Below are 113,258 nucleotides of genomic sequence, written 5' to 3' on the forward strand. Positions count from 1 at the left end.
CGGGACCGGCATCAGCCGGTCCCGCGCCCCTTTCCGGTACCGCGTCAGGAAGCGGGCGGCGGCGTCGGCCCGCCGCCGGCGTCCTTGTGCGCGATCTTGCCCAGGGCGTCCTTCGCCTTGCCCGTACCGGTCGTGATCCGGTCGCTGTACTTGCCGTGGGTCTTGGAGTCCACGGCCTTGGCCACCTTGTCCAGACCCTCGGTGATCCGGCCCTCGTTCTTCTGGGCGAGATCGCCGACCTTGTCCTTCGCCGGCGCGAGCTTGGCCTTCAGATTGTCCAGCAGGCCCATGGGTCACCTTCCATTGGCGGTCGCTACGTACGGGCGCCCTCGCCGGCTTCGTTGTCCACGGCCACCTCGGCCGACTGCTGCTTCGGGATCTCCACGGCTTCCGCCGCCGGAGCCTCCGCAACCGTCGGCTCGGCCTCGGCCTCGTCGGCCGTACCGGACTCCGCCGTCACGGCCTCGGCAGCGACCTCCTCGGTCGCGGCCTCGTCCTTACGACGAAAAAACCGATCAAAAACGCCCATGTCTACTCCCATAACCTTACTCGTGTGAGTGAAGTTCCGCCCTGGCCGGACCGGCCTGCCGGACGTCCGCCGCAGGGCGCACTCCAGCCGGAACCTCGCCAGGGCAACGACCCCGCCCCTACCCCGTCACCTCACCCGATCGGGTACATGACGGAGTCTTGACCGGGGGCTGAGAGACTGGGGCGGTGAGGAATGCAGCCCCCGCCCCGCGGGTCATCGCCGTCGTCGGACCCACCGCGGCCGGAAAGTCCGATCTGGGCGTCGCCCTGGCCCGCCATTTCGACGGCGAAGTCGTCAACGCCGACTCCATGCAGCTCTACCGGGGGATGGACATCGGCACCGCCAAGCTGACGCAGGCGGAACGCGGCGGAGTCCCGCACCACCTCCTCGACATCTGGGACGTCACCGAGACCGCCAACGTCGCCGACTACCAGCGCCTGGCCCGCATCGAGATCGACAAGCTCCTCGCCGAGGGCCGCACTCCCGTCCTCGTCGGCGGCTCCGGCCTCTACGTGCGCGGCGCCCTGGACGCCATGGAGTTTCCCGGCACCGACCCCGAGGTCCGCGCCCGGCTGGAGGGGGAGCTCGCCCTGCGCGGCCCCGGCGCCCTGCACGCCCGCCTCGCCGCGGCCGACCCGGCCGCCGCCCACGCGATCCTGCCCAGCAACGGCCGCAGGATCGTCCGCGCGCTGGAGGTCATCGAGATCACCGGCCGCCCCTTCACCGCCAACCTGCCCGGCCACGAGTCCGTCTACGACACCGTGCAGATCGGCGTGGACGTCGCCCGGCCCGAACTCGACGAGCGGATCGCTCTGCGCGTGGACCGGATGTGGGAGGACGGGCTGGTGGACGAGGTCCGCGCCCTCGAGGCCCGGGGACTGCGCGACGGAATCACCGCCTCCAGGGCGCTCGGCTACCAGCAGGTGCTCGCCGCGCTCGCCGGGGAGTGCACCGAGGACGAGGCCAGGGCCGAGACCGTGCGCGCCACCAAGCGGTTCGCCCGGAGGCAGGATTCGTGGTTCCGCCGCGACCCGCGGGTGCACTGGCTCAGCGGGGCCGCCGCCGACCGGGGGGAACTCCCCGGGATCGCGCAGACGTTGGTCGAACGAGCGGTTACAGCCTGATCACGTGATGGCATCGGGACGCCCCGGGCGCCCGTCGGGGGGTCGGCGACGTGCCATCATCAAACTCCTGGCGGTGCGGTCACCGGCAGTGCATGGCGGCGTACTGGGTCCGAGTGGGGAGGGCGCGTGGCGATGGAGGCCGGCCCTCGTGACACCGGGCAGGGCAACACCCGGCGGGAAGCGGACCCGAAGCTTCTCGATCGGCTGGACGACGACGGAGCCGGAAGCGGAAGCGGAACCGGAATCGGAAACGGGACGGGAGCGGGGTCCGAAGCCGCCGGGCTGGGGCTGCCCGCCGACCCGGCGCGGCTGACGCCCGACGGCCCCGACGCCCCGGACACCGCGGACATCGAGGCGGGCGGGCCCGAGTTCGAGGTCGAACTGCGTCCGCAGCGCCGCCTGCGCCTGTGGCAGATCGCCCCCATCGTGATGCTCGCCGCCGCCGGATCGCTGATGTTCGCCTTCCCGCTCGCCTTCGAGTTCGGCGACGGCGGAGCCGTGGTCGCGATGCTCGGCTTCCTCATCAGCTGCTGCGCCGGCGGCTGGGGCATGATGGCCGCGCGCCGCGTCGGCTACACGTGGCCCGGGCTCCCGGCCCGGGGCAGCGGCCGCCGGCCGGACTGGCGCGTGGCCGCGCTGTACGCCGTGGCCGCGCTGGCCCTCGTAGCCCTCGCCGTGTACCGGGTGGCGCGGCTCCGCTGAACGCCCGCGACCAGCGGATCGGTACCATGAGCGGGTGACGCACAACAGCCTCTCCTTCCTCAAGGGCCACGGCACCGAGAACGACTTCGTGATCATTCCGGACCCGGACAACGCCATCGAGCTGTCCGCGTCCGCCGTGGCGCGGCTGTGCGACCGACGGGCCGGCATCGGCGGCGACGGCGTCCTGCACGTGGTCCGGTCCGCCGCCCACCCCGACGCCGCGCACCTGGCCGGCGAGGCGGAGTGGTTCATGGACTACCGCAACAGCGACGGCTCGATCGCCGAGATGTGCGGCAACGGCGTCCGCGTCTTCGCCCGCTACCTCCAGCACGCCGGCCACGTCGAGCCCGGCGACCTCGCGATCGCCACCCGGGGCGGCGTCAAGCACGTCCACCTCGACAAGAGCGGCGACGTCACCGTCGCGATGGGCCGCGCGGTCCTGCCCGAGGGCGAGGTCACCGTCTCCGTCGGCGAGCGCAGCTGGCCCGCGCGCAACGTCAACATGGGCAACCCGCACGCCGTCGCCTTCGTCGACAGCCTCGACGACGCGGGAACCCTGCACACCGCCCCGCCGTTCAGCCCCGCGTCCGCCTACCCGACCGGCGTCAACGTCGAGTTCGTCGTCGACCGCGGCCCCCGCCACGTCGCCATGCGCGTGCACGAGCGCGGCTCTGGCGAGACCCGCTCCTGCGGCACCGGCGCCTGCGCCGTCGCCGTCGCTGCCATCCGCCGCGACGGCGCGGACCCGGCCGCCACCGGCGACCCGGTCACTTACACCGTCGACCTCCCCGGCGGGACCCTGGTCATCACCGAGCACCCCGACGGGCGGATCGACATGACCGGACCGGCCGTCATCGTGGCCGCGGGCGAGTTCGAGGCAGCCTGGCTCACCGAAACGGCTTTCGCCTGAAGCTTCCCTCTAATGGGTGATCCATTTCACGCTGAGCGAGAGGTGGACTGCGCCACGTGGTGGGGTCGGTAACATCAGGCACCGGCCCTGAGGGCTCACCCCATGCCCACCACCGCCGGTCGAAGCCGCCGGAGGTGCCCATGAGTGCAGAGGCCACGAACCCCGAAGCACACCCCGAAGCGCGCCCTGAGCTCCGCAGACGCGGCCGGACCAGGCTCGATCTGCGCCGCCTCGGACGCGCGGCCCTGCTCGGGCCGACGTCCCGCGACCGGCTCCCGGACGCCATCGGCCACGTCGCGGAGGCACACCGCGCCCACCATCCGGACGCCGATCTGTCCGTTCTGCGGCGCGCCTACCTCCTTGCGGAGACCTCGCACCGCGGCCAGATGCGCAAAAGCGGTGAGCCGTACATCACACACCCGCTCGCCGTCACCCTGATCCTGGCCGAACTCGGCGCCGAGACCACCACGTTGACCGCCTCCCTCCTCCACGACACCGTCGAGGACACCGACGTGACCCTCGATCAGGTCGGCGAGGAGTTCGGCGACGAGGTCCGCTTCATCGTCGACGGCGTCACCAAGGTGGAGAAGATCGACTACGGCGCCGCCGCCGAACCCGAGACCTTCCGCAAGATGCTCGTCGCCACCGGCAACGACGTCCGCGTCATGTCCATCAAACTCGCCGACCGGCTGCACAACATGCGCACCCTCGGAGTGATGCGCCCCGAGAAACAGGCCCGCATCGCCAAGGTCACCCGCGACGTCCTCATCCCGCTCGCCGAGCGGCTCGGCGTCCAGGCCCTCAAGACCGAGCTGGAAGACCTCGTCTTCGCGATCCTGCACCCCGAGGAGTACGAGCGCACCCGCGCGCTCATCGCGGCCCACGCGGGGGAGCGCGACCCGCTGCCCGCCATCGCCGACTCCGTACGGACCGTCCTGCGCGAGGCGGGCATCACCGCCGAAGTACAGGTCCGGCCGCGGCACTTCGTCTCCGTGCACCGGATCGCCCTCAAACGCGGCGAGCTGCGCGGCTCCGACTTCGGCCGCATCCTCGTCCTCGTCGGCGAGAACGCCGACTGCTACGCGGTACTGGGGGAGCTGCACACCTGCTTCACCCCGGTCGTCTCGGAGTTCAAGGACTTCATCGCCACCCCGAAGTTCAACCTCTACCAGTCGCTGCACACCGCCGTCGCCACCCCCGAGGGGCACGTGGCCGAGGTCATCGTGCGGACCCGGCAGATGCACCGGGTGGCGGAGGCGGGCGTGGTCGCCCTCGGCAATCCGTACGCCACCGCGTCCACCGCGACCGGCACGTCCACCGCGACCGGCGCATCCGCCGTGGCCGCCGCGCCCACGGCGCCCACCACGTCCACCACGGCCGCCGCCGGTGCCGGCGTACCGGACGCCGCCGCGGACCCGTACGAGGAGCGCGTGGACCCCACGCGGCCCGGCTGGCTGTCCCGGCTGCTCGACTGGCAGCAGTCCGCGCCCGACCCCGACACCTTCTGGAGCGTCCTGCGCGCCGAACTGGCCCAGGACCGGGAGATCACCGTCTTCCGGGCCGACGGCGGGACGCTGGGCCTGCCCGCCGGAGCCAGCTGTATCGACGCCGCCTACGCCCAGCACGGCGAGGCGGCCCACGGCTGTATCGGCGCCCGCGTCAACGGGCGCCTCACCTCCCTGTCCTCCCCCCTCTCCGACGGCGACACCGTGCAGCTGCTGCTCGCACAGGATGCCTCCTCGGGCCCCGCCGCCGAATGGCTGGACCACGCCCGGACCCCGGCCGCCCGGATCGCCATCGGCAGCTGGCTCGAAGCCCATCCCGACCGCGCGATGGCCACCACCACCGCCGCCCGGGCGCCGCTGTCGGTGGTCGGGGCCCGCGGCGGCGGGGCCAACGCGGTCGCCGACCTGCCGAACGCCCCCGTACGGCTCGCCGGCTGCTGCACGCCGGTACCGCCGGACGCGGTCGCCGGGTTCGTGGTCCGGGGCGGGGCCGTCACCGTGCACCGCATCCACTGCGCCGCGGTCGCCCAGATGCGGGCCGTGGGGCGCACCTCCGTCGCCGTGCACTGGCGGGCCACCGCGGACTGCCGGGTCACCCTGCTCGCCGAATCGTTCGGCCGCCCCCACCTGCTCGCCGATCTGACCGAGGCCATCGCCCGCGAGGGGGTCGAGGTCGTCTCCGCGACCGTGGAGCCCCCCGTGGAACAGCGGGTCCGGCACAGCTACACCCTTCAGCTGCCCGACGCGGCCGGTCTGCCCGCGCTGATGCGGGCGATGCGGAACGTACCCGGCGTGTACGACGTCAGCCGCGCCTAGGACACCGGGTCGGGCTGGGCGGGGCGGGCCGGCCGCCTCCCGGCCCGGCGCGGCCCCGGGGGACGGGTCCCGGGCCTAGCCCGCGTCCGCGCCGGAAGGCCCCGTTCGAGTGGCCCCGTCGCGCGCCGTACCCGGCCGTGCGGCGGACGCTGGTATGCGATGGGGGATGCAGCTCACCTCCCCGCGCCTGCGCGCCGCCCTGCTCGCCGCGGCGTCCCTCACCCTCGTCGCCGCCGTCCTGCCCCCGCCGCAGCCGCTGGGCATCGGCGACCGGCTGTTCCCGGAGCTCGGGAACCCCGGGTACGACGTGCTCTCGTACGACCTCTCCTTCACGTACAAGGACAACCGCACCCCCCTCGACGCCGTCACCGTCATCGACGCCCGCGCCCTGCAGCCGCTGGAGCGGATCAACCTGGACTTCACCCACGGGAAGGTGGCCTCCGCCGAGGTCAACGGCGAACCGGCCCGGTTCGAGAGCGTCGGGGAGGACCTCGTCCTGACGCCCGCCCGACCGGTCACCGCGCACGTACCGCTGCACATCACCGTCCGGCACACCAGCGACCCGCGCGGACGCGCCGACGGCGGCTGGGTGCCCACCGAGGACGGCCTGGCCATGGCCAACCAGGCCGATGCCGCCCACCGCGTCTTCCCCTGCAACGACCACCCCGCCGACAAGGCGTTCTTCACCTTCCGGGTCACCGCCCCCGAGGACCTCACGGTCGTCACCAACGGGGTTCCCGTCGCCGCGGCCCTGCGGACGGGCTCCTCGAAGACCTGGACGTACCGGACCCGGCACCCCATGGCCACCGAACTGGCCCAGGTCTCGGTCGGGCGCTCCGCGGTCGTCCACGGCACCGGACCGCACGGGCTGCCGCTGCGCGACGTCGTGCCCGCCGCCGACCGGCTGAAACTCGACCCCTGGCTGCGGAAGACCGCGGGCCACATCGCGTGGATGGAGGAGCGCGTCGGCCGCTACCCCTTCGAGAACTACGGGGTCCTGATCGCACGGGCGACCACCGGCTTCGAGCTGGAGACGCAGACCCTCTCGCTCTTCGAGCACAGCCTGTTCTCGGGCGACGGCTACCCCGAGTGGTACGTGGAGTCCGTGATGGTCCACGAGCTCGCCCACCAGTGGTTCGGCGACAGCGTCGCCCCGCGCACCTGGTCCGACCTGTGGCTCAACGAGGGACACGCCACCTGGTACGAGGCCCTGTACGCGGACGGGCTCGGCAAGTACTCCCTGGAGCGGCGCATGCGCGAGGCGTACCAGCGCTCCGACCAGTGGCGGGCCGCGGGCGGCCCCCCGGCCGCACCGAAGGCGGCGGCGCCCGGCGAGAAGATCGGCCTGTTCCGGCCGGTCGTCTACGACGGGGCCGCGCTGATCCTCTACGCCCTGCGCCAGGAGATCGGCACCCAGGCCTTCGACCGCCTCGAACGCCGCTGGGTGGCCGAGCACAAGGACGGGGTCGCGGGCACGGAGGACTTCGTACGCCTGGCCTCGCAGGTGGCGGGACGGGACCTGGCGGCCTTCCTGGAGCCGTGGCTGTACGGCCAGACGACCCCCGCGATGCCCGGGCATCCGGAATGGAGCGGGAAAAGCGTGTGACCGGGCCGGAGCGGGCATGTCACCATCGACAGGGCCGTTCGGGAATCCCAGGGCGGTGTGACACGTTGGACGTGTCAGCTATCCGAATCGACGTAAGGATCCAATGACCTCCTCTTCTTCCCCTTCCCAGGACGCGCGGGACGCACAGGACGTGCGCGACTCGCAGAGCTTCACCGAGAGCCTTCGGGCCGATGCCCTGATGGAAGAGGACGTCGCCTGGAGCCACGAGATCGACGGAGACCGGGACGGCGAGCAGTTCGAACGCTCCGAGCGCGCGGCCCTGCGCCGCGTGGCCGGCCTCTCCACCGAGCTCGAAGACGTCACCGAGGTCGAGTACCGACAGCTCCGCCTGGAGCGGGTCGTCCTCGTGGGCGTCTGGACCTCCGGCACGGTGAACGACGCGGAGAACTCCCTCGCGGAGCTCGCCGCCCTCGCCGAGACGGCAGGTGCCCTCGTACTCGACGGCGTCATCCAGCGCCGCGACAAGCCGGACCCGGCCACCTTCATCGGCTCCGGCAAGGCGCGGGAGCTGCGCGACATCGTCATGGAGAGCGGCGCCGACACCGTCGTCTGCGACGGCGAGCTCAGCCCCGGCCAGCTCATCGCCCTCGAAGACGTCGTCAAGGTGAAGGTCGTCGACCGGACCGCCCTCATCCTGGACATCTTCGCCCAGCACGCCAAGTCCCGAGAGGGCAAGGCGCAGGTCGCACTGGCGCAGATGCAGTACATGCTTCCGCGCCTGCGCGGCTGGGGTGCCTCGCTGTCCCGTCAGATGGGTGGCGGCGGCGGTGGCGGCATGGCCACCCGAGGCCCCGGTGAGACCAAGATCGAAACGGACCGGCGACGGATCCGCGAGAAGATGGCGAAGATGCGCCGGGAGATCGCGGACATGAAGACCGGCCGCGACATCAAGCGGCAGGAACGACGCCGCAACAAGGTCCCCTCGGTCGCCATCGCCGGCTACACCAACGCCGGCAAGTCCTCCCTCCTCAACCGCCTCACCGGCGCGGGCGTACTGGTGGAGAACGCGCTGTTCGCCACCCTCGACCCGACCGTGCGCCGGGCCGAGACGCCGAGCGGCCGGATCTACACCCTGGCCGACACGGTCGGCTTCGTCCGGCACCTGCCCCACCACCTCGTCGAGGCGTTCCGCTCCACGATGGAGGAGGTCGGCGACTCCGACCTCATCCTGCACATCGTGGACGGCTCGCACCCGGCGCCGGAGGAGCAGCTGGCGGCGGTCCGCGAGGTCATCCGCGAGGTCGGCGCGGTCAACGTGCCCGAGATCGTGGTGATCAACAAGGCGGACGCGGCGGACCCGCTCGTCCTCCAGCGGCTGCTGCGCATCGAACGGCACTCCATCGCCGTCTCGGCGCGCACCGGCCTGGGCATCGAGGAACTCCTCGCGCTCATCGACTCCGAGCTCCCGCGGCCCGAGGTCGAGGTGGAGGCCCTGGTGCCGTACACCCGCGGCTCGCTCGTGGCCAAGGCGCACGCCGAGGGCGAGGTGCTCTCCGAGGAGCACACCCCCGAGGGCACCCTGCTCAAGGTGCGGGTCCACCAGGAGCTGGCGGCGGACCTGGCTCCGTACGCGCTCGCCAAGCGGTGACGCACGCACGTGTATGACCGCACGTGTATGACCGTGCGCGTGTGAAAGCGCGCAGCTGAACGACCGGGGCCCCCTGCGATGCAGGGGGCCCCGGTCGTTTCACATGCCGCGTACGCGGACTACTTGAACTTGCCGCTCACCGCGTCGAAGATGCCCTTCGCCTCCGGACCCAGCCGGGGTCCGGCCAGCCAGCCCGCCTTGGCCGGGCCGATCGAGGTGTTCGACACCAGCGCCGGCTTGCCGTCCGCGCCCGCCGCGACCCAGCCGCCGCCGGAGGAACCGCCCGTCATGGTGCAGCCGATGCGGTACATCACCGGGTCGTTCGCGGTCAGCGACAGCCGGCCCGGCTTGTCCGCGCACTGGTAGGCCTTCTGCCCGTCGAACGGAGCGGCCGCCGGGTAGCCGGTGGCCGTGATGCCCGCGACCTTGGGCACCGCCGGGGCGGCGAACTCCACCGGGAGCGCCGAACCGACCGTCTCCTCCAGCGACTTGCCGCTGCCCTTCTCGGGGGTCACGTGCAGCACCGCGAAGTCGTACGGCGCACCCGCGCCGCCGCTGGGGCCGCCGGTCGCGATCCACTGGTCGGAGGTCTGCGCCCAGTCGCTCCACCACACGCCGTACGGAGCCACCTGCTCGCGGGGCGCGCCCTTGAGCTGCGCCGCCGGCTTGCCGGCGTTGTTGTACGAGGGGACGAAGGCGATGTTGCGGTACCAGCCGCCGGACTTGCCCGCGTGCACGCAGTGGCCCGCCGTCCAGACCAGGTTCGACTTGCCGGGGTGGGCCGGGTCCTTGACCACGGTCGCCGAGCAGACCATCGAGCCCTCGGGGCCGTCGAAGAAGACCTTGCCGGCCTCCGGAACGCTCTGGTGGTAGGGGGCGTTCGCCGCCTTGGCCGTCACCGGGGCCGGAGTCGGGTCGGTGACGCCCTGGTCCTTGCCCGCGTCCGGGTCCACGGCCGGCTGCTTCGGCTGCTCCGCGTCACGCATGCGGTCCGGGTCCCACAGGTCCTCGATGATCGGGTTGATGTAGTCGCCCGCCTCGCGGAGCCAGTCCTCCTTCTTCCAGTTCTTCCACGCACCCCCCTTCCACTTCTCCAGGTCGATGCCGTGCTCCTTGAGCTTGTCCTTGAGCTGGTCCGGGATCTTGATCCCGTCCGCGCCCGGAAGGCTCGCCGCCACGGTCGGCTTGGCGTCGCCGCCGGCCTCCCCGTCGCCGGGCCCGCAGGCGGCGGTCAGCGCGAGCGCGGCCGCGCACAGGATCGCGGTGACCGGTCGGTTCGGTCGCATGTCGTTCGTCCCCCTGGTGGATTCGAGGCGTGGAGTGCAGCCCCCCACTATGCCGCCGAGGTGGGGGACGGCACAGCCCGGGGCCGCGGTTCCCGCGCTCTCTTCGCCCGGCGGGCAAGGATCTTGGCCCCACCCGTGATCCGTCGCCGCCGGCGTCGTTGGTACGTACGGGGGATGGGCGGGCAGCGCTCGTGTTCGAGGCGCAATCCGGAAGAGCACTTCGTGCGGGAGGACCGACACTCGTGGCTTTGACCGAGCCGGCGGCGGCCGCGGCCGCCGCACAGATGACACCGCCGCAGGCGCCGCCACCCCAGGTACCCGTGCAGGGAGGCCGGTTGCCGGGGCCGACCGGCCCGCTCCTCGCGGACGGCATCCTGCGCAGGCAGGCGCAACGGGAGTCCGCCGCCCGCACGTACGCGCGCTCGCTGCCCATCGTCCCCGTGCGGGCCCGCGGGCTGACCATCGAGGGCGCCGACGGGCGCCGCTACCTCGACTGCCTCTCCGGAGCCGGGACCCTCGCCCTCGGGCACAACCACCCCGTCGTCCTCCAGGCCATCCGCGGAGTCCTGGACTCCGGGGCCCCGTTGCACGTGCTGGACCTCGCCACCCCGGTCAAGGACGCCTTCACCACCGAGCTGTTCGCGAACCTGCCGCCGGAACTGGCCGCCGACGCCCGGGTCCAGTTCTGCGGACCGGCCGGCACGGACGCCGTCGAGGCCGCCCTCAAACTGGTCCGCACCGCGACCGGCCGCTCCGGGCTGCTCGCCTTCACCGGGGCCTACCACGGGATGACCGCCGGAGCCCTGGACGCCTCGGGAGGCGCCCAGGACGTACGGGTGACCCGGCTGCCGTACCCGCAGGACCACCGCTGCCCCTTCGGAGTCGGCGGCGCCGAGGGAGCCGAACTCGGCGCCCGCTGGACGGAGAACCTGCTGGACGACCCCAAGGGCGGGGTGCCCGCCCCCGCCGGCATGATCCTCGAACCCGTGCAGGGCGAGGGCGGGGTCATCCCCGCCCCGGACGCGTGGCTGCGCCGGATGCGGGAGATCACCGCGGCCCGGGGGATCCCGCTGATCGCCGACGAGGTGCAGACGGGCGTCGGCCGGACCGGTGCGTTCTGGGGAGTCGACCACGCCGGGGTGGTGCCCGACGTGATGGTCCTGTCCAAGGCGATCGGGGGCAGCCTGCCGCTCGCGGTGATCGTCTACCGGGCGGGCCTGGACGTGTGGAACCCCGGCGCCCACGCGGGCACCTTCCGCGGCAACCAGCTCGCCATGGCCGCCGGAGCCGCCACCCTCGCCTTCGTCCGCGAGAACCGGCTCGCCGAGCGCGCCGCCGCCCTGGGCGAACGGATGCTGACCGCCCTGCGCGGCCTGGCCGCCGCCCACCCGTGCATCGGGGACGTACGGGGCCGGGGCCTGATGCTCGGCGTCGAACTCGTCGACCCCGACACCGGCACCGCCGCGCCGGCCCTCGCCGCGGCCGTCCGCCAGGAGTGCCTGGACCGGGGCCTGATCGTCGAACTCGGCGGCCGCCACAACACCGTCGTCCGCCTGCTTCCCCCACTGACCCTGACCGACGAGCAGGCCGCGGCGGTCCTCGACCGCCTGGCCGACGCCATCCCGTCCGCCGCCCGCCGGACCCCCTGACCGCACCCCAAGGACCCCCATGCCCGACCCCCACCACCCACCCCAGACCCAACCCACCCCAAACCCCCTCAACCCCCAACCCCCAACCCAGGCCCCAGCTCCGCCCCAGGCCCAGGCTCCGGCCCCAGCCCAGGCCCAGGCTCCGGCCCAACCCCCAACCCAGGCCCAGGCTCCGGCCCCGGTTCCGGCACTGGGCCAGGCCCAGGCTTCGGCTCCGGCCCAGGCTCCGGCTCCGGCCCAGCCTTCGGCACCCGCCCACGACCCGGCCTCAGCGCATGGCCAGGCCCCACCTGACGGCCCGGCCAAAGCTCATGCCGTCTATGCCCAGGCTTCGCCCCAGCCCGAGCCCAAGGCCCAGACCGACAGCCCGGCCCCGGCCCCAACTCGCGGCCCGGCCCAGGCCCCAACCCACAGCCAGGCCCCGGTTTCGGCAGTAGGTAAGGCCCTGGCATCGGAGCATGGCCAGGGTCAGGATCCGGCCCTCGGCCAGGCTCCGGCACAGGCCGCGGCCCAGCCGTCGGCACACGACCCGGCGAAGGCACGGGCTTCGGAGCTCGGCCAGGCCCAGGCCTCCCCGCACGGCAAAGCCCCGGCTCCCGAGCTTGCCCAGGCTCCTGCGCAGGGGCAACCCCCGGCCTCGGCCTCAGCCCAAGGTCAGGCCCAGGCCCAGTTGTACGGCCAGGCTCCGGCTTCCGACCACGGCCAGGCTTCGCCGCAGGGCGAGGCTCCGCCGGAGGCCCACAGCCCGGCACCGGCGCAGGCCCCGGCCCCGGCCCACAGCCCGGCACCGGCGCAGGCCCCGGCCCCGGCCCACAGCCCGGCACCGGCGCAGGCCCCTGCCCCGGCCCACAGCCCGGCTCCGGCGCAGGCCCCGGCTCCGGCCCACAGCCCGGCTCCGCCGGAGGCCCACAGCCCGGCACCGGCGCAGGCCTCGGCCCCGGCGCCAGCCGAAGCGCAGGCCGCGCCCGATGCGGCGCCCAGGCCTCAGCCCCTGACACCGCACGCGCCGCAGGCTTCCGTCGGCTCGGCCGAGCACCCGCAGGCGGGCGATCCGGCCGCCGCCGGTGCAGCGTCGCGGCAGCAGGCTGCCGCGGCCGGTGTCGGCGCGGCGGCGACCGTGCCGCGGCAGAAGGACGGCACGCCCAGACCCCGCACCGGGTGGGCCGTCCCTGCCGGGGCTGAGCCAGCCGGTCGGCCCGACCTGCTGGACCACCCGGACCCGGCCGTCGCAGCCGAGGCCGCGGCGGTGGAGAACCTGCTGCGCTGCTGGGTCCGCGAAGCCGCGATCCGTCGGCCCGACGGCCCCGCCGGATCCCCGCTGCGCATCCCGCTCCCCGCATCCGGCACGGCCCTGCTCGTCCCCGTCCGGTACTGGTCCGCCACCGGCTGGCACCGCTTCGGCCCCGCCCGGCTGGCCGGCGCCCCTGCCACCGTCCGCGCCCTGGACGCCGTCACCCTGGCCGCCCTCATCGCCCGCGAGGGCGCGAGCCCGGGCACCGTCCTGGGCACCGGCGCGGCCGAGAGCGGAACGGGCCGCGGCAGCGCCGACCTCGTCGGCCGGGTCGCCGATTCGGTCCGCCGCACCGCGGAGTTCATCGCCGACCGGCGCGAACGCCCGGCCGCCCCCGCCCCCATCGGCGTGGACCGCTTCCTGACCGCCGAACAGTCCCTCCTCCTCGGTCACCCCCTCCAGCCGGACCCGAAGAGCCGCGAAGGACTCTCCGAAGCCGAAGCACGCCGCTGCTCACCCGAACTGCACGGCTCCTTCCCCCTGCACTGGTTCGCCGTCGAACCCTCCGCCCTCGCCACCGAATCCGCCTGGACCGAGCGGGGCCGCCCCGTCTCCGCCCCCCAGCTCCTGGCCCGGCTCGCACCCGGCCTCGCGCTCCCCGACGGAGCCACCCCCCTTCCCCTGCACCCCTGGCAGGCCCGCGACCTGCTCCAACGACCCGCCGTCGCCGCCCTCCGCGACGCCGGACTCCTACACGACCTGGGCCCCTACGGCGCCCCCTGGTACCCGACCTCCTCCGTCCGCACCGTCCACCGGCCCGGTTCACCCGCGATGCTCAAGCTCTCCCTGGGCCTGCGCATCACCAACTCCCGCCGCGAGAACCTCCGCAAGGAGCTCCGCCGCGGCGTCGAGGTGCACCGGCTGCTCCGCACCGGCCTCGCCGAGCAATGGCAGGCGGCCCACCCCGGCTTCGACATCGTCCGCGACCCCGCCTGGGTCGCCGTCGACTCCCCGGACGGCACCCCCGTCCCCGGACTCGACGCCCTGCTGCGCCACAACCCCTTCCGCTCCGGCGACGACGCCGTCTGCGTCGCCGCGCTCACCTCGCCCCGCCCATGGCCCGGCCGGACCACCATGAGTTCCCGGCTGGCCGAGATCGTCTCCGCCCTCGCCGCCGCCACCGGACACACCACCTCCGCCGTCGCCGCAGAGTGGTTCCTGCGCTACCTGGAGCACGTGGTCCTGCCGGTCCTCGCCTTCGACGCGCTCGCCGGCATCGCCCTCGAATCGCACCAGCAGAACACCCTGGTCCTCCTCGACCCGGCCGGCTGGCCGGTCGGCGGCCGCTACCGCGACAACCAGGGCTACTACTTCCGCGAGTCCCACCGCGCGGAACTGGAGCACCGGCTCCCCGGTATCGGCAGCCTCAGCGACACCTTCGTCTCCGACGACGTCACCGACGAACGCTTCGCCTACTACCTCGGCATCAACAACGTGCTGGGCCTGATCGGCGCATTCGGATCCCAACGGCTCGCCGACGAACGCGTGCTCCTCGCCGCCTTCCGCCGCTTTCTCGGCAAGGCCGCGGGCCTCGGCCCGCTCCCCGCGAAGCTGCTCGACTCGCCCACCCTGCGCTGCAAGGCGAACCTGCTCACCCGCCTCGGCGGCCTCGACGAACTCGTCGGACCCGTCGACACCCAGTCCGTCTACGTCACCATCACCAACCCCCTCCACGATTGACGCGTCGGAACCGACGCGGGGAAGAGCCCCATGCCCACCACAGACGTCCCCGCCGCTTCCGCCGGCTCCACCACCCATGCCACCGGCACCGCCCACACCACCGGCACCATCCACACCACGAGCACCATCCACGCCACCAGCACGTCACGCGCCCTCGACGACACGATGGAACTGCGGCTCCCCGCAGAGCTGTTGCCCCTGCTCGCCGAAGCCGACCTCCTCGACTCCCCGGCCACCTGGGGCAGCACGATCACGCCCGCCGGAGATTTCCGCCTCGAACCCGTACGCCCGGGACGCGACCTGGAGCTCCTCACCGGCTGGATGAACGACCCCGAGGTGGCCGACTACTGGGAACTCGCCGGACCCGCCGAGGTCACCGCAGCCCACCTACGGGCCCAACTCGACGGGGACGGCCGCAGCATCCCCTGCCTAGGCCTCCTCGAGGGCACACCGATGAGCTACTGGGAGATCTACCGGGCCGACCTGGACCCGCTGTCCCGCCACTACCCGGCGCGACCCCACGACACGGGTATCCACCTGCTCATCGGAGACGGCACGAACCGAGGCCGCGGACTGGGCACCGCGCTGCTGCGCGCCGTCGCCGATCTGGTGCTCGACAACCGCCCTCGCTGCACACGCGTCATCGCGGAACCGGACATCCGCAACACCCCCTCCGTATCGGCCTTCCTGAGCTCTGGCTTCCGCTGCTACACCGAAATCGACCTACCCGAGAAGCGCGCCGCCCTGATGATCCGGGAGCGGGCGCTGCGCAATCTCCTCTGAGTGCCGCCCCACGCGTCCCGACGGTCATCGCCGCTTCGCACCTCTCCCTTCGATAACTCTGCGTCACGAAGCAAGGTTCCCGATCTCCGAGGAGTCCCGTGCCGAATTTCCCCGCAGCCCCCGACTCCGCAGAATCGGGGCTGCCCTCGTCGCCCCAACACCCATACACCCCGCCTGAGTTGACGGCGTCGACCTGGGACTCGGCCGCCCGCCGCCTGCTCGCCAAAATGCTCGCCGAGTTCGCCTACGAGGAAATCATCAGCCCCGTCCCCGCCCCGGCCGCCGCCGGCGACGCGTGGATCCTCACCCTGGACGACGGCAGCACCCTCGGCTTCCGGGCCCGCCGCCGCTCGTACGGCAGCTGGCACGTCGACCCCGACACGATCACCCTCACCCCACCACCACCTTCCACCCCGCCGACACCATCCACCCCACCCGCACCTTCCGTCCCGCCGCCGCCCGCCACCCAGCCGCCCGCCGCCACCCAGCCGGTCCCCGCCGAGCAGCCACCGACCGCCACCCCGCCGCCGCCCGCCACCCCGCCACCGACCGCCTTCGGGGACCCGTACGCCTTCCTCGTCCGCTCCCGCTCGCTCCTCGGTCTCGACGGAGCCACCCTCGGCCACCTCGTCCGCGAGCTCAGCGCCACCCTCGCCGCCGACGCCCGGATCGACCACACCGCGCTCACCGCCGACGTCCTCGCCGACCTCGACTACGCCCACCTCGAAGGCCACCAGACCGGACACCCCTGGCTCGTCCTCAACAAGGGCCGCATCGGTCTCTCCTCCTCCGACGCCGCGGCTTGGGCGCCGGAGGCCCGTACGCGGCAGCGGCTGCCCTGGCTCGCCGCCCACACCTCGCTCGCCGCCTACCGCGGAACCGCCGGCCTGGAGGAGCCTGCCCGGCTCTACTCCGCCGAGCTCGACCCCGTCACCCGCGCCGGCTTCGACCAGGCCCTGCGCGACCGCGGCCTCGACCCGCTCCACTACCTCTACCTGCCGGTCCACCCCTGGCAGTGGGACGAGGTCGTCCTGCCGCTCTTCGCCCCCGCCCTCGCCTCCGGTGCCCTCGTACCCCTCCCCGCCGACCCCGACGTGCGGCTGCCCCAGCAGTCGATCCGTACCTTCCTCAACCTCACCCGCCCCGACCGGCACAGCGTCAAGCTCCCGCTCTCCGTCTTCAACACCATGGTCTGGCGCGGCCTGCCCAGCGACCTCACCCTCGCCGCCCCCGCCGTCACCGCATGGATCCACTCCCTCCGCGACGCCGACCCCTTCCTCCGCGAGGAATGCGGGGTCATCCTGCTGGGCGAGGTCGCATCCGTCACCGTCCGCCACCCCGTCTACGACGCGCTCCCCGAGGTCCCCTACCAGTACAAGGAGCTCCTCGGCGCGATCTGGCGCGAGCCCCTGACCGGACGCCTCGCCCCCGGCGAGCGCGCCCGCACCCTCGCCGCCCTCCTGCACACCGACCCCCGCGGCCGGTCCTTCACCGCCGAACTCGTCGCCCGCTCCGGGCTGACCCCCACCGCCTGGCTGCAGCGCCTCTTCGCCGCCGTGCTGCCCCCGCTCCTCCACTTCCTCTACCGCTACGGCACCGTCTTCTCCCCACACGGAGAGAACGCCATCGTGATCTTCGACGAACACGACGTCCCGGTCCGGCTCGCCGTCAAGGACTTCGTGGACGACGTCAACATCACGGCCGAACCGCTGCCCGAGCTGGACTCCCTGCCCGACGAGGTCCGGGCGGTGCTGCTCACCGAGCCCGCCGACTTCCTGCCCCAGTTCATCCACTCCGGGCTCTTAGTCGGCGTCTTCCGCTACCTCTCGGCCCTGTGCGAGGACCGCCTCGGCGTCCCGGAGAGCGACTTCTGGTCGCTCGTACGGGCGGAGATCCTCCGCCACCAGGCCCGGTTCCCCGAGCTGAAGGAGCGCTACGAGCTCTTCGACCTGCTCGGCGAGCGCATCGGACGGCTCTGCCTGAACCGGAACCGGCTCTACGAGGACGGCTACCGCGACCGCCCCACCCGCCCGCACGCCGTGCAGCACGGCACCGTCCCCAACCCCTTGTACCGGCCATGAATCCTCGCCGGTGCGGTCGCTGTCGGTGGCGCCCCGTAGGGTTGGCAGTGCTATGACGAAGCCCTCCCTCCCCGACCTGCTGCACGCCGCCGTCTCCGCCGTCGGCGGTACGGAGCGCCCCGGCCAGGTGGCCATGGCCGAAGCCGTCGCCGAAGCGATCGACGACAACTCCCACCGGCTCATCCAGGCCGGCACCGGCACCGGCAAGTCCCTCGGCTACCTGGTGCCGGCCCTCGCCCACGGCGAGCGCGTCGTCGTGGCCACGGCCACGCTCGCGCTCCAGCGGCAGCTCGTCGAGCGCGACCTGCCCCGGACGGTGGAGGCGCTGCATCCGCAGCTGCGCCGCCGCCCGCAGTTCGCCATGCTCAAGGGCCGTTCCAACTACCTGTGCCTGCACCGTCTGCACGAGGGTGCTCCGCAGGACGAGGAGGAGGGCCTCTTCGACCAGTTCGAGGCGGCCACCCCCACCAGCAAGCTCGGCAAGGACCTGCTGCGCCTGCGCGACTGGGCGGACGAGACGGAGACCGGCGACCGCGACGACCTCACGCCGGGCGTCTCGGACAAGGCCTGGGCGCAGATCTCCGTGTCCTCCCGCGAGTGCCTGGGCGCGACGAAGTGCGCGTACGGGGCGGAGTGCTTCGCCGAGGCGGCCCGCGAGCGGGCCAAGCTCGCGGACGTGGTCGTCACCAACCACGCCCTGCTCGCCATCGACGCCATCGAGGGCGCGCCGGTGCTGCCGCAGCACGAGGTGCTGATCGTGGACGAGGCCCACGAGCTGGTCTCCCGGGTGACCGGGGTCGCCACCGGCGAGCTCACGCCCGGGCAGGTCAACCGGGCGGTGAAGCGCGCGGCCAAGCTGGTCGACGAGAAGACGGCCGACTCCCTGCAGACGGCCTCGGAGTCCTTCGAGCGGGTCATGGAGCTGGCGCTCCCCGGCCGGCTGGAGGAGATCCCCGAGGACCTGGGCTATGCGCTGATGGCGCTGCGGGACGCCGCGCGCAACGTGATCTCGGCGATCGGCGCCACCCGCGACAAGTCCGTCCACGACGAGGACGCCGTCCGCAAGCAGGCCCTCGCCGCGGTGGAGAGCGTCCACGGGGTGGCGGAGCGGATCACCAACGGTTCCGAGTACGACGTCGTCTGGTACGAGCGCCACGACCGCTTCGGCGCGACCCTGAGGGTCGCCCCGCTTTCGGTGTCGGGCCTGCTGCGCGAGAAGCTCTTCGAGGACCGCTCCGTGGTCCTGACCTCGGCCACCCTCAAGCTCGGCGGCGACTTCAACGGCGTCGCGGCCTCCATGGGCCTGGCCCCCGAAGGCGTCGAGGGGGACGACACGCCGGTCTGGAAGGGCTTGGACGTCGGTTCGCCCTTCGACTACCCGAAGCAGGGCATCCTCTACGTCGCCAAGCACCTGGCCACGCCGGGCCGCGAGGGCACCCGCGGCGACATGATGGACGAGCTCGCCGAGCTGATCGAAGCGGCCGGCGGCCGCACCCTCGGACTCTTCTCCTCCATGCGCGGCGCCAAGGCGGCCGCAGAGGAGCTGCGCGGCCGGCTCGACAACCCGATCCTGCTCCAGGGCGAGGAGACGCTCGGCGAGCTGATCAAGGGGTTCGCTGCCGACCCGAAGACCTGCCTGTTCGGGACGCTGTCGCTGTGGCAGGGAGTGGACGTGCCCGGCCCCAGCTGCCAGCTCGTGGTGATGGACAGGATCCCGTTTCCGCGCCCCGACGACCCGCTGATGAGCGCGCGGCAGAAGTCGGTGGAGGAACACGGCGGCAACGGGTTCATGGCGGTGGCGGCCACGCATGCCGCGCTGCTGATGGCCCAGGGCGCGGGGCGTCTCGTACGGGCCACGGGCGACCGGGGTGTGGTTGCGGTGCTGGATCCGCGCTTGGCCACGGCCCGGTACGGAAGCTTCCTGCGGGCCACGCTGCCGGACTTCTGGTACACCACGGACCGGAACCAGGCCCGCCGTTCCCTGGCCGCCATCGACGCGTCCGCACAGGCCGACGGGAAGTAGTTACCGGGAACGGCCGGGAAGCAGCGGCCGGGAGCAAGGGAGAAGTGGTCCTCGGGAAGCACGGGGACCACCAGAACCACCGGAAACAAGGGCAACCCCCGGGACCGGCGCAGTGGATCCCGGGGGCTGGACGGAGGCGGCGGGGTCAGACCCGACGCAGTACGGCGACGACCTTGCCGAGGATGGTCGCCTCGTCACCGGGGATCGGCTGGTAGGCGGAGTTGTGCGGGAGGAGCCAGACATGGCCGTCCTCGCGCTTGAAGCGCTTGACGGTGGCCTCGCCGTCGAGCATGGCGGCGACGATGTCGCCGTTCTCCGCGACCGGCTGGCGGCGGACCGTGACCCAGTCCCCGTCGCAGATGGCCGCCTCGATCATCGAGTCGCCGACGACCTTGAGGACGAAGAGCTCGCCGTCGCCGACGAGCTGGCGGGGGAGCGGGAACACGTCCTCGACCGACTCCTCGGCGAGGATCGGGCCGCCGGCCGCGATCCGGCCGACCAGGGGAACGTAGGAGGCGGCGGGCTTGCCGGTGGTGTCCGTGGGCTGCGAGCTGGGCTGGTCGGAGCCGCGTACCTCATAGGCTCGGGGGCGGTGCGGGTCGCGGCGCAGGAAGCCCTTGCGCTCCAGGGCCATCAGCTGGTGGGCGACGGAGGACGTGCTGGACAGGCCGACCGCCTGGCCGATCTCCCGCATCGACGGCGGGTAACCCCGCCGCTGCACGGAGTCGCGAATGACCTCGATGACCCTCCGCTGCCGGTCCGTGAGCCCGGAGCTGTCGGCGCGGATGCCTGGAGGTCGACCTGGCAGCGAGCGTGCGGGGCGTACGGGCTCCGCCTCCGGGTTCAGGTTTGCGTCGTTCATGGCATGCACCGGCTCAAGTCGGCTCTGGGAGCGGTTCTGGGCAGTGATGGCGGCACTGTCTGCGGTGGTGGTCACGTCGGCCCCTCTCGAAATGTTCTCCCTAGCTGGACAACGGTAGTTGCTTTCGAAAGGTTGCGCCAAACACACGTTCGAGTGAAAAATCGCAGATCGTCCCTCGCGGGTAAATCGAGCGGTGTATGGGCGAACGGTTCGCCGAACGCGGGTTCGGCTCGGCATCCGCTGCTTACGGTACCCTTCCCGGTCGGGTCGGGACCCTTCGGGTCCGGGCCCAGTGTGGCACCGGAAGGCCCCGTATCCGGCTATCGGACGACGCGACACGCGGAGTCGGCCAAATCCACCACAACCCAAGATCTAGTGGTTGGATGGGCGCGGCCGCCCAGAAGTTGTGGTCCCTGAGTCCTCCGAGGCTCCCGGGATCGCATATGCTGGTGGCTGCTCCAGGAACCCCCGGCAGAGTCCGCCTCTGCCGTTCAGGGGTCTCGTGGGGCGATTCAGTCGTGCCAAGAGGGAGGGTGAGGGAACCATGCACTGCCCCTTCTGCAGGCACCCCGACAGCCGCGTCGTCGACAGCCGCACCACGGACGACGGCACGTCGATCCGCCGGCGCCGTCAGTGCCCCGACTGCTCCCGTCGTTTCACGACGGTGGAGACGGCCTCGCTGATGGTGATCAAGCGCAGCGGGGTGACCGAACCCTTCAGCCGTACCAAGGTCATCTCCGGCGTGCGCAAGGCGTGCCAGGGGCGGCCGGTCACCGAGGACGCCCTCGCCAAGCTCGGCCAGCGGGTCGAGGAGGCGGTGCGCGCCACCGGGAGCGCCGAGCTGACCACCCACGACGTGGGTCTGGCCATACTCGGCCCGTTGCAGGAGCTCGACCTGGTCGCGTACCTGCGGTTCGCATCCGTGTACAAAGCGTTCGACACCCTTGAAGACTTCGAGACCGCCATCGCGGAACTGCGCGAGCGGCGGCCTCACCCCGAAGAGTGCGAGCACGGTGGGACCGTTCCGGTCCCCGTGCCCGCCTCCGCCGCCGACTGACCGGACGGCCCTCCCCGCGGCGCTCGCGCGTCGCGGTGTGGCCGGTGAGTCGCGCGAAGAGACGTAGATACAGAGACACAGCACCGTGCCGCGGAATAACGCTGGCACTTTAGGGCGTTTTTGCCCGCATATGGGAGGCCTGGCATGACAGAGACGGCGAGCAGCTCGGCACGTGGTTCCCGCGCCAAGGGGACCAAGGCAGCCAAGGGCGGCCTGCGTATCGAGCGCATCCACACCACCCCCGGCGTGCACCCGTACGACGAGGTGAGCTGGGAGCGCCGCGACGTCGTCATGACCAACTGGCGCGACGGCTCGGTCAACTTCGAGCAGCGTGGCGTCGAGTTCCCCGACTTCTGGTCGGTGAACGCGGTGAACATCGTCACCAGCAAGTACTTCCGCGGCGCGGTGGGCACCCCGCAGCGCGAGACCGGTCTGAAGCAGCTGATCGACCGGATCGTGAAGACGTACACGAAGGCCGGCGAGGACTTCGACTACTTCTCCTCGCCCGCCGACGTGGAGATCTTCGAGCACGAGCTGACCTACGCCCTCCTGCACCAGATCTTCAGCTTCAACTCCCCGGTCTGGTTCAACGTCGGCACGCCCCAGCCGCAGCAGGTCTCCGCCTGCTTCATCCTGGCCGTCGACGACTCCATGGAGTCGATCCTCGACTGGTACAAGGAAGAGGGCATGATCTTCAAGGGCGGCTCCGGCGCCGGCCTGAACCTCTCCCGGATTCGCTCCTCCAAGGAGCTCCTCTCCTCCGGCGGCAACGCCTCCGGTCCGGTCTCCTTTATGCGCGGCGCCGACGCGTCCGCAGGAACGATCAAGTCGGGCGGCGCCACCCGCCGCGCGGCCAAGATGGTCGTCCTGGACGTGGACCACCCGGACGTCGAGGCCTTCATCGAGACCAAGGTGAAGGAAGAGGAGAAGATCCGCGCCCTGCGCGACGCGGGCTTCGACATGGACCTGGGCGGCGACGACATCACGTCCGTCCAGTACCAGAACGCCAACAACTCCGTCCGCGTGAACGACGAGTTCATGACGGCCGTCGAGAACGGCACCGAGTTCGGCCTGCGCGCCCGCATGACCGGCGAGGTCATCGAGAAGGTCGACGCCAAGGCGCTCTTCCGCAAGCTCGCCGAGGCCGCGTGGGCCTGCGCCGACCCGGGCATCCAGTACGACGGTGTGATCAACAACTGGCACACTTGCCCCGAGTCCGGCCGCATCACCGCGTCCAACCCGTGCAGCGAGTACATGCACCTGGACAACACGTCCTGCAACCTCGCCTCGCTCAACCTGATGAAGTTCCTGAACGACGACGGCAAGGGCAACCAGTCCTTCGACGCCGAGCGCTTCGCCAAGGTCGTCGAGCTCGTCATCACCGCGATGGACATCTCCATCTGCTTCGCGGACTTCCCGACGCAGAAGATCGGCGAGAACACCCGCGCCTTCCGGCAGCTGGGCATCGGCTACGCCAACCTCGGCGCCCTGCTGATGGCCACCGGCCACGCGTACGACTCGAACGGCGGCCGCACCCTCGCCGCCTCGATCACCTCGCTGATGACCGGCACCGCCTACAAGCGCTCCGCCGAGCTGGCCGCGATCGTCGGCCCGTACGACGGCTACGCCCGCAACGCCGACGCCCACAAGCGCGTCATGAAGCAGCACGCCGACGCCAACGCCGTCGCGCCGCGCACCGAGGACCTGGACAACGCGATCTGGGCCGCGGCGACCGAGGCCTGGCAGGACGTCCTGCGCCTCGGCGAGAAGAACGGCTTCCGCAACTCCCAGGCCTCCGTCCTGGCGCCGACCGGCACCATCGGTCTCGCGATGTCCTGCGACACCACGGGCGTCGAGCCGGACCTGGCCCTGGTCAAGTTCAAGAAGCTCGTCGGCGGCGGCTCGATGCAGATCGTCAACGGCACCGTCCCGCAGGCCCTGCGCCGCATGGGCTACCAGGAGGAGCAGATCGAGGCGATCGTCGCCCACATCGCCGAGCACGGCGTGGTCGTCGACGCCCCGGGCCTGAAGACCGAGCACTACGAGGTCTTCGACTGCGCGATGGGCGAGCGCTCCATCTCCGCGATGGGCCACGTCCGCATGATGGCCGCGATCCAGCCCTGGATCTCCGGCGCGATCTCGAAGACGGTCAACATGCCGGAGACGGCGACCGTCGAGGAGATCGAGGAGATCTACTTCGAGGCGTGGAAGATGGGCGTCAAGGCGCTCGCGATCTACCGCGACAACTGCAAGGTCGGCCAGCCCCTCTCCGCGAAGAAGAAGGAAGAGGAGAAGGAGGAGGTCACCGCCAAGGCGGAGGACACCATCCGCGCGGCCGTCGAGAAGGTCATCGAATACCGCCCGGTCCGCAAGCGCCTCCCCAAGGGCCGCCCGGGCATCACCACCTCCTTCACGGTCGGTGGCGCCGAGGGCTACATGACCGCGAACTCCTACCCGGACGACGGTCTGGGCGAGGTCTTCCTGAAGATGTCCAAGCAGGGCTCGACCCTCGCGGGCATGATGGACGCCTTCTCGATCGCCGTCTCGGTCGGCCTGCAGTACGGCGTGCCGCTGGAGACCTACGTCTCGAAGTTCACCAACATGCGCTTCGAGCCGGCCGGCATGACGGACGACCCGGACGTGCGGATGGCGCAGTCGATCGTCGACTACATCTTCCGCCGCCTGGCGCTGGACTTCCTGCCCTTCGAGACCCGCTCGGCCCTCGGCATCCACACCGCCGAGGAGCGCCAGCGCCACCTGGACACCGGTTCCTACGAGCCCCTCGAGGACGAGCTGGACACCGAGTCCCTGGCGCAGTCGGCCCCGCTGGCCGCGGTGCCGTCGGCCCCGAGGCCGGTCGCGCCCGCCGTGCCGGTCCCGGCTCCGAAGACGGCGCACAGCAACGCCGAACTGGTCGAGATGCAGCTCGGCGTCTCCGCCGACGCCCCGCTCTGCTTCTCCTGCGGTACGAAGATGCAGCGCGCCGGCTCCTGCTACATCTGCGAGGGCTGCGGCTCCACCAGCGGCTGCAGCTGACGCACCGGCCGCTGCGGCTGACAGCGGGCGCCGGCTGGGCGTGAAACAGCAGTTCAGGGCGGCGGGGCTCGTTATCGGGCTCCGCCGCCCTTGGCGTTCCGGCCCCCGGGGCAGCTGCGGGAGATTCCCAGTTCACCGCCGGACGATCGGCGCAGAGGGGGTTGGTGTGCGGGGCCCTCGTGCCGATCATGGTGCGGTGAGAGCGGATCAAGGGGGATGGGGGAGCCATGTGGAGCGGTGACGAGCTGGACCTCGACGCGTATCTGGCGCGGATCGGGATGTCGGGCAGGGGCAGGGGCGGGGGCAGGCGCGGGAGTGGGGAAGCCGGGGAACTCCGGGCGGACCTCGAGACGTTGTACGCAGTGCACCGGGCCCACACCGGTGCCATCACCTTCGAGAGTCTGGACGTCCTGTTCGGCCGCCCCGTCGAGCTGGACGTCAAGTCGATCGAGGACAAGCTCGTGCACGCCCGCCGCGGCGGCTACTGCTACGAGCAGAACTCGCTGCTGGCCGCCGCCCTGGAGCGGATCGGCTTCGAGGTATCGGGACGGGGAGCCCGCAACCGCACCCGCGGGGACGCCCTGACCCCGGTGACGCACGCCGTCCTCGTCGTCACCGTCGACGGTCAACCATGGCTGTGCGACGCGGGGTTCGGCTATCAGGGGCCCCGCGAGCCCGTCCCGCTCGGGCGCCCGGGCGCGGAGGTGCGGCAGGAGGCGTGGACGTATCGTGTCCGGGAGGAGGCGGACGGAGTCCTCGTGCTGTGTTTCCTCCGCGGGGGAACCTGGCGTGATCTGTACGCGTTCTCCCCACAGCGGTACCACCCCGTCGACTACCTCCTGCTCAACCACTACAGCTCCACCCATCCCCGCTCCGCCTTCATCGGCCGGGTCATCGTCCAGCACCCGGGCGACGACCTCCGCCGGACGCTGGTCGGGCGGGAGCTCGTCCGGCTGCACCCCGACGGGCGGGAGGAGCGCGACACGGTCGCCCCCGAGGCACTGCTCGGCGTAATCGACCGGGAGTTCGGCCTTCGGCTGCCCGAGCGAGATGCGGTCGAACTGGTACGGATGTACCTCGCCGGGGACTGACCCGGGCCGCGCCGGGACCGTACGATGGCGCCGTGCTGGTCAAGTGGATTCGCTGCACGGTGACGGACCGACGCGGGTTCGAGCGGGGGCAGCGAAAATGGGCGGGGCTGCCGGGCGAGCCGGGATTCCGGGGGCAGGGCGGCGGCTGGAGCCGAGGCCGGCAGGGGGTCGCGCATGTCTTCGCGTTCTGGGAGAGCCGCTCCTTCTACGACTCCTTCATGGCCCGCAGCCACGACCGGTTGGCCGCAGCGCAGAACGGCACGTACACCGACCTGCGCGTCACCCTCTTCGATCACCGCTTCGACGTGAAGACCGGCTTCGAGCCGCGCTTCACCGACGCCGACGTGGTCCGGGTCGCGCACACCCGGGTCCGTGAGGGTCGGGTCGACCACTTCGCCCTCATGCAGGAGAAGGTGTGGAATCCGGCCATGGCGGGGTCTCCCGGCATGGTCCGGGGCCTCTTCGGCGAGGCTCCGGGCCGGGAGTTCCTGGTGCTGTCGATGTGGCACGCGGCCGCCGAGCACGGCAAGTACCGGCAGGAGCGGGTCGAGCGGCTGTCCCTGCGCGCCCAGATCCAGGCCGACGTCGAGGCCCTGACCGGTGACGTCGTCGACCTCGAACCCTCCTGGACCGTCTGACCCGGTGTGACCGTACGACGATCGGGAAGGCCTATCGGCGTGCCCCGGTCGGTGGGCCCGCCGATGGCCGAATAGGGTCGTGGAATGGTTCGACCACGGCGCATCGTCCTCGTCCGGCACGGGGAATCCGAGGGGAATGCCGACGACTCGGTGTACGAACGCGAGCCCGACCACGCCCTGCGGCTCACCGCGACCGGGCGCGAGCAGGCCGCGGCGGTCGGCGTACGGCTGCGCGAGCTCTTCGGCAACGAGACGATCAGCGCGTACGTCTCCCCGTACCGCCGGACCCTGCAGACCTTCCGGGAGCTGCGGCTGGACCCCACGCGGGTCCGGGTGCGCGAGGAGCCGAGACTGCGCGAGCAGGACTGGGGCAACTGGCAGGACCGGGACGACGTACGGCTCCAGAAGGCGTACCGGGACGCCTACGGGCACTTCTTCTACCGCTTCGCACAGGGCGAGTCGGGCGCCGACGTGTACGACCGGGTCGGGTCCTTCCTGGAGAGCCTCTACCGCAGCTTCGAGGCCCCCGACCATCCGCAGAACGTACTTCTCGTGACGCACGGGCTCACCATGCGGCTGTTCTGCATGCGCTGGTTCCACTGGTCGGTGTCGGAGTTCGAGGCCCTGTCCAATCCCGAGAACGGCGAATTCCGGACGCTGCTGCTGGGCCCGGACGGCCGGTATCGGATGGACCGCCCGTTTGAGCGCTGGACCACACCTGAGCCCTACGACCTGGACGGCTAGAGTGACCCGCGATGACGCCTGATTCCACTTCCGAACGGCGCTACGCACGCGCCCTGTCCAGCCTTCGCGGGCTGGCCCTGGGGGACGCCCTGGGCTCCCAGTACTTCGTCCCCGTGAACTACCCGCTGCTCAAGCGGCGTGAACTGCCCATCGGCTCCGAGACGTGGCAGTGGACCGATGACACGGAGATGGCCTGCTCTGTGGTGGCCGTGCTCGCCGAGCACGGACGCATCGACCAGGACGCCCTGGCGAGCTCCTTCGCCCACCACCACGACTTCGACCGCGGCTACGGGCCCGCCGTGAACCGGATGCTGCGGCTGGTCCGGGAGGGCCAGGACTGGCGCACGCTCGCCGCCGAACTGTTCAACGGCCAGGGCTCCTGGGGCAACGGCGCCGCCATGCGGATCGCGCCCCTGGGGGCCTGGTACGCGGACGACCCCGAGCAGGCCACGCACCAGGCGGAGATCTCCGCCTACACCACCCACCAGCACCGCGAGGCCGTCTGCGGGGCGATGGCCGTCGCCGCGGCGGCCGCCATCGCCGCGGACCCGGCCGGCCCGCCGAAGGCGGCCGACCTGCTGGACGGGGTGATCGCCCTGGTGCCGCGCAGCGCCGTGGGCGCCGGGATCCGCCGTGCGCGCGACATGCTGGACTACGGCGACGCGACCACGGTCGCGGCGGTCCTGGGCTGCGGGCGGCGCACGAGCGCCCATGACACCGTGCCCTTCGCCTTGTGGTCGGCGGCGCGGTCGCTGGACGACTACGAGCGGGCGTTCTGGACCACCGCGCAGGTGGGCGGCGACGTGGACACCACCTGCGCGATCGTCGGCGGCGTGCTGGGCGCGCGCGGCGACGAGGTGCTGCCGGCCGCGTGGCTGGCGCGTACCGAGGCCCTGCCGGCCTGGCTGCCGGAGACGGTGGCGCGCTAGCGGCCGTCGGCCCGGGCGGGGCCGGGTGGGCTTCCGCAGGGTGAAGCCTCGGATTTCCGATTGTCACGGTCCTGCCACAGGACCCTTTTGAGCCTGTTCAAAACTCCCTCGTGTCGGCCTACGCTGTCCGCTCCGCCGCCCCACCCGAACCCGGAGCGGCCGACAGGGGAGGGGAACCCGATGCCGGAGAACGCCGACGGGGCGGACAAGGCCGCGGACCGGACCGAGGGCACGGCCGCCGCACAGCCGGCCGCGGATAGGCCGGCGGACAAGCCGGCGGACAAGCCGGCGGACAAGCCGGCGGCCGAACAGGCGCCACCGGCCGCGGCGGTACCGTCCATGGGCACCGGAACCCCGGCCGACGCCGCCGCCTGGCAGGCCTGGCAGCAGCAACAGGCCTGGCACCGGGCCGCCGTCGCCCGGGCGGCCGCGGCCTCCGCCCCGCCCGCCTGGGTGGTCCAGGTGCGGCCCGCCGAAGCCGCCCCCATCGGCGCCGTGACCCTCGCCGCGACGCTGGTCACCGGCCTCTGCGCAGCCCTGCTCCTCGGTGACGGCATCGGCCCGGGCCTGCTCCTCGCCGCCGTGCCCGCCGTGGTCGCCGCCTACGCCGCCGCCCGCGAGGCCCGTCGCAGCGCCCGCCCCTGGACCCTGCTCTGGGCGATCGGCTGCCTCGCCCTCCTCGCCGTGCCCGCCCTGCGCGATTCGGCGTGGCCGTCCACCCTCGCGATCCTCGCCGCCCTCCTGCTCGGAGCACTGGCCCTGCACGGCAGCCGCACCTGGCCCGGCGTGCTGCTCAGCCCGCTCGGTGTCTTCGAGGCCGCCGTCTCCGGGCTGGGCTGGGCCTGGGCCGGCCTGCGCTCGCGCGGCGGCGTCAGCAGGGACCGCTGGCTGCCCGTGGCCAAGGCCGTGGTCGTGGCCCTGGTCCTCCTGCTCCTCTTCGGCACGCTCTTCGCCTCCGCCGACGCGGCCTTCGCCGATCTGCTGAGCGGGCTGACGCCCGACATCTCCATCGAGGACGGACCCCTCCGGATCGTCCTCTTCCTGTTCGGCTCCCTCCTCGCGCTGGCGGCGGCCCGCGCGGCCGCCGCCCCGCTGCGCTGGGACCGGATCAAGGTGACTCCCGGCAAGGCGCGCTCCCGCGTCGAATGGGGCCTCCCGCTCATCGTGCTCAACCTGCTCTTCGCCGGCTTCAACGCCGTGCAGCTCGCCGTCCTGTTCGGCGGGTACGACAAGGTCCTCAAGAGCACCGGCCTCACGTACGCCGAGTACGCGCGGCAGGGCTTCTGGCAGCTGCTCTGGGCCACCCTGTTCACCCTCGTCGTGATCGCACTGGCGCTGCGCTGGGCCCCGCGTTCCGGAGCCGGCGACCGACGCTTCGTACGCGTCGTGCTCGGCGTGCTGTGCGCGCTGACGCTGGTCGTCGTCGCGTCCGCGCTGCGCCGCATGGACCTGTACGTGGACGCGTACGGGCTGACGATCCTGCGGGTGTCCGTGACCGCGATGGAGATGTGGCTGGGCCTGGTCCTCGTACTGATCATGGCCGCCGGGGTGTTCGGCGCCCGCTGGCTGCCGCGCGCGGTCGCCGGGAGCGCGGCGGCCGCCGTCCTGGCCTTCGGGCTGCTCTCCCCGGAGGGGATGGTCGCCGAGCGCAACGTGGCCCGCTTCGAGGCGGACGGCAAGATCGACCTGGCCTACTTCCAGAGCCTGTCGGCGGACGCAGTACCGGCCCTCGACCGGCTGCCCGAGCCCCGGCGCTCCTGTGCCCTGCACGGGATCAGCCAGGAGATCTCCCGGGCCGGGGACGTCCCCTGGTACGCCATGAGCCTGGGCGAGCGCAGGGCCCGGCAGATCCTGCGCGAGCGGCCGGTGACGGCCACGAACGAGGTCTGCTCGCGTCTCGGCGCCTTCGGCAGCCGCAGCGAGTACTAGGCGGACCCCGCGCGGCCCCCGAGATCCCGCCCCTCGGCGGCGCCCCGGTCCCGCCCCGAACTCGAACGGGCGATTCCCGGCGCGGTGTTGGGGAGGCCGGGCGGGCCGCGGTGTGCGGCTCGGGCCACTGCTTCACGAGTGCGACCTGTCCCGCGGTCGGCGGTGGGCGGAGTGGTCCGGTCCGGAGTATGCGGACGGGCCCGGCGGCTGATCAGGAGGCCGGTGCTGTAGGGAATCGAGCGGGCTGGGGCGGAGCCGCCGCGGAGGGGGGCGCGGTGGCGCCGAGAGGTTGCGGGAGGGTGTGCGGGAGCGAAGGAGGAGGGTGCTCATCGCGGAGATGGCCGACGGGGCGAGGGCCCCGTCGGCCCGTGTGAAGGGCCCGGCGCGGGACCGGGTGCGGGGCGGACGGGGCCCGGCGGGGCGGCCGGAGCGGGGCCCGACCCGGGGCGGGGTGTGCAGGCGGCGCGGGGCGGCGTAACCTTGCTGGCGCCATGCCGTACGAAGCACCCACCCACACCGTCGAACGCTCCCTCCGTGCAACCACCGGCGCCAAGGTCATCGCCGGGGTCGACGAAGTCGGACGAGGGGCCTGGGCCGGTCCCGTCACCGTGTGCGCGGCGATCACCGGTCTGCGCCGGCCGCCCGCCGGGCTCACCGACTCCAAACTGCTCACTCCCAAGCGACGCGATGCCCTCGTCGACGTCCTGGAGACCTGGGTCACCGCCTACGCACTCGGCGACGCCTCCCCGGAGGAGATCGACGAGCTGGGGATGACCGCAGCCCTGAGGCTCGCGGCCGAACGGGCCCTCGGGGCCCTGCCGGTGCGGCCCGACGCGGTCATCCTCGACGGCAAGCACGACTACCTTGGCGCGCCCTGGCAGGTCCGCACGGTGATCAAGGGTGACCAGTCCTGCGTCGCCGTCGCGGCGGCCTCCGTCATAGCCAAGGTCCGGCGCGACCGGATGATGGCCGACCTCGGCGGACAGGGCGGGGGCTTCGAGGAGTTCGCCTTCGCCGCCAACGCCGGATACCCCTCGCCCGTACACAAGGCGGCGCTGCAGGAGCTGGGGCCGACCCCCTACCACCGGCTCTCCTGGTCGTACCTCGACGCCCTTCCCCAGTGGCGCCACCTCAAGAAGGTGCGCCGCAGCGAGGAGTCGGTCGAGCTGGAAAACGGAGGCCAACTCGGCTTCGATTTCTGATCGCACTCACGTGCCACCGGCCGGTACGTTTCGTACCGGTGTTTGATAGACATCACGTCACGCCTCTCACCACGCCATCGAGGAGCCTCAGATTCACGAGAGTGCCCAGGGTCCCCGCGTCACGCCGGCACCGAGCCGCACCGCGCAGACCCCCCGTCCCGTACCTGGTCCGCGTCCCGCAGCCGTCCCGCGGCCCGGACGCCCCGGTCCCTCCCCCGCAGCGGCAGGCCGCGCGGGTGGTACCGCCCCCAGGCCCGCCCCGCCCGCGCAGCGTGCGCCGCAGGCCACCCCCGGACCCGTTCCCGCAGCCCCCGCAGCCCCCGCCGCACCCGCGGCGCCGTCCGTCTCGGCGGCCGTGCCGCAGATCCAGCTCATCCCGGCCTCCGCCGAAGGTGCGCTCGACGCGGCCGAAGAGGCCGTTGACCTGCTGCTCGACACCGGGCGCGCGCCCGGTGACATCCTCGTGCTCACCACCGGCGACCCGCACCCGTGGGCCGCTCACGAGCTGTCCTTCGGCGAGGCCGCGTACTGGGCCCTGCACGACGCCGGGGACGACGTCTTCTACGCGGACGCCGCTCAGGTCCAGCGCGCCACCGGCCGTCCCGTCGTCGTCTTCGCCGTCAACGGCGGAGCGGCCGACACGGTCGTGGGCTCCCTGCCGGTCGCGCTCACCCGGGCCGGTGCGCTGCTGATCGTGTGCGGTGACCCGCAGCAGATCAACTCCGTGCTGGGTGCGGGCGTCTGACGCCCCGTACCCCGGCACGGACGAAGGGTGGGGCGGGGCGGGCCGTGGGCCGGCCCCGCTGAAGCCCGAGGGCCGATGCGCCGTACGCACCCGTTCGGCCCACAGACCGTACGAAGGTCAGCGTGCCGGGTCGGCGGGCGGTCGTACGGGGGTCAGCGTGCGGCGGTCCGGCGCAGTGCCTCGGCCGCGCCGCCACCGGTGTGCAGGGCGATCGGGGCGAACTCGGCCACCGTGTCGCCGAGCTGCTCGGGGCGCGAGTCCGAGCTGGGCCGCCGGCCGCCCCGGCCCTCGCCCAGCACCTGCCAGCCCCCGCAGGTCAGCGTGATGTACGCCCCGCAGCGCAGCCCGTGCAGGGTGCAGGCATCGCGCAGCCCCCACATCCAGGCACCGTCCTCCTCGGTCCAGCGCTCGTCGCCCTCGCGGCAGTAGAGCAGTACCGCCGTGCGGACCGGGGTCCGGCGCCGCAGGTCGTGCGGGATGACCCGGCGCAGGCGTGACAGAAGGGCGTTGCGGTACTCCCAGCCGTCGGCCGTCGCCGACCGCTGCACGAAGGAGGCGCTCGCGACGAGCTGCTCCTCCGGGCCGAGGACGGCGATGACCGCGGTCGAGGGCACGGGGCTGTGCCGGGAGTGCAGCCCGCTGACCACCTCGCGCGGATTGCGCAGCAGGGGAATGCCCGCTGCCGTCCACTCGGCGGGTTCCAGCAGCCGACCGTGCCGGCTGGCGCCGCCGGTGGCCGTTGTCAGGGACGTGGTCGAGTGCGGGGCGAATCCGAAGGTCACGGTCCTCCCTTCGGGTACACGCCCGCGGACGGGCACGGCTGGAGTGTGGGCGCGCCGCGGCACGGCCCAGGAGGATGCCGGGGAGCCGGGCGGGAGCACTCCAATTCTCGCGTGGCCCGCGAGCATGCGGCAACGAGCAATTGGAGCCGTGGACCGGAATTCGCCGGTATGCCGTTCATATCCTTGCCCCGTCAGGCCGAAGATGACGCATTCGGCTATGGCTGAAGTGCCAGCACCAGCGGAAACACCCCCTTCGCGCCTGCCCGCCGGAGCAGCCGGGCGGCCACGGCGAGGGTCCATCCGCTCTCCGCGCGGTCGTCCACGAGGAGGACCGGTCCCGCTGCCTCGGCCAGCGTCGCCGCCAGGGCCGGGGGCACACTCAAGGCCTGGTGGAGCCCCCTTACCCGCTGGGCGCTGTTGGAGGAGGGCAGGCCGTACTCCGGGACCTGGTCCGTGTACGCGATCGTCCCCAGCAGGGGCAGCCGCCCGACCTCCGCGATGCGCGCGGCCAGCGAACCGACCAGCTGGGGGCGGCTGCGCGAGGGCAGAGCGACCACGCCCACCGGCCTGGCCGGCGCCTCCGGGGCCCCCGAGGCCCAGCCGCCCGGACCGCGGGCCCAGTCGGCGAGGACGGCTACCACGGCCTGGGCGACGTCGTCCGGAATCGGCTGGTCCGGGCTTTGCTGGGCGAGCATCGGGCGCAGCCGGTTGCCCCATCCGATGTCGGAGAGCCGGCCGAGCGCCCGGCCCGTGGAGGCCTGTTCCCCGGCCGGGATGCGGCCCTTGAGGTCGACGCCGACCGCCGCGAGTCCGGTTGGCCACATCTTGCGCGGCTCCAGCTCCACGCCCGGACGGCCGAGCTCACCGCGGGCGGTGTCCAGCGCGGCGGAGGACACGTCCGCCGTGAACCGGGCTCCGGCGCAGTTGTCGCAGCGGCCGCAGGGGGCGGCCTGTTCGTCGTCGAGCTGGCGGCGCAGGAACTCCATGCGGCACTCGGTGGCCGCCGCGTAGTCGCGCATGGCCTGCTGCTCCGCGGCCCGCTGCCGGGCCACCCAGGCGTACCGCTCGGCGTCGTAGGCCCACGGCTCGCCGGTCGAGGTCCAGCCGCCCTTGACCCGGTGCACGGCGCCGTCCACGTCCAGGACCTTGAGCATCGTCTCCAGCCGGGTGCGGCGCAGGTCCACCAGCGGCTCGAGGGCGGGCAGCGACAACGGCCGCCCGGCCTGGGCGAGTACGTCCAGGGTGCGGCGCACCTGCTCCTCGGGCGGGAAGGCCACCGATGCGAAGTACTGCCAGATCGCCTCGTCCTCCCGGCCGGGCAGGAGCAGCACCTCCGCGTGCTCCACGCCGCGGCCGGCGCGGCCGACCTGCTGGTAGTAGGCGATGGGGGAGGAGGGGGAGCCCAGGTGCACGACGAAGCCGAGGTCGGGCTTGTCGAAGCCCATGCCGAGGGCGGAGGTGGCCACCAGTGCCTTGACCCGGTTGGCCTGGAGGTCGTCCTCGGCCTGCTGCCGGTCGGCGTTCTCCGTCTTCCCCGTGTACGAGGACACCGTGTGCCCGCGGTGGCGCAGGTACGCGGTGACCTCCTCGGCCGCCGCGACCGTCAGCGTGTAGATGATGCCGGAGCCGGGCAGGTCGCCGAGGTGGTCGGCGAGCCAGGCCAGCCGGTGCGCCGCGTCGGGCAGGGTGAGCACGGCCAGGCTCAGGCTCTCGCGGTCCAGCGGGCCGCGCAGCACGAGCGCGTCCGTACCCGCGCCGGTACCGAGCTGTTCGGCGACGTCGGCGGTCACGCGGGCGTTGGCCGTGGCGGTCGTGGCGAGCACCGGGACGCCCGGCGGGAGGTCGGCCAGCATGGTGCGCAGCCTGCGGTAGTCCGGGCGGAAGTCGTGCCCCCAGTCGGAGATGCAGTGGGCCTCGTCCACGACGAGGAGGCCGGTCGCGGCGGACAGTTTGGGGAGGACCTGGTCGCGGAAGTCGGGGTTGTTGAGCCGCTCGGGGCTAACCAGCAGGACGTCGACCTCGCCCGCCGCGACCTCGGCCTGGATGCCCTCCCACTCTTCGGGGTTGGCGGAGTTGATGGTGCGGGCGCGGATCCCGGCGCGGGCGGCTGCCTCGACCTGGTTGCGCATCAGCGCGAGGAGCGGGGAGACGATCACGGTGGGGCCGGCGCCGCTCGCCCGCAGCAGCGAGGTGGCGACGAAGTACACCGCGGACTTGCCCCAGCCCGTGCGCTGGACCACCAGCGCCCGGCGCTTGTGCGCGACGAGCGCTTCGATCGCCCGCCACTGGTCCTCGCGCAGCCGAGCCGTGCCCGTGGGGTCGCCCACGAGGCGGGCCAGTACGGAGTCGGCCGAGGACCTCAGGTCTGCGTTCATGCCCCCATGCAACCCGATGTCTCTGACATCGCGCCAATGCCGCCCTGAGGCTGTGGATGTTGAAGCTTGAATTTGGTTATCCACAGGGCTTTCGGGATCGGATCTTGCGCGGGACCTTCGGGACATGACGAACGACCACGCATCACGCAACCCGTCCGACCGGCCGTCCACCAGCACCGCCGGATCCACCACCGACTCACGGATCAGCCTGCGCAGCCCGGCCGAGCTGGCCGACGCGCTGCCCTACATGCTCGGCTTCCACCCCACCGACTCCCTCGTCATGGTCGCCGTGCACGGCGAGGGCGGCCGCTTCGGCGGCCGGCTCCGCGTCGGCATTCCGGCCACCTCCGCGGAATGGGAGGACACCGCGCGCCAAGTGGCCGAATGCCTGATCCGCGGCAGCGAACGGCGCGGGGGCAGGCCCGACGGCATCGTCGTCTTCCTCTGCCAGGAACCGCACGGCGGCGAGAGCGGGCAGCGGGTGATGACCCGGCTGCGTCCGCTCGCCCAGCGCATCAGGCTGGCCTGCGGCGCCCTGGACGTGCCCGTCCTCGAGGCGCTGTGCCTGTCCGCGGGCCGCTTCTGGTCCTACGTCTGCCCCGACCAGCGCTGCTGCCCCGCCGAAGGCAGCCCGCTGGCCGCGGTCGGCACCTCGGTGATGGCCGCGGCGGCGACCTTCGCGGGCCTCCAGGTCCGGGGCTCGCTCAAGGAGATCGAGGGACGGCTGGCGCCCCTGCGCGGCGCCGTGGCCGCGGAGATGGAGCTGGCCCTGGACCGGGCGGCCGCCGCCCTCGTGCCCAAGATCCTCGACGGGGCAACCCGAGAGGAGGTCGGCGCCGAGACCCTGGCGCTGGCCCGGGTGCTGATGCGGCGGATCACCCTCGCCCCGCCCGCCGAGGGAACCCACGCCGACGACCGGGACGACGCACTGCTCGACCACGACGAGGCGGCCGCGCTGATCCTCGGCCTCCAGGACCGCGAGATCCGGGACATCGCGGCCGAATGGATGGAGGACGAGGAGGCGGCCCCCGCCCTGCGGCTGTGGCGGGCCCTCGCCCGCCGCTGTGTCGGCGCGTACGGCGAGCACGCGGCGGCGCCGCTCACCCTCGCGGGCTGGGTGTCCTGGTCCACCGGGGACGAGCCGACCGCCCGGATCGTCCTCGGCCTGGCCCTGCGGGCGGACGCCGACTACCGCTTCGCCCAGCTGCTCCACCACGCCTGCAACGAGGGCATCGACCCCGAGGGACTGCGCGAGTGCCTGCGCGAGGAGCGGCGGCGCCGCGAACCACGGCGGGGCCGTCGCCCGGCGGGTTCGCGTCCCCGCGGCCGCCGGGGCAAGCAGGCTCCGAGCCGCGAGTCCCGCCGCACCGCGGGGAGCGGGCAGTGAGCCCCCGCCCGCACTGCTGCGGCAGCCCGCTGCGGTGCGTTCGGAGCTCCCTGGTGGCCATCGTGCGGCGGCGGCTTCGCCTCGGCTGCGCGCGGCCGGCGCCGCGGCCCGTGACCCGGGCGGGGGTGAGGGCGTTCCCCTGGAGGGTGGCGGGGGCCCGGCCGCGCCGCCGCCCAGCTGAACCGACCGGAGCGCAGACAAGGCGACGCATGTCTCACCCCGCACCACTCCGACCACCCGGCGTGCCTGTCGCCCGCAGGCTCGACCTGCCGCCCGTGCACGGCGCCCTCATCTGCGTCGCCGCGCCCTGCCTGGCCATCTCGCCCGAACACGGCCAGCTGACGGGGCGGGGGATCGACGGGATCTACCGCGCCGGGCGCCGGCTGCTGGCCCGCTGCGTGCTGCGCGTCGGCGGGCGGGACCCGGTGTCCGTCCAGGGGCGCAGCCTCGGAGCCGACCGGGCCGCCTTCACCGCGACCGTCCGCACCGGGGCGGAGCCCGGCCCCGACCCGGACATCGGAGTGGAGCGGGTCCGGCACGCGGACGGCACCGAGCGGATCACCTTGCGCAGCTTCGCCTCCCGGCCGGTCCGGCTGCCGGTGGAGGTGCTGCTCGGCACCGACCTCGCGGAGCTGGCCGCCGTCGCCGCCGGGCACCCCGGGCCGGAACTGCCCGCCGCCGTCCACGCCGCCGGGCTGAGGTGGACCACCGGCGGGGCGCAGGCCGTCACCGCCGCCGATCCGCCGCCGGACGACGCGCTGGCCTCGTCCGGGCTGCTGCGCTGGGTGCTCGAACTGGGTCCAGGCGAGTCGCGCACCATCGAACTGCGGACCACGCAGGACCGCGTCACGCGGGCGTCCGCCGGGCAGGTGGCGAATCCGCTCGCCGACGCCCGGGCCGAAGGGGACGACCCGAGAGCCGAGGCATGGTTCCGGACCAGCGTCGCGGACCTGAGGGCGCTGCTGATGAGAGATCCCGGGGAACCGGGAGGTGCCTTCGTGGCCGCGGGGGTGCCCTGGCGTCTGGGACTGGCCCCGGCGGAGTCGCTCTGGGCCGCGCGGATGGCGCTGCCGCTCGGTACCGGGCTCGCCGAGGCGACCTTGCGGATCCTGGCCCGCAACCAGAACGGCGGAAGCGGCCCCGACGCGGGGAAGATCCCGGGCCCGCTGCGCGGGGCCGGCCCCCAGCTCCCACCGGGATGCACCGGCACGGAGGCGACCCTCGCCTTCCCCGCGGTGCTCGCCGAGGCCCGGCTCTGGGGGATGCCGGAGGACGAGGTGGCCCGGCTGCTCCCCGCCGCCGAGGGATGCCTCGACTGGCTGCGCGGAGCTCTGGGCGACGACGGGTTCCTGGCCGATCCCGACCCAGGCCCCCGACGCTGCGAGACCCAGGCCCACGCCCACCGGGCCGCGCTGCTCGGAGCCGATCTGCTCGCCGCGTGCGGGCGGCCCGGAGCCGAGGAGTGGCGGCAGTGGGCGGCCGCGCTGCGGGAGCGGTTCCGGGCCGGGTTCTGGATCGACGGCCCGGACGGGGGCCGGCCCGCGGCGGCCCTGCACCCCGACGGCCGGCCGCTGCCCCGGCTCACGGGGGCCGCCGCGCACCTGCTCGACACCGGCCTCCTCGGCGGAGGCAGGCTCGCCCCGGGGCTCCTGGACCGGGCCCGCACCGAGCAGGTGGCACGGTTGCTCGGAGCCCCCGCCATGGACTGCGGATGGGGGCTGCGGAGCATGGCCGTCAAGGAGCCCGGCCACAACCCTTTCGGGCACCGCTCGGGTGCGGTGCGGGCGTACGAGAGCGCCGTGGCGGTCGCCGGACTGGCCCAGGCGGGCTTCGAGAAGGAGGCCGCGGGCCTGCTCCGGGGCCTGCTGGACGCGGCGGAGACCTTCGGCTACCGGCTGCCGGAGATGTTCGCGGCCGAGCAGCGCGTCTCCCACAGCGCCCCGCTCCCGCACCCGGCGGCCTGCCGCCCGGCCGCGGTGGCGGCGGCGGCCGGGATCCACGTCCTGACCGCCCTCGCCGGAATCCGCCCCGACGCCCCCGCGGGCACGGTCGCCCTCGTCCCGCTCCCCGGCGCACCCCTCGGGGCCCTGCGCCTCTCCGGCCTGCGGGTATCGGGGGAGCCCTTCGCCGTCCGGGTCAGCCGGCTCGGCCTCGGCATGGTGGAGGAGGCCGCAGATGCGCTCCAACTGGGAGGCTAGTGCGGTGACCGGCCGACCGTCCGGGCCACCGCACCAGGGGCGTCGTGGCGGTCCGGCGGGACGCCCCGGCCCGCAGAACGGCGGCTCCAAGGTCACCAAAGCGCTGTTTATCGTCAGGCAGACGACTATGATCGCGGCATGTCGCCCTACGACCCGTCGGCCTTCCCGCCCTTCGCCGTCACCGTCGACCTGGTCGTGCTCACCGTGCGGCGCCACGCACTGTGTGCGCTGGTCGTCCGGCGGGGTGAGCAGCCGTTCCAGGGGCGCTGGGCGCTGCCCGGCGGATTCGTGCGCGGTGACGAGGACCTGGCGGGGGCCGCGGCGCGCGAGCTCTCCGAGGAGACCGGGCTGTGCGCCCACGACCCCGTCGTGCCGGGCGCGGGCAACGGGGCCCATCTGGAACAGCTGGCCACGTACGGCGATCCGAAGCGCGATCCGCGCATGCGCGTGGTCAGCGTGGCGCACCTGGTGCTGGCTCCGGACCTGCCGGCCCCCCGGGCGGGCGGGGACGCCAACAGTGCCCGCTGGGCCCCCGTCGACGAACTGCTGGCATCCGAGGAGGAGAGCTCCGCGGGGCTCGCCTTCGACCACGCCCGGATCCTCGCCGACGGCGTCGAGCGGGCCCGCTCGAAGATCGAGTACTCCTCCCTGGCCACCGCCTTCTGCCCGCCCGAGTTCACCGTCGGCGAGCTGCGCCGGGTCTACGAGGCCGTCTGGGGCGTGGCCCTCGACCCGCGGAACTTCCACCGCAAGGTCACCGGGACCCCCGGGTTCCTGGTGCCGGCCGGAGGGACAACGACCCGTCAGGGTGGGCGCCCGGCACAGCTGTTCCGGGCGGGCGGGGCCACCCTGCTCAACCCGCCGATGCTGCGTCCCGAGGTCTGACGCCGCACCACCGCGCCCGGCCCCCGGCGCAGGCTCGGCCTCGTGGCCCAATCCGATGGCGATATCGGCATCCCATCGGACCGGTTGCGCAGCAAATCGGACATATCGCGTTATCTTGCTTGCGGTACTCACGCTGCCGCAGAGCGGTCTCACACCCCGCGAGAGAAGCGATGCTCCAGGCCATCGGACTCACCAGCACCCCCCGTCGCAACGCCCCGCCCCTCGTGGACGACCTCACTCTCGAGGTCCGCCCGGGGAGCGTAACCGCCCTGCTCGGCGAGCCGGGATCGGGCAAGACCACCGCACTGCGGCTCATGCTCGAACTCGAACGGGGCCGCGGCGTCACCTACTTCCGCGGCCGCCCGCTGCACCGGATCCCGTACCCCGGCCGTGAGGTCGGCGTACTGCTCGGCGATGTCCCCGGCAACCCCGCGCGCACCGTACGCAACCAGCTGCGGATGCTCTGCGCCGCCGCGGGGGTGCCGGCCTCCCGGGCCGACACCATGCTCGAGGTCGTCGGGATCGCGGGCCTGCGGGACCAGCGGCTCGGCTCGCTCTCGCTCGGCATGGAACGCCGGGTCGCGCTGGCCGCGGCCCTGCTCGCCGACCCCTGCACCCTGCTGCTGGACGAGCCCGCCGCCGGCCTCTCGCCCCGCGAGAGCGGCTGGCTGTACGGGCTGCTGCGCGGCCACGCCTCGCTCGGCGGAGCGGTGCTCTTCACCACCGACGACGCCAAGGAGGCCGCGCGCAACGCCGACCGGGTCGTCAGCGTCGAGGCCGGGCGGCTCGTCGCCGACCAGGACGCGGCCGAGTTCGCCCGGACCCGGCTGCGGCCGAGGGTCGCCGTGCGCACCCCGCACGCGGCCCGGCTGGCCGACGTACTGGGCCGGGAGGCCCGGGCCGCGCAGCGTGCGGTGGAGATCGTGGAGGAGAGCGGCAGCCGCCTGTCGGTGTACGGCAGCAGTTGCGCGGAGGTCGGGGAGGCGGCGTTCAAGCACGGCGTGCTGGTGCACCGGCTCGCCGACGAGACCGGCGACACCGGCGCTCCGACGCCGCCGGTCCCGCATGCCCGGACCGCCGCCGACTCGGTTCGCGGTGCGGGGGCTGAGACGGCCTCCGGCGAGGCGGCCGAAGTCGATCCTGGGACGGCTTCGGACGAGGCCGACTGGGGCGGGCGGTCCCGGCGTGCCAGGTCGCGGCGGCCCGCCTCGGCGGTGCGCCGCGTCGGCGGGCCGGTGCGGCCGCTGCGCTACGAGCTGCTGCGGGTCTTCGGCACCGCCACACCGGTGTTCACAGCCGCGCTGGTCGCCGTGGTCTCCGTCCTGACCGCGCTCGTCCTGGCCCGGGCAGGGCACACCCCGCAGAACCGCCTGCTCGCCGCCTGGCCCGAGCTGCTGCCCCTGCCGCCCGCGGCACTCGGCGCGGGCCTGCTCGGGGCCCTGGCCTTCGGCGAGGAGTACCGCTACCCCGCGCTCGCCGCCGATCGCGGCACCGTGCCCCGCCGGATGGGGCTGCTCACCGCCAAACTCGGTGTCTGCGCCGTCCTCGCCCTCCTGCTGGGCGCCCTCGTGGTGGTGGCCGACGCCGCCGCGCTGGCCCTCGTCTTCGACCACAGCGGCCCGCTGCACGCCCCGTCCGAGTGGCTTTCCCCGGCCGCGAGTTGGGCCGGGCTGCTCATCGGCTGCGCCTGGGCCGGTGTCCTGGCCTCTGGAGTCTTCCGGTCCGCCACCGCGGGCTTGGCCGCGGTGGTCGCCGTACCGGTGCTGGTGGTGCCACTGGTGCGCAAGGTGCTGGAGGGTTCGTCCGCCTACCCGGTCACCGGGCTCGGACCCCGGCTGCGGAGCCTGGCCTGGGTGCAGTGGCCGCCGGAGGCGGATCGCCTGGTCACGGGGGCCTTGCGGGTGATGGCCCAACCCGTCGGCACCGCTCTGGTGTTGTCGCTGATGGTCCTGTTGTGCGCCTATGGGTTCACCGGACTGCGCAGCCGGGTCCGTTGGTGATCGTTCCGATGCACAGAAGGGCCGTACGGGACCGTTGGAGTCCACCTCGCGTGTTGCGGACCGCAACTCCCCGTAAAAGGCCCGGTTCTTTACGATAAGTCGTCAATTGCGCAGGTGGCACCGATCACCCTTTCGTGTGCTTTTCACCAAAGACCTCAAGGGTGATGGAGGCACGGCCGACAAAGGATTCGTGAGTACCCTTGCGCACACCATGATGACCGCCGCCCGCCACGCCGACTCCGGCCTCGCCGGCCCGGGCGAACTCGACCGCTACCCCTACGCGGAGACCCCAGGGTCCGACCGGGTCGGAGCGCCCCACTGGGACGGCGCCGACGTCGAGTTGAGCCGAGTCGGCCGCCGCGCGGCCGGCAGCCGCGGCCGCGGACTGCACGGCCAACTCGTCCAGCAGCTCGGCCAGATGATCGTTTCCGGCGACCTCGGAGCGGACCGCCCGCTGGTCCCCGAGGAGATCGGCCAGCGCTTCGAGGTCTCCCGGACCGTCGTCCGCGAGTCGCTCCGGGTCCTGGAGGCCAAGGGCCTCGTCAGCGCCCGCCCGAACGTCGGCACCCGGGTCCGCCCCGTCGCCGACTGGAACCTGCTCGACCCCGACATCATCGAGTGGCGGGCCTTCGGCCCCCAGCGCGACGACCAGCGCCGCGAGCTGGGCGAGCTCCGCTTGACCATCGAACCGCTCGCCGCCCGCCTCGCCGCCGGGCACGGCCGCCCCGACATCCAGCAGCGTCTCGCCGACATGGTCGAGATCATGGGCCACGCCCTCGGGCAGGGCGATTCGATCACCTTCGCCCGCGCGGACAACGAGTTCCACGCGCTCCTGATCCAGGTCGCCGGCAACCGCATGCTCGAGCACCTCTCCGGCATCGTCACCGCCGCGCTCCAGGTCTCCGGCAGCCCGGTGACCGCCTGCGACCGCCCGAGCGAGACCTCCGTCGCGCACCACGCGCGGATGGTCGAGGCCCTCGCCGCCGGTGATGCGACGGGCGCCGAGAACGCCATGCGCCAGCTCCTGACGGTGCATCCGGAGGTCGAGCGCGTGGTCCCCGCCCCGCGCGAGCACTGACGGCCGTACGCGCGGGGGCGCGGGGTGTACACGACGTGTCGCCGGGCCCTGGAAGTCCCCCGGACGGAGTCCGGGGGAGGGGCCGGCGACACCGGCGTGCGGTGCCGCATCCCGGCCCCGCAGAACCATGCGTATGACCCTATGACCGGCATTGGCGCATACGGGGTGTGACTCGGGCCACGAAGATTGGGCGTAACGCTCTGCGAGGTCACGCGATGACCTAAGAGGTGATGGCCGACGGAGGGAAGACAGCAGCCCTTGCGGGTGCTGTGCAGCTCCCCGGCCCCTGCCCGCGCCCCCGGCCCATCCCCAGTCGGTGGTCGTCGGCTCCGGTCCAGCACCACCAGGCCCGGGGTCGGAAGCCGTTCCCATCGTTCCGAGAGGTTGTTCGTGTCGGCCAGCACATCCCGTACGCTCCCGCCGGAGATCGCCGATTCCGAGTCTGTGATGGCGCTCATCGAGCGGGGCAAGGCCGAGGGGCAGATCGCCGGCGATGACGTGCGTCGGGCCTTCGAGGCTGACCAGATTCCTGCGACCCAGTGGAAGAATGTTCTGCGCAGCCTCAACCAGATCCTCGAGGAAGAGGGTGTGACGCTGATGGTCAGTGCCGCGGAGTCGCCCAAGCGCACCACCCGCAAGAGCGTCGCAGCGAAGAGCCCGGCCAAGCGGACGGCCACCGAACCCGTCGCCAAGAAGACGGCGGCGAAGACGACGGCGGCCCAGCCCGTGGCGACCGCGGCGGCGGCCCCGGCGGCCGAGACCACGGACCCGGAGACCGCGGACGCCCTCGCCGACGAGCCCGGAACCGAACCCGCGAAGAAGACGGCGGCCAAGAAGACGGCGGCGAAGAAGGCGGCACCCGCCCGGAAGACCGCCGCCAAGAAGACGGCCGCGAAGAAGACCGCCTCCAAGAAGGACGCCGACGAGGCCGGTGACGAGGAGACCCCGGAGGAGGGTCCCGACGCCGCCAAGGCCGAAGGCGAGGAGGAGGACGAGGGCGGCGAGAACAAGGGCTTCGTCATCTCGGACGACGAGGACGACGCCCCGGCCCAGCAGGTGGTCGTCGCCGGAGCCACCGCCGACCCGGTCAAGGACTACCTCAAGCAGATCGGCAAGGTCCCGCTGCTCAATGCCGAGCAGGAGGTCGAGCTCGCCAAGCGCATCGAGGCCGGACTGTTCGCCGAGGACAAGCTGGCGAACTCGGACAAGCTGGCGCCCAAGCTCAAGCGCGAGCTGGAGATCATCGCGGAGGACGGCCGCCGCGCGAAGAACCACCTGCTGGAGGCCAACCTCCGCCTCGTGGTCTCCCTCGCCAAGCGCTACACCGGCCGCGGCATGCTCTTCCTGGACCTGATCCAGGAGGGCAACCTGGGCCTGATCCGCGCGGTCGAGAAGTTCGACTACACCAAGGGCTACAAGTTCTCCACGTACGCGACCTGGTGGATCCGCCAGGCGATCACGCGCGCGATGGCCGACCAGGCCCGCACCATCCGCATCCCGGTGCACATGGTCGAGGTCATCAACAAGCTCGCCCGCGTGCAGCGCCAGATGCTCCAGGACCTGGGCCGCGAGCCCACCCCGGAGGAGCTGGCCAAGGAACTCGACATGACCCCCGAGAAGGTCATCGAGGTCCAGAAGTACGGCCGCGAGCCGATCTCCCTGCACACGCCGCTCGGCGAGGACGGCGACAGCGAGTTCGGTGACCTCATCGAGGACTCCGAGGCCGTCGTCCCGGCCGACGCCGTGAGCTTCACGCTCCTGCAGGAGCAGCTGCACTCGGTGCTCGACACCCTCAGCGAGCGCGAGGCCGGCGTGGTCTCGATGCGGTTCGGCCTCACGGACGGCCAGCCCAAGACCCTCGACGAGATCGGCAAGGTCTACGGCGTCACGCGCGAGCGCATCCGCCAGATCGAGTCCAAGACCATGTCGAAGCTGCGCCACCCCTCCCGATCCCAGGTGCTGCGCGACTACCTCGACTGACCGGCCCGTCCGGCAGCGAAACCGGGACCGATACCGACTAGCGGCGCCGGTGGCCGCGCGGGTGCGCACGGCCACCGGGCATCCCACTCTGGGTGGAGTCATGCACACTCGGAGTCAGGAGGCCTCATGCGTCGTCCCATTGCCCGCGCTCTGGCGGGAGCGCTGACCCTGGCGGCGGGAGCGGTCGTGGCGCCCCTGGCCCAGGCGCCGCAGGCGGCCGCGGACAGCGTGGTGATCGGCGGCAAGCCGGTGAAGGTCGGCGAGAGCCCCTGGGTGGTGGCCCTGGCCAGCCGTGACCGGTTCGGGGGTACGCGCGGCGGGCAGTTCTGCGGGGGCGTCGTGGTGGCCCCGTCGAAGGTGCTGACGGCGGCCCACTGCCTGGGCCGCGACGTGCTCGGCGGCTCCGTCGAGTCGGTCGGCGACCTCCGGGTGGTCGCCGGGCGTACGGAGCTGCGGGCGAGCGACGGCCGGGAGATCGCGGTGCGCGGCGCCCGGGTGAACCCGGACTACGACCCCGCCAGCAACGCCGGCGACCTCGCCGTCCTGGAGCTCGCCGAGTCCCTGCCGGCGCACTACGTGATCCCCATGGCCGGAGCGGGGCACTCGGCCTACGCGCCCGGGACCGAGGCGGCCGTATACGGCTGGGGCGACACCAGCGGCTTCGGCGACTACGCGTACGCGCTGCGTGCCGCGCGGGTGACCGTGCTGTCCGACGAGGTCTGCGGGCGTGCCTACCCGGGGGACGCGAGCGGGCAGTACCAGGCGGAATCGATGGTGTGCGCGGGCGAGGACAGCGGCGGCAAGGACGCCTGCCAGGGCGACAGCGGGGGACCGCTGGTGGCCCAGGGTCGGCTGATCGGCCTGGTGTCGTGGGGGCGCGGCTGCGGGCGGGCCGACAGCCCGGGGGTCTACACGCGCATCGCACCGCTCGTCGGCTTCGTGACAGCCCAGGAGAGCGGCGCGCAGCCCGCCGGGGTGCAGGAGTCCCGGACCGGCCCCGGAAGGGCCTCCGGGGTCGGTGCAGGGCCCGTACAGGGGCATCGCACGGTGCACGGACCGCAGCCGGCGGCTACGGGCGAGCGGCGGCCGTAGCCGCCGGCCCCGGATGTGAGGACGGGCGGCACCCCTGGGTCTCAGGGGTGCCGCCCGTCGACCGGCCTGGCCGGTCCTGGCTCGTCGGATGCGAGGAACAGGCCTGTGTCAGCGGTCCTCGGGTTCGGCATGGGCAGCCGGAGCGGACGTGAGCCGCTCGGTCTCATCCTGTATTTCCGCGGCGATCTTCTTGAGTTCCGGCTCGAACTTGCGACCGTGGTGGGCGCAGAAGAGCAGTTCACCGCCGCTCAGCAGGACGACGCGCAGATATGCCTGGGCGCCGCAACGGTCGCATCGGTCAGCGGCCGTCAGCGGGGTCGCGGGTGTCAGAACAGTAGTCACGTCGCCTCTTCTCTAGCTCGACGAGCTGTCGTACCAGGGTCAACATCCAACCAGGCCGAAAACGTTCCCGCTCGCGGCTTTTCCTCGAAACTTCCTTCCGAAGCTGGCCGGCTGTTGCCGGTTGGCGGCGAAGGAGCCGTATTGCGTTGCTTTACGGTTTCGCGTTGTCAGTCGTTCGCTCGTTGCAGTTCCATCCTCCCCCGGCTGAGTGCCAGGTTGTTCATGAGGACGTGCCCGAACCCTAAATGGTTCATGCCTGGAAGGGAACGTGATGTTTCCTTCACCCCCTCGGGGGATCGAACAACCGTGCGGATCTGGACTAGGGTGAAGAACGCGCGAGGGTGGCGTTGCATCGGCTCTACCTGGCCTCGGTACCCTTCGACCGGCACCCGAGCCACCCCTGCGCCCCACCGGGCCAGAAAAGAAATTCAGCGAGGAGCGAACTGCGTGACCGCCGACACGTCCGTGCCTTCCAGCGCGCTGCTGTCCGGAGCAGACCGGGACGGTTCCAACTACACCGCGCGGCACCTGCTCGTCCTCGAAGGGCTGGAGGCCGTCCGCAAGCGCCCCGGCATGTATATCGGCTCGACCGACAGCCGAGGCCTCATGCACTGCCTCTGGGAGATCATCGACAATTCCGTCGACGAGGCCCTGGGCGGGTACTGCGACCACATCGAGGTGATCCTCCACGAGGACGCCTCCGTGGAGGTCCGGGACAACGGCCGCGGCATCCCCGTGGACGTCGAGCCCAAGACCGGCCTGTCCGGCGTCGAGGTCGTCATGACCAAGCTGCACGCCGGCGGAAAGTTCGGCGGCGGCTCGTACGCGGCCTCCGGCGGCCTGCACGGCGTCGGCGCCTCCGTGGTCAACGCCCTCTCCGCCCGGCTGGACGTCGAGGTGGACCGGAGCAGCTCCACGCATGCGATCAGCTTCCGCCGCGGCGTGCCCGGGATGTTCACCGAGCAGGGCCCCGACAGCCCCTTCGACCCCGCGAACGGCCTGCGCAAGGTCAAGCGCGTCGCCAAGGGCAAGACCGGCACCCGGGTCCGCTACTGGGCCGACCGGCAGATCTTCCTCAAGGACGCCCGGCTCAATCTGGAGACGCTCTACCAGCGCGCCCGCCAGACCGCCTTCCTCGTCCCCGGCCTGACCCTGGTCGTCCGCGACGAGCGGGGCATCGACGGGGCCGGCAAGACCGAGGAGACCTTCCGCTTCGACGGGGGCATCAGCGAGTTCTGCGAGTACCTCGCCCAGGACAAGGCCGTCTGCGACGTGCTGCGCCTCACCGGGACGGGCACCTTCAAGGAGACCGTCCCGGTCCTCGACGACCGCGGCCACATGACCCCCACCGAGGTCACCCGCGAGCTCGGCGTGGACATCGCCCTGCGCTGGGGCACGGGCTACGAGACCAACGTCAAGTCCTTCGTGAACATCATCGCCACCCCCAAGGGCGGCACCCACGTCTCCGGCTTCGAGCGCTCGGTCGCCAAGACCGTGAACGAGGTGCTGCGCTCGGCGAAGCTGCTGCGCGTCGCCGAGGACGACGTGGTCAAGGACGACGCGATGGAGGGCATGACGGCCGTCGTGACCGTCCGCCTCGCCGAACCCCAGTTCGAAGGCCAGACCAAGGAGGTCCTCGGCACCTCCGCGGCCACCCGGATCGTGGCGGCCGTGGTCGCCAAGGAGCTCAAGGCCTTCCTGACCTCCACCAAGCGCGACGACAAGCAGCAGGCGCGCTCGGTGATGGAGAAGATCGTCGCGGCCGCCCGGACCCGGATCGCGGCCCGCCAGCACAAGGAGGCGCAGCGCCGCAAGACCGCGCTGGAGTCCTCCTCGCTGCCCGCCAAGCTGGCCGACTGCCGCAGCGACGACGTGGACCGCAGCGAGCTCTTCATCGTCGAGGGCGACTCCGCCCTCGGCACGGCGAAGCTCGCCCGCAATTCCGAGTTCCAGGCGCTCCTGCCCATCCGCGGCAAGATCCTCAACGTCCAGAAGTCCTCGGTCTCGGACATGCTCAAGAACGCCGAGTGCGGCGCGATCATCCAGGTCATAGGAGCCGGCTCGGGCCGGACCTTCGACCTCGACGCCGCCCGGTACGGGAAGATCGTGCTCCTCGTCGACGCCGATGTGGACGGCGCGCACATCCGCTGCCTGCTGCTCACGCTCTTCCAGCGGTACATGCGTCCGATGGTCGAGGCGGGCCGGGTGTTCGCGGCCGTGCCGCCGCTGCACCGGATCGAGCTGGTCCAGCCGAAGAAGGGCCAGGACAAGTACGTCTACACGTACTCGGACACCGAGCTGCGCCAGACCCTGCTCGAGTACCAGCGCAAGAACATCCGCTACAAGGACTCGATCCAGCGCTACAAGGGCCTCGGCGAGATGGACGCGGACCAGCTGGCGGAGACCACCATGGACCCGCGCTTCCGGACCCTGCGCAGGATCAACATCGGCGACCTCGACTCCGCCGAGACGGTCTTCGACCTGCTCATGGGCAACGAGGTGGCCCCGCGCAAGGAGTTCATCACGAGCTCCGCGGCCACCCTGGACCGCTCGCGCATCGACGCCTGACCAGGCGGACGCTCCTCGCACACCGCCGCTCTTCACTCCATCACCTGAAGGAGTGAAGAGCGACGGGACACCAGTCCGGAAAGCGACCATTGAGCACATCCTTGTGAGCACGCGGCCAATGCGGCAGCGGACAAGGAGAGTTCGGTGGACAAGCACGCAGGTCGTGATGCCGGAACGATCCGGCTGGACGACCCCTGGTACGACGCGCTGGCCGTCGGCTGGGGCGAGGGAGGGGACGCCTCCCCGCCCCACCCGGCCCCCGGCGGGCAGCCCGCGCACGGCGCATCCGACATCTACCTCGAAGTGCAGCGCAGCGCCGCCTTCCAGGAGGTCCGCAGCCGCTACCGCGGGTTCGTCGTCCCCGCGACCGCCGGATTCTTCCTCTGGTACGTCGCCTACGTGGTCGCAGCGACGGCGGCGCCCGGCCTGATGGCCCGGCCCGTGGCGGGCGCGGTGAACGTGGCCATGGTGGCGGGGCTCGGCCAGTTCCTCAGCACCTTCCTGCTGACCTGGGCCTACGCCCGGCACGCGCGGCTGCGCCGGGACCGGGCCGCGCTCGACCTGCGCTGGACCGTCTTCGAGCAGGAGCGCGGCCAGGAGCGGAACCGGGCGAAGGGGGCCGGCCGGTGAACACCGAGCACCAGACCCTCGCGCTGATCCTGTTCAGCCTGTTCATCGCGGTGACCCTGGGCATCACCACCTGGGTCAGCCGCAACCGGCACGGGTCGGCGGAGGAGTTCTACGCGGGCGGGCGGCTGTTCTCCCCGATGGAGAACGGTTTCGCCATCGCGGGCGACTACATGTCCGCCGCCTCCTTCCTCGGCATCTCGGGGCTGATCGCCCTCTTCGGCTACGACGGGCTGCTGTACTCGGTGGGGTTCCTCGTGGCCTGGCTGGTGGTGCTGTTCCTCGTCGCCGAACTCGTCCGCAACTGCGGCCGGTTCACCCTCGCCGACGTGGTCGCCGCCCGGATGAGCGAGCGGCCGGTGCGCATCGCGGCGGGCACCTCGTCGGTGGTCGTCTCCGTGCTCTACCTGGTCGCGCAGATGGTGGGTGCGGGCAGTCTGGTCGGCCTGCTGCTCGGGAGTTCGACCGCCACCGCGCGGACGCTCACGGTGATCGGCGTGGGCGCCCTGATGGTGGTCTACGTGTCCTTCGGCGGGATGCGGGCCACGACGTGGATCCAGATTGTGAAGGCCGTCCTGCTGATGGGCGGGGCGATCACCCTCACCGTGCTCGTGCTCCTGCGCTTCCACGGGAACTTCGGCCAGCTGCTGACCACCGCCGCCGACCGCAGCGGGCACGGGCTGAGCTTCTTGAGCCCCGGCCTCAGGTACGGCGGTGACTGGACCTCCCGCTTCGACTTCATGAGCCTGGGCCTCGCGCTCGTACTGGGCACGGCCGGGCTGCCGCACATCCTGTCGCGCTTCTACACCGTGCCCACGGCGCGGGCCGCCCGCCGGTCGGTGGTCTGGGCGATCGCGCTGATCGGCGGCTTCTACCTGATGACCATCGTGCTCGGCTTCGGTGCGGCCGCGCTGGTGGGACCGGACCAGGTGCGGGCCTCCAACGCCTCCGGGAACACGGCCGTTCCGCTGCTCGCGGCCTTCCTCGGCGGCGGCGCGGGCACCACCGGGGGCGCGGTGCTGTTCGCCTTCGTGGCCGCCATCGCCTTCGCCACCATCCTCGCCGTGGTCGCCGGGATCACCCTCGCCTCCTCGGCCTCCGTCGCGCACGACCTGTACGCCTCCCTCAAGCGGCGGCACGCCAGGCAGCGCAGCGAGGTCGCGGTGGCCCGGGTCGCGGCCGTCGGCATCGGGGCGGTGGCGATCGCGCTGGGGCTGCTCGCGCAGGACCTCAACGTGGCCTTCCTGGTGGGGCTGGCCTTCGCGGTGGCCGCCTCGGCCAATCTGCCGGTGTTGCTGTACTCGCTCTTCTGGCGCGACTTCACCACGCGGGGGGCCGTCTGGGCGGTGTACGGGGGCCTGGTCCCGGCGGTCCTGCTGGTCGCCTTGTCGCCCGTGGTCTCGGGAAGTCCCGAATCGCTCTTCCCGGGCGTGGACTTCCAGCTCTTCCCGTTGCAGAACCCGGGCATCGTCTCGATCCCGCTGGGCTTCCTGGCGGGCTGGCTGGGCACCCTCACCTCAGGCGAGGAGGCGGACGAGCGCAAGCACGCGGAGACCGAGGTCCGTTCGCTGACCGGGGCCGGGGCGGTCTGAGCAGGTTCAGGAGGCGTCGGAGGGGCGCCAGGTGTAGCGGTGTTCGGGGCGGCCGGTCTCGCCGTAGCGCAGGGCGAGCGTGACGCGGCCGGTGCGGTCCAGCAGCTTGAGGTAGCGCTGGGCGGTCTGCCGGCTGATGCCCGCTCGGTCGGCGATCTGCTGGGTGGAGAGCGGGCCTTCGGCCGTCAGCAGGACCTGGCGGACCACTTCGGCGGTGGTGGGGGAGTGGCCCTTGGGGAGGTCGTTCGGGGACCCGGCGCCGGCCAGGGCGCCGAAGATCCGGTCCACCTCGGCCTGTTCGGCCTCGCCGCCGGTCTCCAGGGTGCGGCGCAGCGTCCCGTACGCCTCCAGCTTCGTGCGCAGTCCTGCGAAGGTGAAGGGCTTGACCAGGTACTGGAGGGCGCCGAGGCGCATGGCGGCCTGGACGGTGGCGAGGTCGCGGGCGGCCGTCACCATGATCACGTCGGTGCGCAGGCCGCGTTGGCGCAGGCGGCGCACCAGGTCCAGGCCGTTCTCGTCGGGGAGGTAGTGGTCGAGGAGGACCAGGTCGACGGGGTGGGCGGTGAGGAACTCCATGGCCTCGGCGGCCGAATGGGCCTGGGACACGACCCGGAAACCGGGAACCTTGGCCACGTACGCCGCGTTGATCCGGGCAACACGCATGTCGTCGTCGACGACCAGTACGCCCAGTACTCGGCTCGGGGTCTCGTTCACCGCAGGGCCTCCGGGAGTACGACGGAGAACTCCGCCCCTCCGTCCGCTGCCTCGCCGGCCCGGGCGCTGCCGCCCTGACGCTCCGCGAGACGGCGTACGAGGGCGAGGCCCAGCCCGCGTTCGCGGTGGGCCTTGGGCTGCTTGGTCGACCAGCCCTCCGTGAAGATCTCCTCGCGGCGGTCGGTGGGGACGCCAGGGCCGCTGTCGCGCACCCGCAGCACGGCTGTGCGGCCTTCGGCGCTGAGCTCCACCTCGACCAGGGGCGCCGCCGAGCCGGCGGCGGCGTCCAGGGCGTTGTCGACGAGGTTGCCGAGGATCGTGACGAGGCCTCCCGGGTCGACCACGCGGTCGGGCAGGAAGGTGGTCCCGGCCAGCCGCAGCGGGACGCCGCGCTCCGCCGCGACGGTCGCCTTGCCCACGAGCAAGGACGCGAGCAGGGGGTCGCGGACCTTCTCGGTGACCTGTTCGGCGGTGGTGCGGTGCACCCCGACGACCTCGGTGACGAACTCCGCGGCCTCCTCGTGCAGGCCCAGCTCCAGCAGGCCGAGGAGGGTGTGCAGGCGGTTCGCGTGCTCGTGGTCCTGGGCGCGCAGGGCGTCGATCAGGCCCCGGGTGGAGTCGAGCTCGCGGCCCAGGTGCTCGAGCTCGGTGCGGTCGCGCAGGGTGGCGACGGCGCCGCCGTCCTCGGTGGGCATCCGGTTGGCGACCAGGACGCGCGGTCCCTGGACGGTGACCAGGTCGAGGCCGGTCACGCGGCCCGACAGGACGTCGGCGGTGCGGCCCGCGCCCAGTACCTCCTCCAGCGGGCGCCCGGCGAGGGAGGCGGCGGAATCCGGCGTCAGGCCGAGCAGGCGGGCGGCCTCGTCGTTGACGAGCCGGATCCGGTCCTCCCGGTCGAGGGCGATCACGCCCTCGCGGATGGAGTGCAGCATCGCCTCGCGCTCGGCGAGCAGGCCGGCGATATCGGAGAAGGCGAGGTCGCGGGTCTGCCGCTGGATCCTGCGGGACAGCAGATAGGCGGCGAGCGCGCCCGCGGCGAGGGCCCCGCCCGCGTAGGCCAGCAGGCCGGGGATGGCGCCGAGCAGCCGGTCCCGGACGCTGTCGTAGGCGATGCCGACCGAGACGGCGCCGACGATCTCGCCGTCGGCGGCCAGGAGCGGCACCTTGCCGCGGGCCGAGCGGCCCAGGGTGCCCTCGTCGATCTCCATGACCTCGCGGCCCGCCAGGGCGTCGCTGGGGTCGGTGGAGACGGGCAGCCCGATCCGGTCGGGGCTGGGGTGGGAGCGGCGGATGCCGTCCAGGTCGAGGACGACCACGTACTCGGCTCCGGTGGCCCGGCGGATCCGCTCGGCCGAGGACTGCACGGGGCTCTCCTCGGACGCCCCGGAGTCCAGCAGGTCGGCGGCCAGTGAGGGGTCGGCCGCAGTGCTCTGGGCGATGGCCAGGGCTCGGCGCATGGCCTGGTCGTCGAGCTGTGCGCTCAGCGGCGCCAGGAACAGCCCGGTGGCCAGCACGACGACCCCGCCGGCGATGGCCAGCTGGGTCAGCAGGATCTGGGAGACGGCCCGTCTGGGCAGCCCGAGGCGCCGAGCGCTCATGAGGAGGAACCGCATGAGTAGCAACGGTAGGTCGGCTCGGGCATAAGCGGAATTTCCATGGTGCACGCAAATCGCTTGCGTGATTTGCGCCCAGCTTGCGCAAGTGATGACGGCATGAAAGTGCGGTCAGGGCAGTAGACGACTGAGCAATGCTCTGCAACTCTCGCACCGCACAGTGCAAATTCCTATCTCACCTGGTTCAGAAAACTCATGCCGAGGGACGAGGACATATGAGAAGGCTCAACGGGAGATGGCGGGCAGTCGCCGCCCTCATCACCACAGCCCTGCTGATGACGGGCTGGCCGGCCCTGAACGCCGCAGCCGCCGGCGGTCCGAGCATCGCCGCGGGCCGCCCCGCGGCCGCGAGCAGCACCAACGGCGCCTACGGGGCCGCGCACGTCACCGACGGCAACCAGACGACGTACTGGGAGAGCGCCGGCGGCACCTTCCCGCAATGGGTGCAGACCGACCTCGGTGCCACCACCCGCGTCGACCAGGTCGTGCTCAAGCTGCCCGCCGCCTGGGAGAGCCGCAACCAGACCCTGTCCGTCCAGGGCAGCGCCGACGGCACCGCCTTCAGCACCCTGGCCGGCTCGGCCACCCACACCTTCGGCCCCGGCAGCGGGAACGCGGTGACCATCACCTTCCCCGCCACCCAGACCCGGTACGTGCGGATCGACATCACCGCGAACACCGGCTGGCAGGCCGCGCAGCTCTCCGAGCTGGAGGTCCGCGCCCCCGGTGAGTCCTCGGCCAACCTGGCGCTCGGCAAGACCCTGACCGCGAGCACCAGCACGCAGGTCTACCTCCCGGCCAACGCCAACGACGGGAACACCGCCAGCTACTGGGAGAGCGCCAACAACGCCATGCCCCAGTGGATCCAGGCCGACCTCGGAGCCTCCGTGCGCGTGGACCGCGTGGTCCTGCGGCTGCCCGAGGGCTGGGGCGCCCGCACCCAGACCCTGAAGCTCCAGGGCAGCGCCAACGGCTCGGACTTCACCGACCTCACCGCCTCCAGGGGGTACGAGTTCAACGCGGCCGGCGGCAACGCCGTGACCATCACCTTCGACCCCGCCACCACCCGCTACGTCCGCGTGCTGATCTCGCTGAACTCCGTACAGCCCGGCGGCCAGCTCTCCGAGCTGGAGATCTACGGACCGCAGACGGGCGACACCCAGGCACCGACGGCACCGACCGCGCTCGCCTACACCGAGCCCGCCACCGGCCAGATCAAGCTCACCTGGCAGGCGGCCACCGACAACGTCGGCGTCACCGGCTACGAGGTCTACGCCAACAACCAGCTGCGCACCAGCGTGGCCGGCAACGTCACCACCTACACCGACACCCAGCCGACGAGCGCCACCGTCAGCTACTACGTGCGCGCCAAGGACGCGGCCGGCAACCAGTCCCCGAACAGCAACGGCGTCACCCGCGCCGGCGACACCGGCGACACACAGGCTCCCACCGCCCCGGGCTCCCTGGCCCTCACCGAACCCGCCGCCGGCCAGGTCAAGCTCACCTGGCAGGCAGCGACCGACAACTTCGGCGTCACCGGCTACGAGGTGTACGCCAACAACCAGCTGCGCACCACCGTCGCGGGCAACGCCACCACCTACACGGACACGCAGCCGGCGAGCGCCACCGTCAGCTACTTCGTGCGCGCCAAGGACGCCGCGGGAAACCGCTCGGGCGACAGCAACACGGTGACCCGCAACGGCACCGGAGGGGGCGGTTCCAACCTGGCCGTGGGCAAGCCGATCACCGGCTCCTCGGTCATCCACACCTTCGTCGCGGAGAACGCCAACGACAACAGCACCAGCACCTACTGGGAGGGCGCGGCGGGCGCCTACCCGAGCACCCTCACGGTGAAGCTCGGAGCCAACGCCGACCTCGGCCGTCTCGTCCTCAAGCTCAACCCGGACAGCGGCTGGGGCGCCCGTACCCAGAACATCCAGGTCCTCGGGCGCGAGCAGAGCGCTTCCGCGGTCACCTCCCTGGTCGCCGCCAAGGACTACGCCTTCGACCCGGCGTCCGGCAACACCGTCACCATCCCGCTGACCACCCGCGTCGCGGACGTGCAGCTGCGCTTCACGGCCAACACCGGGGCCTCCAACGGCCAGATCGCCGAGTTCCAGGTCATCGGAGTCCCGGCGCCCAACCCCGACCTGGAGATCAGCGCACTGAGCGCGGCCCCGGCGAGCCCGGTCGAATCGGACCCGGTCACCCTCTCGGCCACCGTCAGGAACAGCGGCCCGGCCGCGGCCCCGGCCACCTCGGTCACCTTCCAGCTGGGCGGCGCGAAGGCCGGTACGGCCAACGTGCCCGCGCTCGCCGCGGGGGCTTCGGCCACCGTCACCGCCGGGATCGGCCCGCGCGACGCGGGGACGTACCCGCTGAGCGCGGTGGTGGACGAGGCGAACACCGTCGTCGAGCAGAACGACAGCAACAACACCTTCACCGGCCCGCCGCTGGTGGTCCGCCCGGTCGACAGCTCCGACCTGGTCGCCTCCGCCGTGAGCTGGTCGCCCGGCGCCCCCTCCGCGGGGCAGCCGGTGAACTTCACCGTCACCGTGAAGAACCAGGGCACGGTCGCGGCCGCCGCCGGCGCGCACGGGATCACGCTCGTCCTGCAGGACGCGGCCGGCGCCACCGTCCGTACCCTGACGGGTTCCTTCAGCGGCGCCCTCGCGGCCGGTGCCTCCTCGGCGCCGGTGGCGCTCGGCAGCTGGCCGGCCGCCAACGGCAAGTACACCGTCAAGGTGGTCCTGGCCGACGACGCCAACGAACTGCCGGTCAAGCGCGGCAACAACACCTCCACCAAGCCGTTCTTCGTGGGCCGCGGGGCGAACATGCCCTTCGACATGTACGAGGCGGAGGACGGGACCGTCGGCGGCGGTGCCGCCGTGGTCGGGCCCAACCGCACCATCGGTGACATCGCGGGCGAGGCCTCGGGCCGCAAGGCCGTCAGCCTCGACGCCACCGGCGAGTACGTCGAGTTCACCACCCGGGCCGCGACCAACACCCTGGTCACCCGCTTCTCCATCCCGGACGCCCCGGGCGGCGGAGGCATCGACTCCACCATCAACGTCTACGTCAACGGCACCCTCAAGAAGACCCTGCCGCTGACCTCCAAGTACGCCTGGCTGTACGGCGCCGAGGCCTCCCCGGGCAACTCGCCCGGCTCCGGCGCCCCGCGGCACATCTACGACGAGGCCAACATCCTGCTGGGCGAGACCGTCCCGCAGGGCAGCAGGATCCGTCTGCAGAAGGACGCCGCCAACACCTCCACCTACGCCATCGACTTCGTCAGCCTGGAACAGGCCGCGGAGATCCCCAACCCGGACCCGGCGACCTACACCGTGCCCGCCGGCTTCACCCACCAGGACGTGCAGAACGCCCTGGACAAGGTCCGGATGGACACCACCGGCAAGCTCGTCGGCGTCTACCTGCCGCCGGGCGACTACCAGACCGCGAGCAAGTTCCAGGTGTACGGCAAGGCCGTGCAGGTGGCGGGCGCCGGGCCGTGGTTCACCCGCTTCCACGCCCCGTCCTCCCAGGACAACACCGACATCGGCTGGCGGGCGGAGGGCACCGCGAAGGGCTCGTCCTTCTCCGGCTTCGCCTACTTCGGCAACTACACCTCGCGCATCGACGGCCCGGGCAAGGTCTTCGACTTCGCCAACGTCTCCGACATCACGATCGACAACATCTGGAACGAGCACATGGTGTGCCTGTACTGGGGCGCCAATACCGACCGGATCACCATCAAGAACTCCCGGATCCGCGACATGTTCGCCGACGGGATCAACATGACCAACGGCTCCACGGACAACCTCGTGACCAACAACGAGGCGCGGGCCACCGGAGACGACAGCTTCGCGCTGTTCTCCGCGATCGACGCGGGCGGCGCGGACATGAAGAACAACGTCTACGAGAACCTGACCTCCATCCTGACCTGGCGCGCGGCCGGTGTGGCCGTCTACGGCGGCTACAACAACACCTTCCGCAACATCCACATCGCCGACACCCTCGTCTACTCGGGCATCACCATCAGCTCGCTGGACTTCGGGTATCCGATGAACGGCTTCGGGACGGATCCGACGACCTTCGAGAACATGTCGATCGTCCGATCCGGCGGCCACTTCTGGGGGGCGCAGACCTTCCCGGGCATCTGGCTGTTCTCGGCCTCGAAGGTGTTCCAGGGAATCCGGATCAACAACGTCGACATCGTCGACCCGACGTACAGCGGAATCATGTTCCAGACGCAGTACATCGGCGGTCAGCCGGTCAATCCCATCAAGGACACCATCCTGCGGGACATCACCATCACCGGGGCGAGGAAGAGCGGCGACGCCTTCGACGCGAAGTCCGGCTTCGGCCTCTGGGCGAACGAGATGCCCGAGGCGGGGCAGGGCCCGGCGGTCGGTGAGGTCACCATCCACAACCTGAAGATGAGCGACAACGCCGTGGACGTACGGAACACGACCTCGACGTTCAGGATCAACCAGCTGCCGTAGCGGCTGTCCGGCGGCTGGGCGGGGCACCCCGGCGGTGTCCCGCCCAGCCGTCTGCGCCGGCCCCTTTCGGACCGGGCTTCCGTGCGCCAAACTGGCCCTAATCGAACTGCAAGGAACTTGCATTCCTTGCGCTAGTCTTGCGTTCATGACGCGACGACTTGCTCAAGTGGCGAAGAAGGTGGGAGTCAGCGAGGCCACGGTCAGCCGGGTGCTCAACGGCAAGCCGGGCGTCTCGGAGGCGACCCGCCAGTCCGTGCTGACCGCGCTGGACGTCCTCGGGTACGAGCGCCCCACCCAGTTGCGCGGCGAGCGCGCCCGGCTGGTCGGGCTGGTGCTGCCCGAGCTCCAGAACCCCATCTTCCCGGCCTTCGCCGAGGTCATCGGCGGTGCGCTGGCCCAGCAGGGGCTGACCCCGGTGCTGTGCACCCAGACTACCGGTGGGGTCTCCGAGGCCGACTACGTGGAGCTGCTGCTCCAGCAGCAGGTGTCCGGGGTGGTCTTCGCCGGCGGTCTCTTCGCGCAGGCCGACGCCCCCCACGAGCACTACCGGCTGCTGTCCGAGCGCAAGGTTCCGGTGGTGCTCATCAACGCCTCCATCGAGGACCTCGGCTTCCCGTGCGTGGCCTGCGACGACGCCGTCGCGGTCGAACAGGCCTGGCGCCACCTGGCCTCGCTGGGGCACGAGCGGATCGGGCTGGTGCTGGGCCCGCCCGACCACATGCCCTCGCTGCGCAAGCTGGTGGCCGCCCAGGCGGTGGCCGCCGCGGCCGGCACCGAGCTGCCCGGAGCCCATGTGGAGCGGGCCCTGTTCTCCCTGGAGGGAGGGCATGCGGCCGCCTCCCGGCTGCTGGACCGCGGGGTCACCGGCATCATCTGCGCGAGCGACCCGCTGGCCCTCGGCGCGGTGCGGGCGGCCCGCCGCCGGGGACTGGAGGTGCCCCGCCAGGTCTCGGTGGTGGGCTATGACGACTCGGCCTTCATGAACTGCACCGAGCCCCCGCTGACCACCGTGCGCCAGCCGATCGAGGCCATGGGCCGGGCCGCCGTCGAGCTGCTCACGGCGCAGATCCAGGGGGCCGCCGTACAGCCCGGTGAGCTGCTCTTCGAGCCGGAGCTGGTGGTCCGCGGCTCCACCGCACAGGCCCCGCGCGGGTAGCCGCGGCCGCCGACGGGCCGCCCGCGCGCGGCGCGGACAGGGCTCCGGAACGTCACAGAGACGCTCCGGGGCCCCTTTTTGCGTTCGCCAACCGCTGTCCCGCTCCCACTCTGTCGATGTATTACGAAATCTACGCGAGATCTTGCGTTCATCTGTGGGTGGTGGTTGAGTGTGCCGCGCTCGCCCCCACGCCTCCTGCCCGATGCTCGAAGGGGACCACCGATGAGAACCAACGTCCGCCGCACCGTCGCGGCAGCCCTCGCCTCCGCGCTCGCCGTGACCGCCCTCGCGGCCTGCGGCACGAGCAGCAGCGGCGACGACAAGCCCCAGTCCGGCGGCGGTTCCACCGACGCCTCCGCCCCGCTCGACCCGAAGACCAAGGTCACCCTCTCCATCGACTGCATGCCGCCCGCGGCGAAGGCGGCCGAGCTCAAGGAGTGGAAGGAGGACGTGGCGGAGTTCAACAAGGCGTACCCGAACGTCACCATCGAGGGCCGCTCCACCCCCGGCCAGTGCCTGGAACCCCCGCGTTTCACCGCGATGCTGAAGGCCAAGTCCCAGCCGGACGTCTTCTACGCCTACTTCACCGACCTCCAGCAGGTGCTGGACAACGACGGGGCCGAGGACATCTCGGCGTACGTCACCCCCGCCTCGGTGCCCGCGCTCGGCGACATCGACAAGAACGTCCTCGACGTCCTGAAGCGGGACGGCAAGCTCTACGGCGTACCGACCAGCAACTACACGATGGGCCTGCTGGTCAACCGCAAGCTCTTCCAGCAGGCCGGGCTCGACCCCGACACCCCGCCGCGCAGCTGGGAGGAGGTCCGGGCCGCCGCCAAGAAGATCGCTGCCCTCGGCAACGGCGTGGCCGGCTTCGGCGAGTACAGCGTGGAGAACACCGGCGGCTGGCACTTCACGGCCACCATGTACGGCATGGGCGGCGACGTCGTCGGCGCCGACGGCAAGGCCGCCTTCAACAACCCCACCGGAAAGCAGATCGTCGACAACCTCCACGCCATGCGCTGGGAGGACGACAGCATGGGCAAGACCCAGCTGCTCAAGTGGGGCGACCTGCAGAAGCAGATGGCCTCGGACAAGCTCGGCATGTTCCTCGCCGCGCCCGACGACATCACCTACATGGTCCAGCAGCTCGGTGCCAAGTACGACAACTTCGGCATGGGCCCCATCCCCGGCGGCGCGGCCACGCTGGCCGGCGGCAACGGCTACATGATCAAGAAGGGCAGCTCGCCCGACAAGGTCAAGGCCGCCGTCGCCTGGCTGAACTTCAAGACCCTCTCGGTGGGCAAGGGCCAGTTCCGGTACGACCGCAGCAAGGCCGACGGCCTGCCGGTCGGCCTTCCGCAGCCCGCGTTCTTCACCGGCGCCAGCAAGACCGAGGACGACCGGCTCAAGGCCGCCAGCGCCACCATGCCCGTCGCCAACTTCAAGGCCTTCCTGGACAACCCGGTGCCCGGGAAGCCGGAGCCGCTGAAGGCTCAGGAGGTCTACAAGGTCCTCGACAAGGTGATGTCGGGGGTCCTCACCAACAAGGACGCGGATCGCGCACAGCTCCTCGGCGAGGCCGAGAAGGCGGTCAACCAGGTGCTGGGCAACCAGTAGCGGCGGCCGGGGGTCCCCGCCGGGGCCCCCGCCTCCCGCGTACCGAAGACGACGACCCCAAGGAGCGAGCGGCGATGCCGGCCCCCAACCTGCCCCGAGCCCTGCCCGGAGCCCTGCCCCGGACCTCCCGCGCGGAGTTCCGCCGGGCGCTCAAGCGGAACCTCACGGCCCACGGCTTCCTGATCGGCGCCGTCCTCTGCTTCTCCTTCTTCTCCTGGTACCCGATGGTCCGGGAGTTCCTGCTGGCCTTCCAGAAGACCGAGAACGGCACCACCCGCTGGGTCGGCTGGGACAACTTCGCCTATGTCTTCGGGGACCCGAACTTCTGGCAGGCCTGGCGCAACACCCTGCTCTTCACCGGACTGGCCCTGCTCCTCGGCTTCGTCGTCCCGTTCGTGGTCGCCCTGGTGCTGAACGAGTTCCGCCACGGCCAGGGCTACCTGCGCCTGCTCGTCTACCTGCCGGTGATGATGCCGCCGGTGGCCTCGGTCCTGCTCTTCAAGTACTTCTACGACCCCGGGTACGGCCTGTTCAACAGGGCGCTGGAGTTCCTGCACCTCCCCGCGCAGGACTGGCTGCAGTCCACCGACACCGCGATGCTCTCCGTCGTCCTCGCCTCCACGTGGATGAACATGGGCGGTGCGACCCTGATCTACCTGGCCGCCCTCCAGGGCATCCCCGGCGAGCTGTACGAGGCCGCCGAACTCGACGGGGCGGGGCTCCTGCGCAAGATCTGGCACGTGACGATCCCGCAGACCAAGCTGATCCTCTCGCTCATGCTGCTGATGCAGATCATCGCCACCATGCAGGTGTTCGTCGAACCGTTCCTGCTGACCGGAGGGGCCGGCCCCGAGGGCTCGACCACCACCGTCGTCGTCCTCATCTACCAGTACGCCTTCAGCTTCAACCAGTACGGCGGCGCCGCGGCCCTGGGCCTGTGCCTGCTCGTCCTGCTCGCGGGCTTCTCCGCGCTGTACGTCCGCCTCAGCCGTGACAACGAGAGCTGACAAGGAGCCCGTCCCATGGCAGAGCGCACGCTGATATCGCCGATGCAACGCGGCCGCACCCGGGGCAGGGTCCTGTACTGGACCGCACTCGCCCTGGTCGTGGGCGGCTTCACCCTCGTCTTCCTCGGGCCCCTCTACTGGATGGTCGCGGGCGGCCTCAAGAGCACCGAGGAGTTCGCCCAGGTCCCGCCGACCCTCGTGCCCGACTCCCTGCACACCGCCAACTACACGGCCGCCTGGAAGGTCATGGACCTGGCCAGGCTGCTGTTCAACACCCTCTACTACTCCTTCGGGGCGCTGGCCTTCCAGCTCGTGCTCGACGTGGCCGCCGCCTACTCGCTGTCCAGGCTGCGCCCGGTGCTCGGCAAGGCCGTGCTCGGGATGATGCTGGCGACCCTGATGATCCCGGCGACCGTGCTGGTCGTCCCGCAGTACCTCACGGTGCTCGACATGCCGCTCATCCAGCGGAACCTGCTCAACACGCCCTGGGTGATCTGGCTGCCGTCCGTCACCAACGCCTTCAACATCTTCCTGCTGAAGCGGTTCTTCGACTCGATCCCGCAGGAGATCCTCGATGCCTCCGCCATCGACGGGGCGAGCGCGGTCCGCACGCTGCGCTCGATCGTCCTGCCGATGTCCCGGCCCGTCCTGGGCGTCGTGTCGATCTTCGCGATCGTCGGCGTCTGGAAGGACTTCCTCTGGCCGATGCTCACCCTCCCCGACCCGGCGCTCCAGACGCTCAACGTCGGCATCTACTCGCTGGCCTCAGGGGTCCCGGAGAACCATCTCATCGCCGCACTCGCGATGGCCTCGGCGCCCACGCTCGTCATCTTCCTGATCTTCCAGCGCAACATCATGAGCGGCCTGACGGCGGGTTCCCTCAAGGGCTGACCCCCGCGACCCGCACCGCCACGCCCGGCCGCCCCCGTGAAAGGACCCCTCGTGGCTGACTTTCCCCTGCCCGAAGACGCCGCCGGCTGGTGGCGCACGGCCGCCATCTACCAGGTGTACGTACGCAGCTTCGCCGACGGCGACGGGGACGGCACCGGTGACCTCGCGGGCGTCCGGGCCCGGCTGCCCTACCTGGCCGAACTCGGCGTGGACGCCCTGTGGTTCACCCCCTGGTACCTCTCACCCCTCGCCGACGGCGGCTACGACGTCGCCGACTACCGCACCATCGACCCCGCCTTCGGCACCCTCGCCGAAGCCGAGAAGCTGATCTGCGAGGCCCGCGAGCTGGGCATCCGGACCATCGTCGACATCGTCCCGAACCACGTGTCGGACCGGCACGCCTGGTTCCGGGCGGCCCTCGCGGCCGGCCCCGGCAGCCCCGAGCGGGAGCTCTTCCACTTCCGCCCGGGCCGCGGCGAGCACGGCGAACTGCCGCCCGGGGACTGGCCGTCGCAGTTCAACGGCGCCGCCACCTGGACCCGGGTGCCGGACGGGGAGTGGTACCTGCACCTGTTCACCCCGCAGCAGCCGGACCTCAACTGGGACCACCCCGCCGTCCGCCGCGAGCACGAGGAGATCCTGCGCTTCTGGTTCGAGCGGGGGGTGTCGGGCGTACGCATCGACTCGGCGGCCCTGCTCGTGAAGGATCCGGCCCTGCCCGACCTGGCAGGGCGCTCGCCCGAGCCCTGGCCCGGCGAGATCCACCCGTACATCGACCGCGACGAGCTGCACGACGTCTACCGCTCCTGGCGCGCCATCGCCGACGAGTACGGGGCCATCTTCGTGGGCGAGGTCTGGCTGCCCGACTCCGAGCGGTTCGCCCGCTACCTGCGCCCCGACGAACTGCACACCGCCTTCAACTTCTCCTTCCTCAGCTGCCCGTGGGACGCGGGACGGCTGCGCACGTCCATCGAGGAGACGCTCGCCGAGCACGCACCCGTCGGGGCCCCGGCCACCTGGGTGCTCTGCAACCACGACGTGACGCGTACGGTCACCCGCTACGGGCGCGCCGAGACCGGCTTCGACTTCGCCGCGAAGGCCTTCGGGACCCCGACCGACCTGGCGCTCGGCACCCGGCGGGCCCGCGCCGCCGCCCTGCTCACGCTGGCCCTGCCCGGCGCCGTGTACGTCTACCAGGGCGAGGAACTGGGGCTGCCGGAAGTTGATATACCGCTCAGCCGGATCCAGGACCCGATGCACTTCCGCTCCGGCGGCACCGACCCCGGCCGCGACGGCTGCCGGGTCCCGCTGCCCTGGACCGCGCAACCCTGGAACGAGCCCTGGCTGCCACAGCCAGTGAACTGGCCGGAGTACGCCGCCGACCGGCAGGACGGCGACCCGCACTCCATGCTGAGCCTCTACCGGACGGCGCTCGGACTGCGCCGCGCGGCCGCCGGCTTCGGCGGCGGCTCGCTGGAGTGGCTGCACGGGCCGCCCGGGGTGCTGGCGTTCAGCCGCCCCGACGGGCTGGTCTGCGTGGTCAACCTCTCCGAGGGGCCGGTCCCGCTGCCGGCCCGCACCCGGCTCCTGCTGGGCAGCTCCGCCCTGGACGGCTCGGGGCTGCTCCCGCAGGACGCGGCGGTCTGGCTGCGGGCCTGACACCGCGGCCGGACCGCCGGCATCACACCGGACGGCCGGAGGCCGGAGAACCGGACGGTCGGAGGGGCGGTGTCCGTCAGGGCATCGGCTGTGGCGGGCGGGGCCCCTGGTACTGCCCGCTCGGCCGCATCCGCAGCGGCCGCTCCTGGTACTCCTCCAGCGCATGCGCGATCCAGCCCGCCGTGCGCGCCACCGCGAAGACCGTCTCCCCGGCCTCCGCCGCCATCCCGCACGACACCGTCAGCACGGCCAGGGCCAGGTCCACGTTCGCGTGCAGCCCGCCCTGCCGGCCCATCACCGCGGCCACCTCGCGCGCCGCGCCCAGCGCGGGGGCGGCCTGCGGCAGGCCCTCCAGCCGGTCGAACAGGGCCCGCGCCCGCGGGTCCTCCCCCTGGTACAGCCGGTGGCCGAGGCCGGGCACGCGGCGTCCGGCCCGCAGGTACTCCGCGACCACCGGCGCGGCCCCGCCGCGCTCCAGGACCTCCACCAGCATCCGGTGCGCCAGGCGTCCGGCCGCGCCGTGCAGCGGCCCCTCCAGCGCGCCGAGCCCGGCCGACACCGCCGCGTACGGATGGGCCCGCGCCGACGCGGCCACCCGTACGGCCAGCGTGGACGCGGCCAGATCGTGGTCGACGAGCAGCGCCAGCGCCAGGTCGAGGGCGGCCAGGGAGTCCGGGTCGGGTTCCTGTCCGGTCAGCCGCGACCACAGCTGCCGGGCGATGCGGGAGTCGCCGGCCCACCGGGCCGGTTCCCGTACGGGCAGGGCGCCGACCAGGGTGGGGATCAGGCAGCGCGCGGAGCCCAGTACGGCCTCCTCGGACAGGTCGAAGCGCAGCGGGTCCGCGACCGCGGCGGCGGCGACGGCCACCCGCAGCCGGTCCACCGGCCCGCTGTGCCCGGGCAGGGCCGCCACCGCCCTGCGGGCCGCGGCGAGCGGCTCCGGTAGAGCGGTGAACCGCGCCCCGTGGGCGAGGCTCCCCGTCCAGAGCCACTCGGCGACCTCCTCGTAGCGGTAGCGCGAGGCCAGGGCCACGGCGTCGACGCCCCGGAAGTAGTAGCGGTCGGCCTCGATGAGCGTGAGGGAGGTGCGTACGGACAGCTCCCCGGCGGGCGGGGCCGCCGCCTCGCGACGGCTGCGCCGGGCGAGCTCCGCCACCTCGGCCGCGTCGAAGGTGCTGCCGCGGCCGACCTGGTCGCGCCGGCTGGTCAGCTGACCCCGGCTCACATAGGCGTACACCGTCGCGGGTTTCACCCCGAGCAGTTCGGCGGCCTGCCGGGTGGTGAGCCGTCGCTCGTCGTTCATGCACGCAAGCCTACATAGGTTGATTCAATCAATATTGACAAGGATTCCATCAATCATCGATGGTCGATGCATGAACACCACCGTCGCAGTGCCCCGCGGTCTCGCGGGAGTCGTGGTCACCGACACCGAGCTCGGTGACGTCCGAGGCCGTGAGGGCTTCTACCACTACCGCCAGTACTCGGCCGTAGAGCTCGCCGAGAGCCGCGGCTTCGAGGACGTGTGGCACCTGATGTTCCGCGGCACCCTGCCCGCGGACGCCGCCCGGCGCGCCGCGTTCGCCGCGGAGACCGCCCCGCTGCGCCGCCTGCCCGCCGCGGTACGGGACGCCCTGCCCGCCCTCGCCCGGGCCTCCGCGCTGTCCGGACCGCTGGCCGGACTGCGCACGGCGCTCTCGCTGCTCGGCGCGTCCGCCGGATTCCGCCCGGTCTACGACCTCGACCCGGACCGCCGGGCCGCCGACGCGCTGGCCGCCTGCGCCGCCGTGCCCACCCTGCTCACCGCCCTGCACCGGCTGGGGCAGGGGCTGGAGCCGGTGGAGCCGCGCGACGACCTGCCGTACGCCGCGAACTACCTGTACATGCTGACCGGGCAGGAGCCCGACCCGGTCAGGGCCCGCGCGATAGAGCGGTACCTGATCTCCACCATCGACCACGGATTCAACGCCTCCACCTTCACCGCCCGTGTCATCGCCTCCACCGGCGCCGACGTCGCGGCCTGCCTGACCGGTGCGATCGGGGCGCTCTCCGGGCCGCTGCACGGCGGCGCCCCGAGCCGGGCCCTGGACACGCTGGACGCGATCGGCACCGCGGACCGGATCGGTCCGTGGATCCGCGAGCGGGTGCTCGCGGGGGAGCGGATCATGGGCTTCGGCCACCCCGTCTACCGCACCGAGGACCCCCGCTCGCGGATGCTGCGGGACATCGCCCGCGGCTTCGGCGGGCCGCTGGTGGACTTCGCCGTCGAGGTCGAGCGCCAGGTCGAGGAGATCCTCGCCGAGCTCAAGCCGGGCCGCGAACTGCACACCAACGTGGAGTTCTACGCGGGCGTGGTCATGGAGCTGTGCGGGCTCCCGCGCGAGATGTTCACCCCGACCTTCTGCGCGGCCCGCGTGGTCGGCTGGAGCGCGAACGTCCTGGAACAGGCCGCCGATTCGAAGATCATCCGACCTGCCGCCCGGTACACCGGTCCCACCCCTCCGCAGCCGGTACCGGCGCTGGGCTGACTACGATCGACCGGGTGAACAGCAGGCAGCCCATCCCCGTCGTCGTCCTCGCCGGATTCCTCGGATCCGGCAAGACCACCGTGCTCAACCACCTCCTCGCCCACCGCGCCGGCACCCGGATCGGGGTCGTCGTCAACGACTTCGGGTCGATCGAGATCGACGCCATGTCGGTGGCCGGCCAGGTCGGCGACTCGATGGTCTCCCTCGGCGGGGGCTGCCTGTGCTGCGCCGTCGACGGCAGCGAGCTCGACGCGTACCTGGAGAAGCTCGCCGCCCCCGCGCACCGGATCGACGTCATCGTCATCGAGGCGAGCGGGCTGGCCGAGCCCCAGGAGATGGTCCGGATGCTCGTGGCCAACGAGAATCCCGGCATCCGCTACGGCGGGATGGTGGAGGTCGTGGACGCGGCGGAGTTCGACGCGACGCGGTCCCGGCACCCGGAGACCGACCGGCACCTCGCCGTCGCGGACCTGGTCGTGCTCAACAAGACCGACCGGGTGGACGCCGCGGAGCGGGCCCGGATCGAGGGCCTGCTGGCCAGCCTGTGCGCCCCGGGCATCCCGGTCGTCGGGGCCGACCACGGGCGGATCGACCCCGAGCTGCTCTTCGACCGGCGGCCGTGGACCGAGACCCGCGGACAGCTCTCCTTCGAGGACCTGCTGGCGGAGGCCGAGGACCACGGCCACGACCACGACCACAGCTCCCACGCCCATGCGGCGTACGAGAGCGTCGAGTTCGTCTCCGCGCAGGCCCTCTCGCCGCGCCGGTTCATCGACTTCCTCGACCGCCGCCCCGCCGGGCTCTACCGGATCAAGGGCTTCGTCCACTTCGGCGTGCCCGGGCACGGGGAGAAGTACGAGGTCCACGCGGTGGGCCGGTTCCTCCGCTTCTCCCCGCAGCCCTGGGGCCGCGGCGAGCCCCGGCTGTCGCAGCTGGTCCTGATCGGCTCCGGCACCGACGGCCCGGGCCTGCTGCGCGAGCTCGACGCCTGCCGCGAGGAGGCGCCGCACGAGCTCGGCCCCGAGAGCATGTGGGGGGTGCTGCGGTACGTGGCCCGGCCGGCGGAACCGGAGGGCGAAGCGGCCGAAGCCCGGGCGGAAGCCCCGGCCGAAACCCAGGACGAGCCCCGGGCCGGGGCCTAGCCGGGAGCCGGCCCGGGCCTAGGCGACCTCGACCCCGTACTCGCGCAGCAGGTCCTCCAAGCCGCCCCGGTAGCCCTTGCCGCCGATCACGAAGTCCCAGTCGCCGTTCGCCCGGCGCCGGAAGGAGCCGAGGACGAGCGCGGTCTCGCCGGCCCGGCCGTCGGAGACCTCCAGCTCCCCGGCCTCCGCGCCCGACGCGTCGAGGAGCCGGATCCGGGCGTCCGTGAAACCGGCCAGGTCGGCGTGCGGGTCGGCCTCCGGGTCGATCGCGGCCACCAGGACCAGCCGGTCGGCCTCGCGGGGCAGGGCGTCGAAGGTGACCTCCAGCGCGGCCTTGTCGGGCGCCGTGTGCGCGCGGGCGCGCACCGAACCGTCCGGCGTCCCCGGGTTGTTGAAGAAGACGAAGTGGTCCTCGCTCAGCACCCGGTTGCCCGTGCAGACCAGCGCGCACACGTCGAGCGCGACCGCACCCGACCAGGACATGCCGAGCACGTTGTGGTCCGGGGAAGGCGCGGGCTCGGGCGCCCGCTGCGCCGGAGCGCCCGCGCGGCCGCCTCCGAGGCGGCCGCGCAGCCCGTACTGGTGCAGGAGTTCGACGAGCTTGTCGCCGGGAACCAACTCCAGCGGCTTGCCGTTGGCAAAGGTGTACGACCCCGGCCCGAAGGACGCGGTGGTGACCAGCACCCCCTTGTTCGCCCCCTTGTCCTGGACCGTGCCGTACAGATCCCGCACCGCCGTGGGCGACACCGTGTTCCGGTAGCGCTTGACCTGCACCACGATCCGCCCGCCCGTGATGGGGGACGGGTCGTTCGCCTCGATGTCCACGCCGCCGTCGCCCGACCGCTGGGTGGTCAGGGCCTCCATGCCCATCGCCCGGAAGAGCTCCGCCACCAGGTTCTCGAAGGCGATCGGGTCCATATCGAACAGGTCGGGCTCGTCCCGGTCGCCGTCCGCGTGCCCGCCGTGGCTGACGACCCCGCCGCCGACCTCGTCGGGCCTGCGCCCGGGCCGCACCGCGGTCAGCTGGTCGGGCCGCGCCGAGAGCTGCCCGCGCAAGCCCTCCACCAGGCAGTCCACCGCGCTGACCTGAGCCAGCCGCAGCCCCTCGAAGGCGGACCGGGCCGCCGACAGCGTGGCCAGCACGAGCTGCGCCTCCCGGCCCGTCACCGGATCGTGCGCGTCCACGAAGCCGTTGACGACCACGGAGTCCAGTACGCCGAACTCGTCCGCCGCGTACAGCTCGTGCACCACGAGCAGCACGCACTGCGCCAGCAGGTCGCGGTACAGGGCCCGCCGCTGGGTGGCCGGGCGGGCGGTCTCCTTGTCCTGGCCCGTGCTCTGCACGTACCGCACCGACTTGGCCTCCGGTACGACCGCGTACCCCGGCAGCTCCCAGTCCAGCACCAGCTGGCGGGCTCCCGGGTCGTACGCGGCCGCCACCTGCCTCGGCACCTGCTCGGGCCAGGCCGTGGAGGCGTACAGGGCGGCCGAGAAGTACTCCACCACGACATCGGCGTCGCCCGCCCGCAGGGCCCCGGCCAGCGCCGTGAGCCCCGAGTTGTGGGCGCGGATCCCGGCGAGCTGGTCCGTGGCCCAGCGGTCGTACTGCTGCCGGTACGCCGCCAGCTGCTGCTGCCGCTGCGCCTCCGCGGCGTGCGCCGCCTGCCAGGCCTGCGTGTACCGGGCGTGCGCCTCGCGTTCGGCCTGCACCCGCCGGTTCGAGCCGAGCGTCCAGCCGGTGCTCTGCTGCTGGAACTGGTGCAGCTGCGGCATGGGCACGGGGTGGGCCAGCGTGCCCGGGTCGAAGGGTTCGAGCTGCTCGGAGCGGACCAGTCCGGCCATCCGGAACGCCGGTGCCCGGCATCCCGCGGCCAGCAGGCCCTGCAGGGCGGCGACTTCCGCCTCGATCCGCTCCGTACGCCGCCGGGCCTCGGCCTCGCGGTACTGCCGGTCGGCGGCCCGCTGCTCCCGCAGGCGGCTCTCCGCCTGCCGCTGCTGTATCTGCTGCGTCTGCTGCATCCGGCGCTGGGCCTCCGCCCAGTCCCCGATCACTCCGCCCGCGCGACGACTCATCAGCTCTGTTCTCCCCGCCCCACCCGCCAGTGCCAAGGGGGAAAACACTAGTCGCCATTCGGGTGGTACGTCCCCCGTTGGGCGTACCACCTGAATGGCGACTTCCGTCCTACAGCGCGCCGCCGGCCAGCGCCGCCACGGTGGCGGGCAGCGCGGCCCCCGATCCGTCGCGGCGCGGGTCCACGGGCGGCAGTTCCGCCGGAGTGCCGTTCGCGGCGGCCGCCCGGACCGGCGCGTTGCCCGCCCAGGCCAGCACCAGCACGTCCTCGCCCTTCAGGAACCGCTGGCAGCGCACGCCGCCGGTGGCCCGGCCCTTGCGCGGGTACTGGTCGAAGGGGGTCAGCTTCCCGGACAGCACCGAATCGTCCAGCGTCCCGTGCGAGCCGGCGACGGTGAACACCATCGCGTCCCGGGCCGGGTCGACGGCCGAGAAGTGGATCACCTTCGCGTTGTCCGCGAGCTTGATGCCGGCCATACCGCCCGCCGGGCGGCCCTGCGGGCGCACCTGCGAGGCCGGGTAGCGCAGCAGCTGGGCGTCGTCGGTGAGGAAGACCAGGTCCTCCTCGCCGGTGCGCAGTTCGACCGCGCCGACGATCCGGTCGCCCTCCTTGAGGGTGATGACCTCCAGCTCGTCCTTGTTGGCCGGGTAGTCCGGCACGACGCGCTTGACCACGCCCTGTTCGGTGCCCAGCGCCAGGCCCTGCGAGGACTCGTCCAGCGAGGTCAGGCAGACCAGCTTCTCGTCCGGCTCCAGCCCGGAGAGGAACTCCGAGACCGGGGCGCCGCCCGCCAGGTTCGGCGCGGCGTGCGTGTCCGGCAGCTGCGGCAGGTCGATCACCGACAGCCGCAGCAGCCGCCCGTACGAGGTGACGGCGCCCACGTCGGCGCGGGCGGTCGCCGCGACCTGCGAGACGATCAGGTCGTGCTTGGCCCGGGCGCCGCCCTCCTCCTCCGGCAGCGGACCGCCGTTCGCGGTCCGCGCCAGCAGGCCGGTCGAGGACAGCAGCACGCGGCAGGGGTCGTCCGCGACCTCCAGCGGAACGGCCGCCACCGCGGTGCCCGCGGACTCCAGCAGGACCGTACGGCGCTCGGTGCCGAACTTCTTGGCGACCGCGGCCAGTTCCGTGGAGACCAGCTTGCGCAGCTCGGTGTCGGACTCCAGGATCCCGGTCAGCTCGTCGATCTCGCCCGTCAGCCGGTCGCGCTCGGACTCCAGCTCGATCCGGTCGAAGCGGGTGAGCCGGCGCAGCGGGGTGTCCAGGATGTACTGGGTCTGGATCTCGCTCAGCGCGAAGCGCTCGATGAGGCGCTCCTTCGCCTGCGCGGAGTTGTCGCTGTCCCGGATGAGCCGGATGACCTCGTCGATGTCGAGGAGCGCCACCAGCAGGCCCTCGACCAGGTGCAGCCGGTCGCGCCGCTTGCCGCGGCGGAACTCGCTGCGCCGCCGGACGACCTCGAAGCGGTGGTCGAGGTAGACCTCCAGCAGTTCCTTGAGGCCGAGCGTGAGCGGCTGTCCGTCGACCAGCGCCACGTTGTTGATGCCGAAGGACTCCTCCATCGGCGTCAGCTTGTAGAGCTGCTCGAGCACGGCCTCGGGGTGGAAGCCGTTCTTGATCTCGATGACCAGGCGCAGGCCGTGCGAGCGGTCGGTGAGGTCCTTGACGTCCGCGATGCCCTGGAGCTTCTTCGAGCCGACCAGGTCCTTGATCTTCGCGATGACCTTCTCGGGGCCGACCGTGAACGGCAGCTCCGTGACGACCAGGCCCTTGCGGCGGGCCGTCACGTTCTCCACCGCCACCGTCGCGCGGATCTTGAAGGTGCCGCGGCCGTTCTCGTAGGCGTCCTTGATCCCCGCGAGCCCCACGATCCGGCCGCCCGTGGGCAGGTCCGGACCCGGGACGAAGCGCATCAGCGCCTCCAGGTCCGCGTGCGGGTAGCGGATCAGGTGGCGGGCGGCCGCGATGACCTCGCCGAGGTTGTGCGGGGGCATGTTGGTGGCCATGCCGACCGCGATTCCGGACGCGCCGTTGACCAGCAGGTTCGGGTAGGCGGCGGGCAGTGCGACCGGTTCCCGCTCCTGGCCGTCGTAGTTGGCGGTGAAGTCGACGGTGTCCTCGTCGATCGACTCCGTCATCAGTGACGTGGCGTCGGCCATCTTGCACTCGGTGTAACGCATGGCGGCCGGCGGGTCGTCGTTGCCGAGCGAACCGAAGTTGCCGTGGCCGTCGACCAGTGGAAGCCGCATCGAGAACGGCTGGGCCATGCGCACGAGGGCGTCGTAGATCGACGCGTCACCGTGCGGGTGGAGCTTGCCCATGACCTCGCCGACGACACGGGCGCACTTGACGTAGCCGCGGTCGGGGCGCAGACCCATCTCGTTCATCTGGTAGACGATGCGGCGGTGCACCGGCTTCATGCCGTCACGGGCGTCTGGCAGGGCACGGGAGTAGATCACCGAGTACGCGTACTCGAGGAAGGAGCCCTGCATTTCGTCGACGACGTCGATGTCGAGGATCTTCTCCTCGAAATCCTCCGGCGGCGGGGTCTTCGTGCTGCGGCGGGCCATCGCTGCGCGGCTCCTTAACCAAGAATGGGTGTGCTGGGGGTCTGACGCGGACCATTGTGGCCCGAGGCACCGACAACCCGGACTCCGACCCCAGGGGGTGACCCGGGAACTTATCCGGTCGTCGACGCGCTTGCATACAGTGGCAGGTCTGACGGAAATCTCTGCATCGCGTATCGAAGGGACCACATGCCCATGGGTCACACGGCCACAGCCCAGGCCGGCTCCGGCGGCCTGACAGCGACCGAGCACCGGCTGGCCAACGGCCTGCGCGTGGTGCTGTCCGAGGACCACCTGACCCCGGTCGCCGCGGTCTGCCTCTGGTACGACGTCGGCTCGCGCCACGAAGTCAAGGGGCGTACCGGCCTTGCTCACCTCTTCGAGCACCTGATGTTCCAGGGCTCGGCAAACGTGCCGGGCAACGGGCACTTCGAGCTGGTCCAGGGGGCCGGCGGCTCCCTCAACGGCACCACCAGCTTCGAGCGCACCAACTACTTCGAGACGATGCCGACCCACCAGCTGGAGCTCGCGCTGTGGCTGGAGGCGGACCGGATGGGTTCGCTGCTGGCCGCCCTGGACGACGAGTCCATGGAGAACCAGCGCGACGTCGTCAAGAACGAGCGCCGCCAGCGGTACGACAACGTCCCGTACGGCACCGCATTCGAGCGGCTGACCGCCCTCGCGTACCCCGAGGGCCACCCGTACCACCACACGCCGATCGGCTCCATGGCCGATCTGGACGCCGCCTCCCTCGAGGACGCGCGCGCCTTCTTCCGCACGTACTACGCGCCGAACAACGCGGTCCTGTCGATCGTCGGCGACATCGACCCGCAGCGCACGCTCGCGTGGGTCGAGAAGTACTTCGGCACCATCCCGTCGCACGACGGCAAGCAGCCGCCCCGGGACGGTTCGCTGCCCGAGGTCATCGGCCGCGAGCTGCGCGAGGAGATCGTCGAGGAGGTCCCGGCGCGTGCGCTGATGGCCGCCTACCGGCTCCCGCACGACGGCACCCGCGAGTGCGACGCCGCCGACGTGGCGCTGACCGTCCTGGGCGGCGGCGAGTCCTCGCGGCTCCACAACCGCCTGGTACGCCGCGACCAGACGGCCGTCGCGGCCGGGTTCGGCATGCTGCGGCTGGCCGGAGCGCCCTCGCTGGGCTGGCTGGACGTCAAGACCTCCGGCGGCGTCGAGGTCCCGGACATCGAGGCGGCCGTGGACGAGGAGCTCGCGCGGTTCGCCGCCGAGGGCCCGACGGCCGAGGAGATGGAGCGCGCGCAGGCGCAGCTCGAGCGCGAGTGGCTGGACCGGCTGAGCACGGTCGCGGGCCGCGCCGACGAACTGTGCCGGTTCGCGGTGCTCTTCGGCGACCCGCAGCTGGCGCTGACCGCCGTCCAGCGGGTCCTGGACGTGACCGCCGAGGAAGTACAGGCGGTGGCCGCGGCCCGGCTGCGCCCGGACAACCGCGCGGTGCTGGTCTACGAGCCGCTGGCCGGCTCCGACGAGTCCGCCGGGAACGACGACGAGAACGAGGGGGCGGAGCAGTGAGCGACACCGCAGCCGTCACGATGACCTTCCACCCGCGCCCGCAGGCCGGGGAGCCGCAGCCGTGGGCCTTCCCGGCCCCCGACCGCTCGGTGCTGTCCAACGGCCTGACCCTGCTGCGCTGCCACCGGCCGGGCCAGCAGGTGATCGCGGTCGAGGTCAACCTCGCCGCCCCGCTGGACGCCGAGCCCGAGGGCCTGGACGGCGTGGCGACCATCATGGCCCGCGCCCTGTCCGAGGGCACCGACAAGCACTCGGCGGAGGAGTTCGCGGCCGAGCTGGAGCGCTGCGGCGCCACCCTCGACGCGCACGCCGACCACCCGGGCCTTCGGGTCTCCCTGGAGGTCCCGGCCTCCCGGCTGCCCAAGGCGCTCGGCCTGCTCGCCGAGGCCCTGCGCGCGCCGGCCTTCGCCGACTCCGAGGTCGACCGGCTGGTGCGCAACCGGCTCGACGAGATCCCGCACGAGCTGGCCAACCCGCAGCGCCGCGCCGCCAAGCAGCTCTCCAAGGAGCTCTTCCCGGCGAGCCTGCGCATGTCGCGTCCGCGCCAGGGCACCGAGGAGACGGTCGCCCGGATCGACTCCTCGGCCGTACGGGCCTTCTTCGAGGCCCACGTGCGCCCCGCCACGGCCACCGCGGTCGTCGTCGGCGACCTGACCGGCATCGACCTGGACGCGGTCCTCGCCGACACCCTGGGCGCCTGGACGGGCAACACCGCCGAGCCCCTCCCGGTGCCCCCGGTGACCGCCGACGACACGGGCCGCGTGGTCATCGTGGACCGGCCCGGCGCGGTCCAGACGCAGCTGCTGATCGGCCGGATCGGGCCGGACCGGCACGACCGGGTCTGGGCGGCCCAGGTGCTCGGCACGTACTGCCTGGGCGGCACCCTGACCTCCCGCCTGGACAAGGTGCTGCGCGAGGAGAAGGGGTACACGTACGGCGTGCGCGCCTTCGGCCAGGTGCTGCGCTCCACGGCCGACGGGCGGGGCGCCTCGATGCTCGCCATCAGCGGCTCGGTGGACACCCCGAACACCGCGCCGGCCCTCGAGGACCTGTGGAAGGTGCTGCGCACCCTCGCGGAGGGCGGTCTGACCGACACCGAACGGGACGTGGCGGTGCAGAACTTGGTGGGCGTGGCCCCGCTCAAGTTCGAGACGGCGGCCTCGGTCGCGGGCACGCTGGCCGACCAGGTGGAGCAGGAGCTGCCGGACGACTACCAGGCGCAGTTGTACGCGCAGCTGGCCGAGACGGGCACGGTGGAGGCCACTTCGGCGGTCGTGAAGGCCTTCCCGGCCGACCGCCTGGTCACGGTGCTCGTGGGTGACGCGGCGCAGATCGAGGAGCCGGTGCGGGCCTTGGGGATCGGCGCCGTGAGCGTCGTCACCAACTGACCCCGACCGGCGGTACGAAGAGGGCCTCTGGCGGACATGTCCGCCGGAGGCCCTTTTGTCCGTTTAGTGGAGAGGTTGCTTTTATGTGGTGTGGCGTACGCAACAAAAAGGCGCGTCTGTTTGGTGATTGACGGATGATCCGCCTAGCGTCACCTGTGCTGTCCGTCAGTTGTACCCGCCGCATCCGCGGCACCGGACAGCGATCGCCGAGTCCCCGTCAGGCGCGAGCCTGGGGAGCCGGGGACCCACATCAGTCCCTGGGGTGAATCGGACCGCCTCGCAAGAGGAGGCCCGTAGGAGACCTTCCTGCTCCGAACCCGTCAGCTAACCCGGTAGGCGAGAGGGAAGGAAAGGATCAGCCCCTTCATGGCGTTTGGCAGTCGTGCCGCCGGTAAGCACCGTGGTTCCAGCCGTTTGAGCCGCAAGACCGCCGGCTACGCCGGCATAGCCGCCCTCGCCACCACTGGTGTCGTCGGCTCCTTCGCCGCTCCGGCCTTCGCCGCGGACAACAGTGACCACCACTCCACCTCGGACAACGCGCTCGGCGCGGTCGTCGTCTCCGAGGACCTCGCGGGTGACATCGAGGACCAGGCCGCGTCCCAGCAGCGCGCCGCCGAGCACGCCGCCGCCAAGGCGCAGGCCGAGGCCGACGCGAAGCAGCGGGCCGCCGAGGCCAAGCGCCTCGCCGAGGCCAAGGCGAAGGCCGAGCGCGAGGCCGCCGAGCGCGCCGCCCGCGAGGAGGAGCGCAAGCGCCTCAACACCTTCGTCTCCCCGCTCGACAGCTCGTACGTCAGCACGCAGTACAAGGCGGGCGGCGGCATGTGGTCCTCCGGCAGCCACACCGGCATCGACTTCCACGCCGCCTCCGGCACCTCCGTCCAGGCGGTGGGCGTCGGTGTCGTGGTCGAGGCCGGCTGGGGCGGCGCGTACGGCAACAACGTCGTGATCAAGCACAACGACGGTACGTACACCCAGTACGGGCACATGTCCTCGCTGAGCGTCTCCGTCGGCCAGCAGGTCACCCCCGGCCAGCAGATCGGCCTCTCGGGCTCCACGGGCAACTCCAGCGGCCCGCACCTGCACTTCGAGGCCCGCACCGGTGCCGACTACGGCTCGGACATCGACCCGATCGCGTACCTGCGCTCGCACGGCGTCAGCCTCTGACCCGCACCCCACCGCTTCACCGAAGGCCCCGGCTCCCCGAGCCGGGGCCTTCGTGCTGCCCGCCCGATACATGTTCGTCATTTCCGGCGGCTCTCTGAAATTATCGTGTGTTGCAATAGAGTCGCAGTGCGCGCATGGACGTCACGGATATGCGCGGCTTTTGGCGTGGCAGTCGAAAATCGGAGATGGCGGAGGTCCGGTCTTGCGTATTCCCGCGCACGCGGTATGCACAGCGATCCGCGACGACATCGTCTCCGGGGTCTTCGAGCCGGGCGGCAGGCTGACCGAGGAGGTGCTGGCCCGGCGGTACGGGGTCTCGCGGGTCCCGGTCCGCGAGGCGCTGCGGACCCTGGAGTCCGAGGGGTTCGTGACCACGCGGCGGCACGCGGGCGCCTGCGTGGCCGAGCCGACCGAGCAGGAGGCCGCCGACCTCCTCGAGCTGCGGATGCTGCTGGAGCCCCTGGCGGCCGCCAGGGCGGCCCGGCGGCGCACCGAGGGCCACCTCAAGGTGCTGCGCGGGCTGGTCAGGCTGGGCCAGGAGCGGGCCAGGCGGGGCCAGGGCGAGGATCTGCGGTCGCTGGGCGGCTGGTTCCACGAGACGCTTGCGCAGGCCTCCGGGAGCCCGGGCCTGATCGCGCTGCTGACGCAGATGCGGCACAAGCTGGCGTGGATGTACGTGGTGGAGGCGCCGGCCCGGCCGGTGGACTCCTGGGCGGAGCACGGGGCGATCGTGGACGCGGTGGCGCGGGGGGACGCGGAGCGGGCGCGGACGCTGGCGGCCGTCCACGCCGACCGGGCGGCGGGCGCGCACCGGCCGCGGCCGACCGTGAGCACTTCGCAACCTGCCGTAAACATGTCGAGCGGCCGTCATTAACAGGAGCCGTATACAAAGGAGCGGTATTCGTGCGCCGCTGCCGGAATTCCGGTTGGCGTGAATTCGGTGTGCCGAAATTCCCGCGGGATGAATTCCGGCCGGTTGAATTCCGCTGCCCGAACGCGAAAGCCCGAACGCGAAAGCCGCGGCCCCCGGATGGCGGGGCCGCGGCTTTCGCGTGTGGACCGGGCGGGCCTGTGGGCCGTAGCGGTCGCGGGGGCGACGGAGGTGTCGAACCCGAAGGGTCAGACGGTCTCGGGGAGCTCTTCGAGGCCCTCGGCGACCAGCTTCGCGAGGCGGTCGAGCGCCACCTCGGCGCCCTCCGCGTCGGACGCGAGGACGATCTCCTCGCCGCCCTGGGCGCCGAGGCCCAGAACCGCCAGCATGGAGGCGGCGTTGACGGGGTCGCCGCCGGACTTCGCGATGGTCACCGGGACGCCGGAAGCGGTCGTCGCACGGACGAAGATCGAGGCGGGACGAGCGTGCAGGCCCTCGGCCCAGCCGACGTTGACGCGGCGCTCTGCCATGGTGATGCCCTTCAGGTTCTTACGGTTGTCTAGACCAGTCTCTCACGACGTCCGGAATGCTCGGACCGACCTTCGGCCCGAATCCTCCGCCGTTCGACCTTCCCCAGCTTGCATCGTTTTGCCCTAGTGTGCCTGATGCGCCGCGCGCAGGCTGCCAGGCGGTTTCCGGCCGTAAGGTAGGCCCATGACCACCGAGTCGGACCCTTCGTACCCGGCCCACTGGGAGGCGGACGTCGTCCTGCGCGACGGCTGGACCGCCCGGATCAGGCCGATCACCCCGGACGACGCGGGCCGGCTGGTCAGCTTCTACGAGCAGGTCTCCGACGAGTCGAAGTACTACCGCTTCTTCGCCCCCTACCCCCGGCTCTCCGACCGCGACGTGCACCGCTTCACGCACCACGACTACGTGGACCGCGTCGGCCTCGCGGCGACCATCGGCGGGGAGTTCATCGGCACCGTCCGCTACGACCGCATCGGCGCCGACGGCCGGCCCGCGTCGGGCCCCTCCGACGAGGCCGAGGTCGCCTTCCTCGTCCAGGACGCCCACCAGGGCCGCGGGGTGGCCTCCGCCCTCCTCGAACACATCGGCGCGGTGGCCCGGGAGCGCGGCATCCGCCGGTTCGCCGCCGAGGTGCTGCCCGCCAACACCAAAATGATCAAGGTGTTCACGGACGTCGGCTACCAGCAGAAGCGGAGCTTCGAGGACGGCTCCGTCCACCTCACCCTCGACCTCGAACCCACCGCCGAATCCCTCGCCGTGCAGCGCGCCCGTGAACAGCGCGCCGAGGCCCGCTCGGTGCAGCGGCTGCTCGCCCCCGGCTCGGTCGCGGTGATCGGAGTCAGCCGCTCCGGTGCGGGGGTGGGGGCCGCCGCCCTGCGCACCCTGCGCGACAGCGGCTTCCACGGCCACCTCTACGCGGTCAACGAGGCGGTCGCGCTCGACCTGCTCGAGGGCGTACGGGCCTACCGCACCGTCGACGCCATCGGCGCCCCCGTCGACCTCGCGGTGATCGCCGTTCCGGCGGACCGGGTCCCCGAGGCCGTGGCCGCCTGCGGCGAACACGGCGTCCAGGGGCTCGTCGTGCTGTCCGCCGGGTACGGGGAGAGCGGCCCGGCCGGCCTCGCCCGCCAGCGCGAACTCGTGAAGCAGGTGCGCTCGTACGGAATGCGCCTGATCGGGCCCAACGCCTACGGGGTGATCAACACCGCGCCGGACGTGGAGCTCAACGCCTCGCTGACGCCCGCGCCGATGCCGATGCGCGGCCGGACCGGCCTGTTCACGCAGTCCGGTGCGATCGGCATCGCCCTGCTCTCCGCCCTCGTGCGCCGGGGCGAGGGGCTGTCCTCGTTCGTCTCCGCGGGGAACCGGGCCGACGTCTCCGGCAACGACATCCTCCAGTACTGGTACGACGACGAGGCGACCGACGTCGCGCTGCTCTACCTGGAAACCCTCGGCAACCCGCGCAAGTTCACCCGCCTCGCCCGCCGGACGGCGGCCGCCAAGCCGGTGGTCGTCGCCAGGGGCGGCCGCCACACCCCCGCCGGACACGTGGTCCCGGGCACCCGGCTGCCGGAGGCCACCGTCTCCGACCTGCTGCGGCAGGCCGGCGTGATCCGGGTCGACACGGTGACGGAGCTGGTGGACGCCGGACTGCTGCTGGCCTCGCAGCCGCTGCCCGCCGGACCGCGCGTCGCGATCCTCGGGAACTCCGAGTCCCTCGGAGTCCTGACCTACGACGCCTGCCTGACCCAGGGCCTGCGGCCGCTGCCGCCGCTCGACCTGACCACCGCGGCCACGCCCGAGGACTTCCGTACGGAGCTGGCCGCGGCGCTGGCCTCCGACGCGAACGACGCGGTCGTGATCACCGCGATCCCCTGGGTGAACGAGCAGGCCCCGGTGGACGACCTGGCCGCGGCCCTGCGCTCCGCGGTCGCCGGGCATCCCGGCAAGCCGGTGGCGGTCGTCCACGTGGAACTGGGCGAGCTGGCCGAGGCCCTGGCGGCTCCGCCGGCCTCCGCCGCGGGCGCCGTGGGCGCCGTGGCGGAGGCCGCCGGTCCGCGAACGCCGGACGGGCCGCCGGACACGCCGCCGCAGGGCGACCCGGCCGCGCGGACTTCCGGCGGGCAGGCTTCCGCCCCGCCGGCTCCGGCCCGACCGGCTTCCGTCCCGCCGGTCTCGGCCCCGCCGGTTTCCGAGGCGCCCGGCCCGGCCGAGCCGCGGCCCGGCGGGAGGATCCCGAGCTATCCCGCCGCCGAGCGGGCCGTGAAGGCGCTCGCCGAAGCCGTCCGCTACGGGCAGTGGCGGCGGGCCAACGCCGAGGCCGGGCACGTGCCCGAGTACGAGGACATCGACGAGCCCGGGGCCGCCGCCCAGCTGGCCGGGCTGCTGGCCGACGTCGACGGCGGAGCCGTGCTCACCCTGGCCGAGTGGGACGCCCGCGAGCTGCTCGCGCGCTACGGGATCCGCGTCCTGCCCGCCCTGCCCGCCCCCAGCCCCGACGCGGCGGCCCGCGCCGCCGCGATCCTCGGCTACCCGGTCGCCCTCAAGACCACCGCTCCGCACCTGCGCCACCGGGCGGACCTGGGCGGCGTACGGCTCGATCTCAGGAACGAGTCCGAGCTGCGCTCCTCGTACGAGGACCTCACCGGGCTGCTCGGCAAGCCGGCGGAGCTCCAGCCGGTGGTCCAGTCGATGGTGCCCCGCGGCGTCGACACCGTCGTCCGCTCCGTCATCGACCCGGCCGCCGGCGCCGTCCTCTCCTTCGGGCTCGCCGGCGTCGCCTCCGAGCTGCTCGGGGACACCGCGCACCGCCTGGTCCCGGCCACCGACCGGGACGCGGCCGGGCTGATCCGGTCCATCCGGGCCGCACCCCTCCTCTTCGGCTGGCGCGGCAGCGACCCCGTCGACACCCCCGCCCTGGAGGAGCTGCTCCTGCGGCTGTCCCGGCTGGTGGACGACCACCCCGAGGTGATCGGGGTCTCCCTGGAGCCCGTGGTCGTCGCCACCGCGGGACTCTCCGTGCTCAGCGCCACCGTCCGCGTCGCCCATCCGCCCGCCCGCGGCGATCTCGGCCCGCGGACCCTCCCCAGCTACTGAGCGGGTCCGGGCGCGGCCGGGATGCCCCGTACGGGCCTTAGGATGGACCTCATGGCGAAATCCGGTACGACGACCCAGGGGCTGCGCACGGCGATCGAGCGCAGCGGCTACTACCCGGCCCTCGTGGCCGAGGCCGTGGAGGCCGCGGTGGGCGGCGAGCCGATCTCGTCGTACCTGGTCCACCAGGAGACGACCTTCGACTCCAACGAGGTCCGCCGCCACGTCACCGTGCTGGTCCTGACCGGCAACCGGTTCATCGTCAGCCACACCGACGAGCAGGCCGCGGACGCCGGGTCCCCGTCCCCGTACGCCACCACCTCCACCGAGTCGGTCAAGCTCTCCAGCATCTCCTCCGTGGTGCTCAGCCGCGTCGTCGCCAACCCGGAGTCCTACACGCCCGGCACCCTGCCCCGCGAGGTCGTCCTGACCATCGGCTGGGGTGCGGTCTCCCGGATCGACCTGGAGCCGGCCGCCTGCGGCGACCCGAACTGCGACTCCGACCACGGCTACACCGGCAACTCCACCGCCGACGACCTCAGCCTGCGCGTCAGCGAGGCGGGCGACGGCCCGGAGGCGGTGCGCCAGACCCTGGTCTTCGCGCAGGCACTCTCCGAAGCCACGGCGGCCACGGCGGCCACGTCCTCCCCCTCCGCCCGCTGATGGCGTACCCCGCGGCGCAGAACTGGCAGGACGAGCCGGAGCTGCTGGACCTCGCGGCCGCGCCCGTCCCCGAGTACGGCACGGGCTCGCTCGCCGACCTGCTGCCCACCCTCGTGGCCGGCCAGGGCGTCCCCGGTTTCACCGCCGCGATCCCCGAGCTGGCCCCGGCCGACCGGAACTGCGTGTTCCTGGTCGACGGCATGGGCTGGGAGCAGATCAAGGCCCACCCGGACGAAGCCCCGTACCTGACCTCCCTGCTCGGCAGCTCGCGCGGCGGCACCGGCCGCCCCCTCACCGCGGGCTTCCCCGCGACCACCGCGACCTCGCTGGCCTCGGTCGGGACCGGCCTGCCGCCCGCGCGGCACGGCCTGCCGGGCTACGCGGTGCGCAACCCGGCCACCGGCGAGCTGATGAACCAGCTCCGCTGGCAGCCGTGGACCCAGCCGAAGCCCTGGCAGCCGTACCCGACCGTCTTCCAGCAGGCGGACGCGGCCGGCGTGGCCACCGCTCAGGTGTCCTCGCCCGCCTTCCAGACCACCCCGCTCACCAAGATCGCGCTGAGCGGCGGCACCTTCCTCGGCCGGATGACCGGCGAGGAGCGGATGGACCTCGCCGCGGACCGGCTCGCGGCCGGCGACCGCTCGCTCGTGTACACGTACTACAGCGAACTCGACGGGGCCGGCCACCGGCACGGGGTGAACTCCGACGCCTGGCGCGGCCAGCTGATGTACGTGGACCGGCTGGTGCAGCGGCTCGCCGAGCAACTCCCGCCGCGCACCGCGCTGTACGTGACCGCCGACCACGGCATGGTCGACGTCCCCTTCGACGAGGAGTCGCGGATCGACTTCGACGAGGACTGGGAACTGGGCGCGGGCGTGGCCCTGCTCGGCGGCGAGGGCCGGGCCCGGCACGTGTACGCGGTACCGGGCGCCGAGGCCGACGTGCTGACGGTGTGGCGCGAGGTGCTCGGTGACCGGTTCTGGGTCGCGAGCCGCGAAGAGGCCCTGGAACTGGGCTGGTTCGGGGCGCCGGGGGAGTGCGACGAGCGGGTGCTCGGCCGGATCGGCGACGTGGTCGCCGCCGCCCAGGCCGATGTCGCCATCACCGCCTCCCGCAACGAGCCCAACGAGTCCGCGCTCGTCGGCATGCACGGCTCCATGACCGCGGCCGAGCAGCTCGTCCCGCTGCTCGAGATCCGCACCTGACCGCCCGCGTTCCCCTGCCCGACCCCTCCCCGCCGCCCACGACCCGAAAGGTCCCGTACTTCCCATGCCCGAGCTGGTGTTCTTCTCCGGAACGATGGACTGCGGAAAGAGCACCCTGGCGCTCCAGATCGCCCACAACCGTGACGCGCGCGGGCTCCAGGGCGTGATCTTCACCCGTGACGACCGGGCGGGCGAGGGCAAGCTGTCGTCGCGGCTGGGGCTGGTGACGGAGGCGGTCGAGGCGCCGGAGGGCATGGACCTCTACGCCTACCTGGTCGCGCAGCTCTCGAAGGGCGGCAAGGCCGACTACGTGATCGTGGACGAGGCGCAGTTCCTCACGCCCGCCCAGATCGACCAGCTGGCCCGGATCGTGGACGACCTCGGGCTGGACGTCTTCGCCTTCGGCATCACCACCGACTTCCGCACGAAGCTCTTCCCGGGCTCGCAGCGCCTGATCGAGCTGGCCGACCGGCTGGAGCAGCTCCAGGTCGAGGCGCTGTGCTGGTGCGGGGCGCGGGCCACGCACAACGCCCGTACGGTGGGCGGGGAGATGGTCGTCGAGGGCGCCCAGGTCGTCGTCGGCGACGTGAACCGCCCGGCGGAGGAGATCGGCTACGAGGTCCTGTGCCGCCGCCACCACCGCAAGCGCATGACCTCGGCCGCCGCCCACGCGGGCGCCCTCTCCCCGGACGTCCTCCCCGTCAACCACGGCTGAGCGCATCCCCCCGCCACGGCGGCCGCTGAGACTACCCACGCTGGTGATGGTCCCCGCCGGGTGGTGCGGGTGAGACTGATCGGACTTCAGACGTGCTGGGCGTCGGCGGTCGTGCCGGGGCTGTGCCCGGCCGAGGGCTCCCGTAGCCGGGTCGCCTGTCAGGACGATCGGGAAGAAAGGCGGGGGATGCCGTGAAGCGACTCGAAGTGGCATTGATGGGCGCGGGGCTGATCGCACGGTTCCATCTGGACGCGTGGACCACCATCGGCGCGTCCGTGCGGGTCCACTCCACCGACGGCCGGGCCGAGGAGCTCGCGCGCGAGTTCGGTGCCAAGGCCGTCGGTTCCCTGGAGGAAGCGCTGGACGGCGTGGACGTCGTGGACATCTGCACCCCGACGAGCACCCACCACGCGATGGCCATGGCCGCCATCGCCGCGGGTGCGGGCGTCGTGTGCGAGAAGCCGCTGGCGAGCACCACCGCCGAGGCCGAGGAGATCGTCGATGCTGCCGAGCGGGCCGGCGTACGGCTCTACCCGACGCACAACGTGCGGTTCGCCCCGGCGTACGGCCGGCTCGGCGAGCTGGTGGCGGCGGGCGGCATCGGCGCGGGCACCGTCGCCCGGTTCACGGTGGCCGGATACCACCCGCGGCCCTGGAGCGGGCAGGCGTCCGCGCGGTCGGGCGGCATCGTGACCGACCAGATGCTGCACGGAGTCGACCTCGCCCAGTGGGTGTTCGGGGACGTCGTGCGCGTGCACGCCTACTACCAGGGCGACATCGCCGCACCGGCCCCCACCGGAGCCGTCGGCGTCGGAACCGCCGTCCTCACCCACGCCGGCGGCGCGATCAGCCAGGTCGTCAGCCGCTGGATGGCGACGCCGGTGCCCCCCTACCGCCTCACCTGCCACGTCTCGGGCACCGGCGGGACGGTGCTCTACGACTCCGAATGGCCCCAGGAGGTCCAGGGGTTCGGCGGTTCGGCCGGGGACCTCGCGCACTTCGGGGAGACGCCGTTCGTCTCCATGATCCGCGAGTTCGCCCGGGGGTTCACGGGCGGGCCCGAGCCGCGTCTGGGGGCGCGGGACGGACTGGCCGCCATCCGCATCACCCAGGCCGCGGCGGAGTCCGCGTGGACGGGACGTGCCGTGGAACTGACCGTGAAGGGGGCCGCCGCATGAAGGTCGCCGTGTTGTCGTTCGTCCATGAGCGCGCCGCGACGTACGCCCGGCTGCTGCACGCCATGCCCGGCGTCGAGCTGATCATCGCGGACCCCGACGGTGCGCCCGGTGATCCCGCCCGGGGGCGGGCCGTGGCCGCGGAGCTGGACGCCGCGTACGCGGACGGCTGGGACGAGGTGTTCGCGCTGCGGCCCGAGGCCGTGGTGGTCACCAGCGAGGCCGACCGCCGCCGCGAGCTGGTCGAGCGGGCGGCCGGGGCCGGGGCGCACGTGCTGGTCGAGCAGCCGATGGCCGCCGAGGAGGCGGACGCCCGGGCCATGGTGCGCGCCTGCGAGGACGCGGGGGTGGGGCTGACCCTGGCCTCGCCGGCCTGCTTCAGCCCGGCGTTCACCGCCGTCCGCGAGGGCATCGCCGCCGGTGAGGCCCTCGGCACGCTGACGACCATGCACGGGTCGTACAACACCCCCGCGACCGGGGGAGCGCAGGACGGCGGGGCGCTGGGCGCCAACGCGGCGGTCCTGCTCGACCTGGTGGACGCGGTGCTCGGCGGGGAGCCGGCGCAGCAGGTGTACGCGCAGGCGAACAGCGTCCTCAGCGGGCGGCCGGACGCCGAGAGCGCCGCGCTCGTCTCCGTGCGGTACGCGAGCGGCGCCGTCGCCTCCATCGACTGCAGCCGGATCCTGGCGGCGGACCCGTCGGCCCTCAGCGGACCGGCCATGACCTTCATCGGCGAGAAGGCGAGCGTGGAGTTCGACGCCCGCCCGCGGCTGCTCGGCGGGTTCGACGCCGCCACGGGCGGTGAGCGGCGGGAGGTCGCCGGGGCGGACTTGGACGCGGTCATGCTCGGCGCGTTCGTCGCCGCCGCGGCCGGGCGGGGGCAGGCGGCCGGCCCGGACGGTGCGGCCGGGCTGCGCACCCTGCGCGTCATCGGGGCGGCCTACGAGTCGGTGCGGACGGGCCGGCCCGTCGATCTGGCCGGTTCCTGACCCTTCCGGCCCCTCGCCGAAGCCGCCGCCGCTTTCCGAAGCGGCGGCGGCTTTCGAATTCCCGGCGGAATTTGCTCAGGGAATGCCTGAGGTCCGCTACAACAGTGCTCGAAGTGCGCCGACTTGCCTTCCCGGGCCTACCAGGCTGAGGGATGTTCTGCCCAGTTGGCCGGATCTAGTGTGGCCCCAGAGGATCAAAGACCGCCCCATCGCGACGAATTCGGTACATCGACGGAATGTCGCGGGACGCGTAGACCTACATTTCTTCTTCGATCGTTAAGGGGACTCCGGGATGTCGCACCTCCTGCACATCGACTCGAGCATCGGCACCGAATCCGTGTCGCGTCAGCTGTCGGCCTACTTCGCCGAGGAATGGCGCACCAGCCACCCGGGCAGCGGCTACACCTACCGCGATGTCGCGGCCCAGCCGATCCCGCACATCACGCACCCCGTGCACCAGTCGCTCGTCTACCCGGACGGGGACCACGGCCAGAGTGCGCAGGAGCGCGAGCTCACGGCGGCGATCACCGACGAGCTGCTCGAGGCGTCGACGGTCGTCCTCGGCGTCCCGATGCACAACTTCTCCATCCCGTCGACGTTCAAGGCGTGGCTGGACCGCATCGTCCACCCGGCCCACATGTCCCTGCCCGGGAAGGCCAGCCCGCTCAGCGGCAAGTCGGTGGTGGTCATCCAGGCGCGCGGCGGCTCGTACGCGCCGGGCACCCCCCGCGAGGACTTCGACTTCCAGGAGCCGTACCTGCGCGCGGTGCTGGAGTCCGTCGGCCTCGGGGAGGACCTGACGTTCGTGACCGCCGAGCTGACGATGGCCGCGCACGTTCCGCAGATGGAGCAGCTCCGGCCGCTGGCCGAGAGCTCCCTCGCGACCGCGTACGAGACCCTCAAGAAGCTGGCCGAATAGGCCCGGCACCGTCCAACGGGGCCACCGACATCATCTCGAGTGAGAAGGATTCCATGAGCGACGCAATTTCCTTCGAGGACCACTGGGCGCGAACCCATCAGTTCGATCCTCCTGCGATATTCGATTCGCTGCGTGAAGAACGCCCGCTCGCGAAAATGGTGTACCCGGACGAGCACGTCGGCTGGCTCACCACCAGTCACGAGCTGGCGCGCAAGGTCCTCAGCGACCCGCGATTCAGCCACAACATGGAAACCTGTCACTTCCCGACGACCCACTGGGGCGAGCTGACGCCGAACTCCCCGGAGATCCCGGGGATGTTCATCTACATGGACCCGCCGAACCAGACCCGCTACCGGCGGCTGCTGACGGGCGAGTTCACCGGCCGCCGCGCGAGCCAGATGACCTCCCGCGTCGAGGTCATGGCCGACGAGCAGATCAAGGCCATGCGCGAGCACGGCGGGACCGCGGACCTGGTCGAGGACTTCGCCGAGCCGCTGGCCCTGCGGGTGGTGTGCGAGGTCGTCGGCCTGCCCTACGAGGAGCGCGACCGGTTCGCGCACGCGCCGAAGATCATGCACAACCCCGAGTCGAAGCCCGACGAGGTCGGCCCCGCCTACGAACAGGCGCTCACCTACTTCTTCGAGCTCATCGAGCGGAAGCGGCAGCAGCCCGAGGACGACATCCTCAGCCGCCTCGTCTCCGACGGTCAGCTGACCGACGAAGAGATCTGCAACATGGTGGCCCTGCTGCTCTTCGCGGGCTACGGGACCACCGGGCCGGCGCTGGCCGTGAGCGCCTTCGCCCTGCTCCACCACGAGGACCAGCTGGCGGAGCTCCGCGCGGACCCGACCAAGCTCGACGGCGCGGTCGAGGAGCTCCTGCGCTACATCACCATCAACCAGTACGAGATCTTCCGTACCGCGCTGGAAGACGTCGAGCTGAACGGCGAGACCGTCAAGAAGGGCGACACCGTCACGGTGTCGCTGCCCGCGGCCAACCGCGACCCGGCCAAGTTCGGCTGCCCCGCGGACCTGGACATCGACCGCGACACCTCGGGCCACATGTCCTTCGGCTACGGCGTCCACCAGTGCCTGGGCCAGAACCTGGCGCGCGTCGCCCTGCGGGTCGGCCTGGCGGCCCTCCTCCGGGAGTTCCCGGACCTGCGGCTGGCCGTCGCCTTCGACGAGGTGCCGCTGAGCCTCAAGGGCTCCGTGTTCGGGCTGAAGAGCCTGCCCGTCTCCTGGTAATTCTTCCTCTTTCCTCCGAAAGGAACTGCGGCATAGTGCGCACCGACCTGATCAAGCCACTTCCTGTCGCAGTCGTGGAGAACGCGACCCGCTTCCCGGGCAAGGTCGCCTTCGAAGACGCCCGGCGAGCGGTCACCTACGGTGACCTGGAGGCGCGGACGCGCCGGCTCGCCGGGCATCTGGCGGTCCTCGGCGTCCAGCGCGGCGACCGGGTGGCCATCTGCCTCGGCAACACCGTCTCCACGGTGGAGAGTTACCTGGCGATCGTGCGCGCCGCCGGCATCGGCGTGCCGCTCAACCCGGCCTCGGCCCTCGCCGAGCTGGAGTACCTGCTGGCCGACAGCGGCGCCACGGTGGTCATCACCGATGCCGTGCAGGCGCGGCGGCTCCGGAGCTCGGCGGCCGTGGCACCCGGCATCACGCTGCTGGTGACCGGCGAGGTCCCCGAGGGGCCGGGGGTCCACTCGTACGACGAGCTCGCCGTCAGCGAGCCGGCCGAGGCGGCCCGGGACGACCTCGGGCTCGACGACGTGGCCTGGATGTTCTACACGTCCGGGACGACCGGCCGGCCCAAGGGCGTCCTGTCCACCCAGCGCAACTGCCTCTGGTCCGTCGCCTCGTGCTACGTGCCCATCCCGGGGCTCACCGACCAGGACCGGGTGCTCTGGCCCCTCCCGCTGTTCCACAGCCTCTCGCACATCGCGTGCGTCCTGTCCGTCACCGTGGTCGGCGCCACCGCCCGGATCATGGACGGCAGCTCCGCGGAGGACGTGATCAGGGCGCTCGCCGAGGACGGCTCCACCTTCCTGGCCGGAGTGCCCACCACCTACCACCACCTGGTGACCGCCGCCCGGCAGAACGGATTCTCCGCACCCACCCTGCGGATCGGCCTGGTCGGCGGAGCCGTCACCGGCTCCCGGCTGCGCCAGGACTTCGAAGAGGTCTTCGGCGTCCCGCTGGTCGACGCCTACGGCAGCACCGAGACCTGCGGCGCCATCACCATCAACCCGCCGGACGGCGACCGCGTCGACGGGTCCTGCGGCCTGCCCGTGCCCGGCGTCGGGGTCCGCATCGTCCACCCCACCACCGGCACCGACGTACCCGTCGGCCAGGAGGGCGAGGTGTGGGTCAGCGGACCGAACGTCATGGTCGGCTACCACAACAGCCCGCAGGCCACCGCCGCGGCGATGCAGGACGGCTGGTACCGGACCGGCGACCTGGCCCGGCGCGACGACGCCGGCTACTTCGCGATACGCGGCCGGATCAAGGAACTCGTCATCCGCGGCGGGGAGAACATCCACCCCGAGGAGATCGAGGCGGTCCTGCGCACCGTCGAGGGCGTCGCCGACGCGGCCGTCGCCGGCGTGCCGCACGACACGCTCGGCGAGGTGCCGGTCGCGTACGTGATCCCCGGCCCCGCAGGCTTCGACACCGCTGCGCTGATCGACCGGTGCCGCGAGCAGCTCGCCGCCTACAAGGTGCCGGAAGAGGTCCGCGAGGTCGCCGGCATCCCCCGGACCGCGTCCGGCAAGATCAAGCGGCGCATGCTGGCCGAGCAGCCGAGCCGGCTGCGGTACGCGGCGAGCGGCCACCACGACGGGCTGATGGGCCTGGGCTGGGTTCCGGCGGCGGCACCGGCGGCCCCCGTGTCCCCGGCCGGCGAGTGGGCGGTGGCGGGTCCCGGTGCGGCCGGACTCGTGACGGCCGGGCTCCTCGCGGCCCTGAACGCCGCCGGGGTCACCGGCGTACGGCAGTACCCGGACCTGGCGGCGGTACGGGCCGCCGTGGCCGGCGGCCAGGCGGCCCCCGAGGTCACGGTCCTCGTCCAGCCGTCGGCCGCCGCGGACGCCACCGACCCGGTCGCCGCGGGACGCGCCGGCGCCCGGACCCTCGCCGACCAGGTGCGCGACTGGCCGGCCCGCACCTGGCAGGCCGCCACCCGCCTGGTGGTCCTCACCCGCGGAGCGGTCGCCGCCGGCGCGCAGGACGCCGCGCAGGACCTCGCCGGAGCCTCGCTCCGCGCCCTCGCCCGGTCGCTCCCGGAGGACCGCCGGGCAGCGCTCACCCTCATCGACCTCGAAGCCGCCGGCGCCCACGCCGACGCCGACCTCGCCCCCGAGCTCCTGCTGGCCGCCGTCGCGTCCGGCGAGCCGCAGATCGCGGTGCGGTCGGGCGCCCTGCTGGTCCCCAGGCTGCACCGGCTGCCCGTCGACGACCTGCCGCAGGCGGAGCCCTGGCCGGGCGCGGCCGGCACCGTGGTGGTCACCGGAGCCGACACCGCGCACGGCGCGGCGATCGCCCACCGGCTGGCCGCCGTCCACCACGCGGAGAACCTGCTGCTCGTGAGTTCCCCGGGCAGCACCGGAACCGCCGCATCCGGCACCGAGCCGATACCGGTCGCCGAGGGGACCACCGTCGTCCGGGTGACCGCGGACGGGGAGGACCCCGAGCCGCTGCGCGCCGCGCTGGCCGCCCTGCCGAACCCGGTGTCCGCGGTGGTCCACGCCGCCGGTGACCCCGAACTGGCCCTCCTGCTCGACGAGATGACCGCCGGCCACGAGCCGGCCGCCTTCGTCGTGGTGTCCAACGCCGCCGGGCTGCTCGGTACCGGTACCTCCGACGCCCCGGACGAGGCCGTCGACGCGATCCTCGCCGACGCGCTGGTCCGCGACCGGCGCCTGCGGAACCTGCCGGGCTCCTTCCTCGCCTGGGGCGCATGGCCCGGCGGCCACGACACCGCCGACGAGGAGACCCGCCGGCTGCGCGACCTGCTCCTCACCGCCTTCGACCTCGTCATCACGACGAACCGCCCGTCCCTGCTGGCCCTGAAGGTCCCGACGCCGGCCACCGGCACCACCCCGGTCCCCGCGATCCTCGCCGCCCTGGCCGAGGACCAGGCGGGCCCGGCCGGGCCCGACCTCGCCGTCACGGCCGCCCTGCGCGAGCGGCTGTCCGGTCTGGACGAGCGCGCACAGCTGGCGCTGCTGGAGGACATGGTCCGTACAGAGGCCGCCGCCGTGCTGCAGCGGGCGGGAGGCGAACGGATCCCGTCCGACCGCGCGTTCCGCGACATGGGCTTCACCTCGATGGCCGTGGTCCGACTGCGCAACCGGCTCTCGCAGAGCACCGGCCTGTCGCTGGCCACCACGGTCGTCTTCGACCACCCCACCCCGTCCGCACTGTCCGCCTGCCTGCGCGCCGAGGTGCTCGGCCTCACCGAGCGGGTGACGGAACCGGTCATGGCGGCCGACCCCGACGAACCGCTCGCGATCGTGGGCATGGCGTGCCGGCTGCCGGGCGGCGTGGCCGGACCCGAGGACCTGTGGCGCCTGGTGTCCGAGGGCCGGGACGCCCTGTCGTCCTTCCCCGACGACCGCGGCTGGGACCTGGACGGCCTCTTCGACCCGGACCCGGAGCGAAAGGGCACCTCCTACACCGACCAGGGCGGCTTCCTGCACGACGCGGGGCTCTTCGACGCCGGGTTCTTCGGGATCGCGCCGCGCGAGGCCCTCGCCATGGACCCGCAGCAGCGGCTGCTGCTGGAGACGTCCTGGGAGGCCCTGGAGGCGGCCGGCATCAACCCGGTCTCGCTGAAGGGCAGCGACGTCGGGGTGTTCTCGGGCCTCTTCGGCCAGGGCTACGGGACCGGAGCCGCCGCGGCGGCGCCGGAGCTGGAGGGCTTCACGACCACGGGGCTGGCCCCGAGCGTGGCCTCGGGCCGCGTCTCGTACGTCCTCGGGCTCGAAGGCCCGGCGGTGACGGTGGACACGGCGTGCTCCTCTTCCCTCGTGGCGATGCACCTGGCGGCGCAGGCGCTGCGGCAGGGCGAATGCTCCATGGCCCTCGCGGGCGGTGTCGCCGTGATGGCGACCCCCGGCCACTTCGTGGAGTTCTCCCGGCAGCGGGCACTGGCCGCGGACGGGCGCTGCAAGGCCTTCTCGTCGGCTGCCGACGGCACCGGCTGGGCCGAGGGCGTCGGTGTGGTGGTGTTGGAGCGGCTGTCGGTGGCGCGTGAGCGCGGGCACCGGGTGCTGGCGGTGCTGCGCGGCAGCGCGGTCAACCAGGACGGTGCCTCGAACGGCCTGACCGCGCCGAGCGGTCCGTCGCAGCAGCGCGTGATCCGCCGGGCGCTGGCCGGCGCCGGGCTGGTCTCGGCGGACGTGGACGTGGTGGAGGCACACGGGACCGGTACCTCCCTGGGCGACCCGATCGAGGCGCAGGCCATCCTCGCGACGTACGGGCAGGACCGCGACGCGGAGCGGCCGCTGTGGCTGGGTTCGCTGAAGTCGAACATCGGTCACACGCAGGCGGCCGCCGGTGTGGCCGGTGTGATCAAGATGGTGCAGGCGCTGCGGCACGGAGTGCTTCCGGCGACGCTGCACGTGGACGAGCCCACGAGCCAGGTGGACTGGTCGGCGGGTGCGGTGGAGCTGCTGACCGAGGCACGGGAGTGGCCGCGTTACGGCCGCCCGCGCCGGGCCGGTGTGTCGTCGTTCGGTGTGAGCGGGACGAACGCGCACCTGATCCTGGAAGAGGCGCCCGCCGAAGAGACCCAGGAGCCTTCGACTGCGACCGGTGCGGTGCCGCTGGTGGTGTCGGCCGGGTCGGCCGGCTCCTTGGCCGGTCAGGCTGCTCGGCTGGCCTCGTACCTGGAGTCCGCCGCCGACGAGGTGCCGCTGGCCTCGGTGGCCGGGGCGCTGGTGTCGAGCCGTGCGGTCTTCGGTGAGCGAGCGGTGGTCGTGGCCGACTCCGCCGAGGAAGCGCTGACGCGGCTCGGGGCACTGGCCCGGGGCGAGAGCGCGCCGGGTGTGGTGTCCGGCAGCGCGGCCGGTTCCGGTGCTCCCGGCAGGGTCGTGTGGGTGTTCCCGGGTCAGGGTTCGCAGTGGGCGGGTATGGGCCGTGAACTGCTGGACGCCTCGCCGGTGTTCGCGGAGCGGATCGCCGAATGCGCTACCGCCCTCGCTCCGTTCGTGGACTGGTCGCTGATCGATGTCCTGCGCGGGGAGACCGAGCCCGAGCTGATGGAGCGGGTCGACGTCCTTCAGCCCGCGAGTTTCGCGGTGATGGTGGGTCTGGCGGCCGTTTGGTCGTCTGTGGGCGTCAAGCCCGATGCCGTACTGGGTCACTCGCAGGGTGAGATCGCGGCCGCGTGTGTGGCGGGTGCGCTCTCGCTGGAGGATGCGGCACGGGTCGTGGCCCTGCGCAGCCAGGCGATCGCGAAGGATCTGGCCGGTCGTGGCGGTATGGCCTCGGTCGCGCTCAGTGAGGCCGAGGCGGTCGCGCGGATCGAGCCGTGGGCGGACCGGGTGGAGGTCGCGGCGGTCAACGGGCCGTCGTCGGTGGTCATCGCGGGTGATGCCGAGGCGCTGGACGAGGCCCTGGAGGCCCTGTCCGCCGATGGTGTTCGGGTGCGTCGGGTCGCGGTGGACTACGCCTCGCACACCCGGCACGTCGAGGACATCCGCGAGGCTCTCGCCGAGACGCTGGCCGGGATCAATGCCCAGGCCCCGCAGGTGCCGTTCTACTCCACCGTCACCGGCACGTGGGTGGAGGACTCCAACGTCCTCGACGGCGACTACTGGTACCGCAACCTCCGCGGCCAGGTCGGCTTCGGTCCGGCCGTGGCGTACCTCGCCGAGCAGGGTCACGGGGTGTTCGTCGAGGTCAGTGCCCATCCGGTGCTGGTCCAGCCGATCACCGAGACCGTTCACGACGCCGGCAACACCGACGCGGTGATCACGGGTTCGCTGCGGCGCGAGGACGGTGGCCCCCGCCGCCTGCTCACCTCGATGGCCGAGCTGTTCGTCCGCGGTGTGGCCGTGGACTGGAGCGGTGTCCTGGCCGACGGCGCCGCCTCCGCCCGCGTGGAGCTGCCGACGTACGCCTTCGACCACCGGCACTACTGGCTCGAGGCGGGCGAGTCCGCCACCGACGCCGCCTCGCTGGGGCTGGCCGCGGCCGGTCACCCGATGCTGGGCGCGGTCGTGAGCACGCCGAACTCGACCGGCCTCATGGCCACGTCGAGCTGGTCGCTCCGTGCCCACCCCTGGCTCGCGGACCACCTGCTGTCCGATGTCATCGTCGTGCCGAACGCCGCTCTGGTCGAGCTGGCCATCCGCCTCGGCGACCTGGCCGCCGCCCCTGTGCTCGACGAACTGACCGTCGACGCGCCCGTGGTGATGCCCCAGCGCGGCAGCCGCGGTATCCGGGTGATCGTCGGCGAGTCCGACGACGCACGGCGGCGGTCGGTCGAGATCTACTCCCGTGCCGCCGACGCCCCCCTGGACGCGCCGTGGACGCGCCACGCGCACGGCGTGCTGGCCCCCGCGGCCGCCACCACGGCGACGACCCCCGTCTCCGGGACCGTCACCGAAATCGCCCTGGACGGCGCCGCCCTCCGTGACGCGGGCCGCTACGGGGTGCACCCCGTCCTGCTCGACGCCGCCGTCCGTACCGTCGTGCCCGCCGGCATGCTCCCGTCCGTGTGGACCGGGGTGTCTCTACTGGCGTCCGGCGCAGCCGCCCTGAACGTGCGGGCGGGCGGGAGCTCGGCGGAGGGGACCGGGCTGGAGCTGACCGACCCCACGGGGCAGCCGGTCATGACCGTCGGAGCGGTGCTCGGAACACCGTTCTCCGCCGAACAGGCGGGCATCGCGGGTGCGTTGACGCACGACGCGCTGTTCCGTGTGGACTGGACGGAGTCCGTGCTCCCCGTCGTGGAGCGTGCTCTCGACATCGTGACCGTCGCGACCGCCGAGGACGTCGCCGCCGCGGCGGCCCGCTCGGCCGCGCACGCCCCCGACGTCCTGCTGTACGAGGCCACAGCGGTCGGCGCCCCGGCCGGTGCGGACCCCCGTACCGCGGTCAACGCCGCGCTGGCCGTACTCCAGGCCTGGCTGGCGGAACCGGCCCTCGCGGAAACCCGGTTGGCCGTGGTCACCGGGGACGGCGCGGAGCTCGACGCGGCCGCGGTGTGGGGTCTGGTGCGCTCGGCGCAGTCGGAGCACCCGGACCGCATCGTCCTCGCGGACCTCGACGAGGCCTCCCGGCCGGCCCTGCCGGCCGTGGTGCTGAGCGGCGAACCGCAGACGCGGGTGCGCGGCGGCATCGCGGAGGTACCGCGGCTGGCACGTGTGTCCGTCCCGTCGGCCGGGCCGCTGCCCGAAGCCGGCCGGCAGCCGCGTCCGCTCGACACCGAAGGCACCGTACTGATCACCGGTGGCACCGGGACGCTGGGTGCGATGACGGCACGGCACCTGGTCACCCGGTACGGGATCAGGCACCTGGTCCTGGCCGGCCGGCGCGGCCACGCCCCCGAGCTCCAGGAGGAGCTGACCGCGCTGGGGGCGTCCGTCACCATCGCCGCCTGCGACATCTCGGACCGGAGCCGGCTCGAGGCGCTGCTGCGGGAGATACCCGCCGAGCACCCGCTGACCGCCGTCGTGCACTCGGCCGGTGTCCTGGACGACGGGGTGCTCACCGAGCTCACCCCGGAACGCGTCGACACCGTGCTGCGGCCCAAGGTGGACGCGGCGCTGCACCTGCACGAGCTCACGCGTGACCTCGACCTCGCCGCGTTCGTCCTGTACTCCTCGGCGGCGGGCGTCCTGGGCAACCCGGGCCAGGGCAACTACGCCGCGGCCAACGCCTGCCTGGACGCGCTGGCACGGCAGCGGCACGGCCTCGGTCTGCCGGCCGTCTCCCTCGCCTGGGGCTACTGGGCGACGGTCAGCGCCATGACCGAGCACCTGAGCGCCGCCGACCTGCGCCGCAACGCGCGCATCGGCATGAGCGGCCTCTCCGCCACCGAGGGCATGGCCCTGCTCGACGCCGCCCTGGGCGGCGGCGAGGCGGGTACGGACGGCACGCTGGTTGCGGCCAGGTTCGACGTGACCGCGCTGCGGGCGTCGGCGGCCGCCGACGGCCCGGTTCCCGCGCTGCTGCGGGCGCTGGCCCCCTCTCCGCGGCCGGCGGCCCGCGCCGCCGCTCCGTCCGGACCCGTGTCCCTGCGGGAGCGCCTCGCCGGTCTGGGCACCGCCGAGCGGACCGGGACGCTGGTCGAACTGGTCCTGCGGCACGCCGCCGAGGTGCTCGGCCACCCCACCGCCGACGCGGTCCACGCCGACCGGACCTTCAAGGAGGCCGGCTTCGACTCGCTGATGGCGGTGGAGCTGCGCAACCGGCTCGCCGCCGCGACCGGGCTCACCCTCTCCCCGGTGATGATCTTCGACTATCCGAAGCCGACGACGCTCGCCGACCACCTGCACACCAAGCTCTTCGGCGCCGCGCCGGAGCGCCCGTCCGAGCCCGCCGCCGCCGCGGTGACGGACGACGAGCCCATCGCGATCGTGGCGATGGCCTGCCGCTTCCCCGCGGGCGTCAACAGCCCGGAGGACCTCTGGCGGGTCGTGGCCGACGGGATCGACGCCGTCACCGAGTTCCCCGACGACCGCGGCTGGGACATCGACCGGCTGTTCAACGCCGACCCCGACCACGCGGGCACCACGTACGTGCGCCACGGCGCCTTCCTCGACGACGCCGCCGGGTTCGACGCCGCGTTCTTCGGCATCTCGCCGAACGAGGCCCTCGCCATGGACCCGCAGCAGCGCCTGCTGCTGGAGACCTCCTGGGAGGCCTTCGAACGGGCCGCGATCGACCCGACCACGCTGGCCGGAGAGGACGTCGGCGTCTTCGTCGGCGTCAACAGCCACGACTACAGCATGCGGATGCACCAGGCGTCCGGAGTCGAGGGGTTCCGCCTCACCGGCGGCTCGGGCAGCGTCACCTCCGGCCGCATCGCCTACCACCTCGGCTTCGAGGGTCCCGCCCTCACCGTCGACACGGCCTGCTCCTCCTCCCTGGTGGCCCTGCACCTCGCGGCGCAGGCACTGAACCGCGGCGAGTGCTCGATGGCGCTGGCCGGCGGCGTCATGGTGATGGGCACCGTCGAGACCTTCGTCGAGTTCTCCCGGCAGCGCGGGCTGGCGCCCGACGGCCGGTGCAAGGCGTTCGCGGACGGCGCGGACGGCACCGGCTGGTCCGAGGGCGCGGGCCTGCTCCTGGTGGAGCGGCTGTCGGACGCCCGCCGCCGGGGCCACCAGGTGCTGGCCGTGGTCCGCGGCTCGGCCGTGAACCAGGACGGCGCGTCGAACGGACTGACCGCCCCGAACGGTCCCGCACAGCAGCGGGTGATCCGCAAGGCGCTGGCCGGTGCCGGGCTCTCCCCGTCCGACGTGGACGCGGTGGAGGCGCACGGCACGGGTACGACGCTCGGCGACCCGATCGAGGCCGAGGCGCTGCTGGCGACCTACGGCCAGGAGCGGCAGGGCGGCGAGCCGCTGTGGCTCGGTTCCGTGAAGTCGAACCTCGGGCACACCCAGGGTGCGGCGGGTGTCGCGGGCGTGATCAAGATGGTCATGGCGATGCGGCACGGGGTCCTCCCCAAGACGCTGCACGTGGACCGTCCCTCGACGCACGTCGACTGGTCCGCGGGCGCCGTGGAACTGCTCACCGAGGCCCGTGACTGGCCGCGCGGCGGCCGGCCCCGCCGGGCCGGCGTGTCCTCCTTCGGCATCGGCGGCACGAACGCGCACGTCGTCCTCGAAGAGGCCCCCGAGCAGCCGGCGACCGCCGCGCGCGAGCTCACGCCGGAGCCCGCTCAGGGGTCCGCTGCGGAGCCCGCCGGGGTCCTCGTACCGGTACCCGTGTCGGCCCGGACGCCCGCCGGACTGCGCGGCCAGGCCGAGCGGCTCGCCCGGTTCCTCGACGAGCGGTCCGACCTGCGCCTCGCCGACGCCGCCCACGCCCTCGCCACCACCCGTGCCCGGCTCGACCAGCGTGCCGTCGTCCTGGCGTCCGACCGCGGGCAGCTCGCCGCGGACCTGGGTGCCTTCGGACGCGGCGACGCGAGCCCCGCCGTCGTCTCCGGCACCCCGGCCACCGGCAAGCTGGCCGTCCTCTTCACCGGACAGGGCAGCCAGTGGGCCGGCATGGGCCGCGAACTCGCCGAGACCTTCCCGGTCTTCCGCGACGCCTTCGCCGCCGCCTGCGCTGCCGTCGAGGAGCACCTGCGCGACCACGCGGCGCGCCCGCTGCACGAGGTGGTGTTCGCCGCCCCCGGGTCGCCCGACAGCGCACTGCTCGACCGGACCATGTACACGCAGGGTGCCCTGTTCGCCCTGGAGACGGCACTGTTCCGGCTCTTCGAGTCCTGGGGCGTGCGACCGGACCTGCTCGCAGGCCACTCGATCGGCGAGGTGGCCGCCGCGCACGTCTCCGGAGTCCTGGAACTGGCCGAGGCCGGCAAGCTGGTCGCCGCCCGCGGCCGGCTGATGCAGGCCCTGCCCGAGGGCGGCGCGATGGTCGCCGTGCAGGCGACCGAGGCCGAAGTGGCGCCGCTGCTGGCCCGGGCCTCGGGCGCGGTGTGCGTCGCGGCGGTCAACGGCCCCGACGCGCTGGTGCTCTCCGGCGCCGAGGACGCCGTGCTCGCCCTCGCGGCCGAACTGGCGGGCCGCGGCCGCAAGACGCGCAGGCTGCAGGTCAGCCACGCCTTCCACTCCCAGCTCATGGAACCGATGCTCGACGAGTTCCGCACGGTCGCGCGGAGCCTGACCTACCGGCCGGGTGCACTCCCCGTCGTCTCGACCCTGACGGGCGAACTCGTCCGGGACGGGCAGCTGGGCGACCCCGAGTACTGGGTGGACCAGGTACGGAACGCGGTGCGCTTCAGCGACGCCGTCACCGCGCTGAGCGGCCAGGGAGCGACGACGTTCCTCGAGATCGGCCCGGGCGGCGCCCTCGCCGCGATGGCGCTCGGCACGCTCGGCGCACCGGAGCAGAGCTGCATCGCCACCCTGCGCAAGAACGGCGCGGAGGCCGCCGACGTCATGACCGCACTCGCGCACCTGCACGTGCGCGGTACGGACCTGGACTGGCCGGCCCTGCTCGGGACCCCGGCCACGGCGGCCGGCACCGACCTGCCCACCTACGCGTTCCAGCACCAGAGGTACTGGGTCGAGAACGACGAGACCCCGGCGGGCGGCGCGGAGGCCCTCGGCGCCACCGGCGCCCGGCACCCGCTGCTCGGCACCGTCATCGACATGCCCGGCGACGAGGGCGACCACGGCGTCGTCCTCACCGGACAGCTGTCGGCGCGCGGCCGGAGCCGGTTCGCCGGCCGGATGGCCGCGGACGGCACCACCCGGGTCCCGGCCGCCGCGCTCCTGGAGATGATCGTCAGGGCCGCCGACGAGGTGGGCTGCGGAAGCCTCGAACAGATCACCGTCGAGGCGCCGTTGACGCTGCCGGAGCACGGCAGCGCCCAGATCCGGGTGTCGGTGGACGGTCCCGGTACGGACGGCCGCCGACGGGCCGCCGTCCACGCCCGGCCCCTCGACCCGGAGCAGGCGCCCTGGACCTGCCACGCCCGAGCCGAGCTGGTCCCCGGCATGCCGCAGCCGGCCTTCGACCTGCGGACCTGGTCCGTGCCCGCCGACAGCGACGCGCTCCTCCCGGGTGCGCCCCGCGTGTGGCAGCGCGACGGGCAGATCTTCGCGGAGATCGCGCTCGCGGAGGAACCGGCGGACGGGGCGGCCCGGTTCGCCCTGCACCCGGGGCTCGTCGACACCGCGCTGCGCGTACTGGACTCCCGTACGGCTGCGGACCGTACGGCGGCCGGCGCGGGCCACCGCGACCTGACCGCCGGCGCCGGCCTGGCCGTGTACGCGGAAGGCGCCGCCTCGCTGCGGCTGCGGATCACCCCGGCCGAGGACGGCCGCCACCTGCTCGAACTCGCGGACGCGGCCGGTGAACCCGTAGCGATCCTGGGCCCGTTGGCGCTGGAGTCCGTCACCGCGGACGGCGCCGAAGAGCCCGCCGCTGCGCCCGGTCAGGACACCGCCACTGCCGCTGCCGAACCGCGGCAGACGGCCTCCGCCGCCCTGACCCGGCGCGTGGTGGCGCGCGGCGAGGGCGCCGGCGACGCGCTCGCCGGCCGGCTGGCCGGGCTGCCGGCCGCGGAGCAGCACCGGGTGCTGCTGGACGTGGTCCGGGAGTGCACCGCGCTCGTCCTCGGCCACCGCGACGCGGACGGCTTCGACGCGGACCAGTCCTTCAAGAGCCTCGGCTTCGACTCGCTCACCGCGGTCAAGTTCTGCAACCGCATGCGTGACCTCACCGGGCTGAACCTGCCCGCCACGCTGGTCTTCGACTACCCGAATCCGGCGGTCCTCACGGACCACCTGCGGGCCGAACTGCTCGGCGAGCAGGCGGAGCCGTCGGCCCCGGCCGCGGCGTCGTCGGTCTCCGACGAGCCGATCGCGATCGTCGCGATGAGCAGCCGCCTGCCGGGCGGCGCGGACAGCCCCGAGGAGCTGTGGAAGCTCGTGGTGGAGCAGCGGGACGCGGTGTCCGGCTTCCCCCTCGACCGCGACTGGGACCTCGAAGGGCTCTACCACCCCGACCCGGCCCACCCGGGCACCAGCTACACCCGCTCGGGCGGGTTCCTCCACGAGGCCGCGCAGTTCGACGCCGGGCTCTTCGGGATCTCCCCGCGCGAGGCGCTGGCCATGGACCCCCAGCAGCGGCTGCTGCTGGAGACCTCCTGGGAGGCGCTGGAGCGGGCCGGCATCGACCCGCTGTCCGTCCGGGGCCGTGACATCGGCGTCTTCACCGGAATCGTCCACCACGACTACGTGACGCGGCTCCACCAGGTCCCCGAGGACGTCCAGGGCTACCTGATGACCGGTACGGCGGCCAGCGTGGCCTCGGGCCGCGTGTCGTACGTGTTCGGTTTCGAGGGCCCGGCGGTCACGGTGGACACGGCGTGCTCCTCCTCGCTCGTGGCCATGCACCTGGCGGCGCAGTCGCTGCGCCAGGGCGAGTGCTCGATGGCGCTGGCCGGCGGTGCGACGGTGATGGCCAGCCCGGACGCCTTCATGGAGTTCTCGCGCCAGCGCGGCCTTTCGGCCGACGGCCGGTGCAAGGCGTTCTCGTCGGCTGCCGACGGCACCGGCTGGGCCGAGGGTGTCGGTGTGGTGGTGTTGGAGCGGCTGTCGGTGGCGCGTGAGCGCGGTCACCGGGTGCTGGCGGTGCTGCGCGGCAGCGCGGTCAACCAGGACGGTGCCTCGAACGGCCTGACCGCCCCGAACGGCCCCTCGCAGCAGCGGGTCATCCGCAAGGCGCTGGACACGGCGGGACTCACCCCGGCGGACGTGGACCTCGTGGAGGCGCACGGGACCGGCACCGCGCTGGGCGACCCGATCGAAGCGCAGGCGCTGCTGGCCACGTACGGCCAGGGCCGGGATCCGCAGCAGCCGCTGTGGCTGGGCTCGCTGAAGTCGAACATCGGTCACACGCAGGCCGCCGCGGGCGTGGCCGGTGTGATCAAGATGGTCATGGCGATGCAGCACGGGCTCATGCCCGCCACGCTGCACGTGGAGGAGCCCACGGGCCAGGTGGACTGGTCTGCGGGTGCGGTGGAGCTGCTGACCGAAGCGCGGGACTGGCCGGAGACCGGCCGTCCGCGCCGGGCCGCGGTCTCCTCCTTCGGAGCCAGCGGTACGAACGCGCACCTGATCCTGGAGCAGGCGCCCGCCGAGGAGGCGCAGACCGCCTCCGAGGAGCACGCGCCCACCGGTGCCGTGCCGTTGGTGGTCTCCGCGCGCAGCGCCGGTTCGCTGGCCGGCCAGGCCGGGCGGCTCGCGGCGTTCGTCGAGGGCGTCGAGGGCGCCGAGGAGGCTCCGCTGGCGGCGGTGGCCGGGGCGCTGGTCTCGGGCCGTGCGGTGCTGGGCGAGCGTGCGGTCGTCGTGGCCGGCTCGGACGAGGAGGCGCTGGCCGGGCTGAAGGCACTGGCCCGGGGCGAGAGCGCCCCCGGTGTGGTGTCCGGCAGCGCCGGCTCGGGCAAGCCCGGCAAGGTGGTCTGGGTGTTCCCGGGCCAGGGTTCGCAGTGGGCGGGCATGGGCCGTGAACTGCTGGACTCCTCCCCGGTGTTCGCCGAGCGGATCGCCGCATGCGCGGAGGCTCTGGCCCCGTTCGTGGACTGGTCGCTGATCGACGTGCTGCGCGGGGAGACCGAGCCCGAGCTCATCGAGCGGGTCGACGTCCTCCAGCCCGCCAGCTTCGCCGTGATGGTGGGCCTGGCAGCCGTGTGGCGCTCCGTGGGAGTCGAGCCGGGCGCGGTGCTCGGCCACTCCCAGGGCGAGATCGCCGCCGCCTGCGTGGCCGGGGCGCTGTCGCTGGACGACGCGGCGCGCGTGGTCGCACTGCGCAGCCAGGTCATCGCCAAGGACCTGGCCGGGCGCGGCGGCATGGCCTCGGTCGCGCTGAGCGCGGACGCGGCGGTCGCCCGTCTGGAGCCGTGGGCGGACCGCGTGGAGGTGGCCGCCGTCAACGGGCCGTCCTCCGTGGTGGTCGCCGGTGACGCGCAGGCGCTGGACGAGGCCCTGGCGGCGCTGTCCGCCGAGGGCGTCCGGGTCCGCCGGGTCGCCGTGGACTACGCCTCGCACACCCGGCACGTCGAGGACGTGCGCGAGACGCTGGCCGAAGCACTGGCCGGGATCGACGCACAGGCGCCGAAGGTTCCGTTCTACTCCACCACGACCGGCACCTGGGTGGAGGACGCGGGCGTCCTCGACGGCGGGTACTGGTACCGCAACCTGCGGGGCCAGGTGGGCTTCGGTCCGGCCGTCGCCGACCTGATGGGCCAGGGCCACGGGGTGTTCGTCGAGGTCAGCGCCCACCCGGTGCTGGTCCAGCCGATCACCGAGACCGCCGACACCACCGACACCGACGCGGTGATCACCGGTTCGCTGCGGCGCGAGGACGGCGGCCTGCGCCGCCTGCTGGCCTCGATGGCCGAGCTGTTCGTCCGCGGAGTGGCCGTGGACTGGACCGGTGTCCTGCCGCTGGCCGCGGCTTCCCGGCGCGTGGAGCTGCCGACGTACGCCTTCGACCGCCAGCGCTACTGGCTCCAGGAGGCCGAAGCGGCCGCCGGGGCGGCCGACGCGGCCGAGGGCGCGGACTCCGACTTCTGGGCCGCGGTCGAGCAGGCTGACCTGGACTCCCTCGGCGAACTGCTGGAGATGGCGTCGACCGACGAACGCAGCGCCCTGGGCACCGTGGTTCCCGTACTCGCCGAGTGGCGCGGAAGGCGCCGCGAGCGGTCGACGGCGGAGAAGCTGCGCTACCACGTCACCTGGCAGCCGCTCGAGCGCGAGGCCGCCGGTGTACCGGGCGGCCGCTGGCTGGTCGTCGTACCGGCCGAGCGCGCACAGGGCGGTGCGACCGACGCCCTCCTGGCGGAGCTGACCGGTCTCGGACTCGGCACCGTCCTGCTGGAGGTCGGCGAGTCCGACCGCACCCGCAAGCGGCTCGCGGAGCGGCTGGCCGAGGTCCTGGCAGGCCAGGACCTGACCGGTGTGCTGTCCCTGCTCGCCGTGGACCAGCAGACGGGCGGCGGCCGGCAGGACCCGACCGCGGTCACCGCCTCGACGCTCGCGCTGATCCAGGCCCTGGGCGACAACCTCGTCACGCAGCCGCTGTGGTGCCTGACCAGGGGCGCGGTGAACATCGGCATCCACGACACCCTCACCTCACCGGTGCAGGCTTCGCTGTGGGGCCTCGGCCGGGCCGCCGCCCTGGAACGGCTCGACCGCTGGGGCGGTCTGGTCGACCTGCCGGCCGTGACCGACCCGCGCACGGCCCAGTACCTGCTCGGAGTGCTCAACTCCGCCGCCGGTGAGGACCAGCTCGCGGTCCGGCGGTCGGGCGTGTACACCCGGCGGCTGGTGCGCAAGCCGGTACCGGAGTCCACCGGCGACAGCGGCTGGCAGCCGCGCGGCACGGTCCTGGTGACCGGCGGCGCCGAGGGACTGGGCAAGCACGTCTCGGTCTGGCTCGCCCAGGCCGGCGTCGAACGGCTCCTCGTCACGACCACCGCGCAGGCCACCGAGCTGAGCGTGCCGGAGCTGCGGGCCGAACTGGCCGGGCTGGGCGTCGCCACCACGGTGGAGTCCTGTGCGGACTCCGACCGGGAGGCGATCGCGCGGCTGGTCGATGCGACGGCCGCCGGGCAGCCGGTCACGGCCGTGGTGCACGCCGCCGACGTCCAGCAGACCAGCTCGATCGACGACACCGCAGTGGACGACCTCGCCGGGGTGTTCGCGGCCAAGGTGGACACGGCCGTATGGCTGGACGGGCTGTTCGAGAGCACGCCGCTCGACGCGTTCGTCGTGTTCTCCTCGATCGCGGGCGTGTGGGGCGGCGGCGGGCAGGGCCCGTCCGGAGCGGCGAACGCCGTGCTGGACGCGCTCATCGAGTGGCGCCGGGCCCGCGGGCTGCGGGCGACCTCGATCGCCTGGGGCGCCCTCGACCAGATCGGCGTGGGCATGGACGAGGCCGCCCTCGCCCAGCTCCGGCGCCGCGGTGTCCTGCCCATGGGCCCGCAGTTGGCGGTGACCGCGATGGTGCAGGCGGTGCGGGGCAACGAGAAGTTCGTGGCCGTGGCCGACATGGACTGGGGCGCTTTCATCCCCGCGTTCACCTCGGTCCGCACCAGCCCCCTGTTCGCCGACCTGCCCGAGGCGAGGCAAGCGCTCCAGGCGCTGCAGGGCGACGGCGAGAGCAGCGAGGCCGCCTCGTCCCTCGCCGACTCCCTGCGGGGGGTCGCGGAGACCGAGCAGAACCGCATCCTGCTCCGGCTGGTACGCGGCCACGCCTCGACGGTCCTCGGCCACAGCGGGGCGGAGGGCATCGGCCCGCGCCAGGCGTTCCAGGAGGTCGGCTTCGACTCGCTCGCCGCCGTCAACCTGCGCAACAGCCTGAACGGGGCCACCGGACTGAAGCTGCCCGCAACGCTGATCTTCGACTACCCCACGCCGGAAGCGCTGGTCGGCTACCTGCGCGACGAACTCCTCCGGGAGGCCGACGACGGCCTGGACGGGCGGGAGGACGAACTCAGGCAGATCCTGGCGTCCGTTCCGTTCGCCCGGTTCAAGGAGGCCGGCGTACTGGACACCCTCCTCGGCCTCGCCGAGGCGGACGCGGACGCGGATGCGGACGCGCCGGAAGCGGAACCGTCGGCGGCAGCCGCCGACGTGGAACTGATCGACGCCATGGACGTTGCCGATCTGGTGCAACGGGCCCTGGGCAAGACGAGCTGATCGCCTGTGAACGAATCGTGGAGGATGGATATGTCGGCGCCCGACCAGCAGGTCGTTGAGGCACTGCGTGCCTCGCTGAAGGAGAACGCCCGGCTTCAGCAGGAGAACAGCACACTCGTCGCGGCAGCCTCTGAGCCCATCGCGATCGTGTCCATGGCCTGCCGCTACGCCGGCGGGATCCGCGGCCCGGAGGACTTCTGGCGGGTGGTGTCCGAGGGCGCCGACGTCTACTCCACCTTCCCCGAGGACCGCGGCTGGGACGTCGAGGGCCTCTACCACCCGGACCCCGACAACCCGGGTACGACGTACGTCCGCGAGGGCGCCTTCCTGCACGACGCGGCCCAGTTCGACGCCGGGTTCTTCGGGATCTCGCCGCGCGAGGCCCTGGCCATGGACCCCCAGCAGCGCCAGCTGCTCGAGGTGTCCTGGGAGACCTTCGAGCGGGCCGGCATCGACCCCCACTCGGTCCGCGGCAGCGACATCGGCATGTTCGCCGGAGTCGTCCACCAGGACTACGCGCCGGACCTCAGCGGGTTCGAGGGCTACCTCAGCCTGGAGCGCGCCCTCGGCACCGCCGGCGGCGTCGCCTCCGGGCGCGTCTCCTACACCCTCGGGCTCGAAGGGCCCGCGGTGACGGTCGACACCATGTGCTCCTCCTCGCTCGTCGCGATCCACCTCGCCGCGCAGGCGCTGCGCCGGGGCGAGTGCTCGATGGCCCTCGCGGGCGGCTCCACGGTCATGGCGACCCCCGGCGGGTTCGTCGGCTTCGCGCGCCAGCGCGCCCTCGCCTTCGACGGGCGCTGCAAGTCCTACGCCGCCGGCGCCGACGGCTCCGGCTGGGCCGAGGGCGTCGGCGTGGTCCTGCTGGAGCGGCTCTCGGTGGCGCGCGAGCGCGGACACCAGGTCCTGGCCGTCATCTGCGGCAGCGCCGTGAACCAGGACGGCGCGTCCAACGGCCTGACCGCCCCCAACGGCCCCTCGCAGCAGCGCGTCATCCGCAAGGCCCTCGACAGCGCCGGCCTCTCCCCGTCCGACGTGGACGCGGTCGAGGGCCACGGCACGGGCACCGTGCTCGGCGACCCGATCGAGGCGCAGGCGCTGCTGGCCACCTACGGCCAGGGCCGCGACCCGCAGCAGCCGCTGTGGCTCGGCTCGGTCAAGTCCGTCATCGGGCACACGCAGGCGGCGTCCGGCGTGGCCGCCGTGATCAACATGGTCCAGGCGCTGCGCCACAAGACCCTCCCCAAGACCCTCAACGTGGACGCGCCCACCCCCCAGGTCGACTGGTCGGCGGGCGCGGTCGAGCTGCTCACCGAGTCCCGCGCGTGGCCGGAGACCGGCCGTCCGCGCCGGGCCGGCATCTCCGCCTTCGGAGCCAGCGGCACGAACGCGCACATGATCCTCGAAGAGGCGCCCGCCGAGGACGCGGAGCCCGCCACGGACCGGGCGGCGCAGCCCTCCGGCGTGGTGCCGCTCGTCGTGTCGGCCGGGACCGCCACCTCGCTGTCGGCGCAAGCCGGCCGGCTGGCGGCGTTCGTCGAGGACGCCGCCGAGGTGCCGCTGGCCGACGTGGCCGGGACGCTCGTCGCGGGCCGCGCCGTACTCGGCGAGCGCGCGGTGGTGCTCGCCGGTTCGCACGAGGAGGCGCTGGCCGGGCTCCAGGCCCTGGCGCGCGGCGAGAACGCGCCCGGCGTGGTGGCCGGTTCGGGCACCCCGGGCAAGGTCGTCTGGGTGTTCCCCGGCCAGGGCTCGCAGTGGGCCGGCATGGGCCGTGAACTGCTCGACTCCTCCCCGGTGTTCGCCGCCCGGATCGCCGAGTGCGCAGCCGCGCTGGAGCGCTGGGTCGACTGGTCCCTGATCGACGTGCTGCGCGGCGACGCCGCGCCCGAACTCCTCGACCGGGTCGACGTCCTCCAGCCGGCCAGCTTCGCCGTGATGGTCGGACTGGCCGCCGTGTGGTCGTCCGTCGGCGTCGAGCCCGACGCGGTCCTCGGCCACTCCCAGGGCGAGATAGCCGCCGCCTGCGTCTCGGGTGCGCTCTCCCTGGAGGACGCCGCCCGCGTGGTCACCCTGCGCAGCCAGGCCATCGCCGGGCAGCTCGCCGGCCGCGGCGGCATGGCCTCGGTCGCGCTGACCGAGGATGAGGCCGTCGCCCGCCTGGAGCGCTGGGCGGACCGGGTCGAGGTCGCCGCCGTCAACGGGCCGTCCTCCGTGGTCATCGCCGGAGACGCCGAGGCACTGGACGACGCGCTCGACGCCCTCGAGGACCAGGGCGTCCGGATCCGCCGCGTCGCCGTGGACTACGCCTCGCACACCCGGCACGTCGAGGACATCCGCGACGCGCTCGCCGAGGCACTGGCCGGAGTCGGCGCGCAGGCCCCGAAGATCCCGTTCTACTCCACCGTCACTGGCACCTGGGTCGAGGACGCCGACGTCCTCGACGCCGCGTACTGGTACCGCAACCTGCGCGGCCAGGTCCGCTTCGGCCCGGCCGTGGCCGAGCTGATCGAGCAGGGCCACGGCGTGTTCGTCGAGGTCAGCGCGCACCCGGTGCTGGTCCAGCCGATCACCGAGGCCGTCGACAAGGCCGACACCGCCACCGATGTGGTCGTGACCGGTTCGCTGCGCCGCGAGGACGGCGGCCCGCGCCGCCTGTACGCCTCGATGGCCGAGCTGTTCGTCCGCGGTGTCGCACTGGACTGGACCCCGGTCCTGCCCGGCGGAGCCGCCGCCCGGCGCGTGGACCTGCCGACGTACGCCTTCGACCACCAGCACTACTGGATCGAGATGGGCGGCTCCGTCACCGACGCGGCGTCGCTCGGTCTCACCGGCGCCGACCACCCGCTGCTGGGCGCGGTGGTGCAACTGCCGCAGTCCGACGGCCTGGTCTTCACCTCGCGTCTGTCGCTGCGCACCCACCCGTGGCTCGCCGGTCACGCCATCGGCGGCGTGGTCATCATCCCCGGCACGATGTACGTCGACCTCGCGGTCCGCGCCGGCGACGAGTTCGGATACGGAGTCCTCGAAGAGCTCGTCATCGAGGCACCGCTGGTCCTGCCCGAGCAGGGCGGGGTACGGCTGCAGGTCGCGGTCGGCAGCCCGAACGCGACCGGATCGCGCACCGTGGACGTGTACTCCCAGCGCGAGGACGCCGCCGGTGAGGGCGGTACGAGCGACTGGACGCGGCACGCCACCGGACTGCTCGGCGAGTCCTCGGCGAAGCGGGCCCCGGTGAAGGCGTTCGACTTCGCCGCGTGGCCGCCGCAGGGCGCGGAGCCGATCGAGATCGGGACCTTCTACACCGACCTCCTCGAGCGCGGCTACGCCTACGGCTCGGCGTTCCAGGGCCTGCGGGCGGTGTGGCGCCGCGGCGACGAGGTCTTCGCCGAGGCCGTCCTGCCCGAGGAGCAGCGCGAGGAAGCCGGCAAGTACGGCATGCACCCGGCGCTGCTGGACGCCGCGCTGCACACCAACGCCTTCGCCAACCCGGACGACGACCGCCAGGTGCTGCCGTTCGCGTGGAACGGGCTGCTGCTGCACGCCGTCGGTGCCTCCGCACTGCGGGTGCGCGTCGCCCCCTGCGGCCCGGACGCGCTGTCGTTCCAGGCCGCCGACGAGACCGGCGACATGGTCCTGACCATGGACTCGCTGGTGTCCCTGCCCGTGTCCACCGACCAGTTGGGCGCCGCGGCCGGAGACGAGAGCCGCGACTCCCTGTTCGGGGTGGAGTGGGCCGAGCTGCCCGCCGCCCAGGGCTCGGAGCCCGCGCCTTCGTGGGCGCCGGTGTCCGCCGCCGCCGACGTGCCGGCCCTGGCCGGGAGCGCCGCCGCCCCCGCGGTGGCCGTCCTGCGGGCCGTGGCCGGAGCCGACGGCGAGGACGCCGTACTCGCCCTGACCTCCCGCGTGCTGGACGTCGTCCAGGCGTGGCTCGCCTCGACGGGGCTGGAGGAGTCGCGGCTGGTCGTCCTGACCCGCGGCGCGGTCCCCGCCGGCGACGGCACGGTCACCGACCCGGCCGGCTCGGCCGTGTGGGGTCTGGTGCGCGCCGCGCAGGCCGAGAACCCCGACCGCATCATCCTGATCGACACCGACCCGGCGTCCGCCGACACGGCGGAAGCCGCCCTGCGCACGGTCCTGGGTCCGGTATTGGCCGGCGGCGAGCCGCAGGTCGCGGTCCGCGGCACCGCCCTCTCCGCCCCCCGGCTCGTCCGGGCCGGCGGCGAAGTCCCGGACGTCCCCGCGGTGTTCGGAGCCGAAGGGACCGTCCTGGTCACGGGCGGCACCGGCGCGCTCGGCGCACTCGTGGCCCGTCACCTCGTCACCCGGCACGGCGTACGGCACCTGCTGCTCGCCAGCCGCCGCGGTACGGCCGCCGAGGGCGTGGCCGAGCTGGTCGCCGAACTCACCGAGCACGGTGCTGCCGTAGCGGTGGCGGCCTGCGACGTGTCCGACCGCGGCCAGGTCGAGGCCCTGCTGGCCTCGGTACCCGCCGAGCACCCCCTGACCGGTGTGGTGCACATGGCCGGCGTGCTGGACGACGGTGTCATCGCGACCCTCACCCCGGAGCGGCTGGCCGGCGTCTTCGCGCCGAAGGTGGACGCGGTGCGCCACCTCGACGAGCTGACCCGCGGCCTGGACCTCGACGCGTTCGTCGTCTTCTCCTCCGCCGCCTCCCTCATGGGCTCGGCCGGCCAGGGCAACTACGCGGCGGCGAACGCCTTCCTCGACGGCCTGATGGCCGGCCGCCGCGCGGCGGGCCTGCCGGGCCTCTCGCTCGCCTGGGGCCTGTGGGAGCAGACCAACGGCCTGACCGCCCACCTCAGCGCCGTCGACCAGGCCCGCATGAGCCGTGGCGGCGTACTGGCGATGACGCCGGCCGAGGGCCTGCACATCCTCGACGTCGGCCTGCACGCCGACCAGGCCCTGCTGGTCCCGATCAAGCTGGACCTGAAGACCATGCGGAGCCAGGCGGCGGCCGGCGGGGGAGTCCCGCACCTGCTGCGCGGCCTGGTCCGCGCGGGCCGGCGCACGGCACGGGCGGCCGCCGGTGACAGCAGCGGACTGGTCCGCCGCCTCGCCGGGCTGCCCCAGGCCGAGCAGGAGAGCATCCTGCTGACCATCGTCCAGGACGAGGCGAGCGCCGTACTGGGCTTCAGCGGCCCCGAACTGGCCCAGGGCACGCGCGGTTTCAGCGACATCGGCTTCGACTCGCTGACCGCCGTCGAGCTGCGGAACCGGCTGAGCGCGGCGACCGGCGTGAAGCTCCCGGCCACGCTGATCTTCGACTACCCCACCCCGGTGGTCCTCGCCCGTCACCTGCGCGAGGAGCTCGGCGAAGCGGCGGACGGCACCACCCCCGCCGCGGCCGCGGCGGTCGCCGCCGCCGACCCCGACGAGCCGATCGCGATCGTCGGCATGGCCTGCCGGCTGCCGGGCGGCGTCGCCGGCCCCGAGGACCTGTGGCAGCTTCTCCAGGAACGCCGCGAGGGCATGACGGCCTTCCCCGACGACCGAGGCTGGGACCTGGACGGCCTGTACGACCCGAACCCCGACAGCGCGGGCACCTCCTACACCACCAAGGGCGGATTCCTCCACGAGGCCGCGCAGTTCGACGCGGGCTTCTTCGGCATCTCGCCGAACGAGGCCCTCGCCATGGACCCGCAGCAGCGCCTGCTGCTGGAGGCGTCCTGGGAGGCGCTGGAGCGGGCGGGCATCGACCCGACCGCGGCGCAGGGCAGCAACATCGGCGTCTTCTCCGGCGTCTCCATCCACGACTACGTCGAATCCCTCACCAACGTGCCCGCGGAGCTCGAAGGCTTCGTCACGACCGCCACGGCGGGCAGCGTGGCCTCCGGCCGCGTCTCGTACGCCTTCGGCTTCGAGGGTCCGGCGGTCACCGTGGACACGGCCTGCTCCTCCTCGCTGGTGGCCATGCACCTCGCGGCGCAGGCACTGCGCCAGGGCGAGTGCTCCATGGCGCTGGCCGGCGGTGTCGCCGTCATGGGCTCGCCGATCGGAGTCCTCGGCATGTCGCGGCAGCGCGGCCTGGCCGGCGACGGCCGGTGCAAGGCGTACGGGGACGGCGCGGACGGCACGGTGCTGTCCGAGGGCGTCGCCCTGGTGGTGCTGGAGCGGCTGTCGGTGGCGCGCGAGCGCGGCCACCACGTGCTGGCGGTGCTGCGCGGCAGCGCCGTCAACCAGGACGGCGCCTCCAACGGCCTGACCGCCCCGAACGGCCCCTCGCAGCAGCGGGTCATCCGCAAGGCCCTCGACAGCGCGGGTCTCGCCGCGTCCGAAGTCGACGTGGTCGAGGGTCACGGCACCGGCACCGCGCTGGGCGACCCGATCGAAGCGCAGGCGCTGCTGGCCACGTACGGCCAGGGCCGGGACCCGGAGCAGCCGCTGTGGCTGGGCTCCCTCAAGTCGAACATCGGCCACACGCAGGCCGCCGCCGGCGTCGCCGGTGTGATCAAGATGGTGCAGGCGCTGCGACACGGGGTCATGCCCGCCACGCTGCACGCGGACGAGCCTTCAAAGAAGGTGGACTGGTCCGAGGGCGACATCGAGCTGCTCACCGAGGCCCGGGACTGGCCGCGGGGCGGGCGCCCGCGCCGGGTCGGCGTCTCGTCCTTCGGCATCAGCGGGACGAACGCGCACCTGATCCTTGAGGAGGCGCCGGCCGAGGCCGCCACCGCCGCCTTCACCGAAGAGCAGGCGCCCGCCGGTGTCGTGCCGCTGGTGGTGTCGGCGCGCAGCGCCGGTTCGCTGGCCGGCCAGGCCGGGCGGCTGGCGGAGTTCATCGAGGGTGCCGAGGGCGCCGACGCGGTGTCGCTCGCGGATGTGGCCGGGGCGCTGCTGACGGACCGTACGGTCTTCGGCGAGCGTGCGGTCGTCGTCGCCGACTCGGGCGACGAGGCGCTGGCCGCGCTGCGGGCGCTGGCCCGCGGCGAGGGCTCGGCCGCTGCCGTCTCCGGCAGCGCGGGCTCGGGTGCTCCGGGCAGGGTCGTGTGGGTGTTCCCGGGCCAGGGTTCGCAGTGGGCCGGTATGGGCCGTGAACTGCTGGACGCCTCGCCGGTGTTCGCGGAGCGGATCACGGAGTGCGCGGCGGCCCTGGAGCCGTTCGTGGACTGGTCGCTGATCGATGTGCTGCGCGGCGAGACCGACCCGGAGCTGATGGAGCGGGTCGACGTCCTCCAGCCCGCGAGTTTCGCGGTGATGGTGGGTCTGGCGGCCGTGTGGTCGTCTGTGGGTGTCAAGCCGGATGCGGTGCTGGGTCATTCACAGGGTGAGATCGCGGCCGCGTGTGTGGCCGGTGCGCTCTCGCTGGAGGATGCGGCACGGGTCGTGGCGTTGCGCAGCCAGGCGATCGCCAAGGACCTGGCCGGTCGGGGCGGTATGGCCTCGGTCGCGCTCAGTGAGGCCGAGGCGGTCGCGCGGATCGAGCCGTGGGCCGACCGGGTTGAGGTCGCGGCGGTCAACGGGCCGTCGTCGGTGGTCATCGCGGGTGATGCCGAGGCGCTGGACGAGGCCCTGGAGGCCTTGGCTGCCGATGGTGTTCGGGTGCGTCGGGTCGCGGTGGACTACGCCTCGCACACCCGGCACGTCGAGGACATTCGCGAGGCGCTCGCCGAGACGCTGGCCGGGATCCATGCTCAGGCCCCGCAGGTGCCGTTCTTCTCGACCGTGAACGGCGGTTGGGTGGCGGACGCCGGGGTCCTGGACGGTGACTACTGGTACCGGAACCTGCGCGGCCAGGTGGGCTTCGGTCCGGCCGTGGCCGACCTGCTCGGTCAGGGGCACGGGGTGTTCGTCGAGGTCAGTGCCCACCCGGTGCTGGTCCAGCCGATCACCGAGACCGTCGACACCACCGACGCCGATGTCGTGGTGACCGGTTCGCTGCGCCGCGAGGACGGCGGCCTGCGCCGCCTGCTCGCCTCGATGGCCGAGCTGTACGTCCGCGGCATCGCGCTGGACTGGAAGGCCGTGCTCCCGCAGACGGCGGCGGCCCGGCGCGTGGAGCTGCCGACGTACGCCTTCGACCACCAGCACTACTGGCTCCAGTTGGCCGAGTCGGCCACCGACGCGGCCTCCCTGGGGCAGGTGACGGCCGACCACCCGATGCTGGGCGCGGTCGTGCAGCTGCCGCAGTCCGACGGGCTCGTCTTCACCTCGCGGCTCTCGCTGCGGTCCCACCCGTGGCTGGCCGATCACACGATCGGCGGCGTTGCGCTCCTCCCGGCCACCGGGCTGGTGGAGCTGGCGGTGCGGGCGGGTGACGAGGCCGGGTGCGGCGTTCTGGAACAGCTGTCGGTCGAGGTGCCGTTGGTGGTGCCGGAGCAGGGTGGTGTGCGGGTTCAGGTCGCGGTCGGTGGTCCGGGTGAGGCCGGTTCGCGGAC

Annotated in this window: 65 protein-coding genes and 1 riboswitch; of the genes, 52 read left to right on the plus strand and 13 right to left on the minus strand. The window is 72.8% G+C overall.

What is annotated here, in order from left to right; genetic code table 11:
- Positions 1-44: 44 nt before the first annotated feature.
- On the minus strand, positions 45-290 hold the full coding sequence (locus tag ACFWP3_RS04370) for an antitoxin (protein WP_384216023.1): 246 nt from the start codon (positions 288-290) through the stop codon (positions 45-47).
- A gap of 23 nt (positions 291-313) precedes the next feature.
- Positions 314-529: a hypothetical protein gene (locus ACFWP3_RS04375; RefSeq protein WP_384216025.1), complete on the minus strand. Its 216-nt coding sequence runs from the start codon at positions 527-529 to the stop codon at positions 314-316.
- Positions 530-714: 185 nt separating this feature from the next.
- Here ACFWP3_RS04375 and miaA point away from each other — a divergent pair, with 185 nt between their 5' ends.
- From miaA to hflX, 6 genes are all read left to right on the plus strand, one after another.
- Positions 715-1,653 carry a tRNA (adenosine(37)-N6)-dimethylallyltransferase MiaA gene (miaA, locus tag ACFWP3_RS04380; protein ID WP_384216027.1) on the plus strand — a complete coding sequence of 313 codons (939 nt, stop codon included), beginning with the start codon at positions 715-717 and terminating at the stop codon, positions 1,651-1,653.
- A gap of 126 nt (positions 1,654-1,779) precedes the next feature.
- Positions 1,780-2,355: a hypothetical protein gene (locus ACFWP3_RS04385; protein WP_384216029.1), complete on the plus strand. Its 576-nt coding sequence runs from the start codon at positions 1,780-1,782 to the stop codon at positions 2,353-2,355.
- A 34-nt stretch (positions 2,356-2,389) separates the two neighbouring features.
- Positions 2,390-3,265, plus strand: a complete 876-nt coding sequence (dapF, locus tag ACFWP3_RS04390; RefSeq protein ID WP_384216031.1) for a diaminopimelate epimerase — start codon at positions 2,390-2,392, stop codon at positions 3,263-3,265.
- Positions 3,266-3,405: 140 nt separating this feature from the next.
- Positions 3,406-5,586, plus strand: a complete 2,181-nt coding sequence (locus ACFWP3_RS04395; RefSeq protein WP_384216033.1) for a RelA/SpoT family protein — start codon at positions 3,406-3,408, stop codon at positions 5,584-5,586.
- Between the two features lie 166 nt (positions 5,587-5,752).
- Positions 5,753-7,192 carry a M1 family metallopeptidase gene (locus tag ACFWP3_RS04400; protein WP_384216035.1) on the plus strand — a complete coding sequence of 480 codons (1,440 nt, stop codon included), beginning with the start codon at positions 5,753-5,755 and terminating at the stop codon, positions 7,190-7,192.
- A gap of 103 nt (positions 7,193-7,295) precedes the next feature.
- On the plus strand, positions 7,296-8,801 hold the full coding sequence (gene hflX / locus ACFWP3_RS04405) for a GTPase HflX (protein ID WP_384216037.1): 1,506 nt from the start codon (positions 7,296-7,298) through the stop codon (positions 8,799-8,801).
- Between the two features lie 119 nt (positions 8,802-8,920).
- On the opposite strand, the gene ACFWP3_RS04410 is transcribed toward hflX, so the two are convergent.
- On the minus strand, positions 8,921-10,087 hold the full coding sequence (locus tag ACFWP3_RS04410; RefSeq protein WP_384216039.1) for a trypsin-like serine peptidase: 1,167 nt from the start codon (positions 10,085-10,087) through the stop codon (positions 8,921-8,923).
- Positions 10,088-10,371: 284 nt separating this feature from the next.
- On the opposite strand from ACFWP3_RS04410, the gene ACFWP3_RS04415 reads away from it, so the two are divergent.
- From ACFWP3_RS04415 to ACFWP3_RS04435, 5 genes are all read left to right on the plus strand, one after another.
- Positions 10,372-11,736 (plus strand): diaminobutyrate--2-oxoglutarate transaminase family protein, encoded by a 1,365-nt coding sequence (locus ACFWP3_RS04415; protein WP_384216144.1) that lies wholly within the window; start codon positions 10,372-10,374, stop codon positions 11,734-11,736.
- A gap of 1,117 nt (positions 11,737-12,853) precedes the next feature.
- Positions 12,854-14,707 (plus strand): IucA/IucC family protein, encoded by a 1,854-nt coding sequence (locus tag ACFWP3_RS04420; RefSeq protein WP_384216041.1) that lies wholly within the window; start codon positions 12,854-12,856, stop codon positions 14,705-14,707.
- A gap of 30 nt (positions 14,708-14,737) precedes the next feature.
- Positions 14,738-15,490 (plus strand): GNAT family N-acetyltransferase, encoded by a 753-nt coding sequence (locus ACFWP3_RS04425; RefSeq protein ID WP_384216043.1) that lies wholly within the window; start codon positions 14,738-14,740, stop codon positions 15,488-15,490.
- A gap of 98 nt (positions 15,491-15,588) precedes the next feature.
- The gene (locus ACFWP3_RS04430; RefSeq protein ID WP_384216046.1) at positions 15,589-17,571 is read left to right on the plus strand and encodes an IucA/IucC family protein; all 1,983 of its coding nucleotides are present in this window, start codon (positions 15,589-15,591) and stop codon (positions 17,569-17,571) included.
- Positions 17,572-17,623: 52 nt separating this feature from the next.
- Complete coding sequence (locus ACFWP3_RS04435; protein ID WP_384216048.1) at positions 17,624-19,594, plus strand: ATP-dependent DNA helicase; 1,971 nt, start codon at positions 17,624-17,626, stop codon at positions 19,592-19,594.
- Positions 19,595-19,739: 145 nt separating this feature from the next.
- Here the strand turns inward: ACFWP3_RS04435 and lexA are convergent, their stop codons facing one another.
- Positions 19,740-20,531: a transcriptional repressor LexA gene (gene lexA / locus ACFWP3_RS04440; protein ID WP_384216050.1), complete on the minus strand. Its 792-nt coding sequence runs from the start codon at positions 20,529-20,531 to the stop codon at positions 19,740-19,742.
- A gap of 469 nt (positions 20,532-21,000) precedes the next feature.
- Between lexA and nrdR the strand changes: the two genes are divergently transcribed.
- The 9 genes from nrdR to ACFWP3_RS04485 all read left to right on the plus strand — a co-directional run bounded on the left by nrdR (position 21,001) and on the right by ACFWP3_RS04485 (position 31,827).
- Positions 21,001-21,513 carry a transcriptional regulator NrdR gene (gene nrdR / locus ACFWP3_RS04445; RefSeq protein WP_384216052.1) on the plus strand — a complete coding sequence of 171 codons (513 nt, stop codon included), beginning with the start codon at positions 21,001-21,003 and terminating at the stop codon, positions 21,511-21,513.
- Between the two features lie 144 nt (positions 21,514-21,657).
- Positions 21,658-24,549, plus strand: a complete 2,892-nt coding sequence (locus ACFWP3_RS04450) for a vitamin B12-dependent ribonucleotide reductase (protein WP_384216054.1) — start codon at positions 21,658-21,660, stop codon at positions 24,547-24,549.
- A 278-nt stretch (positions 24,550-24,827) separates the two neighbouring features.
- Positions 24,828-25,640, plus strand: coding sequence for an arylamine N-acetyltransferase (locus tag ACFWP3_RS04455; protein WP_384216146.1), 813 nt, complete (start codon positions 24,828-24,830; stop codon positions 25,638-25,640).
- Positions 25,641-25,672: 32 nt separating this feature from the next.
- Positions 25,673-26,278, plus strand: a complete 606-nt coding sequence (locus tag ACFWP3_RS04460; RefSeq protein ID WP_030709623.1) for a YdbC family protein — start codon at positions 25,673-25,675, stop codon at positions 26,276-26,278.
- Positions 26,279-26,362: 84 nt separating this feature from the next.
- Entirely contained in the window at positions 26,363-27,022 is a 660-nt protein-coding gene (locus ACFWP3_RS04465; protein ID WP_384216056.1) for a histidine phosphatase family protein, read from the plus strand.
- A gap of 11 nt (positions 27,023-27,033) precedes the next feature.
- Positions 27,034-27,951 (plus strand): ADP-ribosylglycohydrolase family protein, encoded by a 918-nt coding sequence (locus ACFWP3_RS04470; protein ID WP_384216058.1) that lies wholly within the window; start codon positions 27,034-27,036, stop codon positions 27,949-27,951.
- Positions 27,952-28,131: 180 nt separating this feature from the next.
- A complete protein-coding gene (locus tag ACFWP3_RS04475; protein ID WP_384216060.1) occupies positions 28,132-29,880 on the plus strand; it encodes a DUF4173 domain-containing protein in 1,749 nt (582 codons plus the stop codon).
- A gap of 491 nt (positions 29,881-30,371) precedes the next feature.
- Positions 30,372-31,082 carry a ribonuclease HII gene (locus ACFWP3_RS04480; protein ID WP_384216062.1) on the plus strand — a complete coding sequence of 237 codons (711 nt, stop codon included), beginning with the start codon at positions 30,372-30,374 and terminating at the stop codon, positions 31,080-31,082.
- A 76-nt stretch (positions 31,083-31,158) separates the two neighbouring features.
- Positions 31,159-31,827, plus strand: coding sequence for a hypothetical protein (locus ACFWP3_RS04485; RefSeq protein ID WP_384216148.1), 669 nt, complete (start codon positions 31,159-31,161; stop codon positions 31,825-31,827).
- Between the two features lie 152 nt (positions 31,828-31,979).
- Here ACFWP3_RS04485 and ACFWP3_RS04490 read toward each other — a convergent pair whose 3' ends face one another.
- Positions 31,980-32,609 carry a hypothetical protein gene (locus ACFWP3_RS04490; RefSeq protein ID WP_384216064.1) on the minus strand — a complete coding sequence of 210 codons (630 nt, stop codon included), beginning with the start codon at positions 32,607-32,609 and terminating at the stop codon, positions 31,980-31,982.
- A 215-nt stretch (positions 32,610-32,824) separates the two neighbouring features.
- Positions 32,825-34,984, minus strand: coding sequence for a RecQ family ATP-dependent DNA helicase (locus tag ACFWP3_RS04495; RefSeq protein WP_384216066.1), 2,160 nt, complete (start codon positions 34,982-34,984; stop codon positions 32,825-32,827).
- A 124-nt stretch (positions 34,985-35,108) separates the two neighbouring features.
- Here ACFWP3_RS04495 and ACFWP3_RS04500 point away from each other — a divergent pair, with 124 nt between their 5' ends.
- The 7 genes from ACFWP3_RS04500 (at position 35,109) to ACFWP3_RS04530 (ending at position 45,604) form a co-directional block, all read left to right on the plus strand.
- Positions 35,109-36,371, plus strand: coding sequence for a DUF4192 domain-containing protein (locus ACFWP3_RS04500; protein WP_384216068.1), 1,263 nt, complete (start codon positions 35,109-35,111; stop codon positions 36,369-36,371).
- 209 nt (positions 36,372-36,580) lie between these two features.
- Positions 36,581-38,569, plus strand: a complete 1,989-nt coding sequence (locus tag ACFWP3_RS04505) for a glycogen debranching N-terminal domain-containing protein (RefSeq protein WP_384216070.1) — start codon at positions 36,581-36,583, stop codon at positions 38,567-38,569.
- A gap of 138 nt (positions 38,570-38,707) precedes the next feature.
- Positions 38,708-39,454 carry an NUDIX domain-containing protein gene (locus tag ACFWP3_RS04510; RefSeq protein ID WP_384216072.1) on the plus strand — a complete coding sequence of 249 codons (747 nt, stop codon included), beginning with the start codon at positions 38,708-38,710 and terminating at the stop codon, positions 39,452-39,454.
- A 170-nt stretch (positions 39,455-39,624) separates the two neighbouring features.
- Positions 39,625-41,454 carry an ATP-binding cassette domain-containing protein gene (locus ACFWP3_RS04515; protein ID WP_384216074.1) on the plus strand — a complete coding sequence of 610 codons (1,830 nt, stop codon included), beginning with the start codon at positions 39,625-39,627 and terminating at the stop codon, positions 41,452-41,454.
- Between the two features lie 190 nt (positions 41,455-41,644).
- On the plus strand, positions 41,645-42,532 hold the full coding sequence (locus ACFWP3_RS04520; RefSeq protein WP_384216076.1) for a FadR/GntR family transcriptional regulator: 888 nt from the start codon (positions 41,645-41,647) through the stop codon (positions 42,530-42,532).
- 384 nt (positions 42,533-42,916) lie between these two features.
- Positions 42,917-44,512, plus strand: a complete 1,596-nt coding sequence (locus ACFWP3_RS04525) for an RNA polymerase sigma factor (RefSeq protein ID WP_384216078.1) — start codon at positions 42,917-42,919, stop codon at positions 44,510-44,512.
- 126 nt (positions 44,513-44,638) lie between these two features.
- Entirely contained in the window at positions 44,639-45,604 is a 966-nt protein-coding gene (locus tag ACFWP3_RS04530) for a serine protease (protein WP_384216080.1), read from the plus strand.
- Between the two features lie 108 nt (positions 45,605-45,712).
- Here ACFWP3_RS04530 and ACFWP3_RS04535 read toward each other — a convergent pair whose 3' ends face one another.
- The gene (locus ACFWP3_RS04535; protein ID WP_030028922.1) at positions 45,713-45,946 is read right to left on the minus strand and encodes a hypothetical protein; all 234 of its coding nucleotides are present in this window, start codon (positions 45,944-45,946) and stop codon (positions 45,713-45,715) included.
- Positions 45,947-46,393: 447 nt separating this feature from the next.
- Between ACFWP3_RS04535 and ACFWP3_RS04540 the strand changes: the two genes are divergently transcribed.
- From ACFWP3_RS04540 to ACFWP3_RS04550, 3 genes are all read left to right on the plus strand, one after another.
- Positions 46,394-48,514, plus strand: coding sequence for a type IIA DNA topoisomerase subunit B (locus ACFWP3_RS04540; RefSeq protein ID WP_384216082.1), 2,121 nt, complete (start codon positions 46,394-46,396; stop codon positions 48,512-48,514).
- Between the two features lie 144 nt (positions 48,515-48,658).
- The gene (locus tag ACFWP3_RS04545; RefSeq protein WP_384216084.1) at positions 48,659-49,144 is read left to right on the plus strand and encodes a DUF485 domain-containing protein; all 486 of its coding nucleotides are present in this window, start codon (positions 48,659-48,661) and stop codon (positions 49,142-49,144) included.
- Positions 49,141-50,733 carry a cation acetate symporter gene (locus ACFWP3_RS04550; RefSeq protein ID WP_384216086.1) on the plus strand — a complete coding sequence of 531 codons (1,593 nt, stop codon included), beginning with the start codon at positions 49,141-49,143 and terminating at the stop codon, positions 50,731-50,733. The genes ACFWP3_RS04545 and ACFWP3_RS04550 overlap by 4 nt, the downstream gene beginning before the upstream one ends.
- Before the next feature lie 6 nt (positions 50,734-50,739).
- On the opposite strand, the gene ACFWP3_RS04555 is transcribed toward ACFWP3_RS04550, so the two are convergent.
- Complete coding sequence (locus tag ACFWP3_RS04555; protein WP_384216088.1) at positions 50,740-51,447, minus strand: response regulator; 708 nt, start codon at positions 51,445-51,447, stop codon at positions 50,740-50,742.
- Entirely contained in the window at positions 51,444-53,060 is a 1,617-nt protein-coding gene (locus ACFWP3_RS04560) for an ATP-binding protein (RefSeq protein ID WP_384216090.1), read from the minus strand. The genes ACFWP3_RS04555 and ACFWP3_RS04560 overlap by 4 nt, the downstream gene beginning before the upstream one ends.
- A 215-nt stretch (positions 53,061-53,275) precedes the next feature.
- Here ACFWP3_RS04560 and ACFWP3_RS04565 point away from each other — a divergent pair, with 215 nt between their 5' ends.
- From ACFWP3_RS04565 to ACFWP3_RS04590, 6 genes are all read left to right on the plus strand, one after another.
- Positions 53,276-57,562 (plus strand): discoidin domain-containing protein, encoded by a 4,287-nt coding sequence (locus ACFWP3_RS04565; RefSeq protein WP_384216092.1) that lies wholly within the window; start codon positions 53,276-53,278, stop codon positions 57,560-57,562.
- A gap of 145 nt (positions 57,563-57,707) precedes the next feature.
- Entirely contained in the window at positions 57,708-58,718 is a 1,011-nt protein-coding gene (locus ACFWP3_RS04570) for a LacI family DNA-binding transcriptional regulator (RefSeq protein ID WP_384216094.1), read from the plus strand.
- A gap of 222 nt (positions 58,719-58,940) precedes the next feature.
- Positions 58,941-60,338, plus strand: coding sequence for an ABC transporter substrate-binding protein (locus ACFWP3_RS04575; protein ID WP_384216096.1), 1,398 nt, complete (start codon positions 58,941-58,943; stop codon positions 60,336-60,338).
- A gap of 74 nt (positions 60,339-60,412) precedes the next feature.
- Positions 60,413-61,345 (plus strand): carbohydrate ABC transporter permease, encoded by a 933-nt coding sequence (locus ACFWP3_RS04580; RefSeq protein ID WP_384216098.1) that lies wholly within the window; start codon positions 60,413-60,415, stop codon positions 61,343-61,345.
- Between the two features lie 15 nt (positions 61,346-61,360).
- Entirely contained in the window at positions 61,361-62,236 is an 876-nt protein-coding gene (locus ACFWP3_RS04585; RefSeq protein WP_384216100.1) for a carbohydrate ABC transporter permease, read from the plus strand.
- 51 nt (positions 62,237-62,287) lie between these two features.
- The gene (locus ACFWP3_RS04590) at positions 62,288-63,895 is read left to right on the plus strand and encodes a glycoside hydrolase family 13 protein (protein WP_384216103.1); all 1,608 of its coding nucleotides are present in this window, start codon (positions 62,288-62,290) and stop codon (positions 63,893-63,895) included.
- Between the two features lie 76 nt (positions 63,896-63,971).
- Here the strand turns inward: ACFWP3_RS04590 and ACFWP3_RS04595 are convergent, their stop codons facing one another.
- Positions 63,972-65,198, minus strand: a complete 1,227-nt coding sequence (locus ACFWP3_RS04595; RefSeq protein ID WP_384216105.1) for a citrate synthase — start codon at positions 65,196-65,198, stop codon at positions 63,972-63,974.
- Between the two features lie 70 nt (positions 65,199-65,268).
- Here ACFWP3_RS04595 and ACFWP3_RS04600 point away from each other — a divergent pair, with 70 nt between their 5' ends.
- Together ACFWP3_RS04600 and ACFWP3_RS04605 are read left to right on the plus strand one after the other, a co-directional pair.
- Positions 65,269-66,420 carry a citrate synthase gene (locus ACFWP3_RS04600; RefSeq protein ID WP_384216107.1) on the plus strand — a complete coding sequence of 384 codons (1,152 nt, stop codon included), beginning with the start codon at positions 65,269-65,271 and terminating at the stop codon, positions 66,418-66,420.
- Between the two features lie 14 nt (positions 66,421-66,434).
- Positions 66,435-67,562 carry a CobW family GTP-binding protein gene (locus tag ACFWP3_RS04605; RefSeq protein WP_384216109.1) on the plus strand — a complete coding sequence of 376 codons (1,128 nt, stop codon included), beginning with the start codon at positions 66,435-66,437 and terminating at the stop codon, positions 67,560-67,562.
- Positions 67,563-67,580: 18 nt separating this feature from the next.
- Here ACFWP3_RS04605 and ACFWP3_RS04610 read toward each other — a convergent pair whose 3' ends face one another.
- Together ACFWP3_RS04610 and ACFWP3_RS04615 are read right to left on the minus strand one after the other, a co-directional pair.
- Positions 67,581-69,635: a restriction endonuclease gene (locus ACFWP3_RS04610; RefSeq protein WP_384216111.1), complete on the minus strand. Its 2,055-nt coding sequence runs from the start codon at positions 69,633-69,635 to the stop codon at positions 67,581-67,583.
- A 109-nt stretch (positions 69,636-69,744) separates the two neighbouring features.
- The gene (locus ACFWP3_RS04615) at positions 69,745-72,201 is read right to left on the minus strand and encodes a DNA topoisomerase (ATP-hydrolyzing) subunit A (protein WP_384216113.1); all 2,457 of its coding nucleotides are present in this window, start codon (positions 72,199-72,201) and stop codon (positions 69,745-69,747) included.
- 192 nt (positions 72,202-72,393) lie between these two features.
- On the opposite strand from ACFWP3_RS04615, the gene ACFWP3_RS04620 reads away from it, so the two are divergent.
- From ACFWP3_RS04620 to ACFWP3_RS04635, 4 genes are all read left to right on the plus strand, one after another.
- The gene (locus ACFWP3_RS04620; protein ID WP_384216115.1) at positions 72,394-73,743 is read left to right on the plus strand and encodes a M16 family metallopeptidase; all 1,350 of its coding nucleotides are present in this window, start codon (positions 72,394-72,396) and stop codon (positions 73,741-73,743) included.
- A gap of 20 nt (positions 73,744-73,763) precedes the next feature.
- Entirely contained in the window at positions 73,764-75,131 is a 1,368-nt protein-coding gene (locus tag ACFWP3_RS04625) for a M16 family metallopeptidase (RefSeq protein WP_384216150.1), read from the plus strand.
- A gap of 194 nt (positions 75,132-75,325) precedes the next feature.
- Positions 75,326-75,485, plus strand: a riboswitch (cyclic di-AMP (ydaO/yuaA leader).
- Positions 75,486-75,497: 12 nt separating this feature from the next.
- The gene (locus ACFWP3_RS04630; protein ID WP_384216117.1) at positions 75,498-76,295 is read left to right on the plus strand and encodes a M23 family metallopeptidase; all 798 of its coding nucleotides are present in this window, start codon (positions 75,498-75,500) and stop codon (positions 76,293-76,295) included.
- Positions 76,296-76,497: 202 nt separating this feature from the next.
- On the plus strand, positions 76,498-77,169 hold the full coding sequence (locus ACFWP3_RS04635) for a GntR family transcriptional regulator (RefSeq protein ID WP_384216119.1): 672 nt from the start codon (positions 76,498-76,500) through the stop codon (positions 77,167-77,169).
- A 245-nt stretch (positions 77,170-77,414) separates the two neighbouring features.
- On the opposite strand, the gene ACFWP3_RS04640 is transcribed toward ACFWP3_RS04635, so the two are convergent.
- Positions 77,415-77,696, minus strand: coding sequence for an HPr family phosphocarrier protein (locus tag ACFWP3_RS04640; RefSeq protein ID WP_030766390.1), 282 nt, complete (start codon positions 77,694-77,696; stop codon positions 77,415-77,417).
- Between the two features lie 184 nt (positions 77,697-77,880).
- Between ACFWP3_RS04640 and ACFWP3_RS04645 the strand changes: the two genes are divergently transcribed.
- The 10 genes from ACFWP3_RS04645 to ACFWP3_RS04690 form a co-directional block, all read left to right on the plus strand.
- Positions 77,881-80,793 (plus strand): GNAT family N-acetyltransferase, encoded by a 2,913-nt coding sequence (locus ACFWP3_RS04645; protein ID WP_384216122.1) that lies wholly within the window; start codon positions 77,881-77,883, stop codon positions 80,791-80,793.
- A gap of 51 nt (positions 80,794-80,844) precedes the next feature.
- Positions 80,845-81,453, plus strand: a complete 609-nt coding sequence (locus tag ACFWP3_RS04650) for a DUF5998 family protein (RefSeq protein ID WP_384216124.1) — start codon at positions 80,845-80,847, stop codon at positions 81,451-81,453.
- Positions 81,453-82,658: an alkaline phosphatase family protein gene (locus tag ACFWP3_RS04655; RefSeq protein WP_384216126.1), complete on the plus strand. Its 1,206-nt coding sequence runs from the start codon at positions 81,453-81,455 to the stop codon at positions 82,656-82,658. The genes ACFWP3_RS04650 and ACFWP3_RS04655 overlap by 1 nt, the downstream gene beginning before the upstream one ends.
- A 64-nt stretch (positions 82,659-82,722) precedes the next feature.
- A complete protein-coding gene (locus ACFWP3_RS04660; RefSeq protein ID WP_384216128.1) occupies positions 82,723-83,373 on the plus strand; it encodes a thymidine kinase in 651 nt (216 codons plus the stop codon).
- Between the two features lie 191 nt (positions 83,374-83,564).
- The gene (locus ACFWP3_RS04665) at positions 83,565-84,551 is read left to right on the plus strand and encodes a Gfo/Idh/MocA family protein (protein WP_384216130.1); all 987 of its coding nucleotides are present in this window, start codon (positions 83,565-83,567) and stop codon (positions 84,549-84,551) included.
- Entirely contained in the window at positions 84,548-85,537 is a 990-nt protein-coding gene (locus ACFWP3_RS04670) for a Gfo/Idh/MocA family protein (protein ID WP_384216132.1), read from the plus strand. Before ACFWP3_RS04665 ends, ACFWP3_RS04670 begins: the two co-directional genes overlap by 4 nt.
- Before the next feature lie 292 nt (positions 85,538-85,829).
- Entirely contained in the window at positions 85,830-86,456 is a 627-nt protein-coding gene (locus ACFWP3_RS04675) for an FMN-dependent NADH-azoreductase (protein WP_384216134.1), read from the plus strand.
- A gap of 53 nt (positions 86,457-86,509) precedes the next feature.
- Positions 86,510-87,703, plus strand: a complete 1,194-nt coding sequence (locus ACFWP3_RS04680) for a cytochrome P450 (RefSeq protein ID WP_384216136.1) — start codon at positions 86,510-86,512, stop codon at positions 87,701-87,703.
- 35 nt (positions 87,704-87,738) lie between these two features.
- Positions 87,739-104,862 carry a type I polyketide synthase gene (locus tag ACFWP3_RS04685; protein ID WP_384216138.1) on the plus strand — a complete coding sequence of 5,708 codons (17,124 nt, stop codon included), beginning with the start codon at positions 87,739-87,741 and terminating at the stop codon, positions 104,860-104,862.
- Positions 104,863-104,892: 30 nt separating this feature from the next.
- Positions 104,893-113,258, plus strand: an 8,366-nt coding sequence (locus tag ACFWP3_RS04690) for a type I polyketide synthase (protein WP_384216140.1), incomplete at its 3' end; no start/stop codon positions are given.

It is taken from the genome of Streptomyces sp. NPDC058525 (genome assembly GCF_042719495.1).
Taxonomy (GTDB): domain Bacteria; phylum Actinomycetota; class Actinomycetes; order Streptomycetales; family Streptomycetaceae; genus Streptomyces.

Coding starts and splice junctions, on each gene's coding strand:
- ACFWP3_RS04370 (WP_384216023.1), bottom strand. CDS start 290: ATGGGCCTGCTGGACAATCTGAAGGCCAAGCTCGCGCCGGCGAAGGAC.
- ACFWP3_RS04375 (WP_384216025.1), bottom strand. CDS start 529: ATGGGCGTTTTTGATCGGTTTTTTCGTCGTAAGGACGAGGCCGCGACC.
- ACFWP3_RS04395 (WP_384216033.1), top strand. CDS start 3,406: ATGAGTGCAGAGGCCACGAACCCCGAAGCACACCCCGAAGCGCGCCCT.
- ACFWP3_RS04400 (WP_384216035.1), top strand. CDS start 5,753: ATGCAGCTCACCTCCCCGCGCCTGCGCGCCGCCCTGCTCGCCGCGGCG.
- hflX (WP_384216037.1), top strand. CDS start 7,296: ATGACCTCCTCTTCTTCCCCTTCCCAGGACGCGCGGGACGCACAGGAC.
- ACFWP3_RS04410 (WP_384216039.1), bottom strand. CDS start 10,087: ATGCGACCGAACCGACCGGTCACCGCGATCCTGTGCGCGGCCGCGCTC.
- ACFWP3_RS04415 (WP_384216144.1), top strand. CDS start 10,372: ATGACACCGCCGCAGGCGCCGCCACCCCAGGTACCCGTGCAGGGAGGC.
- ACFWP3_RS04425 (WP_384216043.1), top strand. CDS start 14,738: ATGCCCACCACAGACGTCCCCGCCGCTTCCGCCGGCTCCACCACCCAT.
- ACFWP3_RS04435 (WP_384216048.1), top strand. CDS start 17,624: ATGACGAAGCCCTCCCTCCCCGACCTGCTGCACGCCGCCGTCTCCGCC.
- nrdR (WP_384216052.1), top strand. CDS start 21,001: ATGCACTGCCCCTTCTGCAGGCACCCCGACAGCCGCGTCGTCGACAGC.
- ACFWP3_RS04450 (WP_384216054.1), top strand. CDS start 21,658: ATGACAGAGACGGCGAGCAGCTCGGCACGTGGTTCCCGCGCCAAGGGG.
- ACFWP3_RS04455 (WP_384216146.1), top strand. CDS start 24,828: ATGTCGGGCAGGGGCAGGGGCGGGGGCAGGCGCGGGAGTGGGGAAGCC.
- ACFWP3_RS04465 (WP_384216056.1), top strand. CDS start 26,363: ATGGTTCGACCACGGCGCATCGTCCTCGTCCGGCACGGGGAATCCGAG.
- ACFWP3_RS04470 (WP_384216058.1), top strand. CDS start 27,034: ATGACGCCTGATTCCACTTCCGAACGGCGCTACGCACGCGCCCTGTCC.
- ACFWP3_RS04475 (WP_384216060.1), top strand. CDS start 28,132: ATGCCGGAGAACGCCGACGGGGCGGACAAGGCCGCGGACCGGACCGAG.
- ACFWP3_RS04480 (WP_384216062.1), top strand. CDS start 30,372: ATGCCGTACGAAGCACCCACCCACACCGTCGAACGCTCCCTCCGTGCA.
- ACFWP3_RS04495 (WP_384216066.1), bottom strand. CDS start 34,984: ATGAACGCAGACCTGAGGTCCTCGGCCGACTCCGTACTGGCCCGCCTC.
- ACFWP3_RS04500 (WP_384216068.1), top strand. CDS start 35,109: ATGACGAACGACCACGCATCACGCAACCCGTCCGACCGGCCGTCCACC.
- ACFWP3_RS04505 (WP_384216070.1), top strand. CDS start 36,581: ATGTCTCACCCCGCACCACTCCGACCACCCGGCGTGCCTGTCGCCCGC.
- ACFWP3_RS04510 (WP_384216072.1), top strand. CDS start 38,708: ATGTCGCCCTACGACCCGTCGGCCTTCCCGCCCTTCGCCGTCACCGTC.
- ACFWP3_RS04515 (WP_384216074.1), top strand. CDS start 39,625: ATGCTCCAGGCCATCGGACTCACCAGCACCCCCCGTCGCAACGCCCCG.
- ACFWP3_RS04530 (WP_384216080.1), top strand. CDS start 44,639: ATGCGTCGTCCCATTGCCCGCGCTCTGGCGGGAGCGCTGACCCTGGCG.
- ACFWP3_RS04560 (WP_384216090.1), bottom strand. CDS start 53,060: ATGCGGTTCCTCCTCATGAGCGCTCGGCGCCTCGGGCTGCCCAGACGG.
- ACFWP3_RS04565 (WP_384216092.1), top strand. CDS start 53,276: ATGAGAAGGCTCAACGGGAGATGGCGGGCAGTCGCCGCCCTCATCACC.
- ACFWP3_RS04570 (WP_384216094.1), top strand. CDS start 57,708: ATGACGCGACGACTTGCTCAAGTGGCGAAGAAGGTGGGAGTCAGCGAG.
- ACFWP3_RS04575 (WP_384216096.1), top strand. CDS start 58,941: ATGAGAACCAACGTCCGCCGCACCGTCGCGGCAGCCCTCGCCTCCGCG.
- ACFWP3_RS04580 (WP_384216098.1), top strand. CDS start 60,413: ATGCCGGCCCCCAACCTGCCCCGAGCCCTGCCCGGAGCCCTGCCCCGG.
- ACFWP3_RS04585 (WP_384216100.1), top strand. CDS start 61,361: ATGGCAGAGCGCACGCTGATATCGCCGATGCAACGCGGCCGCACCCGG.
- ACFWP3_RS04595 (WP_384216105.1), bottom strand. CDS start 65,198: ATGAACGACGAGCGACGGCTCACCACCCGGCAGGCCGCCGAACTGCTC.
- ACFWP3_RS04600 (WP_384216107.1), top strand. CDS start 65,269: ATGAACACCACCGTCGCAGTGCCCCGCGGTCTCGCGGGAGTCGTGGTC.
- ACFWP3_RS04610 (WP_384216111.1), bottom strand. CDS start 69,635: ATGAGTCGTCGCGCGGGCGGAGTGATCGGGGACTGGGCGGAGGCCCAG.
- ACFWP3_RS04615 (WP_384216113.1), bottom strand. CDS start 72,201: ATGGCCCGCCGCAGCACGAAGACCCCGCCGCCGGAGGATTTCGAGGAG.
- ACFWP3_RS04620 (WP_384216115.1), top strand. CDS start 72,394: ATGGGTCACACGGCCACAGCCCAGGCCGGCTCCGGCGGCCTGACAGCG.
- ACFWP3_RS04625 (WP_384216150.1), top strand. CDS start 73,764: ATGACCTTCCACCCGCGCCCGCAGGCCGGGGAGCCGCAGCCGTGGGCC.
- ACFWP3_RS04630 (WP_384216117.1), top strand. CDS start 75,498: ATGGCGTTTGGCAGTCGTGCCGCCGGTAAGCACCGTGGTTCCAGCCGT.
- ACFWP3_RS04640 (WP_030766390.1), bottom strand. CDS start 77,696: ATGGCAGAGCGCCGCGTCAACGTCGGCTGGGCCGAGGGCCTGCACGCT.
- ACFWP3_RS04645 (WP_384216122.1), top strand. CDS start 77,881: ATGACCACCGAGTCGGACCCTTCGTACCCGGCCCACTGGGAGGCGGAC.
- ACFWP3_RS04650 (WP_384216124.1), top strand. CDS start 80,845: ATGGCGAAATCCGGTACGACGACCCAGGGGCTGCGCACGGCGATCGAG.
- ACFWP3_RS04655 (WP_384216126.1), top strand. CDS start 81,453: ATGGCGTACCCCGCGGCGCAGAACTGGCAGGACGAGCCGGAGCTGCTG.
- ACFWP3_RS04660 (WP_384216128.1), top strand. CDS start 82,723: ATGCCCGAGCTGGTGTTCTTCTCCGGAACGATGGACTGCGGAAAGAGC.
- ACFWP3_RS04670 (WP_384216132.1), top strand. CDS start 84,548: ATGAAGGTCGCCGTGTTGTCGTTCGTCCATGAGCGCGCCGCGACGTAC.
- ACFWP3_RS04675 (WP_384216134.1), top strand. CDS start 85,830: ATGTCGCACCTCCTGCACATCGACTCGAGCATCGGCACCGAATCCGTG.
- ACFWP3_RS04680 (WP_384216136.1), top strand. CDS start 86,510: ATGAGCGACGCAATTTCCTTCGAGGACCACTGGGCGCGAACCCATCAG.